The sequence below is a fragment of the Hamadaea sp. NPDC051192 genome, from assembly GCF_040682475.1.
Taxonomy (GTDB): Bacteria; Actinomycetota; Actinomycetes; order Mycobacteriales; family Micromonosporaceae; genus Hamadaea; species Hamadaea flava.
The window spans coordinates 1-115343 of sequence record NZ_JBFBAZ010000006.1 but is presented as its reverse complement, the minus strand read 5'-3'; the positions used below and the strand labels follow the sequence as shown (position 1 = coordinate 115343).

Genomic DNA, 115343 nt, shown 5'->3' with positions numbered 1-115343 from the left:
CCCCGCCGCGGCGGGATTCGCGTACGCCAGCAGCCCAGCGGCGGACAGGACGGCGGTCGCGGCGATGGCGGCGGTCCTCCGCAAGCGTCGCATGCGGTTTCCTCCTGATCGGTGGTCGATGAGTCGCCTCGATCTTTCCATCCGATTAGTCCGTAATGCGGCGTTTTGCGGGAATCCCCGGGAATCCCTGGGAAGACGCGGGTTCAGCATCTCCGGTGGAGGGTGTTCCGGACCGGTCTTCGAAGCGGGTCGACGAAGCCGGGTGGGAGGAACTCGGGAAAGCCGTCGGGTCTCATGCGGGCTTCCCAGTGCCCGTGGTGGATTTCGCGATGATGAAATCCGCAGAGTAGGACGCTGTTGGCGAGGCAGGTGTCGCCGCCGTCTGCCCATGATCGGATGTGGTGGCCGTGGCACCACTGGGGTGGCCGGTCGCAGCCGGGGAAGGCGCATCCCTTGTCCCGCAACACGAGTGCGCGGCGGAGTGGTCCGTCGATGAGGCGTCGGGCGCGGCCGACGTCGAGTACTTGCCCGTCACCGCCCAACACCGCGGGGATGATCTTCGCGTCGCAGGCCAGGCGTCGCACGGTTTCTGGGGTGAGCAGGTCGCCGGTGTCGAGCAGTCCGGCGCCGACCTTGGCTTGGAGGGCGGCCCAGGGCAGGGTGATCGTCAGGTGCGGCTTCTCGCCGCCGTTGTCGGGCAGCTCACCGGCGTTCATGATCCGCTGGCACACCTCGACCAGCGCATCGGCACGGCGGGCTCCGGCCGAACGCAGATCCGGCTCCCCCGGCAGCACCCGAGCCGTAACTCGACCGCGATCTGTCGCACCAGCCCTACATCCCGCGCCCGCGCAGCTCGCATCCACACATGCGCACGTGCCCGTGCCCGTGCCCGTGCCGTAAGCGTCGGCACAGCCTGCCATGGTGAAGCCGCCTGCTGCCTCCACGCCCGCACAGCCTGCCATGGTGAAGCCGCCTCTTACGTCCGTGCCTGCGCTGCCTACAGCCGCGGTCCCCGGCGCCTCGAAGCTGCCTGCTGCGTCCGCAGCACCAGCGAGCCCGGCCGCAGCGGCAGCGGTCGGTGCGGGCTTGCGTGGTCCGGACAACGGATCCAACGCGGCCCGCACGATCGCCGCCATCTCCGAATCCAGGATGCCGCGGATCCGGTATTCGCCCTCCCCATAGGGAATGAGGGTGAAGTCACGGCGGTCGTAGGCCGACCGTTCGGCGCGTTCCAGATCGCGGCGCAGACGCTCCTCGGCGATCTCCGGCGCGACCAGCTCCAGGATCTGCGACCGATGATTCTCCAGCGTCTCCGGCCGCAGCCGGTCGTCCGCAGCAAGCTTCGTCAACACGTCGGCGGCTTTCGCCTTACCGACCGCACCTACCGCCGACGGCAGATCGTGCACCGTCTTGGCGATCACCCGCGCCTGATCGACGGTCACCTGCCCGGCTGCCAATGCTTCCTCAACGACGGGCGTCTCAGGCAGCAGCTTGGCCAGCTTGGTCCACTCCACCGCTTCCCGGTGCCGCACGGCGAGGAGATAGGTCAGCCAGTTCGCCGTCCCGGTAGCACCCGCGTTGTACGGGATCTCACGACTGTCGGCCGCGCCGATCAACGTCAGCAGCCGACCGGACAACCGCTGGATCGCCGCATGAACACGGCGGACTTCGTCGGTGATCTCGGCGTCCGAAAGTGTCCACAGGGGACCGGCGATCAGCTCGGCGGCATTCGCCTCGACCTGTGCCAACACCCCATTCACGGGGTCAACGTTAGAACGAAGGTACGACACCTTCCAGGGGGTCAAGGTCACGAGAATGTGCCACGATCCACCGAGCACAACGTCCACAATAGACAGCCGAGGAGAGCCTATCCTCCTAGGAAGCCTTAGCGGTGGAGACCGCCCCGGCACCAGCCAAGCCGACGGCCCGAATGCGGCGGCGCCCGCGACCCGAAGGCCGCGGGCGCCGCACTTATTCAGTTGGGTAGAACTCGGACGGGATCAGACGCCGCTGGGGCACGGCGGGTCGGACTGCAGCAGGAAGTCCTGCGTACGCACGATGCCGGCCTCGACCTTCACCGTGATCGCCTGCGGGATCCAGCCGTCCTTGGCGACGATCACCTGGTAGGTGCCCTTCGGCAGCCACCAGGCGTACGCGCCCGAGGCGTCGGCGTGCAACGTGTAGCCGACGGTCGGGTCGCTATTGAGGTTGAGCCGGATGACCGCCTTCACGCCGACGTGCGCGCCGGAGCACGACAGGCCGGCGACGGTGCCCGTGACCTTGCCCCAGGACGCCAGCGGCGAGACGTTCATCTCGACGTCCACCGGCGAGATCGGGTAGGGCGTCTCCGCCCGCAGCCCGAACTGCGCGGTGTACTTGCCCGGCTGGTCCACGCCCGCCGCAGCGGTCGCCGTCAGGGTGACGGTGATGACGCGGGACTTGCCCGCGGCCAGCGTGAAGGTGCTCGGCGTCTCGCTCAGCCACGGAACGTCCGAGGCCTCGTCACAGTCGCCGAGACCCGGCAGGGTCTCCGAGGTCTTGGAGCCCACGAAGGACGACGGCGAGCCGCCGATCTTGTAGAAGCCGCAGGCTCCGGCGCCACGGTAGACGGTGAACTGGGTGTTCGGGCCGTCCGACCAGGTGTTGGTGGCCGGGTCGTAGGTGACCGTCCGGTTGGTGATGGCGGTCGAACCGGCCGTCACACCACCGGCGAGCACGAACAGGCCGCCGGCGGCGGACCCGGCCGAGCCCCACAGGTCCAGCGGAGCGTCCGCGATCGGCGACCATCCGGTAGCCGGGTCGAGGGCGAAGCCGTTGGACCAGTCCGAGTCACCGGAACCACCGGCGCAGTAGATCTTCCCGCTGATGCCGCCGCAGGAGAGCCACGACGCGTCCTGCGGGTACGCCGGACCGGCGCTGAAGGTGCCGGCCGCGGGGTCGAAGACCACCACGTCGTCGGTCGCGGCGCAGGAGCTGTCGCCACAGCCGCCGACGACGTAGATCTTGCCGTTGGCGACGCCGACGCCGGCCGTGGCCCGCGCCGCCGGGTTGACGGCGCCGGAGACGGTGGACCAGGTCCCCGTCGCCGGGTCGAAGACGTCCACGGTGCTCACCGGGTCGCCGTCAGCCGTCCAGCCGCCGAGGACGTAGATCTTTCCGCCGGTCGCGGCGACCTGCGGCTTGGTCCGGCCGGTCGGCATGTTCGGCAGGGCCGTCCACGCGTTGGCGTCCGGGTCGTAGACGAAGGCCTTGTCCTCCAGGCCCGAGTCGACGCCGCCGCCGATCGAGTAGACCTTGCCGTTCAGCGTGGCCGCCGAGTTGTCGAAGACCTCGTCCGGGTAGTCGGCGATGTTCGACCAGGCCGCGTTCGGCGCGCTCGCGCGGGCCGGCGTGGCGGTCGACTTGACGCCGCGGAGCGAGGTGCTCGCCTTCTCGGTCAGCTTGATCGTCTGCAAGGCAGCGCCCTGCTTGCTGAGGATCTGGAAGGTGCCCGACCGTTCGACGAGGTCGACCGTGGCCGTCGCCGATCCGGTGTTGGTCACCGTCACGCTGGTCTTGCGGACCGTGCCGTATGGCTGGAACGCCTGGACCGTGGTCGGCGTGACGGCCAGCCTCGGCGACTTCAGGGCGAAGTCGGCCTTCTTGTTGGCGTTGGCCACCACGGTCACCGACTTGTTGAGCGTGTTGTACGGGCTCTTCGAGGCGGTGAAGGTGTGCGCTCCGGTGACGCTGGAGAACAGCCAGTAGTAGCCGTCGCCGACGGCCGGGTCGTCCGCCGTGGCCACCGAGGTCGCGGTCTCACTGGGGACGTCGTTGGAGACGACCTTCGCCCCGGCCAGGCCGGCCGTGGTGTTGGCGTCGCTGACGAAGCCCGTGACCAGGCCACCATCGACCGCGGCGCAGCCCCGGTCGACCAGCTGCACGTTGTCGATCGCCCACCACCAGGCGAAGGTGCCGCTGTAGTGGAACCGGATCTGCGCGGTGGCCGATCCGGCCAGGCCGGCCAGGGCCAGCTGCTCCACGCGCGGTCCGCGGGCCGCGGTGGTGGACTGGTGCAGGACGGTGGTCCAGGTGGCCCCGCCGTCGGCGCTGATCTCGACGTCGCCGAACGAGTTGCTGAACGCCCGGTAGTCGTTGTTGAACCGCAGGTAGGGCAGGTTGGTGCCGGACAGGTCCAGCAGCGGGGTCACCAGCGAGGTGTCCTCGGTCTTGCCCGAGCCCGCCTTGTCGCTGTCCATGATCGCGAAACCGCCGGTGCCACCGGTCAGGTTGCCGCGCTTGCCCGGGTCGTCGAACGCCCAGACCGGGTTGGTGCCCTGGTGGTTCACCACGGTCCAGCCGTCCGGGGTGGTGAAGTTGTCGAAGGACTCGCCCAGGATCGGGTCGCTGAAGTTGACCTTGTATCCGGGTGCGGTGCAGTCACGGGCGACCGGCAGCGCGAGGTTGACGGTCTTCCCGGCGGCACCCAGCGTCACCGCGGTGGTGGTCGCCTGGTAGCCCGGGATCTTCGACGTGGTGGTCAGCGAGTGGGTGGTGTTGCCCGGCACGGTCACCGAGTACACGCCCGTCGCCGGGTTGGTGAAGACCGGGTCGCGGCCGGGGATGTCGATCCGGGCGTACAGCGGCCAGCCGTGGCCCGAACCGTCGGTCACCTTGCCGCTGACGGTCACCATCGGCGCGGAGACGAGGGCGAAGTCCTGCGTCGCCGTGCCGTTCTCGGGCACGGTCACGGTGACCGTGCTGTCGTGGTAGCCGTACTTGGCCGCCGTCACCGACTGGTCGCCGGCCGCCAGGGTCAGCGAGTAGGAGCCGTCGGCCACCGTGGTGGCGGACCGGCCGCCCGACGAGACCGTGGCCGCTGCGAGGGGCGTACCGGCATCGTCGCGGACGACGCCCTTCACGACGCCGGACGGTCCGCGCGGAGCGAGGGTGACCGCCTGGTACGCGTCGAGCCGGCCTTCGCCGTAGACGTTGTTGTCGGCGGTGGTGCCGCCGCAACTGGTGTCGTTGACGTCCCGGCCGGACTGGTCGAGCAGTGTCCGGGTGGCCGCGACGTCGCCGCGCAGGGCGGGGGAGGCGGACCACATGAGGGCCACCGTGCCCGAGACGTGCGGTGAGGCCATGGACGTGCCGCTGCCGGAGCCGTAGCCGCCGGGTACCGAGGAGCGGACGTTCACGCCGGGAGCGGCGATGTTGGGCTTGACCCCGCCGTCGACCGCGGACGCGCCGCGGCCGGAGAACGAGGCGATGGTGCCGCTGCTGTCGTACGCGCCGGCCGAGTAGACCTGCGGGTTGTCGCCGGGGGAGCCGGCGCTGCCGCAGGAGGGGCCGTCGTTGCCGTTGGAGAACGCCGGGAAGATGCCCGCCGCGATCCACGCGTCGACGGTCGGCCCGTACCAGGTGTCGCCCGGGTCGCCGCCCCACGAGTTGTTGACGACGTCCGGGTGGAGGTCGGGCCGGGGGTTGGCGCCGTTGAGGTCGGTCGGGGCGAGCACCCACTGACCGGCCGCCAGCAGCGACGAGTCGGAGCAGGTGTTGACCTCGCAGCCCTTGGCGGCGATCCACTTGGCGTCGGGGGCGACACCGATGATGTTGGCGCCCTCGCCGCCCACCATGGTGCCCATGGTGTGCGTGCCGTGGTCGTTGTTGTCGCACGGCGCGGGGTTGGAGCAGATGCCCGCCGGGTCGAACCAGTTGTAGTTGTGGTCGAACGTGCCGCCGCCGAGGTTGCCGCGGTACTTGTCGACCAGTGCCGGGTGGGTGTAGTCCACGCCGCTGTCGATGTTGGCCACGACGATGCCCGCGCCACGGTCGGCGTACGCGCTCCAGACCTCGTTGGCCCGGATGTTGGCGATGTTCCATTCGACGGCGTCCACGGTGGCTTCGACCTGTCCGGCGGTCGGCTTCTCCAGCGTGTGGGCGCGGTTGGGTTCGATCGACGCGACGCCGTCGACCTTCGCGAGTTCCTCGGCGAGCGCCTTGTCTCCGTGGACGTAGATCGCGTTGGCGATCCAGAACGCCTTGTAGGAGATCTTCCGCTCGTCGAGCAGTGCCCGGACGTCCTTCTGCGAGTCGTCGGCGGTCGCCTTCAACTCGGTGTAGACCTGCTCGGCCCGCTGGGTGCGGGGCAGCGACTTGGCCGGGCTCAGGTCGGCCTTGTCACGCAGGTAGACGAGGAAGTCGGTGGACTCCGAGGTGATCTCGCCGCTGATCGACGCACTGGGTGCGGCGGCCGCGGGAGTGGCCAGGACCGGTATCAGCCCGACCGTTAAAACGGTTCCAGCCAGCGCCGCGAGCAGCGCCTTAGGCCGGAACCTTCTGGGTGATGACATGAATCCTCCCCGATCAAGCGCAGGCCGGGTTCTCCGGCCGCCAGTCGGGCTCGAGCCCGGCGGGCGCGCGCATGGGTCCAATGATCTTTGTGGACGATGGCGGCCATCAATGCCTGCTGTCGGTCAACTCTCTGGCGGCTTTCCGGCGGATGGCGGACTTACCGTCGGGTTGGGGTTGACATCATCGCCACATTGGACTTGCCTGAAAGCTTCTCGACTGCCGCCTGGGGAGGAATCACATGGTCGTCGGGGATAGGGCATTGATCGTCTGCGTTTCCGCGGACGTCGCGGTCCGGGAGCGCCTGATGAGGCAGCTCGATCCGGGCGGCGTCGTGCTGCTGTGCGCGGACTTGGACGAGTTGCGGGAGATTCTGTTCCCGGTGAACGACGTGATGCTGTCCGGCGGGCCGCCGGACGGGCTCCTAGTCGACCAGGTCGGCTTCAAAGCGACATGGCGCGGCCGGACGCTGCCGCTGACGCGGCTCGAACTGCGGATGCTGGGCTGCCTCGCGGAGCGCTCGCAGGAGGTGTGGACCTATCAGGCGCTGTTCACCGCGGTGTGGGACAGCGTCTATTTAGGAGACAGCGCCATTCTGCACTCGGCGATGAAACGGCTGCGGGGCAAGCTTCGTGCGACGGCGGACGGCCTGGAGGTCGAGACGGTGCGCGGAATCGGCTACCGCCTCGCAGTGCGCGCGTGATCATCGCGCCGGCCATGCTGTTTCGGCGGACACTGCTGTTTCAGCGGGCACTGCTGTTTCGGCGGACACTTCGCCGTGGGAGGCGGCATGGCCGGCGCAGTGATCACGTCAGGGTCCAGAGCTGGATCTCGGTGCCGTCGGGGGTCGAGGTGAGCCATTGGCCCGCCCCCGCCGGGCGGGGTGGGCCGGCGATCGGGACGGGGTACGCGACCTGGTCGCGTACGGACATCGTGGCGGGGTCGATGAGCCAGTGCCGGGGCTCGGGCGATTCCGCCTCGGTGCCGACGATCGCGGTGTCGTCGAAGGGGAAGGCGCCGTCGTAGTCCCAGCGGACGCGGTCGCCGTCGACGCTGCGTACGGCGTCGTCGGCGGCCAGCCGGCCGAGTTCGGTCGCGTCCGCGGTGCGGCGCAGGTAGAGCGACCACTGCCCGGGATCGGTGGCGAGCAGCCGGTCGCCGTCCGGGCTGACCGCGAGCAGGACTTCCTCGTCGAGCCGGACGACGCTGAGGTGCCGGCCGTCCCAGTGGCCCCAGAACGCGGGCGATTCCTCGTCGCCCTCGCCGACGGTCAAGCCCATGTACGCCGGGTCCGGCGGAGGAGTGTGGAACGAGGAGCCGACGGTGTCGGTGGCGTACCGGGCGAGGACGGCGCCGTCGGCGGGGTCGAGGACGAGCCACTCCTCCTGCGCCTCGTCGTCGGGATGATTGCGGATGTGCGCCCACAGCGTCGACCCGTCGGCGGCGTACGCGGCCGAGCCTTTGTCGGCATGGCGGTGATCGTGGTCGTCGGCGTACTCGGAGTATGAGGTGTGGTTCTGCGCGCACTCGGCGGCCGACCAGCAGCCGTGCCGCAGTTCCCAGCGCACCGCGCCGGTCGCGTCCACCGCTCGCAGCGCGTGCACGCCCGAGAAGAGCACGACGTCGCCGTCGGGCGACAGGGTCAGGGTGCCGAAGTCCCGGGGCCACGGCGCGGGGAACCGGGTCTCCAAGCCGGACCGGAGATCGCGTACGCCGACCTCGGTGTCACCGCGCTCGACCAGCCACCGATCCCGCACGAAAGGCGCGTCGCCGAGCGGGGTCGGGACGGTCGCGACAGCCACTGCGTTGATCACCCGACCGACCTTACCCAGCGCAGACGGCGTCGATCCATCGAGGCGTGCCAGATTTGATTAACTCTATTTACCAATCTGTCAACATACTTTAAAGTGCCACGCAAGCGGAGGCCCGGCGGGCCTCCTGGACAGCGAGGAGAGCAACGTGCGAAGACTCATCGTCCTCCCGCTCCTGGCGGTGGGGGCTCTCATCGGCTCCCTGGTCGTGGCGGTGAGCCCGGCCAACGCCCACGGTTACGTCTCATCGCCGCTGAGCCGCCAGGCGATGTGCGCGCAGGGCCGGGTTTCGGCGTCCACCTGTGGCGACATCATCTACGAGCCGCAGAGCGTCGAGGCTCCCAAGGGCTCGCTCCAGTGCAACGGCGGCGGCACCCGGTTCGCCGTCCTGAACGACAACAGCGTCAACTGGCCCACCACGTCGGTCGGCGGCACGGTGACGTTCACCTGGACGTTCACCGCGTTCCACCGCACCACCGACTTCGAGTACTTCGTGGGCAACACCCGGATCGCGGTGTTCAGCGGCAACAACTCCGCGCCTCCGCAGGGGCTGACCCACTCGTTCAGCCTCGGCGGGCGTACCGGACGGGTCACCGTGCTCGCCCGGTGGAACATCGCCGACACGATCAACGCGTTCTACTCCTGTGTGGACCTTCAGGTCGGCGGTGGCGGCACGTCCAGCCCGTCCCCGTCGCCGAGCGTGACGCGTACGTCGTCGCCGTCGCCGTCGCCCACCACCGCCTCGCCGAGCCCGACCGCCACGTCGGGCAGCACCTCGTGGGCGGCCGGGACGGCGTACAAGATCGGTGACGTCGTGACCTACAACGGCGTCAGCTACCGCTGCATCCAGGCCCACACCGCCCTCGTCGGCTGGGAACCCCCGAGCACCCCCGCCCTCTGGAGCAAGGTGTAGTGAACGCACGCACCCTCGGTCGCAGTCTCGGCATGCTTGCCGGGGCTGCGACCGCCCTCGTCCTGGCGCTGTCCGGCTGTGGCAGCGCCCCGTCGGCCCCCGCCGCGAACACCTCGTTCAACGACGCCGACGTGATGTTCCTGCAGATGATGGTCGCCTACCACACGCCCGCCGAGAAGCTGACCGCGCTGGCCGCCCAGCGGGCGAGCCGGTCGGAGGTCAAGCAGCTCGCCGCGGCGATCTCGGTCACCGAGGCGGACGAGCAGAAGAAGGTCATGGCCTGGCTGCAGGCGTGGAACCAGCCCACCGAACCGGCCACCGACAAGGTCCTGCACGCCGACCACGGCGGGCTGCCCGGCGACGGCAAGACCGAGGTGGCGACGCTGACGAAGACCTCGGCGGACAAGTTCGACAAGGAGTTCCTCACGATGCTGATCGGCCAGCAGCACGGCGTCGTCGAAGCCGCGCGGGCGGAGACGGCCGGCGGGGTCAACACGGAGGTGAAAGCACTCGCCCAGCGGGTCACCGACTCCCGGCGCGCGCAGGTGGCGTACATGCTGACGCTGGCGCAATGACGTGACGCGAGCGACGCCCACCTGATGAGAACGCTACTGCCGATCTTCGGGACGACCTCGGTAGGCTGTCTGTCATGAAGATCGGCATCGTGGGCGCGACCGGCCAGGTGGGCGGCGTCATGCGCCGCATCCTCGCGGAGCGCAAGTTCCCCGTCGACCAGCTCCGGCTCTTCGCCTCCGCCCGGTCGGCCGGCAAGATGCTGCCCTGGGCCGACGGCGAGGTCGTCGTCGAGGACGCCGCGACCGCCGACTACACCGGTCTGGACATCGTCCTGTTCTCGGCCGGCAAGACCACCTCGCTCGCGCTGGCGCCCAAGGTCGCCGCGGCCGGCGCCGTGGTCATCGACAACTCGTCCGGCTGGCGCATGGACCCGCAGGTCCCGCTGGTGGTCTCCGAGGTCAACCCGCACGCGGCCCTCGACCGGCCCAAGGGCATCATCGCCAACCCCAACTGCACCACCATGGCAGCCATGCCCGTGCTCAAGCCGCTTCACGTCGAGGCCGGGCTGATCAGCCTGGTCACCGCGACCTACCAGGCCGTCTCCGGCTCCGGCTTGGAGGGGGTCGCCGAGCTCGACCAACAGGTACGCGCAGTGGCCGAACGCGCGGCGGAACTGGCCCACGACGGCGCGGCCGTGCAGTTCCCGGCGCCGCAGGAGTATGTGCGGCCGATCGCGTTCAACGTGCTGCCCTACGCCGGCGCGCTTGTCGACGACGGGCTGAACGAGACCGACGAGGAACAGAAGCTGCGCAACGAGAGCCGCAAGATCCTGGAGATCCCGGACCTGAAGGTCTCCGGCACCTGCGTACGCGTGCCGGTGTTCACCGGGCACTCCCTGCAGGTGCACGCCCGGTTCGCCCGGCCGCTGTCGCCCCAGCGGGCCCAGGAGCTGCTGGCCGACGCCCCCGGCGTGGTGCTCACCGACGTGCCGACCCCGTTGCAGGCGGCCGGTCAGGACCCGACCTTCGTCGGCCGGATCCGCGCCGACGAGACCGTCGAGCACGGGCTGGCCTTCTTCTGCTCCAGCGACAACCTGCGCAAGGGCGCGGCGCTCAACGCCGTGCAGATCGCCGAGCTGGTCGCGGCCGAGTCCCGCTGACGATGCGGGTCGTCATCGACCGCGGCGAGGTACGCGAACTGCTGACCCGGCATCCGGGCCGGCATCTGCTGGCGATCGGCGACCTCGACGACGCGTTCTGGCCGCACACGCGGTTCATCCACGGGTGGGGCCAGACGCTGCTGCTCTACACCGGATTGCAGACCCCGGTCGTGCTCGCTGTCGCCGATCCGCCGACAGAGTCGATGAGGTCGCTCGTCACGGCGTTCCTGGGGGAGCTGCCCGACCGGTTCTACGGCCATCTGTCCGAGGAGGCCGCCGAGGCGCTGCGCCCGCACTTCACGCTCGACGTGCACGGCGTCCTCGCGTACATGTCGGTGAAACCGGTGACGGTGCGCGAGACGCGCGAGCCCGTCGTGACGATCGGGACCGCGGACCTGGCGGAGATCCAGGCCTTGCAGCAGGCCGCGAACCCCGACGGCGGGTTCTTCGAGCCGCAGATGCTGCAGGCCGGACCCTACCTGGGGATCCGGCGTGACGGCGAGCTGGTCGCGATGGCCGGTACGCACACCTGGTCGGCCACGGAGAAGGTCGCCGTGCTGGGCAACATCGCCACGCACCCGGCGCACCGGCGGCAAGGCCTGGCCGCCGTCGTCACCGCAGCCCTGTGCGCGCGATTCAGTGGGGCGGTCGACGTCGTCGGGCTGACCGTGGACGTCGACAACACCCCGGCGATCCGTTGCTACACAAGGCTGGGCTTCACCGAGGACGTACGCGTCATCGGCGCCCGCTGCGCGCGGAACTAGCCGCAGCAGCCTCCGCCACAGCAACCCCCGCCTCCGCCGCCCTGCTGGGGCGAGCCGACCTTGACCACGTTGGCGGTGGTGAGCAGCTTGACCGTGTCCTCGTGCCCTTCCGGGCAGGCGGCGGGTTGCGACGCCTCGCTCATCGGGCGCTCGACCTCGAACGTGTCGCCGCAGGCGCGGCAGCGGAATTCATACCGGGGCATGTCAGCAGTCTACTGCCCTCGCGCCCGGTCCCCATGTGGTCAGGGGCGGCGGGCCAGGAGGCAGGAGCGGTGGCTCTGGTGCTCGGTGCCCGGGTGCGGGGCGCGGTCGAACCGGCCGACCAGCTCGAACCCGGCCTGCGTCAACGCGGCCGTCTCCGCGGCCGGGTCGAGGTAGTGGAAGGTCAGCTCGACCTCGTGGTCCCACCAGTCGGTGACGGTCTTGTGGCCGCCCATCCGGGTGCTCTCGTCCTCGACATGGAAGGCGACCATCGCCAGCCCACCGGGCTGCAACACCCGGGCGAACTCGGCGTACGCCGCGGCGCGGGCCGCCGGGTCGAGATGGATGACGGCGTAGAGGCAGACGACGCCGGCGACCGCGCCGGAGCGGATCGGCAGCGCCGTCATGTCGGCCGTCGCGAAGGGCAGCGACGTGGTCCGGCGGGCGACCGCGCCCATGCCGGTCGACAGGTCGAGCCCGAAGACGTCGAGCCCCCACCCGGCCAAGTACGCCGTGACGTGCCCCGGCCCGCAGCCCACGTCGAGCACCGGCCCGCCGGCGGCCTGCTCGGCGAACGCGCCCAGGAGCGCCCGATCCCACGGCTTGGCCAGCAACTCGTCGTCGATCTCGGCGGCGTACCGGTCCGCGACGATGTCGTAGCTGCGGCGGGTGTTCATCGGATCATGCTCCCAGACGCGTGTGCCGGGTCATGCGGCGCTGCCGAGGCGTGGGAACGGCTCCAGGGAGAACACGACCTCGACCGGCACCTCGAAGTACTGCGCGATCCGCAGTGCCAGGTGCAGGCTGGGCCGGAATTCGCCGCGTTCCAGGTAGCCGACCGTCTGATAGTGGATGCCGAGCGCGTCGGCCAGTTCCCGCCGCGTGATGCCCCGCTCGGCGCGCAGCATCGCGATGCGGTCGTAGACGACCTCGCTCGGCTTGTCTCCGTTGGTCATGAACTCACCGCGTACGCTGCATCGCCCGGGTCCGGCGTGCCTCGACGGCCGAGCCGGATTCGCGGCGGGCCATGCGGCGCAGCACGATCGGGGCCACGATCAGCCCGAACGCCGCCCAGGCGCCGAGTACGCCGACCGTCTCCAGATGCCGCCACGAACCGCCGAACTCCACCGCCGCCATGCTGTCGGGCAGCAGCGCCGAGCGCATGCCCAGGCCCAGCCAGTAGATCGGGAAGACCTGCGCGATCCACTGCATCCACGTCGGGAAGTTGGTGATCGGGTAGAAGATCCCGGAGGTCGCGATCAGCCCCATGATCGGCAGCATGATCAGGCCCATGTTCTGCGGGTTGGACAACATCGAGCCGAAGATCGCGCCGATGGGCATCGTCGCCACCAAGCCGAGGAGCACCACCCAGAGCAGGGTGAACCAGGTGTGCCAGCCCGACAGCGACAGCCCGTCGAGCAGGAAGGTCGCCGGGATCAGCTGGATCGCCAGGCTCAGCAGGGTGATGCCGGTGACCGTGACGATCTTGCCGACCAGGTAGCCGAACATGCCGTTCGGCACCGCCTTCGCCCGCAGCAGCGTGCCGTCCTCACGTTCGATCGTCAGCGCCGCGGCGATCGTCACCAGGCCGCCGAACGCGATGCCCATGCCGAGCGCGCTGGGCAGCGTACGCGAGCCGAGGGAGAAGCTCGTGCCGGGCACGGTCGCGTCACGCATGAAGAACATCGTGATGAGCAGCGCGAACGCCGGGAAGAAGTAGGTCCACAGATCCTGCGGATTCATGAAGGTGTGCTTCAGCTCGATCCGGCCGCGGTTCGCCCCGGCCTTCACAGCGCTCAACAACGTGGTGTTCATGCGGCGACCTTCTCGAAGGCGGAGGGGACGGTGACGGCCTGCCCCGACTCTTGCGCCAGGACCAGTGCCATGTAGGTGTCTTCCAGGCTGGCCCGGCGTACCTCGAGGTGGGTGACGGCCGCGCCGTGCTGGTCCAGCAGCTTGTGCACGAACGCGGTCGCGTCCTCGGCCGAGTGGACGAACCGCTCGCCGTCGATGCTCCAGCGGATCTCGGCGGCGCTGGGAATGCGGCGGGCCAGCTCGTCGGCCGACCCGTCGGCGATGATCGTGCCGCCCGCCAGGATGAGGATCCGGTCGGCGAGCTTCTCGGCCTCGTCCAGGTCGTGGGTGGTCAGCAGGATCGTGGTCTGATCGATGTCGGCCAGCCGGTGCACCAGCTCGTGGAACTCGCGGCGCGCCTGCGGGTCGAAACCGGCCGTCGGCTCGTCGAGGAACAGCAACTCGGGCCGGCCGACGATGCCGATCGCCACGTCGAGGCGGCGGCGCTGCCCGCCGGACAGCTGCGAGACCTTCTTGTGCGCGTGCTCGGTCAGGCCGACGGTCGCGATCAGCTCGTCGGTGTCCCAGGCCCGGCGATTCGCCGTCGCGTACGCGGTGTAGTACATCCCCAGGTGCGCAAGGAGTTCGCGCACCTTCCACTTGCCGTGATCGCGCCAGCTTTGCAGCACGATGCCGAGCCGGGCGCGCCAGTCCTCGTTGCCCCGGGCCGGGTCGACGCCGAGGACGCTGACGTCGCCGGCGGACCGCATCCGGAAGCCTTCGAGGATCTCGATCGTGGTGGTCTTGCCCGCGCCGTTCGGCCCGAGCAGGGCGACGACCTCGCCCGGCCGGGCGGTGAAGGTCACCCCCCGCAGGACGTCGGTCGTCCCGTAACGCATCCGGAGATCGGTGACCTCCAGGGCGTACTGCGAATCGGTCACAGTTCCGCCTCCCCATCTGATGTCTGCAACCGAAGATAGCACTTATGCTACATCCGGCGGCAAGACTGTTATGAGGCCGACAGTCACGGGTGCTCCGTGCTCAGCAGGGGTTGCTGACGGAGCCCGATTTGGTCAGCGTTCCGCCGCCGCTGAGGCGTACGGTCACCGACCAGGACACGACCGAATCGGTCAGCTCAGGATTGTCGCCGAGGTTGGGCGGTAGCTCGCCGGAGAAGGACGTGCCGCTGCCCGACAGCGAATAGGTGCCGCTGCCGCCGACATGGGAGTCGTAGCCGTGCGTACCGGTGGCGGAGGTGCCGCTGCCGTTGGTCACGGTCACGGAGACGGCGATCGTCCAGCCATGCCCCTCCTGCCAGACGCACTTGCCCCGGGCGTACACGCTGATGCTCGGCTTGGGCGTCGTGGTCGTGGGCTTCGTGCTGGCTTTCGTGGGCCGAGGGCTCGTCGGCGGTGTCGGCTTGCGGGTCGAGGAAGGCCGGGCCGTGGCCGACGGAATGGGGCTCGCGGACGTCGCCACGGCGCTCGGCGACGGCGACGCCTCGCTTGGCGTCGTCGACGGGCTCGCGACCGGCACCGGCTCGATCGGCGGCTCCGCGTTCCGCGTGGTCTTGTCCTGCGACACGGCCAGGACCCCGGCGGCGACCGCGGTCGCCAGGAGGGCGATCCCGACGGCCGGCATCCAGCGGCGGCGCTCCGGCGGGGACCACGAGCCGGCGATCCGCCGCGGGACGGCCCCGAACTTGCGCGGGACGCCACTGAGCTTTCGCGGGACGGCACTGAGCTTCTGCGGAACGGCGCTCAGGCGTTGGCCTGCGGCAGTGGCGAGGGCAGCGGTCGCTGCCACGGCCCGACGGGGTTTCCGATCGACTGTCGCATCCTCGGCGGCGACCGGCGTATCGGCGGCAGCCTCCGTCGGCTTGGCGCTGTGCTCCGATAGCGCGCTAGGCGGCGGCGCGGCGGACGGCGTCGCAACCCTGTCCGGCGCAGCGTTGTCTGATGCGGATTCGGCTGCGGCGGGTTCGGCTGCTGCCGGGCTGACTGCTGTTGCGTCGGCCGTGGCGCGGTTGCGGCGAGCGGCGATCTTGCGGCCTGCTCCCGTGAAGAGCCCGGCCATCCACCGGCCGAAGGTCTCCATCGGCGTGAGCCGGGGCGCGGCCGGTGCGGGCGGCGGCTCGGGGGCCACCGGCGGCGCGGGCCGGGCGGGTTGGGGGAGCAGGGCTCCACAGGACGGGTTGACGCAGTAGGAGCCGCCTGTCGGGTCCGGCATCCCGCAGGCTTCACAGACGATCATGTGCACCCTCTCAGTACGCGTGACTCCGCGACGTCAGGCGGTACGCCCGAGCGCCTGTCCCGACTCGGTCTCCGGCGCCTTGCGCGTACGCGCGACGGTCGCGGCCCGGTCGTCGGTGCTGCGGGAGTGGGCGCGCGCGCCGCCGGACGGGCGCACCTCGGTGGTGCCGTCGCCGTCGGGGTCGACGATGCGCGGCTTGGCTTGTGGCTTCTTCTTCTCCTCGGGCAGCACCGGGCGTCCCTTGCGGCCGGCGAGCGCTCCGCCACCGCCGCCGGTCGCCGGTGCTCCGCCGCCCATGGGCGGCATGATCGGCGTCCCGCCGGGGTTCGCGGCAGCCGCCGACCGGCCGGACAGTGCTGAGGCGCCGAGTCCTGTGGTGGCCGTCCCGCTCACGCCGCTGCGGCCGAGCATGTCGACGGCACCCCCGGTGGACAGTGCGGATCCTGTGCCGCTGCTGCCGAACGCGCCGGAGCCGCCGACGCTTCCGCCGCCGAGGTTGCCCAGCGAGCCGACGTTGCCCAGCGAGCCGATCACGGACGGAATGGACCCCAGCCCTGCGACTGCGGCCGACCCAGCGGCGGCCGCGTCCTGGAGCTGCTTCTGCATCGCCTCGATCTGCTGCTGGGCATCCTGTTGGCTCCGGCTGATCGACTCCTGAGCCTTGTCGAGCTGATCCTGAGCCTGCTGCTGGGTCTGCTGCAGGGCGTCCTGGGCCTGTTTCTGCTGGTCCTGCATCTGCTTCTGCAACGCGTCGATCTGTCGCTGCGCCTGCTCCTGCAGCTTCTTGATCTGCTTGTCGTACGCGTCCCGCAGATCCTGGTTCTGCTGCTGAAGCTGCTTGATGGCCGCCTCGTACTGCTTGCGCGGGTCCCCGCCGCCGGTCTTCACCCCGGTGCTGGTCGGTACGCCGCCGCCGGTGCGCCGTACGGGTATGTCGGTCTTGGTCTCGACGAACGGCGTCTCGACTTTCGCTCCGGTCGCGGGGATACCCGGGTACATCGTCGGGGCCTGCCAGTTGGCGGCCTGGACGAGGCTGACCGCCAGCGGGAGTACCACGTTGAGCGCGCGAGTGTCGAACTCCAGGAGGAGTGCTGCTCGCTGGAGATTGTCGACCTGGATCCAGGGGACCACCATGTGCCCGTTCTCGCTGTCGGCCTCGAGATCGACGGTCTCCGGCAGTGCCTTGGCCTTGAGGTAGTCCGGGTAGGACAGCCGGATTGCTCCTTGGGCTGTCTCCAGCTGGTCGGCCTTCTGCGCGATCTGCTCGGCCCGATGCAGCGCGGAGATGTGCCAGGTGTTGATCGATCGCATCGACTCCAGCACCCGGGTGTGGAAGCCCTTGCTGGCCGGTCCGGTCCAGCCGCCGAGGTTCTTCTCCGTGCCGTTGCGCAGATCGTGGCTGGCGGTGATGAGCAGGTCCCGGATGTGGTGCCAGAGCCGAGCGACCTGGTGGAGATAGTCCGGGCTCTCGGCGTTCAGGATGGTGTAGACGCGCTGGAATACATCGCCGGGCTTGTCGCCATCGTGGGTCCACTGTGTCGGAGTGACCCCGTCGGTCGGCGGGATGCTGTAGTAGTCGGTGTCGTCGGTGCTGCTGCGCTTCAGATCCCAGCCCCGGGTGTCGTACGGCAAGCCGGAGCTGGTGGTGGCCATGGCCTTGGCGGCGTCGTGGTCGGCCGCCCGGACGTCCTTGGGTGCTTGGAGGATCTTCGACGAGGTGGCGTCGGCCGTCCGGTACTCGGCGTACACCTTGATGGCGGTCTCGCCGAATCCGGTCAATCCGTTCGCGGCCTCACCAGCGAACTTTCCGAGATCGCCGCTTTGGACGCGGACGCGATTCCGGAAGAACTCCAGCTCGCTGAAGGCCACTCCGTCCTTGGCCGGGCCCGCCTTGGCGCTCGCGAACGCGGCGACGGCTTTGGCGAGTTCGTTGGCGCTGGCCGGCAGCATCGTCGTGGCCCGGCTCGACGTGAGCTTCTTCTGAAACTCGCCGAACCCGGCCATGTTCTCGACCCGGATGTCTCCGTGAGTAAGACCCCAATGATCGGTCATGACCGCTCCTCCCCGCTGCGGACGACACCCAGAGTAGCGAATGGACGGTCGAGCGTCACTCCACCTCCGACAGAGCACATTGGATCAATCGGGCGCCTTCGCGCCGCGTGACCAGCCAGCCTCGGCCGGGCGGCAGCGGGCCGAGTTTGACGTTGCCCAGCAGCGGGCCGTCGTCGCGGTTGCCCGACAGCACGACGCCGGGCGAGGCCAGGTCGCGTATCCGGCTGAGCACCGGGTCGTAGAACGCGCGCTGGGCGCCGCCGCTGCGCCGGGCGACGATGACGTGCAGGCCGACCTCGCGCGCCTGGCTGAGGTACTCGTGCAGGACATGGACCGGGTTGCGGTCGGTGGCGACCAGGTCGTAGTCGTCGATCAGCAGGTAGAGGTCGCTGCCGCGCCACCAGTCGCGGGCGCGTAGCTGCTCCGGGGTGACGTCGGGACCGGGCAGCCGCTCTTTCATGACTCCGGCGGCGTCGGTCAGGATGCCGCGGGTGAGGTCCGCCGAGGTCCCGTACGCCAGAAGGTGGCTCTCGGGCAGCCGGCCGAGCAGCGAACGCCGGTAGTCGACGGCGATGATCTTCGCCTCGTCGGGCCGGTGCCCTCGGGCGATGGCGTCGGCGATGGTCACCAGCAGGTTGGACTTGCCGGACTCGGTGTCGCCGAAGATCAGCATGTGCGAGTCGCCGCCGGACAGGTCCACGTACGCGGGGAGCAGGTCCCGTTCGGCCACGCCGAGCGCGATGCCCGGCAGGTCGGGGCCCTGGGCGAGGTCGGTCGCGGGGAACCGGTCGGGCAGCAGGCGTACCGGGGGCGCGGCCGGGCCGGTCCAGGCTCGGCGTACCGCGTCGACGAGGTTCTGGGTGCCGTCGGCGAGGTCGTCGGCGGTCGGCCGGCCGTCGATGCGGGGCAACGCCGTCAGGCACTGGTACGCGTCCGGCGTGATGCCCCGGCCCGGTGACCGTTCGGGGACGTTGGCCGCCGATCGCCGATTCACCCCGGAGTCGCCGGGATCGGCGAGCCGCAGTTCGAGCTTGGTCCCGAAGCTGTCGCGTACGCCGCCGCGCACGTCGAACCAGCGGGCGGCCGATGCGACGACGTGCACGCCGTATGACAGGCCCCGGTTGGCGATGTCGACGACCTGCTGCTCCACGTCCTCGAACTCGTTGCGCAGGGTCAGCCAGCCGTCGACGACGAGGAAGACATCGCCGTGCTCCTGGTCGGCGAAGTCCCCGGCGGCACGGCGGCGGCGGAAGGTCGCCATCGAGTCGATCTCGTGCTCCAGGAAGTACTTCTCCCGCTGGTTGAGCACGCCGAGCACCTCGGCGACCGTCCGGCGTACCTGGTTGACGTCCTGGCGCGGGGCTACCCCGCCCACGTGCGGCAGTCGCCGGATCGCCGAGAGCGTGCCGCCGCCGAAGTCGAGGCAGTAGAGCTGCGCCTCGCGGGGTGTGTGGGTGAGCGCGATCGCGGCGATCAGCGTACGCAGCAGGGTGCTCTTGCCCGACTGAGGACCGCCGATGACGATCACGTGGCCGTAGCCGCCGGACAGGTCCAGCCGCAGCAGATCCCGGCGCTGCTCGAACGGCTTGTCCACGAGCGACAGTGGAATCACGAGATTGCCGTGCAGCCCGGGATCGGCGACCGTGAGCCCCCGCTCGGGATCCGTACGCAGATCGCCGAGCAGCTGATCCAGCGACGGCGACTCGTCCAGCGGCGGCAGCCACACCTGATGGGCGGGCGAGCCCCGGCCGTGCAGGCGTTGGGTGAGCACGTCGAGCAGGGTCGGGCCGGTCGGCGCGACGTCGAACTCGTCGGCCGGTGAGGCTTCCGGCCGGGTCTCGGTGTCCTCGGCGGCGTCGGCCGGGGCGACGTACATCGAGCTGAACACGTGCACCCGGGCGTCGCCTTCGACCGCGGTGAGCTGGTCGGCCGAGCGATACTGCCCGGACACGTACGCCGCGCGGAAGCGGCTCAGCGGATCGGTGCCGTACTTGAGATAGCCGTGCCCAGGTGCCCGGGGCAGCTCGTACGCGTCGGTGACGCCGAGGACCGCGCGGCTTTCGGCCGGGGAGAACGTCCGCAGCCCGACCCGGTAGGACAGATGCGTGTCGAGGCCACGCAGCCGGCCTTCTTCGAGCCGTTGGCTGGCCAGCAGCAGGTGGATGCCGAGCGACCGGCCGACGCGTCCGATCTGGACGAACATGTCGATGAAGTCGGGCTTGGCCGACAGCAGCTCGGAGAACTCGTCGCAGACGACGAACAGGCTCGGCAGGGGATCGAGCGGTGCGCCCGCGAGCCGGGCGCGTTCGTAGTCGCGCTGGGAGACGTAGTTCCCGGCGGCCCGCAGCAGCTCCTGGCGGCGTACGAGTTCACCGTTGATCGCGTCGGTCATCCGGTCGACCAGCGGAAGCTCATCGGCCAGGTTCGTGATCACGGCGCTGGTGTGCGGCAGCAGATCGAGCTTGGTGAAGGTCGCGCCGCCCTTGTAGTCCACCAGGACGAAGTTCAGGATCTCCGGCGGGTGCATGACGGCGAGCGCGAGGACCAGCGTACGCAGCAGCTCGGACTTGCCGGAGCCGGTCGCGCCGATGAGCAGCCCGTGCGGTCCCATGCCGTCCTGCGCCGACTCCTTGAGGTCCAGCTCCAGCCGTTCGCCGTCCGGGCCGATGCCGATCGGCACCCGCAGCCGCTCCCGGGTGGGCCGGGGCGCCCAGGTGACCTGCGGATCGAACGCCGCCGGGTCGCCGATCCCGAGCAGGTCGGCCAGGCCGTGCTCGGCGTTCATGGCCCGATCCGACGCCGCCGAGGTCGCCGGGCGCATCGCCGACAGCTGCTGGGCCAACGCCTCAGCGGCCATCAGGCCCAGCTCGTCGACCTGGCCGAGCGGGCGCTCGCCGTCGAACGTGCGCGCGGACAGCGTGCCGTCCTCGTCGATCTGGACGACCAGCGTGGCCCGGTCGAGGTTGCGCGGCGGCTCGGTGGACAGGTCGAGCACAGTGACGCCCTCGACGCCGGCCTCGGCGGTCAGGTGGTCCGACCCGGCCGTGTCGCCGCCGTCCACCACGAACAGCAGATGCGGACCGTCGTGCTGCGAGTCGCCGGCGTTCGGGTCGAAGCGAGGGCGACCGGTCAGATGCTCCTCCAGCATCGCCTCCAGGGCGACGATGCTGGGCGCCATGAGGCGAAGCGAACCCAGCGCGTCCACAGAGGTCGGATGCTGGGCGTGCGGCAGCCACTTCGCCCACTCCCACTGCGGCCGCGCCGAGCCGCCGACGCACACGCTCACGAGCAGGTCGTCGGGGGAGTGGAAGGTGACCGCCTGGGCCAGCATCGCCCGGACCATCGCCCGGCCCCGGGCGGCGTCGCCGCGCACGTAGACCCGGCCGAACCCGTTCAGCGCCAGCACGACCGGCAGATCGGGCAGCTCGGTGTAGGTGCGCAGGAAGCGGCGCAGCGCCGCGGCGGCCACCGGCTCGGCCTTCTCCGGCGGCGTCTCCGGGCTGGGGATCAGCTTGGTCGCCAGCTCGCGCGGCCCGAGTCCGATGCGGACCAGGCAGTAGTCCAGGTCGACCCGGCGGCGTTCCCAGAGCCGGGCGGAGTCCGCGAGCGTCCACAGTCCACTCGGTGCCGGATGCCGGTAGTACTCGGCTGATCGCTGCCTGCGCGCGGTGACCCGAACCGAGCGGCGGCAGGCGTCCAGATTCCACAGATACTCGCGCCGGGCGGCGTGCATCTGCTGCTTGGTCTGCCCGCTGCCGTACAGCGACACCTGCATCAGCACCATGCCGAGCGCCGAGACGCCGAACAACCCGCCGGTCAGGTAGGCCAGCGGGCGGTTGCTCTGACCGGCGAAGATCAGCGCGACCGCCGCCGACCCGGCGAGCATCGGCAGCACCATCAGCGCGCGCGTCCAGCCGCCGCCGGTCGGCGCCGGAACCGCCGGCACCTCCTCCAGCACGATCTCCCCGCTCGGATACGCCGGCGCGGGCCGACGCGCCGGACGCCGGCGAATGACCGTCGTCATAGGACCTCCCCGTGGCGAAGCTTGCCCTACGATGATTCGCCATGGTGCAGTCGGCGAGTCTCGGGCTGACGCGGATCGTACTTCTGAGCCCGCAACGCCGGGTAGATCTCGCGATCCCGGATTACCTTCCCCTGGTCGGTTTGCAGGCCACGTTGCTGCGACATGGCGGCCTCGACCTGGCCGACGAGGGCATCGCGCATCACGGTTGGGTGCTGCGCAAAATGGACGGGACTTTGCTCGACCCGGCCAAGTCGCTGGCCGCGCAGAGCATTGTGGATGGTGACACGCTGCTGCTTTCACCGCAGGACCAGCAGTGGCCGGAGCCGGAGTTCGACGACCTCGCCGACGCCGCGGCGCACGAGGCGCGGTCGCTGGGCGCGAGCTGGTCGGCCCGGCACACGACGGCCACCGGCACGGCCACGATGGGCTTCCTGATCGGACTCGCGCTGATCGGGGTGCTGCGGTCCGGCCCGCCTTGGCCCACACCGGGCGCGTGCCTGCTCGGGTCCGCGGTCCTGCTGCTCGGCGGCGCGATCCTCGCGAACCGGATCTCCGCCGGCCGCTCACCGTCCATGGTGCTCGCGCTTTCCGCCTATGTGTACGCCGTGAGCGGCTCGACGGTGCTGGTGACCGACTCGACGATCCCCGGGCGAGCGCAGTTGCTCGTCGCGTCCTCGACGGTGGCGCTGACCGCCGTCCTGGGCCTGCTCCTGCTGCGGGACCTGCGGACGGTGCACGTGGCGCTGCTGACCGCCGGGATCGCGGGAGCGGCCGGAGCCCTGCTCGCGATGGCTAGCACTCCCGCGACGGGTGCGGCCGTCGTGACTGCGGTCGGGTTGCTCGTGTCGCCGTGGCTGCCCCGGCTCGCGGCCGGCCAGGCGGGTCTGCCTGGTCCGATGGTGCCCCGGCCGTCCACCGAGACGCCGGTCGACGAGCCGCTGCCGAACCCGGCCGAGATCGCCCGGCTGGTCCGGCGCAGCGACCGGCTGCTGACCGGGCTGCTGTGGGGGTTCGCGGCGGCGGTGATCGGCGGCGCGGCGATCCTGGCGACTCGGGACGACCTGTCGGCGCGGCTGCTCGCCGGGGCGGCCGTCGTGGTGATCGCGCTGCGGGCGCGGGCGTTCGCCGCCGTACGCCATCGGCTGCCCCTGCTGCTGGGCGCGGCCACGGGGACAGCTGTCCTGGCCTGGCTGCTGTGGCACGGCGTGCTCGCCGAGACGCGTACGCGCATCGTGGCGCCGGTGCTGATCGGGCTGCTGCTGGGGGCGGCCGGGGCGGTCGGGCTCGCCCGGACGGTCGCCCGGAAGCCCGCCCCGCCGGGGGTGAGCCGGCTGGGCGACATCGCCGAGACCGTGCTGATCATCGCCGGTGCGGTGCTCGCCGCCGCGGTGGCCGGAGTCTTCGGGTTCGCGCGAGGCATCGGTGGCTGACCGTACGCCGGACCGCCTGGTGAACGTCCAGGCTGAGCGGAGGCCGGCATGCTGACCCGCCGCGATCAGATCCACGCCCGGCAGTTCCTGCGCAAGCGCCTGCACACCGCGCTGACCGCGCAGAAGCCGGATCCGCTGGAGTGGTCGGGGACACGGCTGCCCGGGGTGACCTTGGCGGCGGTCATGATCCTGGTCATCTGCGTCGCGGCCGTCGGCGTCTACGGACTGCTCAACCCGCTCGGCGCGAAGAGCTGGACGAGCTGCGACCGGATCATCGTCGAGAAGGAGACCGGGGCGGCGTACGTGTGTGACGGGGTGAGGCTCTATCCCACGGCGAACTTCACCTCCGCGGCCCTGCTGCGAGGTGTGCAGGACCCAGTCCGGGTCGCCCGCGCCTCGCTGACCTGGCCACGTGGGGCAGCGGTCGGCATCATCGACGCCCCGCCGACCCTGCCCGCCGCGGCCGACCTGCTCGCCGGGGCCTGGTCGTTCTGCGCCGCCGCCGACGGTGCCGCGACGCGATCGGTCCTGCTGCCGGGGACGGTGGTCGCCGGGGACGATCTCGGCGACAGCGCGGTCGTGGTGACCGACGGCACGGCGTACCACTTGATCTTCGGCGGGCAGCGGCACGAGTTGCGTGACCCCGACGTGGTTCGGAGCGCGCTGGCGGTGGACGCCACGGATGTGGTGCGGGTCGGTGCGGCCTGGCTGGCGACGCTGCCGGCGGGGCCGGCGCTGACGAAGATCGTGATCGACGGGCGGGGCGGCGCGGTCGCGAGCCTGGCCGGTGTGAAGGTCGGGCAGCTGTTCGTCGCGACCGACGGCACGGCGGCGCAGCGCTTCGTGGCTCGGCGCGGCGGGCTGCAGCCGATCAGCGCGGTGCAGGAGACGCTGATCCGGGCCACTGCCGGGGACACCACGCCGTCGCGCCCGATCGATCAGGTGCAGCTGGCGGGCGTGCCCAAGGTGGCGGCGATGGACGTGCCGAATCTCGGGGACGGCTCGGTGCCGCCGATGATCCCGGCAGCCCGGTCTGGCGGGGTGGTCTGCCAGATCGTCGCCGACGCCACCGACGCGCGGGCGATCGTGGTGGGCGCGCAGGTGCCGGACTCGGGGGTGGCGACGGTGGGCGACGGCGTGGCCGCCTCGGGGACGTTGCTCGCGGACGAGGTCGCGATGGAACCGGGCCGAGGCGTGCTGGTGATGGCCTTGGCCAGCCCGCAGGCGACGGCCGGGCCGGTCTACCTGGTCACCGAGACGGGCCGCCGCTACGCGGTGGACTCGGCCGACGCGCTGACCCTGCTCGGGTACGCCGGCGCGGGAGTGGTGCGGCGGCCGAGCACGCTGGTCGACCGGCTGCCGCAGGGGCCGGTGTTGTCCAAGATGGAACTGGCGATCGCCGCTCCGTGACGGCTATGATCGGGCCCAACTGGTTCCCGGCGGAGCTGGCCACAATGGAGGATCGTCATGATCCCTCACGAGAACGCGTCTGCGGCACAGATCGCGGAGACGACCATCGCCACCTCGAAAGAGGTGATGACTGACGCTGCCCAGACCTTGGTCGGCGAGCCGGGAGCGTACGGCGGGATGGGCGGCGAGTTCGCCGTCTTCGAGTCCGCCGCCGTGAACGGCGCGGTGGCCGACGCCTCGGCGAACGTGCCCGCCGGGAATCCGAAGATCCTGGAGAGCCTGTTCTTCGGCCAGTCCGCCAAGACGCAGACCGCGGCGTTGTCCGCGCTGGCCGACGACGTCCTGCACGGCGTGTACGCACTCGGGAACTCGGTCGGCGTCTCGGCCGACACCTACGACGAGGCCGATCGGGGCGCCGACCACACCATGGACGGCGTCGAGACGTCCCTGACGACCACGGCCCGGGACGGGCTCTTTCCGTGAGTCCGCCCAACGGGGGGCGGGACTACTTCGGGTTCGACGAGACGACAGCTGCGCAGCAGCTCGAGGTGCCGGATCAGCAGACGACGGACTGGGACGGCATCGAAAGCTTCGAGGTCATGGTCGACATGATCCTCAGCGAGGACCCGAACGGTCCCCGGCGGCTGGCCGACGCGTACGGGCGGGTGCTGAGTCAGTTCTCGCGGCACGTGGAGATCGTCGACGGCCGGGCCCGATACGTCCGCGAGGCCTGGAACTCCGGCCTGGCCCAGGAGCGCTACTTCTGGTTCGCCGGGGCGCACTCGTTCGCCCTCGACACCTGGATCGACGGGCTCCAGACGCGGATCGAGGTCCTGGAGAAGCTGGCCGCCGACGTGCAGGAGGCACGCGACCGGGCGGAGGAACTGCTCGCCGCGTTCCGCAAGGAGCTGAAGGAAGCGCTGCAGAAGATCAAGGCCGACACCAAGGCCGAATACGAGCAGCAGGCCGCCGAGATCTACGCCCGGCTCAACAAGAAGTACGCCAAGAAGATCCGGCCGGTCGGCAAGAAACTGTCGGCCGATCTGATCACCGGATCCCGGTGGCTGGGCGATCCCGGCACGGTGCCGCCCCGCTATCGGGGCGCGGACGCGGCCAAGCCGTGGCGGGCGTACTCGCCGGAGCAGCTCGGCAGTCGATCGCCGACCGACTCGCAACCCCCAGGGCTGATCGAGCCGCTCGCCGAACTGCCGCAAGGCCCGGTCGTCGACCCGGCGCCCGACCTGTTGTCCGCGGCGGACTTCCGGGGGCTGAACGGGCTGCCGACGGGCTGGGCCCCGGCCGATCAGACCAGCCTGCTGCCGACCGCGTACCAGCCGACGCTGACGGGGCTGCCGTCCGCGTACGGTCCACAGCAGACGCTGCTCGGGCGGCTTCCGGCCGGGCCGATCCTGGCCGCTCCGCCGCAGGTGCCCGCGCTCAGCAGCCGGCGTACGCCGCCGCAGCTCGCCCGCCCGGTGATCGCGCGGCGGGCTGCGACGGAGGCGCTGGAACGCAAGCTGGCCGCGCTGGAGGGACGGTTCGCGCCGGCTCCGTTGACGCCACCGGCGACGGCGGACATCGCGGCACTGTCGGCCCGGGGCGGCCTGGAACAGGTGCTCACCGCCGGACCGGCGGCGGCGGTGTCCACCCCGGCCCCGGCGATGACCCCGCAGGCGGCAATGAGTGTCCAGCAGACGCTGACCGGCCGGGGCGTGCCGGTGTCGGCGTCCGTGGTCGCCGCCGCGGCCCGGGCCGGGCCGATCCCGCTCGGCGAGCGGCGACGGGTCGTCGGCGTACCACCACCCGAGCCCGCGTCGCCCCGATCGACGGCACTGGCCGCCACCCCGGAAACCGAACCGGAACGCGGCCGGACGCCGCCGACTCTGGCCCAACGACTCGCCGCCGGTTGAGGCGGCACCCGCAAGGTAAGCAAGCCACCCAAGAGAAAGGCAGCGGCAGATGTCTGGTGACATCGTCAAAGTTCATTTCAACGACATGCAGGACGCCGCCCAGTTCGCGGCCAAGACCAAGCAGGAACTCGACGACCTGGCCGCGCAGATCCTCAAGCGGCTGACCATCGACTGGCAGGGCCTGTCCGGCGACACCTTCGCCAACGAGCGCACCAAGTTCATCAATGCGATGCACCACATCGACGCCGCGCTCGGCGGCCTGGCCGATCTGATCAACAACCAGATCTCCAGCGACCTCAAGGGCACCGACGGCAGCACCGTCGGCGTCCTCGACGGCGTCGCCTCCGTGCCGTCGGGCATGGCCGGCTCGTCGTTCAGCTACGTCAGCGCCGGCCTCACCAACTCCTAAGGAGACGACCATGACGAACAACGTGCTCAACGTGCCCATCGCGGAGCTGATCGCGGCGTCGAACCAGTTCCAGGCGATGCTCGACGAGATGCGTGGCCGGCTGTCCGGGCTGGAGGACTTCATGGCCGACCGGATCAAGACCTGGGACGGCGCGTCCAAGACCGCGTACGCGCAGCTCCAGACCGAGTGGCAGGCCGGTGCGCAGCAGCTGCACGGGGTCGGTCAGGACTTCGCCGGGGCGATCCTGCACTCCGGGCAGAAGTTCACCCAAGCCGAGGAACGCAACCTGGAGGCCATCGCGCGTACGCGCAGCTCGTTCAGCTGAGCCGGTCGGGGCGGCGTCGGCGCATGACCGGCGCCGCCGCGCCGAGCACCGCGAACACGACGAGGAGGACGCCGACGCCACCGGCCCAGGCGAGCGCCCGGCGCCACCCGTCCGGCCACTGGGGCTGCGGCGGAGCGTGGCCGAGGGCCGCCGGGGCGGGGGTCCAGTACGGACTCGCCCCGGTGGTGGCGGCTTCCTCGGTCAACGCTCGATAGGGATTGACCGTGCCGAAGCCGTACGCGGCGCTGTGACCACCGCCGAAGCCGCCGTCGGCCGTCGCCGTCAACCGCTGCGCGACCTGCGCGGCTGTCCAGTTCGGACGGTACGCCCGCAGCAACGCGGCCGCGCCGCCCACGACGGCCGCGGCGACCGGCGTACCGGACAGGGTGAGGTGCCCGGACCGGCGTGCCGCCGCGACGACGTTCTCGGCCGGTGCCACGAGATCGACTTTGGAATTGACTGCCGAACCGGACAGGAGCAGCCCGCCCGTGCCGATCGCGCCAACGCCCATGACTCCGTCGTACGCCGCCGGGAACGTCAGCTTCGGCAGGTTGTCGCCGACCGCCGCCACGACCAGGACGTCCTTGCGGACGGCGTCGGCCACGGCGGCTCGTATGCCGGCGTCGTCGCTGCTCAAGGCGTACCCGATGATGATCACGCGGGCCTTGAGCGCCACCGCCTGGCGGACTCCGGCGGCGAGCCGGGCCGGGGTCACCGGGCGTTCGGCGCTGGGGGGCGCGTCGGTGACGCGGATCGGGACGAGGGTCGCGGCGGGAGCGACACCGACGAGACTGGAGCCGCTCTTGGCCCGCGCGGCCACGATGCTCGCGAGGGCGGTGCCGTGACCGTTGCAGTCGAAGCGCGCGCCGGGCTTGTTCGTGGTGACGTCCCAGCCGGTGGCGACCGCAGCGCCGAGTTGGGGATGGCTGGCGTCGATGCCGGTGCCGACGATCGCGACGCGTACGCCGCCGCCGGTGGAGAACGCGTGGGCGCGGCCGAGATCGAGCCAGCGCTGCTCCCAGGACGGGGCGCTGACGACGGGACCGGGGCTCGGCGGCGCCTGGTAGCCGCACGGCCCCGCAGCGGTCGCGGGATCGGCGGCGAAGACCGGAATCGCCAGCAGAACGGCCGGAACGAGCAGTCGCCGCAAGACCATCTATCTACAATAGACTTCTGGGACCGCCGGGGAGGGCCCCGCCGTGGCCGTTGAGCCGCCGTCAGACGGATTCCTGCGCTGGGTCTGGGACCTGGTCTGCCTGGTCGGCGGCGGGTCCACCTGGCCGCGGACCAATGAGGACGCGCTCCGCGCCTACGGGAAGGCTCGGCAAGACCTGGCCGACCTGCTGGAGCGCTCCGGACACCAGTTCTCGGGCTCGGTCAGCGACATCGAGGCGCTGTGGCGCGGCGCGTCCGGCGAGGAGTTCGTCCGGCGGTGGCGCTACAAGCTCGACGTCGTGGTACCCGACATCGTCCAGCGGCACCGGTCCGTCGCCGAGCAGATGGATAAGGCCGCGCTGGCGGTCGGCGCGGAGAAGCTGTCGCTGCTCCTCTGTGTCCTGTGGTGCGCGGTCGAACTGATGATCATCCTGATCTCGGCGATCTTCACCGGCGGCGTCAGCTCACTGGCCGGCGCCGGGCCGATCGCCGTGGCGCGAGCCATCGGGGCCCGCCTGTTCGAGACGCTCATGCGCGACCTGGCCGGCATCCGAGGCATCGTGAAGGAGATCCTGGAAGAGGCGGTCCAGGAGGTCATCCCCGACTTCCTCGCCCAGGGCATCCAGAACGTCAACGGCACCCGGCAAGGCTTCGACTGGCGCAGCCTCGGCCTCTCGGCCCTCGGCGGCGGCGTGGGCGGACTCGTCGGACGCGGCCTGAACCGGCCGTTCAGCCCGCTGTTCCACTGGGCGGCCACCCGAGGCCCGGTCGCCGACCGGATGCGCGACTGGAGCGTCTCCCGCTGGGTCGCCGAAAGCGGCGTACGCGGACTGCACTTCCAGACCGTCAACCAGGTCACGAACTACGCCGTCAACGGGGCGGTCAACGGCGACTGGTCGGTGGACCTCTCGCTGTCCGGGCTGACCCGGTTCGGCGTCGGGGCCCTGACCGGCGGGCCACGGATGCTCATCGGGAACGCCGCGCACGGGGTGTACGGGCGGATCGCGGAATCCGCTCCGCTGGCGTCCGCGCCTGTTGTGCCTGCGCCCTCCGCGCCTGTTGCGGCTGCGCCTGTTGTCGCTGCCCCGGCCGTGCCTGCGGCGTCGGCGCCGGTTGCGTCCGGGCCCGTCTCGGCCGGGTCGCCGTCGGCCGGGCCGACCACGGCGAGCACCGGTGTTCCGGCTCCCGGAGCCGTTCCGTCAGGGACGGTGGGTGCTGGGACGTCGGCCGGGCGGGGTGCGACGCCGCTGGGCACGACGACACCGGGGACGTCGGCGACGCTGGGTACCACCGGTTCGAGTACGACCGCCCCGGGTGCCGGTTCCTCGATCGGCGCTAGTGCGGCAGGACCCAGCTCGGCGGCTGGCCCGGGTTCGACAACCGGTGGTCCAGTGTCGACGGCGACTGGTCCGAGTCCCACAGCGGCTGGCCCGGCATCGGCGGCAGCGGGGGCAACGCAACCGACGGCTAGTCCATCGGCTGTGGCGAGCCCGGGCTCGACTGCGGCTGCACCCACGGGCGGAACAGGCGTTTCTTCGGGAGCCGGCTCAGCTGCGGGGTCGAGCGCGGCAGCCACTGGAACGGCCGGGCCGCGTGCGGCGGGGCCGGGCGTGGCGGAGCCGGGCGCGGTGACGCCGGGTTCGCCGGTTCCCGGGGCGGCATCGGGCCCGAGCGCGGTGGGCGCAAGCCCGGCTGGCACGGGCGCTGCGCCGAAGATGGGTGGGACGAGCGCGGGCCCGGCCACGGCGGCTCCGGGACCGGACGGGTCAGCGAGCGCGGTGGTACGGGGGCTGCGCGAGCAGGGGCCTAGTGCCGATCGTGTTACCCGGGAGAACGTCCCCTCGCAGGGGCAGGAACCCCGTGCCACCTCGGAAAACGCGGCGAGCCCGACTACGGCCACGAGCCCGAGCGCGAGCCCGACCGCGGATCCGACCGCGGATCCGAGCCCGATTCCGACCACGGCGCCGAGCGCAAACCCAAGTCCGACCCCGACCCCGACCCCGACGCCGGCTCCGAACCCGGCGACGAGTCCGAGCCAGGGGGCGACGCCGGTGGAGGCGGAGGTGCGTGCGGAGGCTGGCGCGCCGCACGAATCAGGTTCGGCGCTGCGGTTGGGGGACGGCGTACCGGTGCAGGATGTGCGGACGGCCGACGAAGCTCCGGCGAGTCCGGCCGACGAGCAGTATCTGCGGCAGGCGCTGCCTCGGGACGACGCCGGGCGGCCACAGCGGTATCCGGATCCGCTCGGGGTCTGGGTCGGATATGTCAACGACGGCGGCCCGACAGTCACCGGCCGGTCGCTGAACTGCGACGACGCGGGCAACTCCGGTCTGTCCACGTGGTACGGACGCCCGGTGGTCGCCGCGGTGAACTCCGGCCGTGCCGGTATCCCCGTCGGGCGGACCGAGGCCTGGGCGGGGTCGGCGTACGCGCCGATGACGGGGTTGGCCGAGGTCGAGGCCCGGTTGGCGGCGGTCGCCGACGAGCACGGGGTCGTCACCGGACCGGCCGCCGCCGTCCTGGTACGCCCGGCCGGCAGCGCGGTTGCTCACCGATACAACGTGTACCTGCACGAGGGCCGTCCCTACTACGCCGATCATCAGAACGCGGCGACCGGATCGGTGGAGCGCCCGGCGATTCCGCCCGGCGCGGAGATCCATGCGATCGTGCTCGACCACCAGGGGCGGGCCGCGGCCGCACCCGCACGCAGTGAGCTGACCTACGTGCTGGCGGCGGGCTGGAGTTCGGGTACCGATGACCTGCGTATCCGGGTCGATCAGCTGATCCGGGCGAGCGGGTCGCCGCCGGCGGATCTGCTCGACGACATCGAGTCCTCCTTGACCGAGCTGGGTCTTCGGCCGGGGGAGACCCCGGTCCGCTGGGCGCGGTTGCTCCGGTCGCCGACGGGGTCGGCCGAGGTCGACGCGTTCCTCCGGTTGCTGCAACGGTCGGGTTGGCGGTCGGCGTACGAGCGGGCGGTGGTCACTCCCGATCAGGTGGCGACCGATCTCACCGGCGATCCGGCGTCGGTCGCGCGGACGATCGCGCTCGCCTCGACGTTCGCCGACGATCCGGCGCCGGGCTATCCGCAGCGGACGGACGCCGAGGCGGTTCAGCTCGTCGAGGATCTCGTCACCACGGCGTTCGGTGCGACGACTCGGCTCACCGGAGCCGACCTGGTCGTCGAGTTCGACGCCGACACCACTCGGTCAGTCGTTGTCGAGTACGCCGTCCTCCCGAAGCAGAGCCTGGCGCGTCTGGAGGAGAACGCGGGCCGTTTCCGGATCGCGGTCGCGCACGACGCCGATCTTCGTGACCCGGTCACGAGTGCCGCCCTGGCCGGGGAGTTGGCCAAGGTGCGGCTCGGCAGTGAGCACTTCCACCCCGACAACCCCGGTACGCATGACAGCTACCTGGAAGTGCTTCAGGCGTACAGCTATGTCGGTGTCTCGGACGTGGCGCAGACCTTGCGCGCGAATCGCGAGCCTGGCGCGACCGGGTTCCGCAGTGTCCGGGACGCGGCGGCGCGGCTGGTGGAGCGGGATCGCGCGGAGGCCGTGCGGGTGCGGCGTCGGCTGGAGTCGGCGGTTTCCCGGCTGCCCGCCGCTGCGGCCGCACTGGCTCGCTTGTACGCGGCCGAGTCAGCATCCGGATATCAGCCGGGGGAGCGGCTTTCCGCGCTGCTGTCGAACGGTTCGGCATCGATTACGGTGGCGACGCTGCTGGCCGCGGACGAGGATCTGACCGCTCGGGGTCAGGATCCGGATGAGCTGCTCGACGTGGTGGACGCCGCTCGGGTGCTGCGCTCGGCGTCGGAACGGTCGCTTGCCGAAAGTGGACGGAGCGATGTCGACGGTGCGACGCACAGGTTCGAGTCCGCGTTCGTCACGGTGGCCGGTCAGGCGCGCACGGGCGTCGAAACGGTGGTCGCCGACGAGCCGAGGGACGTGACGCTGCCCCGGTTGAGCGGTTCGGCCGACCGGCTGGACGCGTCGCTGCGCGCCGCTCTTCAGGCAGCCGGCCCCCAGTTGCGGTTCGGCACCGCGACCCGGGAGGCGGCGATGCTGGCTCGCTGGGGTCCGGCGCTGCACGCACTCGGTGGCGGCGGCGCTCGGCCTGACCCAGCCGATCTCGTGGCGGCCGCCCGTGGCGTCGTCGGCCAGACGATCGGTCGCCCGGATCAGGTGTATCTGCGAGACAACAGCGGCGGCGACGCTCATGTGCTGTTCCAGCGCCGGTTCGTGGATGCCTCGGGCACCGATCAAGTGGTGGAGGTCGTGGTCCAGGTGGTTCGCGACCTGGACCAGCGGGCCGCGTATGTCGACGACGTCACGATCGCGCCCGTGCCGCGCCAAGACTTCGGCCGGCCGATGGCGGGACCGGTGCCGCGTCAGGTCTCCGTCGTCGGTCACCGCGTCGGCCGGAACGAGGCCCTGCCCGGCGGACGCCACGCGATTCCGGCGAAGCAGCGGTCGGCGGCGGCCACGGCTGGACTGCTGCAAGCGGTCGTCGATCTCGGCGGGACGGCGACCACGCGTCCAGACGGCACGGTCACGGTGAACCTGCCCGCGCGCACCGAGCCGCTCGACCTCCGCGTCCGGGTCGCCCGTACGCGCGGCGGGGCGGCAGCCGAAGTGCGCCCGCCCCGGCCCGGCGGAACGGCGTGGGAGATCCGGCTCGACCCTCGGCGGCTCGACCGGCAGAGTCTGCGGCTGGATCTGGCCGAAGCCGTCGGCGCGGTGCAGGCGACCTCGCTGGCCCACCGCGGTGAGCGGAATGTCAGCCTGCTCGCGCGGTCGGCTCGGCTGGCCGCGATCGGCGCCGCGCTCGCCACGCCCGCGGCTACTCCTGGCGTTCCGCAGCCGGTACGCGCACGGGTGACCGCCGAGTCGCACGCTCTGATCGAGGAACTGGGGCTGCGCGGCGACCAGCCGGCCTTCGAGCAGCGCTTGGCGGTTGTGCAGCGGTTGCTCACGGAGGCGCTCGGCCCGTCAGCCGCGGCTGCCGCACAGGCTGTGGTGGCCAGGTTCGGCTCGCCCGTCGCCGAGATCACCGACTACTTCCAGCGCCTGGCGGCCGACGGAGCTCGGGCGGCCGAGCAGCGCCGCGTCACCGCCGAAGCGGTCACCGACATCCTGCTCGACCGGCATTCGCCGGGCCTGGTGACGGACATGCCGTCGATTCCCGAGATCACCGCGACCGGACCGGAGCTGACCGGCCCAGCGCTGGTCCAGCACATCGCCAAGGCCCTGCCCGCGATGCTCACGGGACGGGGCGCGACCGTGGCCGCCGTACGCCAGGACGCGGGTGGAGTCACGGCAACCGTGAACCACGCCGGGCTGACCAGCCCGGTGACGATTCAGACGAGGACCGGGACGCTGCCGTCGGAGACGTCCGCGCATCTGCGGATCGACCAAGCAGAGCGGATCGTCACCGTCACGCTGCCCGCCTCGATCAAGCCGGAACCGGCGTCCTTGGCGCTGGCCGGGGCGGTGGCCCAAGGCCTGGAGACGGTCAGCCGGGTCGACCATGCGCGGCCGACCCGTCCGGCGGACCTGCTCGGTCAGCATCAGCTGACCCGGCGGCTCCGGTCCGAACTAGACGGAGTCAGCCCGGCCGACGTCGGGCTCGCCGCGCAGATCGAATGGCAGGCCGAACATCTGACGGATCCGCTCGCGCTACGCAACCTGCTGACCCTGCTGGACCGGGCGGGCGCTCAGGCCAACCGGCCGCAGGCCGGCCTGCGCCGCCAGATCCTGGCCAAGCTCGTCCGTCCGGCGGTGGCGCAACGGCTGGACGATCTGCTGCGGTTCTCGCCGGTCATCGAGTCTGCCGTGCAGTCCGTGACGGCCGGCGGCCCTCGGCATACGGCGGCTCGTGGCCGGCGGCGTTTCACCGTCCAGCTGCCGGTCGGCTTCGAGTCCGCGGGGTCGCTGACCGCGCCTCCGCATCAGCCGTTGCATCCAGGCGTACGCCGGTTGGCCGGTCGCCGGGCCGACTGGCTGGAACGCCGGATCGCCTCCGCCCGTTTCCGGATCGATCGCCTCGGGACCGACGTCGTCGCGCGTACGCCGAGCCGGGCGCTCGCCGTAGCACTGCGGACCCTGATGTGGGCGCCCAAGTTCGTCACGAAGCGGTCGCTCGCGTTGCTGACGGGCAAACTGCGGTACCAGCGGATGTGGCGGGTCAGCGCGTTGTCGACCAAGACCGGCGTCACCGTCGTACGCCTTCCGGACGGCAGTCATCGTGTCGTGCCCTACACGACGACGTCGACGAGCCGGGCCGTCAATCGTCTCGGCGGCGTCCGGTTCTCGACCTTCACCCCCTGGAAGGAGAACAACACCGGACCCTACGGGCCGGCCGGGCCGCCGCCGATGTGGCTGTTCCCGCTGTCCGGTCACCTCGGCCTGGACGCCCTGAACGCGATCGCGGGCTTCCTTACCAACACCTTGCCGCTGATGAGGTTCTCCGTGAAGGACAGCAGCGGCATCGGCACCCCGCTGCCGTTCGGCAACACCGATGCCGAGACCGGCCGCACCACCGTGCGGGCGGTCAGTCTTCGCGACGGCGTGCTGAGTGGTCAGACTGATCCGGCGTATGAGGCGGCCCGGCGGCACAGCTTCACGTTCTACACCTTCACCGGCACGTTCATCGACTTCCAGATCGGGCCGCCGGGACGGCCGATCACCTCGTTCTACCTGTGGATCGGCGGTCAGGGATCGCCGATCTCGACGAGCCAGGACCACGACGCGATGATGGCCCGGATCCAGGAGATCGGCGAGGACTACCGGCGTACGGTCGCCGACGGCCATCCGCTCCGGGCGATGTGGAACCTACGCCGGGCACTGTGGGGCTATATGAAGGGCTTCCAGAGCGCCGACTGGGCGGTCCAGCCACTCGTCTTCGAGGTGGGCTACTCCCACCGCTACACGCCCTGGCTGGACGGGCCGGACCGGCTCGGCTGGGACGTCTCGCGGACGCACGACGACCCGGCCACGCCGGCCCACGAGTACGCCGACAACTGGCACGATCCGTTCACCCAGGGCAACGACCGGGCCGGGCTGCAAACCAACCCCAACGCCTCGGTCGCGGTCGGCTCGTTCAGCCTCAAGCCGTTCCTGCGCTTGCTGACCGCCCCGTTCCGGCCACGCCGGACCTGGCGACAGCTGAGGTCCACCACGACGGTGAGCTGGCTGACCCGTGAGAGCGTCGCCGATCATCTCGACCTGCCCGCCGTCGCTCCGATGCTGCGGCCGGACGGCACCGCGCGGCCGGCTGATCTGACGCTGCCCGACCAGATCCGCCGGGACCTCGCCGACCGGCATCAGAAGCTTCGGGCCCAGACCCGGCGGACGGTGGCCGAGGCTGCCGAGCTGGACGCGCTGGAGCGGCTACGCCAGTCCGCTCCCGGCCTCTGGTCCCGCAGCGGCAAGCTGTCCAATCAGGAGGTCGTCGCGCTGGGGGTCGGGTTGCCCCGGACGGCGGAGACGATCGAGCACTATGCCTCGCTGGCCGGAGTGGACTTCGGCGGTGTGCCGGTGGAGGTGGCCGAGGCGCCGGACGACCTCGCGTACCTGGACTACATGGGCGCGGTCGCGCGGACCGACGTCTTCGGCGTCCAGCTCGGCCCGGCGGCGTTCCAGGACGAGGAGACCCTCGTGCGTACGCTGGGCCACGAGAGCGTCCATGTGCGGCAGTTCCGCGACGGTCGCGTCACCTCGCTGACCGGGCCGCTGGAGGACGAGGCATACGGGGCTGAGGACGGATTCCTGGAGACGTGGCGGCGAAGCACCGGTCAGGCGACGTCCAGATAGGCCGCGCCGGCTTGGAACAGTTCGCGTCCGTGCAGGAGAAAGTGGGCCAGGACGTGCTCCGGCGCGTCGGGGCGCAGCCGGCGGCACAACGTCCACAGTGTTCTCGTCGCGCCCGACCAGCGCCAGAGGTCGCGCAACAAGGGGTCCACCAGCGCTGTCGCGGTTCCGCCGAGGCCGATGGCGAAGCGGGGTTCGGCCTCGCCCAGCGGATGTCCGATGGCGCTCAACTGTGGCCGCAGCCGATGCCGGTCAGCGAAGGCCACACTGGACTCGATGCCGACGACGACGATCAGTCCCCGCGCTTTGAGCAACGGCTCGGCCGGGTCGTGCTCGGTGCCGCTCGTGGCGGCCCATGCGGCGATCTCGGTGGCGTTCAGCACTATCGTCTGCGATCCGACGCGTACGTGGTGACCGCCGTCCATCGTCTCGCCCGCCGGGTGTTCACCCAGGTAATGGCCGATCGGCCAGACCGTCGTCGTCATATCACCCGGTCCAGGTAGGCCGCTCCGGCGGCCATCAGCGGACGCAGCCCGTCGAGCAGGCCTGGTAGGAGAGTCGCGGGTTCGACCGACGTCTCGGCCGCCAGCCGCAGGCAGACCGACCAGAGGTCCGGCTCGGCGGGAGCCGCGGCCCACACCGCGAACATCGGCCCGGACACCGACACCATGGGCGTACCCGGCAGGCCCAGCACGAATCGGTCGCCGTCCGCGCCGAGGGCCATGACCAGCGGCTCCAGACGGTGCCGGTGCGCGAAGCCGATCTCGTCGTCCGGCTCGACTCTCGCCGCCAGACCCTCGCTCAGCAGCGCGTCCAGCTCCGCGCCGGTCCAGCCTTCTTCCCCTGGTACGCCGTGCGCCCGAGCCCACAATGTGAAGAGGCCGGCGTCCACTTCGATCATCCGATCGCCGACCCGGATCGGGTAGCGGGTGGCCGGGTCGTCCGGCGGGCCGGAGACGCCACAGAATTGCCCGATCGGCAGCAGCAGCAATGCCTGAGCCGTCGTCATCCACTGTAGAATACACAGCCATGAGCATCAGCGAGGAGATGCTGGAGTCGATGCGGGCTCAGGCCCGGCGGCTCGACGACCGGCTCTCGCAGATGTCGGGGGCGCTCGACGGGCTACAGGAGCGGATCCAGGCGGTCGAGGTGACCGCGGAGTCCCGCGACGGGCTGGTCCGAGCCACCGTCGGCAGCGACGGTCACCTGCGTGACCTGGTGCTGGACGCGCGGATCTATCACACCGCGGATTCGGCCAAGCTGGCCCGGACCATTGTCGAGACGACCGAGGTGGCGTCGCGGGAGGCGCGTGAGCGGGTCAAGGAGATCTGCGCGCCCTACGTGGATGGTGAGACGCTCGACGACTACGCGTCCGGCGACTTCGACGCCGCGATGCGGCGCTTCCGGCAGCGGATGCCGTTCCTCGCGGAGTGAATCTGGAGATGTGGGGGAGTGACCGATGACTGATCCGACCACCGTCAAGCTGCCCGGCGCGGACGCCGCAGTGGCGGCCTTCACCGCCCAGGTCGCCGGGGCAGGCGCCGAAGCTGCGGCGTACATCGCCCAGGCGGCCGCCGCGGCCGCGAACATCGGCGACGCCGACCCGCCGGTGCTCGAACTGGTGGAGACGGCCGCGGAAGCCGATAGCCGGATCATGGAGATGCTCGACGCCGACCGCGTACTCGCCGACACGGGTCCGGTGGCCACCGATGAACTCAACACGACCGACGCGCAGGTCAGCAGCCGGCTGACGATCCACTAGCCCCGGCCGGCTCAGCCGACGGCGGCCTCTTCGCGCTGATGCTGGACGTGTTCCTCGATGGTCGCCATGAGGCCGGCCAGGCTCAGCGGCCGCAGCATGGTGACCGCGCCGGACAGCTGCTCGGTGACGGCGTCGGCCGCGTCGGGCATCGGCGCGATGACGATCGTCATCGAGGACTTGGGCAGCAGCCGCCGGATCGCCGCCTCCTGGCCGGGGATCAGGTCGGCCTCGGCGACGAGCACGTCCGGCTGGGTGGACAGCATGCTGCGCAGCTTCGCGGGGTTGCTCGTGGAGATCGTCTCGTAGCCGGCGTTGCGCAGGATCCGGCGCAACGTGACCAGCAGCCGCCGATTGCGTTCGGCGATCAGGACGCGGGGCGCCTCAGTCGTGGGATGCATGGCCGATCAAGCCTCCGGTCGGGATGGACGGCAGTGGACTCATGCGGGAATACGTACCGACGGCTCCCTCGGATCACGGCAGGTTCATGCCAAGTCGCCGCCGGCTCACTCGGGAAGATCAATGCGGGCGACGGCGCCGCCCCCGGGATCGGTGGCCACGCTCAGCCGGCCGCGATGCAGGCGTACCGCCCAGTCGGCGATGCTCAGGCCCAGCCCGGAGCTGCCCGGGGCGGTGCTGGTGAACCGGTCGAACGCGGGCGCGCCGGAGGTCAGGCCCGGGCCGTGATCGCGGATGACGACCTCACCTTCGCGTACGCGGACCAGCACGTCCGCGCCGTGCCCGTCGACGGCACCGTGGCGTACCGCGTTCTCGACGAGATTGCGCACCGCCATGCGCAGGATGGCCGGGTCGCCGTGGCTGACGACGGCCTCCACGTCGAGATCGACGGACCGCGCGCCGGCTGCAGTGTCCTCGACGACCTCGGCGACGAGCTGGTCGAGCCGGAACTTCTCCAGGCGCAGCTCGCGCGTTCCGGCGATCATGCGCGCCCGGGTGAGCAGGGTCTCGACCGAGTTGGTCATGCGGTCGGCGGAGCGGATGACCTTGCGCAGCGCGCCGGATTGATGGTCGGCGTCGACGAGGGCGGCCTCGGCGGTGACCCGGATCGTCGTCAGCGGCGTACGCAGTTCGTGGGCGGCGTCGGCGAGGAAGCGTTCCTGCTGGTCGAGGGCGGCTCCGGCGATGCGGGTGCTGCGCCGCGCCAGCAGGTACGCCCCAGCGCTGGCGAGCAGCACGAAGCCGATGCCGCCGCCGATGAGGGTCAGCGCGAGCCGGGTGTGGGCGGCCTCGGAGTCCTGCGCGTCGATGGTGACGACGACCGATCCGGTCGGCCGGCCCGCGCTCTCGACGGCGAAGGCGACCGCGAGCAGCTGCTGGGTGGTGCCGTCGGTCGCGGTCGCCTTGGCGACCACGCTCTGGTTGCCGGAGATGCTCGACCACGCGGCCGGTTCGAGGCGGCGCAGCGGCACGAGCTGGGTGCGGCCGGGCCGGGCCAGCGCCGGGCCGAGCGCGTCGCCGCGGCGTTCGAAGACGTAGACGCCGGTGGCCCGGTCGCCGATCGCGTCGGCCACGCCGGTCAGCCGCAGTGTTCCGGCCTCGCGGTAGATCAGGGAGAGCACGGCGCTGCTCGTGATCCGCAGATCGGCCAGCAACGCCTGCTCACGCTGGTGGCCGTCGACCTGGATACCGGCGAACGCCATGCCGGTGACGCCGGTCAGCGTGATCGCGGTGAACACGGCGATCAGCCGGATACGCAGCGAGCGCAGCCGGTCGGCTGTGGTCAGCCGACGGCGGCCGCTATTCATCGCCGATCCGATATCCGGACCCGCGCACGGTGTGGATGAGGATGGGTGGGCCGAGCTTGCGCCGCAGCTGGGTGATCACTACATCCACCACATTGGACAGCGGATCGGCCAGCTCGTCCCAGCAGTGTTCGCGAAGGTCGGCTCGGGTGACGGTGGCGGGTGCGCGGCTCATCAGCTGCTCCAGGACCGCGAACTCCTTCGGCGTGAGTAGTTGCAGCACGCCGGCTCGGCGTACTTCATGACGGGCGCAGTCCAGCTCCAGATCGGACACGCGCAGTACGGGCGGCAGCATCGCGGTGCTGCGCCGGCACAGCGCCCGCACCCGCATCACGAGTTCGGCGGCGGCGAACGGCTTGGCCAGGTAGTCGTCGGCCCCGGCCTCGAAGCCGCGTACCCGTTCCTCGATCTCGCTCAGCGCGGTGAGCATCAGCGCCGGCACCCGGATGCCGCGCTCGCGCAGGCGGTGCAGGTGCCGGGCGGAGTCGCCGTCTGGCAACATTCTGTCCAGCACCACGCAGTCGTACGCGTTGACGCTGAGCGCCAGGTCCGCCTGTGGCCAGTCGCCGGCGTGGTCCACGGCGAGGCCACCGGCACGCAGGGCGGCCACGGCCGCCTCGCGAAGGTCGCGATCATCCTCGACGACGAGTACGCGCATGAGGCTGAAGTATTCCGATAGAACTGCGGGTGTGCCAGATCCGTATTCGTTGAGGCATTCGTAACCGGCCCGGGAGGATCGATGAGGGCAGCGCGGCGTACCGCCGTGGCGGCACTGCTGGCGATGGAGTTGCTGGGCTCCGGCGGGTGTACGCAGCCGCCGTCGCGCCTGGTCGAGGACGCCGGCGGCTGCGGTTACAAGATCGCCTTCTTCGGCGCGCTGTCGGGGGGCAACGCCAATCTCGGCCGCCACCCGTACGACGGTGTACGGATGGCGGTGGATCAGTACAACGCGGCCAACGCGGCGTGTCCCGTCGAACTGTCCGAATTCGACTCACAGGGTGATGAGAAGCTCGCGCCCGAGGTGGCGCAGCGGGTCGTCGACGATCCCCGGATCCTGGGCGTCGTCGGACCGCAGTTCTCCGGGGAGTCGGAGGCGGCGGTGCCGATCCTCGACCAGTACGGCGTCACCGCGATCACCGCCAGCGCCACCCGTCCGGCCCTGGCCGAGCAGGGCTGGAAGGTGTTCCACCGGGCGGTGGGCAGCGACGCCGAACAGGGCCCGGCCGCCGGGCGGTACATCAAACGGGTGCTCAACTCGCGGCGGGTGATCGTCATCGACGACTCGTCGGCGTACGGGAAGGGGCTGGCCGACGAGGTGCGCCGGGTGCTCGCCGGGGTGATCGTGAAGAGCCTGTCGGTACGCGTGAAGCAGACCGACTTCAGCCACGAGGTGGCCGACGTCGCCGCCAACCAGGCCGACGCGGTGTTCTACGGCGGCTACTACGCCGAGGCCGCGCCGTTGCTTCGGCAGCTGCGCCAGGGCGGCGTACGCGCGGCGTTCGTGGCCGCCGACGGGGTCAAGGATCCGGGGCTGGTCGAGGGGGCGGGCGTGGCCGCTGCCGAAGGGGCGATCCTCACCTGCCCCTGCGTGCCGCCCGACCGGATCAAGGGCAGCTTCCTGACCGACTTCCGGGCCAAGTTCCACCGGGAACCCGGCACGTACGCCGCCGAGGCGTACGACGCGGCAAACATCCTGCTGGCCGGCATCAACGCGGGCAACCACACCCGGCCCTCTCTGCTGGCCTATGTGGACTCCTACGTCGGCACCGGCATCACGAAGTCGTTCAAGTTCGACAACCGGGGCGAGATCTCCTCGGCGTCCGTCGCCATCTGGGCGTACCGGGTGGTCGACGGTCGCATCATCCCTGATCAGATGGTGCAGGAGGATCCGTAGACAGTGACACGTGTCGCTTCATGAAATCCTCATCCGGACTGTCGCAGGATTTCGGGCATGGAGGAGACACGGGCTGCCACGATCCTCGACCACCTGTATGACGCGCACGGCACCGTGCTGATCGGCTACCTCGTCGGCCAGCTCGGCGGCGACCGCGGCAAGGCCGAGGACATCGCACAGGAGACGCTGCTGCGGGCCTGGCGTCACGCCGGCCTGCTGGACCTGGAACGCGGACTCGCCCGGGGCTGGCTGTTCCGGGTGGCGCGCAATCTGGTCATCGACGCCCGGCGGGCGCAGTCGGCCCGGCCGACGGAGGTCGGGGCGACCGGGCTGGCGGCCGAAGGCGTCGACACCACCGAGCAGATGGTCACCGCGATGGCCGTCCGCGCCGCCGTCCGGGAACTGAGCCGCGATCAGCGGGCCGTGATCGTCCACCTCTACCTTCGCGGGTTCACCGCGGTGGAGACCGCCCGCGCGCTGGGCATCCCGCTCGGGACGGTGAAGTCGCGGGCGCACCACGCGCTGCGCAAGCTGCGCCAGGTGCTGGAGGATCGCGGCGCGGACACGGCTTCCCGGCTGGCGACGGCCGGGGTGTAGACGCGCGGGACCCGGCGTAATGCTTCCGCCGAGCAGCCGGGTCCCGCGCTCTTTCGCGTTCCGTCGCCCGCAGCGGCGTTCACGACGGGAAGCAGGCCGCGGTGGAGACCGTCGCGGTCACCTGGTAGGAGTCGTCGATCTTCACGAGGCTGTTGCCCGACCAGGCGCTGCCCGCGCAGAGCCCGGTCGCGTACACGGGGCCGTAGGTCCAGCTGCCGGAGACGATCTTGTTGCCGGTCACCTTCCAGGCCGGGCCGGCGGTGTAACCGAGGAACACGGTGTATCCGCCGCCGGCGAACAGGTTGTTCTGGATGGTCACCGATCGCAGGTTCGTGTTGTCGAGGAAGACCGCGCCGTTGGCCGCGGCGGCTCGGGTGTCGAACGTGTTGTGCGTGAGCACCACGTTGCCACAGGGTCCGTCGGGGCAATAGGAGTCGACGCCGTCGGCCGTGTCGTCGCCACAACTGGCCGCGTACGAGTCGCGGATGACGGTGTTGCCGCCATCCACCCGGAACGGCTGCGACGACCCCCGCACGCGTACGCGCACCGCGGTCACGTTGCCGCCGTGCAGCCCGGCGAAGCCACACCCCGACGACGGTCCGATAGTGGTGTCGGTGACGGAGACAGAGCCGCCGTCGGTGACGATGCCGCCGTCGGCTTCGCTGTCGCGGACGACGACGCCGCTGGCCTTCACGACGATCTGGCCGGTGACGTGCAGGCGATCGATCACCTGACCGGCGGTGGTCACGACGACGTCGCCGGAGCGGGTGGTCAGCTGGGCGCCGGCGGGCGCGCCCGTGCACGACGGCCGCGGGTACGCCGGTAGCGCGCACGCCCAGCCGCTGGCCTTGGCCGGGCTGGGGCTGACCGCCTTCGACGGCGACGCCGTGGTACTCGGCGTCGCCGAACCCGAAGCGCTCGGCGTGCCGGACGGGGTCGCGGTGAGGTCGTCGGCCAGCAGGTCCGCCTCGGCGCCCGCCGTCGTCGCGTACGCGGTGGGGGAGGCGGCCGGGTCGGCGGGGGACATCCGCTGCCAGACGATGGTGGCCACGACCGCGACGGCGATGACGCCCGCGATTGCGGCCAGCCGGTTCAACTGCCCGGGGGCGTCCCGGTGGGATCGGATGACCCGGGTCACCCCGCCGAAGATGCTCGACGGTCCCGATTCTGGTTGCTCGTCGGATTCCACGCGGGCTCCCCGGCCTCAGTCCACACTCGACGATCACAGCGTAGGCGTCCGGCGTACCGGGTCAATCATCCGCTTGGATCGAGCGCCGGCGCGCCGGAGGGGGGATTCCGCCGCGCCGGCGCCGCTGTCAGCAACCGCAGGTGTAGTAGAGGATGTCCCAGTGGTTGCCCTCGTCGGTGTAGAGGTTTCCGGACGGGGCGCGGTACTGGTAGCCCCAGCCGGAGATGTAGCCGACGTACGTGTAGGTCGACGTGATGTAGTTGTTGATGCAGCTGTACTTGCTGATGTCGACCTTGTAGCCGTTCCAGTGGCTGTACGTGCCGGACGAGTGGCCGGTCTCGGTGCCGGCCGTGACGTTGATGGCGCAGCCGGTGTAGTTGCGCAAGGTCACCACGCCGCTGATCGTCGACTGACGGATCTGGTCGAACGACGTGCACGTCGCGACGTTGCGGTTTGAGCAGTTGCCGCTGGAGGACCAGGTGATCCCGGCCGCGCTGAGCTGTGCGGTGGCCTGGGCGTGGGTGAGGAAGGTCGCGGCGTGCGCCGGTTGGGCGAGCGCGAGTGAGAGGACCGTGGCCGTGGCGAGGGCGCCGAGCAGGGTGACTGCCCGGCGGAGGACCCGGAGCATGGTGACTCCTTCACGATACGAGTCGATGTTGTGAAAATTTCACACGTGGCCACGTGGACGAATTCTTACCACGGCGTAGGTGGATCTAGGGCTGTCGTAACCAATGCGATATGGAAATTTGAGGATGTGCCTATGGAACCTCAAGACATCGATGGTTGGCTCTCCCTTTCGTGAGTTCCGGTCGCCCGGACCGGGGCCGCAGTGAAGGAGGAGCCCTCATGTACGAGGACAACGACGCGTACGTGCGCGCCGTGCACGACAAGGGTCTGCAGTTCGACCTGGCCACGATGTCCCGCCGCCGGATGCTCGCCACGATCGGCGGCGTCGGGCTGGCCGCGGCCGTCGGCGGCTCGCTCGTCGTGCCCGGCGACGAGGCCACCGCTGCCTGCGTAGCCGAGGTCGAGTCGGAGACCGCCGGACCCTACCCGGCCGACGGCAGCAACGGCCCGAACGTCCGGGTCCTGTCCGGCGTGGTCCGAAACGACATCCGCTCGTCCTTCGGCACCGCGTCCGGCACCGCCGCCGGCATCCCGCTGACGTTCTCGCTCACCGTGCAGAACCTCAGCTGCGCACCGCTGGTCGGCGCGGCCGTCTACGCCTGGCACTGCGACCGGGAAGGCCGCTACTCGCTCTACTCCAGCGGCGTCACCAACCAGAACTACCTGCGCGGCATCCAGGCCACCGACTCGTCCGGCACGGTGACCTTCACCAGCATCTACCCCGGCTGCTATTCGGGCCGCTGGCCGCACATCCACTTCGAGGTCTACCGGTCGCTCGCCGCCGCGACCACCGCCGCCGGGCAGATCGTCAAGACCTCGCAGATCGCCCTGCCGCAGAGCGTCTCGCAAGCCGTGTACGCCACCACCGGCTACAGCCAGAGCGTGACGAACCTGAGCCGGATCAGCCTCGCCACCGACATGGTCTTCCGCGACGACCTCGCCGCCCGGGAGATGGCCACCGTCACGGGCAGCGTCACCAGCGGATTCGTCGCCAACCTGACGATCACCGTCCCCGCGTGACGCGTGCGCCCCGGGTCGCGCACCCCGGGGCGTCGATAGAGTCGGCCGATGACCACACCGCCACCGCTCGACGCCTGGGCGCCCTGGCAGCCCGGCGAACTCGCCGAACGCCTGCGACCGTTCCGATCGCCGTGGTGGATCGCCGGAGGCTGGGCGATCGACCTGTTCCTCGGCGAACAGACCCGCGAACACGGCGACATCGAATTCGGCGTCGCCCGGCAGCATTTCCCGCAACTCTGGCCACTGCTCGACGGACTCACGTGCTGCGGCGCCGACGGCGCGGTCCACCCGCTGCCGCCCGGGTCGACGCCACCCGAGAAGTTCCGGCAGATCTGGGTCTACGAACCCGGGCACGGCTCTTGGCGTACCGACATCTTTCTAGAGATTGTGGACGGTCCGCTGTGGCGCAGCCATCGCGACCCGCGCGTGACCCTACCGATCGAGCACGTGTACGCGCGGACGCCGGACGGCATCCCGTTCCTGCGCCCGGAGCTGGCCTTGTTCTACAAGGCCAGGCGGCCACGGCCGAAGGATGAGGCGGACTTCACCGTCGCCGCGCCCAGATTGGACGACGCGGCCCGAGCCCAGCTGATCGGCTGGCTCCGCCTCGTCCACGCCGGCCACCCCTGGCTGGACCGCCTCGCCTAGTCGAGGTCGGTGCGGCGGTTTTGCTTGATGTTCGAGCGGCGTTTCTTGGCCGAGATGCGGCGTTCCACCGAGCCCTTGGTCGGCCGGGTCGCGCGCCGGGCCTTCGGCGGGGGAGCGATCGCCTCGCGGACGAGTGCGGCGAGGCGGGTCTGCGCGGCCATGCGATTGCGCAGTTGCGCGCGATGTTCTGAGGCCGCGACGGTCAGTACGCCGTCCACGAGGCGGCCGGCGAGGCGATGAAGCGCGCGTGCCTTGAGCGCGTCGGGCAGTGCCTCCGAGTTGGCGAGGTCCCACGACAGCTCGACCCGGGAGTCGGCGGTGTTCACACCCTGCCCACCCGGCCCGCTCGAACGGGAGAAGCGCCAGCTCAGCTCGGCCTCGGGAATCTCGACGCCGGGCTGGACGATCAGCGTACCGGCCATGGTGCCAGCATCTCATCCCGTGAGCCTGGCTAGGCTGGGGATCATGCCCATCGTCGACCGTCTCATTGACGTTCCCGGTAACTCGCCTGGCTTCGGGTTCGCCCACGCTGTCACGACCACCGGCCAGCTCGCCTTCGTCTCCGGCCAGATCGCCCTCGACGCAGCCGGTCAGCTCGTCGGACCTGGGGATCTCGCGGCCCAGACCGAGCAGTCGCTGGCCAACCTCGGCCGCGTACTGGCGTCGCTGGGCGCGGACTGGCCCGACGTCGTCAAGCTGACCTGGTTCCTCGTCGACGTGTCCGAAGTGCAGATCGTCCGTGACGTCCGGGACCGGATGATCCGGCCGTCGCTCGGCGACCGTCCCAATCCGGCCAGCTCGCTGGTGCAGGTCGCGGGGCTCTTTCGGTCCGAGTTCCTGGTCGAGGTCGAGGCGATCGTCGCCCTGCCCTGACGGCTTCGTCGGAGGCGATCATGAACCGAATTGATCTTGAATGGTAGGCGTTGCCAGGGCGACGTTTTCTATTCAAGATCAATACTGCATGCAGGGTGCTATCGGCGTTTCATCGCAAAAGAGCGTTCTGTCGGATTTAGGGTCCAGGAGTGCGCCGCTGTTGGCGGCCTTCGACTGTGCCCGGCGGGACGAATCTGACCAGCGCGTAGGGAACCGCAAGACGAGATGCACCACGCCAACCAGTTTTACGGCCATACGTATGTGCTGGCTCGGTACTGCGACATGCCGGACCCGGACCATCCACAGCGCGTCGACGGCTATCTCCAGCACGGCTGGAACATCGGCGACGGGCTGGCTCGCGGCGTACCGTTCGTGCACGGCAGCACGCTGTTCGTGTGGTCGGAGCGGACGCGCCGCCGAGCGTGGTCGCAGGGCCGCCGCGACGTCGTGGCGATCGGCGCGCCGTTCGCGTACCTCCTGCAGATGGACCCTCTTGAGCGAGAACTAGAGGAGCAGCGGGCCGGGACGATCTTCTACCCGTTCCACGGCTGGGAGGGTCAGCAGATCCTGGGCGATCATCAGCGCCTCGCCCGGGAGATCGCCGAGACGGAGTCCGGCCCGGTCACGGTCTGCCTGTATTGGAACGAGCACCAGCAGCCGGAGATCCGTGCGGTCTACGAGCAGGCCGGGTTCCGGGTCATCTGCCACGGCCGGCGGGGCTTCTGGTGGCGCGGTCAGGACCGTGAGTTCCTCGTACGCCAACTCGCCGAGCTTCGGCGGCATCGCCGGGTCGCGTCCAACCGGTTGACCAGCGCGATCTGGTACGGGCTGCTCGCCGGGTGCGAGGCGGCCGTCTACGGCGACCCCATGGTCCTCGAGAACGCCGACCCGACCTTCGGCGGCTATCCGCGTATCCGTGATCAATGGGCGGCGTTGCACGGCCGCGAGACCGATCTGGCCGAGTGCCGGTCGCTGGCCCAGGCGGAGCTGGGTGCGGACCTGCTGGTCGGTCCGGCCGAGCTGCGGGTGCTGTTCGGCTGGCAGGAGACCTGGAACGAAGCCCGCGCCGCCGTGGCCCGCGCCGCCGCCGGCGACACGAGCGCCCGGGCCGCCGCCACCGACGACACGAGCGCCCGGGCTGCCAGCGAAGACACGAGAGGAGCCGTTCATGTCTGAGGTGGCTGCCGCACCAGCTGAGCGGAACGCAGGCCAGCGCGCTGAGCGAAAGCCGGGGAAGGGAACCGGTAAGGGCACCGGCATGTGGTCGTGGACCGATTGGCGGGATCCGGCCACGATCGTCGCGAGCGGCTCGGTGTCGGCGATCGTGGCCGACCTGGTCGTCGCGGACAGCCGCGTGTTGTTCGCCGGACCGCACGACGCCGACCTGGTCAAGGCCACGCAGGAGGCCGGCGCGGCGGTCACCTGGCTGATCCGGTCGGTCGACGACGCCGGCCGGCTCACCCAAGAGCTGCCCGAGGTCGAGGTCGTGTGCGGATCGCTGGACGCCCCGGCTGATCGGTTCGACCTGGTGATCGCGCTGGACGGATTCGGGCGGCTGACCTCGGCCGAGGACGACGACGCCGGACGCCATGGCTCCGGATACGCCGGAAACCACCCCGCCGGAAACGTCGCAGGCCACGACGCTGGCACCGCCGGAAACCACCACGCCGGAACCGCCGCAGTCCACGACGCCGGCGCCGACGGAGGCCACAACTCTGGAGGGCACGACGCCGGAGGCGATCCCGTCGCGCTGCTCGCGGCGTTGGTCGCGGACGAGGGCGTACTGGTGGTGCTGCACGAGAACCCGCTCGGTTTGCATCGCACGGTGGAACTCGCGCCGGGGCGGGAGTACACGGCCGACGAAGCGTGGTACCTGGCGGAGGCGTACGAACCTCGGCTGCCCGCGTCGATGAGCGCGCTCACTGCCGCGTTCGAAGGGCACGGGCTGACCACCCACGCCGGGTACGCCGTCTTCCCGACCCCGAAACGGCCGCACGTGCTGGTCGGCAGTCCGGTCCTGGCCGACCCTTCGTCCGAAGTGCGCGCCGGGTTGCGTCCCCTGTTGACGCAGGCGTTCACCGAGGCGTACCGGGGGCGGGAGGTCCTCGACGATCCCCGGGATCTCGTCTTGCGGATGGCGTACGCCGCCGCCGAGGAGACTCTCGCGGCAGGCTGGCTGCTGATCACGAGCCGTGCCCACGCAGCGATCACGCAGGACGATCAGGCCGAGGTCCCGGCGACGCAGGACGATCAGGCCGAGGTCGCGGTGATGCAGCAGGAGCTGGTCGTCTCCAGCGACGGCGGCCGGCTGGTGTCCACCCTCGACGGCGTACGCGGAGAACCCCGAACGGTCGGCGGTCTCCGGGAGGTGACGCAGTGGCGGTTGCCATCCGGGCCGACGCTGGAGGAGCGCCTGCTGCGGCTGTGCGCCGCCGCCGACCTGCCCGGTCTGCGCGCGCAGCTGCGCCGGTACGCCGATTGGCTGAACGACACCGCCGCCAACGGCCTCCTGCCCGGCCCGATCGCGTTGGCAACGTTCGGCAGTGTCTGCGATGACGGCGAACAGTTGCGACCTGATCTGGTCCGCTGGGAGCCGATCGCACCGGTGCCGGTGAAGGTCGCGCTGCATCGGGCACTGTGGGACTTCGCGGCGACGCTGATCACCCGCAACCGGCCGCATCCGTACCCGGTCACCTTCGACGCCGCCGAGTTGACCGAGGTGCTCGTTGCGGCCGTCGACGCCGTTCCCGGTCCGGGCGACCTGGACGCGGCCGTCGAGTTGGAGGTCGCGATCCGCTCCGCGCACGGCGACCCCGACTCCGTACGCACCCGGCAGGAGCTGGGCGCGGACCTGCGGCCGATGCCTGACGTGGCCGGATATCGGGCGCTCGTCGATGTCCTGTGGCGGCAGAACTACCTGTTGCAGCACGCGCGCGAGAACGCGGCCTGGCTGGAGAAGATCCTGCTCTCCCGCGACACCACGCTGAGCAAGCTCGACCTGCAACTTCAGCGGCATCAGCTGACCGGGCCGGAGCACATGGTGGAGATCGCGCGCAAGGCGTACAAGAAGGTGCGTGGCAAGGTGGCGCAGCGGCGTCGGGTCGAGGAGAAGCCGCCCGCGCCGAAGCTGTGTTCGGCGTGCCGCATGGAGGAGTTGGGCGCGGCTACGCCGTACCGCCGGCTGCGGGTGCGGGTGGAGCACATCGACTTCGAGGCGACCCCGCCCAGGCCCCGCACCACGCACGCCGAAGAGACTGTGCGCGCCGAAGAGACTGCGCGGGCCGAAGAGACTGCGCGGGCCGACGAGAGCGAAGGTGCCATCGTCACGGAGGGGTGATTCGCGGTGGCCGTCTCGCGGGTAAGGGCCGGGGCGTGCTGGACGAGCCGTGGCAGAATCGACAGGTGCCGCCGGACGCGCCGCTTGATCCACTCGACCCGCTGACCTCGACAGATCAGCCGGGGGAGTCGCCTCGTGCCCGGCGGATCCGGTTGACCGCCCGCCGCTGGGCGGATTCGCTGATCGACATGTCCGGCGCGAACCGGCTGATCTATTACCGCGATCTCAAGTCCGGCACGCTCAATCTGGCGCAGGCCGACGCCGCGGCGGTGACCGCGCTGCTCAGCGGGCAGGCGCGGACGGTCGGGGACCTGTTCCGGGAACCGGATGCGCGGGCCGACGCGATGCGTCGCGTACGCACCATCCGCACGAAGATGCGTGAATTGTCGGAAGAGCGGGGTCTGGACGCCGGATACCTCGCCGTCGGGATGGCCACCTGGCGCGAGGCCGACCGCGCGCCGCGCTCGCCGGTGCTGCTGTACCCGCTACGCGTCACCGCGACCTCGGCGATCGAGGCCGACTTCACCCTCCGAGTGACCGGCGAGGCCGAGGTCAATCCGGTGTTGCTGCACCGGCTCGGGCACGACTTCGGCGTACAGGTTTCCGCGGACGAGGTGCTGATCGGCGCCGAAGGCGCGTCGGCGGAGGAGGAGGCCGAGCAGGCCCTCGAAACGCTGGCGAAGCTGGCTTCGCGCGTACCGGGGTTCGCGGTCTCGCCCGATCGCGTCGTCGGCACCTTCGTCTACGAGAAACTGCCGATGGTGCAGGACATCCAGCAGTCGGCCGGGCTGCTCGCCGTCAGTGACGTGGTCGCCGCGCTGGCCGGGGACACCTCGGCCGCGCGGGAACTGGCCGGCGGCGACCGTGTCGAGGTCACCGCGCCGGACACCATGCCGCTGCGCGACGAGTTCCTCGTGCTCGACGCCGACTCGTCGCAGAGCCGCGCGATCAACGCCGTCGTGGCCGGGCAGCATCTGGTGGTCAAAGGCCCGCCGGGCACCGGCAAGTCCCAGACCATCGCCAACCTCATCGCCACGCTCGCCGCGCGCGGCCAGACCGCGCTGTTCGTGGCCGAGAAACGGGCCGCGATCGACGCCGTGGTCGACCGTCTGCGGGCGGTCGGCCTCGACGATCTGGTGCAGAACCTGCACGGCGGCACGACCAGCCGCCGGGACCTGGCCGAGTCGCTGCACGCGCGGCTGCTGCGGCTCACCGAGGAGCACCAGCCCCAGCTCGCCGACCTCGGCGCCACGCTCGTCGCGCGGCGCGATCAGATGGTCGCGCACAACACCGCGATGCACCGCCGGCACGCTCCGTGGGACGTCTCGGTCTTCGAGGCCCAGGCTCGGCTGCTCGGGCTCGGTCCGGAGGCGGTCACTCCCACCAGGTGGTACGCAGAAGGGTTGCTGGCCTTGGACCGGCAACAAGCCGACCGGTTGCGCGACGGCGTCGCCGAGGCGGCCCGCTTGGGGTTGTTCGACCCGGCGCTGCGGACCGGAGCCTGGGACGCCGTCACGACGACGGATCCCACGCAGGCCCGGGCGGCGATGCACGCGGTGACCGAACTGGCCCAGCGGCGGCTGCCCGAACTGCGTCGCCTGGTCGCCCAGGCGGCCGCCGAATGCGGGCTGCGTCCACCGTCCACTCTCGACGAGTCGCGGACGATGCTGGTCACGATCGCCGACACCGAGTCGGTGCTCGCCCGGCTGCGTCCCGAGGTGTTCTCCGGGCCGGTCGACACCTGGTGGGCCGCCAGCGGCGACCGCGCCTTCCGGCGTACTCATAAGGTGAGCCTGAGCTGGTCGCAACGCCGCGCCGCCCGCAAGGACGCGAGTGCGCTGTGGCTGCGGGGCAAGCCTTCGAAGCGTGACCTGCACCAGGCGATGGCCGACGTGATCGAGGTGAGCCGGCGCTGGCGTGAGGCGAGTGTGGACGGACGCGCACCGCGCGGATCCACCGTGACTCAGGCCGCGCTGTCCACCTTGGAGGACACCGCGCGGGATGTGGCCGCGGTGCCGGTGATGCGCCCGGACACCCCGCTGGACCAGCTGCACTGGCAGGCCGACGCGCTCGCCGCCGACTCCCACGGCCTCGACCGGGCGGTACGCCGCAACGGCCTGGCCGCAGAGCTGCGGCAGTGGCGCGCCGATCGGCTGCTCGACGAGCTGACCGCCCGGCAGGCGGGGCCGGAGCTGGCCGTGCACGCCTTCGACCACGCCTGGCTGACCAGCGTCCTGGACCACATCCGGGCCGGTGATCCCCGGCTGCGCGGGTTCGACGGCGATCAGCTGCACGCCGCGGCCGAGCAGTTCCAGGCCGCCGACGCCGAGCACATCACCACCACCCCGGCCCGCGTACGCCGTGCCGCCGCCGCGCACCTGGTCGCCGTCCTGGACGGACACAAGGACGAGCAGGACCTGGTCCGTCGCGAAGCGGTGAAGAAGGCGCGGCACCTGCCGATCCGGCACCTGTTCGAGAAGGCGCCGCACGCGCTGCTGGCGATCAAACCGGTCTGGGCGATGAGCCCGCTGCTGGTCAGCCAGGTCCTGCCGGCTCAGCGGCTGTTCGACGTGGTGATCTTCGACGAGGCTAGCCAGGTCCTGCCGGTCGACGGGATCACCGCCGTCATGCGGGGACGCCAGCTCGTCGTCGCCGGCGACGAGCACCAGCTGCCGCCGACCGCCTTCTTCGACAAGGTGGACAGCGAGACCGAGCTGTCCGATCAGGACGAGGAGGCGTACACCGACGACGTGGAGTCGTTGCTGCAGGCGTTCTCCAGCGTGCTGCCGCTGCCGCAGGTGACCCACCTGGCGTGGCACTACCGCAGTCGCGACGAGCGCCTGATCGCCTTCTCCAACGCCCAGATCTACGCCCCGCACGGCAACGAGCTGGTGACCTTCCCCGGCGGGGTGGCGGGGCCGACGCTGCGCCACGTTCTCGTGCCGCCCGTGCACACCAGCCGGACCTCCGAGGTCGCGCTGGAGAGCGCGTCGGCCGAAGTGGACAGAGTCGTCGAGCTGATCCTCGAACACTTCGAGACCCGGCCCGAGGAGTCTCTCGGCGTCATCACGATGGGCATCAAGCACGCCGACCGCATCGACGCCGCGTTGCGGCGTGCCCTGGCCAGCCGCTCGTACCTGCACCGGTTCTTCACCGAGAAGGGCGCCGAGCCGTTCTTCATCAAGAACATCGAACGGGTGCAGGGCGATGAGCGTGACGCCGTCATCCTGTCCGTCGGCTACGGCCCCGGCCCCGACGGGCGCATGCTCTACCGGTTCGGCCCGCTGAACATGCAGGGCGGGCAGCGGCGGCTCAACGTGGCCATCACCCGGGCGAAGCGGCGCATGACGGTGGTCTCGTCGTTCTCGGCGCACGACCTGGATCCGCAGCGGCTGCGCGCTGACGGGGCCCGTCTCCTGCGCGCCTACCTCCAGTACGCCGAAGGCATCGGCGCGGCGCCGGGGGTGACCGGTGGCGTACCGGCGAATCCGTTCGAGGCCGACGTCCTGGCCCGGCTGACCGAGGCCGGCATCCCCCTCGTCCCCCAGTACGGCGTGGGCGGGCACCGGATCGACTTCGCCGCCACCCACCCCGACGACCCGAACCGCATGGTGCTGGCGATCGAGGCCGACGGCGCGACCTACCACTCGTCGCCGACCGCCCGCGACCGCGACCGGCTGCGGTCGGACCACCTGGAACGGCTCGGCTGGCGGTTCCACCGGATCTGGTCGACCGACTGGTTCCATCGGCGCGACGCCGAGATCGCCCGCGCGGTCGAGGCGTACCGGGACGCGCTGGCCGGCATCGAGGACCCGTCGCTCGCCCCGCTGGTGCAGCCGATCGCCGTCCCGACCCGGACGGGGGAGCCGCCGGAGGTCACCCCCGGTCTGCCCATCACCGAGTACACCCAGTCCACGCTGGTGGACCTCATGCGGTGGATCGAGAGCGACGGGCGGCTGCGTACCGAGGACGACGTGCTCAACGAGGCCATGGTGCGGCTGGGCTTCACCCGGCGCGGGCCACGCATCGTCGAGGCGCTCAGCCGGGCGATCGCCACCGCCCGCGCCTGACCCCAGTCAGTGGGGGTGGTCGGTGCGGGTGTGCGCCGGACCGTGCGCGTCCTCACCATGATCGGTACGCGGTTCGATCTGCAACAGCGCGTCCGTGACGTGGTCGACCTGCAAAGTCGTGTGCGTCAGGTCGTAGCGGTCACGCAGGAGCCCTTCGAGGTCCAGGCGTACCTGGTGGCAGTCGAGTTCGCGGTCGACGAGCACGTGCGCCGACATTGCCGGCTGGCCGGAGGTGATGGTCCACACGTGCAGGTCGTGGACCTCGGTGACGCCGTTCTGGTTCGCCAGCAGGTCGCCGATCTGATCGGGGTGCAGGCCGGCCGGTGCGGCTTCGAGCAGGATGCGGCCCGAGTCCCGCAGCAGGCCGACGCCGGCCTTGAGCATCAGGGCGACCACGATGAGGGAGGCGATGGCGTCGGCGCGGTCGAACCCGGTGAACACCATGATCAGGCCGGCGATGGCGGTCGCGATGAAGGCGTACAAGTCGTTGAGGATGTGCTGGAACGCGCCCTCGACGTTGAGGCTGGAGCGGTTGGCCTTGCTGATGGCCCACGAGGCCGCGATGTTGATCGCGACCCCGGCCAGCGCGGTGACCACGACGAGCCAGCCGTGGACCTCGGGCGGGTTGATCAGCCGCCGGATGGCCTCGTAGGCCAGCCACGCGGCCAGCAGTAGCAGGGTGAGCCCGTTGGCTTGTGCGGACAGGATCTCGGCGCGTTTGAGGCCGTAGGTGTAGTGGCCTTTGGCCGGGCGTGCGGCGAGGCGGATCGCGATCAGCGCGAGGACGATCGACACCGCGTCGGTGAGCATGTGCGCGGCGTCGGAGATCAACGCCAGGGACTGGGCGATGACGCCGATGACGACCTCGACGGCCATGAAGCCGCCGATGAGGGCGAGCGCGATCGTCAGCCAGCGCCGGTCGGCGTCGACGGAGACACCGTGGCTGTGGCCGTGGCCGTCCGTATCGTGGTCGTGCCGGTTCGTCACGAAACCAACGGTACATCAGAACGTGTACTGTTGCCGCGCAGGCCAGGGGTGTCGGCGGCCCCGATTTCGTCGGATCCTGGCATCGCGTGCCATCGCGTGCCATCTCGCGCCGGCCGCGGCGCGGCTGGCCGGAGCGGCCCGGCCGATCCTCGCGGTGCCGCTGGCGGTCGCGGTGCCCCGACGATCGCACTGTCGGGCGCCGTCACCTGTACGCCCCGGCCGCCCCCTGCCGTCGTATGGGACGACGACGGCGCAAGACCAAGCGCACGCCACCGCCGGTGTTCTGGGTGTCGGGCCGCGCGGCATCGGGGTGCGTCGCGCCGCCGGTCATCCACATCGGATTGTGCTGGGCAAACGCTTGCGCGCCTTGGTGTCCGCGATTATGGTCGATATTTATCGGCATTTCTGACGTCCTAATCTCCAGGAGGTCCACAGCGTGTTAAATCGCCGGCAACTCGGGAAAAGCGTGGCCGGGCTGGCGCTCGGCATCGGCGTCGGCGCCGCCGGCGTCGGCCGGGCCGCAGCCGACCCCGCGGGCTACGACTACACCGCCCGCGAGACGTTCGACCTGTTCGACACCGTCTTCCACAGCAGCGGGGCGGTCGGGCAGCCGACCGACACGAACGAGCATGGCGGCCTGGCCTGGGGACAGTCCTACGTGCTGGCAGGTTTCCTGCGGATGTACCAGACCTACCGCGATCCGTACTACTTGGACAGGTTCATCGCCAACGTCGATCTGGTGCTCGGCAATCGCGACTCGGAACGACGGGTGGCCGACTACCGGGGGTTGTCACTTCCGGCGTGGCGCGCGACGAACCCCTACACCGTCGGTGCGGTGACGTTGGCCGACGAGCTTGGCGTCCCGTTGCTCGAGATCCGCAGCGCCCTGTCCTACGCCGACGACGCGGTCGCGATCGTCCGGGCCGGAAGTCTGACCGGCCACTTCACGCTGGAGGTGCGCAACAACCGGACCGCCCGCACGGCGGTGTTCGCCGATCTGTCGACCGATCCGGCCTCGCCCAATTACGCGGTGGCTCGCATCGCCGCGGCCTATCCGACGCCGACGATGGTGACCGCGGCAGCGCTGAGCGGTGCACCGGGTGCGTTGCCGGCCTACGGAACCTTCCCCTTGGTTTCGCAGCCGGTCGTGTTCACCGTCCATACCGGAATGATCACGTATCCGATGGCCTCGTTCGCCCGCATCGTCGCACAGTCCCCAACGCTGCGGTCCGACCCTCGCTACCGAAGCAAGGCAGACGAGTATCTCCAAGCGGCGATCGCCGCCGCCCGCGTACACGACGACGAGTGGCGCCAGGACGAGACCGGGCGGGGATACTTCGTCTGGCCCAAGGGAATGCCCCTCGCCTTCGACGGCACCGAGCAGCCCACCAACCAGAGTCTCGCCCTCGGCCAGACCTATGTGGAACTGGCTGTGGTCACGGGAGACCCGTTCTGGGCCGGCCGTGCCCGCCGGCTCGCCGCGATGTTCTCCGCCGATCTGCGGCTACTGCCCAATGACAGCTATTCCTGGCCGTACTGGCCGACGTTCAGCAAGGTGTACAACGGCTTCACCAAAGCCGAGGGGTTGTCGGAGTACACCCCGTCGTATGGCACGCCGGGCAACGGAGCAACCCAGATCGAGGACCTGAGCCATGGGGCGATCGACGTGGAGTTCGCAGTGGCGGCCTTCCGCGCGCGGCTGGCCTTCAAGGGCGCCGACATGGCGCGCTTCGCTCATGCGTACAGCCGAAACATGGCGACGTACGCCGCTTCCGGCGGGGCGACCACCTTCCTGCGCGTCGACGGCACCGGCGGTCTGGCCACCTCCGGGCAATTCCTGCAAGCGCCTCGATGGATGCCGGCGGCTGCCTGGGACCGCGCCGTGTTCGACCACTCCCGCGCCGTCTACGACCTCAATGCGGTCCAGCCGCAGTCCGGGTCATTGCTGCTGTGCGTGGCGTATCTGAACTGGTTCGCCGGTCGCGCCGAGTAGATCGCGTACTGGCCGCCTGCCGGAAATCGCGGGCGGCCAGGCGCTACAGCTAGCCCTTAACGGCGCCCTTCATCCCGTCCAGGATGTGGCGCTGCATGAACATGAAGAACACGACGACGGGGATGACCGAGAGCAGCGTGCCGGCCGCCATGCTGCGGACGTCGGAGCCGGTGATGCCGGCGAGGTACGCGATGCCGAGCGAGATCGGATACTTCGACGAGTCCTTGAGCACCACCAGGGGCCAGATGAAGCTGTTCCAGGTCGAGATGAACCCGAAGATGGCCAGCACCGCCAGCGTCGGGCGTACCGATGGCAGCATGACGCGCCAGAAGATCCGAGCCTCGCCGCAGCCGTCGACTCGGGCGGCGTCGACGATCTCCCGGGGGACCCCGGCGAAGGCTTGGCGCAGGAGGAAGATCCCGAACGCGCTGAGGACGCCGGGAAGGATGACGCCCAGATAGCTGTCGGCCAGGCCGAGTTCGGAGACGACGAGGAAGCGCGGGATGAGCATCAGCTCGCCGGGCAGGAACATGGTCGAGAGGAGGAGGAAGAACACCACGGTCCGGCCGCGGAAGGTCATCACCCCGAGCGGGTACGCCGTGAGCGCGGAGATGATCAGGTAGATCGGAATGCCGACGCCGCAGTAGAGCAGCGAGTTGAGCATGAACCGCGGATAGGGTACGGCGGTCCAGGCCTCCTTGACCCAGGTGAGCACCGGCGGGCGCGGAATGAGGTCGGGCGGGAACGAGAAGACCGGCTGCGAGGCAGGTTTGAGGGCCATCGACGCCATGATGAGGAACGGCCCGATGAACACGAGCGAGATCAGGGTCAGCAGCGCGTACATCAACGCCTTGCGGGTCAGCTTCCTCACACGGTTCTCCCCTTGGTGAGCCGGTAGTTGAGCAGGGCGAAGAAGATCAGTAGCGCCCAGAGCACGAGTCCCATGGCGCTGGCGTATCCCATGTCGTACTGCTCGAACGCCGCCGACCAGATGTAGTAGCCGAGGGTCAGCGTGTGGTCCTGCGGGCCGCCCTTGGTCATGACGTAGACCGAGGTGAACACCTGCATCGCGTCCATCACCTCGATGGTCAGCGCCACCGCGAAGTAGGGGACGATCAACGGGATGGTCACCGAACGCAGGCGCTGCCAGGCGTTGGCGCCGTCCACCCGGGCCGCCTCGTAGAGGTCGCTCGGGATGGCCTGCAATCCGGCGAGATAGATCATCATGTAGGTGCCCATGCCTTTCCAGCCCTCCACGATGGTCAGCGCGAACAGCGCCCAGCCGGGGTCGAGGAGGTATTGGATCGGCTCATCGAGGACGCCGAAGCCGGTGAGCACCCAGTTGACCACGCCCTGCTGGTGAAAGACGTAGTTCCACGCGACGGCGACGGCGACCATCGAGGTCACCACCGGCAGGTAGTAGATCAGCCGGTAGGCCTGGATGAACCGCAGCTTCTGGTTGACCAGAATCGCGAGCAGCAACGGCATGACCAAGCTCATCGGCAACAGCCCGACGAGCAGGAAGAGCGAGTTCTTCAGCGACGTCCAGAATCGCGGGTCCGCCAGCAGATGGGCGAAGTTGCCACCGCCGACGAATCGCGGCGGCGAGACGATGTCGTAGCGGTAGAACGCCAGCTGGATCGCGGTGACCGCCGGCCACACGAAGAAGACCCCGAACATTCCCAGGCCCGGCACGAGGAACACCCACGGGGTGTACCAGCGTCCGCCGACCGCGCCGGTGCTGGAGCTTCTTCGTCTCATCGACTCTCCCCGCTCGTTCGCGATGGCCGTAAACGCATTCAGGACGACCGTAAAAAGCTGAGACGACGGTAGAGATCATCACGACGACCTGTCAATAGGCTTGAATGAGTCGCTGCCCGGTCTTGACAAAACCGATTCGGCGGTCCGTAATGATCTATCTGGTGCAACCAAAACCTCCCCTCGGGCACAGTCAGATGCAAGGAGGCATCGTGAGATCCCTGCTGCACAGGGCACGTCGCACCACCCGAGCCGTCGCCGCGGCGGCTGTCGGGCTCACCCTCGCACTGTCGGCCAGCGGCTGTCTGGGGTCGTCGTCGGACGACGCGGGCGCCACCGACGCGCAGTACGAGGGCACCGTCGAGTTCTGGACGATCAATCTCAAGAAGAACTACAACGACTACATCACCGGGCTGATCAACTCGTACCAGAAGCAGCACCCCAAAGTCACGATCAACTGGGTGGACGTGCCCGGCGCGGAGATCTCCACCAAGCTGCTGGCCGCCGTCGCGAGTGGCAGCGTCCCGGACGCGGTGAACCTCGACTCCGGCAACCTGGGCAAGTTCGTCCCGTCGTTGGCCCCCATGGACGATCTGCTTCCACCGGAGGCTCTCACCGACTACCAGCCCAACCTGCTGACCTCGCTGCGCCGTGACGGCAAGCTCTATGCACTGCCCTGGTACAACGGCGGCGCGCCGGTCGGCATCTACCGCAAGTCCGTTGTGGGCAAAGCGGGCTTCGACGCCGCCAATCCGCCGAAGACCTACGAGGAAGCGCTCACGCTCGCTCAGAAGGTCTATGACACCAGCAAGGTCTACGGCATGAACGAGCTGCCGGGCTACCAGCAGCTGGCGACCATGGGTGTGCAGATGATCTCGGCGGACAAGAAGAAGGCGGCCTTCAACACCCCGGCGGCCGCCACGATCCTCGAGGCGTTCAAGAAGGCGTACGACGGCAAGGGGATCGCGCCCGGTGCCGTCACCAAGGACACCCGCAACTACCCGCAGAACCTCGACAACTCGCAGCTGGCCTTCATGCCCAACGCGCTTCCCTTCGCCCTGCTCAACACGAAGAAGAACGCGCCGGACGTCTACAAGGATCTGGCCGTCACGACCGCGCTCAAGAACACCGACGGCAAGTACCTGCTGCTGGCCCAGCAGACCTTCGTCGTCCCCAAGGCCTCCCAGCACAAACGGGCGGCCGCCGAGTTCATCAAGTTCGTCACCAACAGCGAGAACCAGCTCGCCTTCTGCAAGCTCGTGACGATCTATCCGTCGACGATCGCCGCGGCGAACGACGCGTACTTCACCCAGGCCAAGGGTGACGAGCCGAGCGATGTCGCCCGGCAGGTGATCGTCTCGGAGATGCCCAACCTGATCGACGGGTCGCTCGGCACCGGCCGGGATGCCGAGCTGGTGGAAATGCTCGCCGAGCAGATCCGCGGCTTCATGCAGGGACAGCAGAGCGCCACCCAGGCGCTGGCCGCGGCCGAGAAGGCCTGGAACGCCAAGCTGGCCGAGAACTAGGGAGAACGACGTCATGCTCAGGGTCGGGATCATCGGCGCCGGCATCATGGCCGCCGGGCACGCCGAGGTGCTCGCCGCGCATCCGGAGGCTGTGGTCGCCGCGGTCGCCAGCCGCACGCGGAGATCCGCCGAACGGCTGGCCGCCTCGACGGCCGGAAACCCCGCCGTGTTCGACGATGCCGCCGCACTCATCGCCTCCGGCGAGGTGGACGCGGTGAGCATCACAACCCCGGACCCTTTGCACGCCGAGATGATGGTGGCGGCGGCGAAGGCGGGCCTGCACATCCTGGTGGAGAAGCCCTTCACCACGGATGTGTCGGGCGCCGACGCCGCCGCTGCCGCTATCAGGGACAACGACGTCCGCGCGATGTGCCTGTTCAACCATCGCTGGGTGCCGGCGTACGCACAGGCCAAGCAGCGCATGGCCGAGATCGGCGAGCCCGTCGTGGGCTACGCGCGCAAGGACGACACGATTCATGTCCCCACCGAGATGATCTCCTGGGCGGCGAGCACCACCTGCGCGTGGTTCCTGTCCAGCCATGACATCGATCTCATGACCTGGCTGATGGACGACCAGATCACCCGAGTCTTCGCGACCGCACGGTTTGGGCGGCTCCGGCGAAGCGGCATCGACACCCCGGACGCCGTCCAGATCCAGGCGCAGTTCTCGCGCGGCGCGGTCGCCACCTTCGAGTCCGCCTGGATCTACCCCAACACGTTCCCCACGGTCGTCGACAGCTACGTCACCGTCGCCGGCGAGGACGGGGTGATCCAGCTCGATCGGCAGAAGGAGGGCATCACCATCGCCACCGAGCAGGCGTACGCCTATCCACGCAACATGCTCCAGCGAGTGATGCACGGCCAGCCGGCAGGTGCGTACCGCGACGCGATCCACCACTTTGTGGAGTGCGCCCTTACCGGTGCCCAGCCGCTGGTGAGCGTGGCCAGCTCGCGGCATGTGACCGCTGTGCTCGCGGCCGCGCATGAGTCGATCGCGTGTGGTGAACCTGTCGACGTCGCACCGGACCCCCTGGAGGCAACGCGATGACCACCACGAGCGTGGAGAAGCCGCATCACGTCGACGAGACGCGCATGCGGCACATCAGCGACGCCGACCTGGCCGCGACGTTCGGCCTGGCGAGCCTGGCCGACGTGCGCGCCCTTCTGTCGAGCCCTGAACGGCCGCGTCCGGTATGGGATCCGGTCCGGTGGGCCGCGGCGAAGCCGGCGAGCGCGCCGACGGTGCTCGCCGAGGCCGACGCGTTGCTCGTCCGGGAGGTCGACTTCCTCGACCGTGGCCTGGGGCGCTCACGGCTCTACGGCTTCCACTACTTGGGCTGGCTCAACCCGCTGATCCAGGCAGGCGCCCTGACCGGCGATCCACAGTACGCAGCGTGCTTCGAGCGGTTCTTCGGCCAGTGGTACGACTGCCGCGACGACGTCGTCGGCGACTGGCCGGGGCTCGACGTCATCTGGTACTCGCTGGGGGTGGCCAGCCGCTCCGCGGTGTTCGTCAAGGCGCTGGCCGTGTTCGGGAGCCAGCTGAGCGAGCCGCGCTGGGCGCAGCTGGTCAAGTCGATCGTGGGCGGCGCACGCTGGGCATACGAGGAGCACGACGCCTTCCGGCATGGCAACTGGCAGCTCTTCAGCGTCGCCGAACTGCTGCATGTGGCGTCGGTATTCCCGCAGGCGCGAGAGGCCGCGGCCTGGGTGGGACGGGCTCAGGAGCGTCTGCTCGACCATCTGGAACACGACTTCTACGCCGATGGTGGCCACCACGAGCGCTCGCCCGGCTACCACACGATGTGCCTGGAGGCGCTGCATCGTGCCGCCGTCGTCGGAGAGCAGCAGCTGGGCTGGGACCTGGCTGCCGATGAGCGGTTCCGGGCCGCGCACGACTGGCTCGCGAAGCTTGCCGACGACGCCGGCTGGATCCCGCACCTGCAGGACAGCGGCGTGGTGTGGCCGGCGAAACTGTTGCTGCGCGGCGACTACTTCCATCCCGGGCATGGCTTCGGAGAGCTCGCCCGCCGCTGGCTGACCCCGGACGAGATCGCCGAGGAGCTGTCGTGGCTGCCACCGTCGCCGCCGCGTCTGTCGGCGGCGAACGCTGCGGAACGCGGCTCGGAGTTGCTGGCAACCAGCCGATACGCCGTATTCCGCGGAGCGAACACCCAGACGGTCGTGAACTACGGCCCCCACGTCGGGCATGAGCTGGAGTCGCACAGCCACCATGCCGCCCTCGACTTCGTCATCTCCGCCGACGGCGTCCCGGTGGCATGGGAGGCGGGCTGCCCACCGTCCTACGACGACCCCGGGTATTACGACTGGTATCAGGCCACCCGCGGGCACAACACCATCGAGCCGCCCGGCGTACAGCTGTCGACGGCGCGGACGGTGGTCCTCGACACCTTCCGGACCCTGCCACAGCTTGACGTGTTCGCCGGACACCACGACGGGTATCCGGTGCGCCACGACCGCCGCATCGTGTTCGTCCGGGCCGAGCCGCACTACTGGCTCATCAGCGACGTCCTCGGGCAGAGCGGGTTCGTCTGGCGGATGCACGGCCTGGCCCCGTGGTCCGAGCACGAGCAGGGTCATCGCACCGCCGGGATGCTGGCGATTCCGGCTGATCCGGCGGGCGTCGAGCACACCTCGGGCCCGGCGCGCATTCCGGACCCGGCGAACCGGCAGGCCGACTACGGCACCATCCACGGCCTGCACCTGACCTTCGCCGGTGACCGCAGCGACGTGCTGCTCGTACCCTCGTCCGCGGGCCCGCTCCCGGCGACGCTGAGCCGCCTCGGGCAGACGCTCGTCGTGCGGATCGGCCGCTTCGAGGACCACCTGACCGCGACGACGTGGGCACGATTCGACGCCGAGACCGGTTCGTTGATCGAGGACGCGCAGTGGAGCTGATCGACGCCGACGCGCTGCTGGGCCGCCATCCCCGGGCCGATGTCGGGCTGGGCACGGTGGCGCAATTGCTGTCCCGGATGGACGCCGTCGGCATCGGTGCGGCCGTCGTCGGGCACACCTTGTCGTGGCTTCACGATCCCGCGGTGGGCAACGAGCAGGTCGTCGAGCTCGTCGCGGAACAGCCGCGGCTCAGCCCGGCCTGGGTGATGCTGCCGTCGCACAGCGGCGAGACCGGGCCGGTGGATCGCTTCACGGCGGCCGCCCGCGACAACGGAGTGGTGGCGGTACGCCTCTACCCAGCCGATCACGGCTTCGACCTGACCGGCAGCGATTGCGCGCCGATGCTGGCGGCGTTGGCCGACGCCGGCCTGCCAGTGCTGCTCGACGCCGCACAGGCGAGCTGGGCGGCGATCGAGACCGCCGCGACCACACATCCGGATCTGTCGATCGTCGTCGGACAGGTCGGTTACCGTTCGCTGCGGGCGATGGCCGGCGTGCTGGACCGCACCTCCAATGTGCACATCGGCCTGGCGAACATGTCGTCACACTGCGGACTGGAGTGGCTGGTGGACCAGTTCGGTGAGCGGCGTCTCGTGTTCGGCACCGGCGCGTTGGAGCGGGACCCGGCCGAGGCCGTCACCCGGCTGTTGTGGTCCGAACTCACCGACGGGCAGGTGGCGGCCATCGGTGCCGCCAACCTGCGCGATCTCACGGCTGGAAGGTGTGTGCCCGCATGACCTCGCTGACCAGCGCGGTGTTCGCCCGCCGTGCCCAGCGGCAGTTCACCATCGTGGACGCGCACGCGCACGCCGGGCCGTACAGCCTGTTCTTCATCCCCGACAGCGGGCCGGACGCGATGGTGCGGGTGATGGACCGTTGCGGGGTCAGCCGAGCCCTGTTCTCCAGCCACCTGGCGATCCAACTCGACGCGTCGGCCGGCAACGATGTCACCGCAGCCGCCGTCAGCGCTCATCCCGGACGGCTGTCGGGGTATCTGGTGATCAATCCGTGGCAGGATCCGCGCGCCGAGGCCGAGCGCTACGCCGACGATCCGCGGTTCGCTGGGATCAAGCTGCACCCGAGCCTGCACCACTATGCGCTCACCGGACCGCGCTACGCGGCCGCCTTCGAGTACGCCGAACTGACCGGCTGCCCGGTGCTGACCCACACCTATGCCGGCTCCGAATGGGACGACCTGTCGGTGGTCGCGGCGGTGGCCGAGCGCTACCCGAGTGTGACGATCCTGGCCGGGCACAGCGGCATCACGCCGACCGGGTTCGACTCGGCGATCGCCGTGGCGCGGCGGATGCCGAACGTCGTGCTGGAGGTGTGCGGCTCCTTCATGCGCGGGGAGGACATCATCCGGATGGTCGGCGAGCTCGGCGCCGACCGGGTCGTGTTCGGCAGCGACTTCCCCTTCATCGACCTGCGTATGTCCCTCGGGCGGGTGATCTTCGCGCAGCTCAGCGACGAGGAACGGGCGGCTGTGCTGGGCGGGACCATGCTTTCCCTGCTGAGCCGACAGCGGTCCGCGCACGGTACGCTACGAGGGGTAGCGTGACATGCGGCGCAGCGCTCGGAGGTCGTCACAAGTGGCACGGCTAGGGTTGGGCACCAGATCCGAGATCGTCATCGGCGTCATCGGTCCGCTCGATCTCGTCGAGCGGATCATGTTTATGGGTCGCGAGCCAGGCATGCGGGATTGGCGGCTGGTCGGCTCGGCGCACAGCGCGGAGCAGGAGACCCGCGACCGGCTCATGAAGATCGTCGACGGCATCGATGTCGCGCTGTTCACCGGGCCGCTGCAATACGACTTGGCCAGGGCCGAGGGCGAACTGCCGGTCCCGAGCACTTATGTGCCGGTCTCCGGAGCGTCGATGTACTCGGCGCTGCTGAGCGGGACCGTCGCCGGCACGTGCGACCCCGCGCGGGTGAGCGTGGACTCCATCGCCGAGGCCGACGTCAGGGAGTCCTACGACGAGATGAACGTGAGCACCGCCGGTGTCCACGTGCTGGAGTACCAGGGGCCGACGTCGGTCAAGGAGTTCCTGGCGTTCCACGAGCGGCTCTATCGTTCCGGCCAGACCTCTGCCGCGCTGACCACCGTGCGGACCGTCGCGCAGAGCCTGCAGGCCAGCGGGGTGCCGGCCCTGCGGATGCTGCCGACTGCCCGGACATTGCGTACGGCGCTCAACACCGCTGCGCTGCTCGGCACGGGGAGCAAGCTCGAGGAGTCGCAGATCGCGATCGCGATCGTGCAGCTGCCGCAGGCGTACCGGCAGGGGCACGCCGGGCCGAGCAACTATTGGCAGCAGGAGCTGCGGCTGTCTCTGCACCGCACGCTGCTGATCGAGGCGCAGCGGATGGGTGCCACGGTCATGCCGTGGGCGGAGTACAGCTATCTCATCGTCGCGACCGTGGGCTCGCTGGCCCAGGCGACGGAGGGGCTGCGCGCGGCACCGTTCCTGGACAGCATCCGGGAGGAGCTCGGCGCGACTGTCGAGATCGGAATCGGTCTGGGTCGCAGTGCTCGAGATGCCGAGGTCAACGCCGCGACCGCGGTGGGGAGGGCGTCGGCGACCGAGGCGATCCTGATCGACGCGAACGGCGACGTGGTCTCGCTGCCGGCCCGCCCGCACCATCGTCAGGCCGACGCCGTCGCGGCGACCGTGACGGCGTCCTCGGCGCGGTCGAAGGGGGTGCAGGTGCTCGGCCGGCTCATCGACCAGCTGGGCGTGGACGGTGGCTCCGGCCCCGAGGTGGTCGACGCCGAGGCGGTCTCCGAGCTCTTGGGCATCAGTGCCCGCAGCGCTCGCCGGACGCTCAACGAACTGGTCGAGCAGGGACTGGCCTGGCCGGTGCCCGCCGCCCGGTCGGCCCAGGTCGGCCGGCCGCGCCAGCAGTACCGGCTGGTCGCCGAGAAGCTCGGACGCTAGCCGCCGACCGGCGCGTCCGAGCCCTCCTCAGTCCACTTCGATGTGGCCGTCTCGCACGTCCACCAGGGCAGGCTTGACGCGCCTCAGTTCGTCGTTGGCCGCCGGGCAATACTGGCGGCTGTTGTACTCGAACGCCGGTGACGACCACGGCAGCGCTGCGGCCAGGCGGGCCGAATGCTCGAGCGCCAGGTCGACGGCTGTCAGATCCTGGATCGTGACGAACAGCCGGCGCTGCCAGGCGAATTCGTGCGCGCGCAGCGCCAGGCTGCTGCCCTTGCTCGCCTTCACCACCAGACCGCTCCAGCCCTGGTCGGGTAGACCGGCGAGTTGATCGGCGCTGGCCAGGCCTTCGTCGATGAGCACCGGCTTGAGCCGCCCGACCGCCCGCAGGCCCCGAGGGTCGTCGGGGGCGTCGCGTGGCACCGGCTGCTCGACGTAGCCGATCGCGTCGAACGCCTCCCGATCGTTCAGCCGTACGCGTTCGAGCAGCTCGACGACGCCGGCGGTGTCGGCGTACCCCTCGTTGGGGTCCAGTGAGAGCCGGGGGCGGCCGGCTTTGGCGAAGACTTCGCAGACCCGGGCTGCGTCAGCGGCGGGGTCGCGCCCAGCCAACTTGATCTTGACGTGCCCGATGCCGTCGGGCGGTAGCGAAGCCACGTCGTCGACACCGACGACGTGCTGCACCGGCAGGCGATGCCGGATCGGGCGCAATGCCGCTGACAGGGCGGCATGCACCGCGTTGTCGACGGCCGCCAACGCCAGGGTGGCGGCCAGCGCCGGCATCGGGAGGCCGGCGGAGGTCTGCGCGACGGCGTCGTGCACCTCGAAGGGGTCGGCGGCGTCGACATCCTCGGCTGCCTTGGCCATCGCCAGGGTCGCGTCGCGCATCGCCTGGTCCTTGGCCGTCCACGAGAGCAGCGGTTCGCCGGGCCAGGCCCACGGCACCGAGAGCATGCTCGCTCCGGTGCCGTGGCGCTGACCCGAACGGACCCGTACGACGGCCATCGTGACCCGGTCGATGCTGGCCCCCGACAGGTGCAGCGGCCGAGCGAACAGCACGTCGCGGAACTCGACCCCGGTGAGGTTAAGCGGCGCCATAGATGCTCGCGACCACGTTGTAGGACGCCGCGTAGCTGGTCAAGACGTTGTTGGTGTCATATGTGTCGCTGCCGGACTTGTTCAGGCAGTAGATGAGCGAGCCATCGGTGATGCCGGCGGTGGCCAGGTCCAGCGCCGTGTCGACGACTGCGCCTACGTAGGTCGGCGAGGGCGCGATCGCCTCGCGGGCGAGCTTGGAGGCGTAGGTCATCAGGGTCGGCTTCATGTTCGGCACGAAGCCGTAGAGGTAGACGCTGGAGCTGCGGGCCGGTGTCCAGCCGGTGCCGGAGTCGAAGTCGCCGTTGGTCACGGTGAACCCGGTGCCGGTGATGCTGTCGAAGGTCACCGCGGTGTGGAAGTTCGTGACCGCCTTGGCGTCGTACATCTCGACCCGCAGGGTCGCCGAGGACTTGCCGGCCAGCAATGGCCGCAGGACCGCGTCGCTGACACTCACCGCGGTGCTCGCCGGAGTGCCGGCGACGTCGCGAGAGAAGACCACCGTGTTGTCGACGACGACCCGGGCGTACCGGTATCCGGCGGTGGCTCCGGTGAAATCGTCCCAGACGTCGAACGTCAGGCCGTAGGACGAGGCGGTCGGGTTCACGCTGACGGTCGTGGAGTAAGACGTCTTCCAGCCCGCGGCGGAGACGGTGTTGCCGGGGAAGTAGAAGTGCGCGCAGCGGGCGCTGCCGGCGCAGCTGATCGCGTCGTACACCGCCCGGGTCTCGGGGTCGGCGTTGGCGGAGTTCGTCATGTCGGTGCCGCTGGAATCGTTGCGGTACGGGAAGATGACGCCGTCGATGTAGTACCGGTACGCGCCCATCATGTTGCTGTACCCGACGAGCTGCGAGTAGTAGACCACCGGGCGGAACTTGATGGCCGGGTTGACCGCCCGCGCCGCGTTGACCATGCTCTCGGTGTAGGCCCGGGTGTACTTGGCGGCGTTGCCGAAGAAGTCGTCGATCGCCCAGCCGGTCAGGTTCGGGTAGGTCACCGACAGCTCCGCGATCTCGGTCGCCCACTGGACGTAGTCCAGGTAGTACGGCGGCATCTCGTTGCCGGCCGTGTCCTTGGACTCCGACGGTGGGCAGATGTACACCCAGACGTCGATGCCGGCGTCGGCCGCGGCGCTCAGGAACGCGGGCAGCGTGTTCCAGTCCCGACCGCCGCGCAAGCCATAGCAGATGAGGTACGCGTAGGTGTTGACATGGGCACCGGTCAGTTTGGCGATGGTGGCGTCGACGTCGATGTCCTTGTTGGTGTCGGCGTATCGGATCGGCGTGGCGTAGTCGCCCTTGATCGGCGGCGCGGCCGCCGCTGTGGCGGTCACGGATCCGGCCGCCGTGGCCTCGGTCGGTACGCCGAGGACCATGGCGCCGAACGCCACGGCCGCGGTGATTCCGGAGATGAACAGTCTGCGCACGTGGAACCCTCCCTAGCGGATGAGCAGCGGGTTAGTGCAGGCGTTGCCGCCGGTATTCGGCCGGCGCGCAGCCGAGGTGCCGTTTGAAGACGATGCGGAAGCGTTTGGCGCTGCTATAGCCACTGCGCGCGGCGATCTGCTCGATCGGCAGGCGAGTGGAGGCCAACAAGGCGCGGGCATGTGCGAGCCGGCACCCGGTGAGGTAGTGCCGGAAGGTCTCGCCCCGTCGGCGGCGGAACAGGTGCGAGATGTAGAACGGGCTCACGGCGACCGCTCCGCCCACCGAATCCAGGCTCAGCGTGGGGTCGCCGAAATGCCGGTTGATGTGCGCGAGCGCGAGTTCCAGCGGATCGCCGGGTGCGGCCGGGTCACCGATGAGGCGGGCGATGAGCGCTTCCAGCCAGAGACGCAGGTAAGAGCGTTCGTGGATCTCCGCCAGCTCGAACAGGTCGGTCAGGGGAACGGCCGACCAGTCCACCGACCCGTCGGCCAGGCGCTGGGCTCCGGTCGCCTCGGAGGCGCTGAGCAACGCGGCGATCAGTCCGTGGCGCAGCGACTGCGGGGTGGCTCCAGGTTGCGCGGCGGTGCGGCCGACCCAGCGGACGAGGACCTCGACCGCGGCGCGCCGGTCGCCCCGGCGCAGGCAGGCGGCCAGCGCCGTCTCCACCCGTGCCGAGGGCTGGGCGGATGGTTCGCCGCCGGGCGTGGCCTCGCGGGCCGGCGGGATGACCCGGTCGCCGGTGTCGGACAACAATTTGCGGGCGGCGGTACGCGCTGCCGCTTGCTGTGCCTGGTGGGCCAGGACGGGCTGACTGAGCGCCACCGTCGCCGTCAGCTCCGTTCCTCGCCGGATCCGATCGCGGATCTGGTGGGCGAGGTCGGCCGCCTGGCGAGCCAGCGCCACCCGGTCCTCGCCGGCGAGGGTGACGATCCAACTGTCCGGCGGTTCGTGCGTCACCTGGCCTCGGTCGAGTGCCTCGATCTCGGATCGGCACCGGGCGAGCTGGTCCGCCGCCCACCGTTCGCCACGGCTGCGCGACGCGAGGACGAAGTCGTCCGCGTCGACGACCATGGCAACGGCGTACCGCATGTGCAGACGGTACCGAGCAGAGGCCGACTTACGCTAGTCCCAAATTACGGTAACGGCCGACCGAATCATGATGCGGCGAAGCGAACCGGATTGATCAACGTGCCCAGGCCGGCGACCGAGGCGTGCATGACGTCGCCGTCGCTCAGTGGGGCCAGGCCGGCAACTGTGCCGGTCGCGATCACGTCGCCGGGCAGCAGTGTCATCCCGTTGGAGAGATCTTCGATCAGGCGCGGGATGCCGAAGACCATGTCCGAGGTGTTGGCCTGCTGGCGCAGGTGCCCGCCGACCTCCAACCGCAGCTCCAGCGCCTGCGGATCGGGCACCTCGTCGGCCGTCACGAGGTAGGGCCCGAGCGGGGCGAACGTGTCGAACCCCTTGGCCTGATCCCACGGCACGTTGCGCGCGATGTTCGTCAGCTGCAGGTCCCGCGCCGTCACGTCGTTGATCACCGTGTAGCCGGCGACCGCCTCGCGCCACCGGTCGGCGGGGAGGTCCCGCGTCTCGGCGCCGATGACGATCGCGAGTTCCACCTCGTGCTCGAGGTGCCGGGTCCGGGCGGGGGCGACCACCGTCTGCCGGTGACCGATCAATGCCGACGGCGGCTTGAAGAACAGCACCGGCTCCGGTGGCACCTCCAGCCGGCTCTCCGCCGCATGGGCCGCGTAGTTCAACGCCAGGCAGCAGATCTTCGTGCAGGTGGCCACCGGCGGCTCGAACAGGACCTCCTCCGCGTCGAGGGGGTCCGCGCCGGTGCGCCGCATGCGTTCGATCGCGTCGGTCAATCCGGCCACGCCGTACTCCCGCAGCAGGGCGACGGGATCGCCGGACATGTCCGACGGCAGGGGCAGCAGAGCCCCCGTTTCGCGGTCGAGGGCGGTCACCTCGACAGGTGCGCCGGCGGCGCGCCTGATCCGTGCAAGAAACATGCGGCCCAGCCTCGCTGGCCGCGCGCCGCCCGGGCAAGACCACCCGGTTGCGCTACCTACCCGATTCTTGTCCTGTTCCTTGACCAGGCCCATGGCTGGCTTCGTAGCGTCACATCGTGACCGCCGAGAAACGCCCTCAGAACGCCGCCGTCAAGCTGCACACCGCCGCCCGGGAGGTCCTTGCCGGTGGAGTGTCCAGTGACGCCCGCCGCTTGCCTGGTACGCCGCTCTACGTAGACCGGGCGGCCGGATCACGGTTGTGGGACGTCGACGGCAACTCCTACATCGACTACGTGCTCGGGCAGGGGCCGGCGATTCTCGGGCACTGCCCGCCGCCGGTCGTCGACGCGATCCGCGCGCAGGCCGGTCGCGGTATCGTCTACTCCGCCCAGCACGAGGCCGAGGTGACCGTGGCGCAACGATTGTGTGCGATGGTCCCGGTGGCCGAGCGCGTACGGTTCAACACCGTGGGCTCCGAAGCCGTCCACGCGGCTCTGCGGCTGGCCCGCGGCTACACCGGGCGCCCCAAGGTGCTCAAGTTCGAAGGCCACTACCACGGCTGGTTCGATCCGGTGCTCTACAGCGTGCATCCCGCCATGGACGCCGCCGGGCCGGCCGAGCGCCCGCAACCGGTGCCCGGCACCGGCGGGCAGCAATTGAGTTCCGCAGCCGATCTCGTCCTGGCGCCGTGGAACGACCTCGACGCCCTGCGCGGACTGCTCGAGCACCACGGCGAGCAGATCGCCGCCGTCGTCATGGAGCCGATCCTGTGCAACACCGGTGCCATCGTGCCGGACCCCGGCTATCTCCAGGGCGTACGCGAATTGTGCGACAGGCACGGTTGCCTGCTCATCTTCGACGAGGTGATCACCGGTTTCCGGGTCGCGCCCGGCGGCGCGCAGGAACTCCTCTCCGTCACACCCGACCTGGCCGTCTTCGGCAAGGCGATGGCCGGCGGCATGCCGGTCTCCGCACTCGCCGGGCGGGCCGAGGTCATGGACCTCATCACCGACGGCGCGGTCGCGCACGCCGGAACGTTCAACTCCCACCCGGTCGCGATCGCGGCCGCCGAGGCGACTCTGCGGATCCTCGACGAGCAACGCGATGAGATCTATCCCCGGCTGTTCCAGCTGGGCGCCGCCCTGATGGACGGAATCCGTGCCGCTGCCGCGAAGGCGGGTGTGCCGATGCTCGTCCACGGGCCGGGTCCGATGTTCCAGACCTACTTCACCACCCAGGACCGAGTACGCGACTACCGCGACTTCGCCGCCACCGACCGTGCTGGGATGGCTCGACTTCACGGTCTCCTGCTGGACCAGGGGGTGAACATGGTTCCCCGGGGGCTGTGGTTCCTGTCGGCCGCGCATACCGACGACGACATCGACCGCACGGTCGCGGCGGTCGCGCGGGCGTTGCAGCAATGGTGATCCGGGTCGGCATGGTGGGGGTCAACACCTCCCACGCGACCGCTTTCGCGACCGCGATCGGCGCGCTGCCGGATGCCACGCTGGCCTGGGTGTGGGGCGGCGAGGTGCGGCCGGATCAACCCGATGCCGCCACGCTCGCCCGCACCCACGGCATCCCCGCAGTCGTGCGTGCGTCGACCGACCTCCTCGGCGAGACCGATTTGGTCCTGGTCATCGACGACACCGGCGGTGGGCGTAGCCATGCCGGGCTGGCCCGTCCGTTCCTGCAGGCCGGCGTGGCGACCTTCGTCAACAAGCCGATGACGCTCGACCTCGCCGAGGCGGCGTCGCTGTTCGGGTACGGAACACCGGTCACCAGCTCGTCAGCGTTGCGGTTCAGCAGTGAGATCGTCGCTGCGCGCGATCGAGTCGCCGCGGTGGGCGCCCTGTCGAGCGTCATCAGCACGGGACCCGGCGAGTGGTTCTACTACGGCGTACACGCCGTCGAGCAACTGTTCGCGGCCACCGGCGGTGGTGTCGAGTGGGTACAGCGGCTGAGCTGGCCGCAGCGGGACGTGGCGATCCTGGGCTATCACGACGGGCACACGGCCGTCGTGCAGACCTTGCGCGACGCGAAGAACTCGTTCGTGCTGAGCCTGCATGGCGAGCACGGTTGGCTGACCGTCGAGACGGCCGACGCCACGGCGTTCTACCAGGGCCAGATGGCGGCCGCGGTGACGATGGCGCGTACTGGTGTGCCACCGGTCGCGGCGGCTGAGACGTTGGAGGTGCTCGCGGTGCTGCGCGCTGGGGAGGTCTCGGCGGAGCGGGCCGGTTCCCGTGTCGCGCTCGCCGAAGTTCAGCCGTAAGACCCGATCCACGGGAAATCCGGCGACGACGCGGGGTCGAGAGGCGGCGGGTGGTGTCGCGCGCCCCTCGACCCCGTCATTGCGCAGCCTGGCCGCACCGTCCGGTGGCACCATCTGTCGGTGCCGTCCGGCGGCTCCGTCAAGCGCCCAGGACCTTGCTGACGGCGGCGGCGATGTCCGCGGTGTCGTCGGCGGATCCGAGCAACGTCTGATGGGGGAGCCAGACGGTCTGGGCGGCCACGCGATCGGTCACCGGGCAGTCCCAGCTCGGCAGTGGCGCACCGGTGAGCGACGCGAGCGCCTCCGCCTTCTGGCGCAGCGCCTCGTTGCGGTGCAGACCCTGATAGCCGGCCATACACGGGATGCCCTCGGCCGCCAACGCTTGGACGAACCCGTCGCGGTCCCGGCCGGGCACCTGGAACAGGAAGAGATGCAGTCCGTGCTCGGTGACTCGCGGATCTTCGCTGGGCAACACCACCTCGGTGTCGCGCAACAACGAGGCGAGGAGAGCGGCGTTGGCGGAGCGGGTGGCCTGCTGCTGCGGGTGCCGGCGCAGTTGCGCGTCGAGGACCGCCGCCTGGAACTCGGTCAGCCGCAGGTTGTATCCGACCCGGTCGTGCTGGTACCAGCCGCCGCCGCGGACCCGGCCCAGGTTCACCATGGAGTACACCTCGTCGGCAAGCTTCTCGTCGTCGGTCACGACCGCGCCGCCTTCGCCGGCACTGATGTTCTTGCTGGTCTGGAAGCTGAAGGTGCCGCAGGATCCGATCGCTCCCACTCGCCGCCCGCGCCAGGACGCGCCGTGTGCCTGCGCGGCGTCCTCGATCACGGGAATCCCATGGCGGGCGCCGATGTCCAGGAGCGCGTCCATGTCGCACGGCCGGCCCGCGATGTGCACGGCCATGATCGCTCGCGTACGCGGTGTGATGAGCGCTTCGATCTGCTGAGGATCCAGCAGATGAGTGTCGGCGCGGATGTCGGCGAAGACCGGGACGGCGTTGGCGAACAGCACGGCGCTGGCGCTGGCGACGAAGGTGTACGCCGGCACGATCACCTCGTCGCCGTGGCCCACGCCCATGGCGTGCAGCGCCGCCACCAGCGCCAGCGTGCCGTTGGTGAGGCAGATCCCATGTGCGGCCTGCTGGTACTGCGCGAACGCAGTCTCGAATCCGCTGACTCGGTCGCCGTGTGTGCTTCCCCATCGGCCGGAGGCGAGCACCTCGGCGATCGCCGCGCCTTCCTCCTCTCCGGCGACCGGCCATCGCGGGAACGGGGCCTCGCGGACCGGCGTACCGCCGTCGATCGCGAGCGTCGATGACATGACCCACCTCATTTTCGGCTGGCAATTAGTGAGGTTAAGGCTAGCCATAAATGATCGCAGGGGAAAGGCTGCCTCTTCGGAGACGACGCGGCCTTTCAGAGGCGAGCCGGATCGCTCCGATATCTTCAGGCCATGGCATCGCGTGCCGTGGCCGCCACGGCCGCCGTGCTCGGGGCGATCAGCGGATTGCTGCTCGTCCGGGCGGTCGCACCCGGGGCCCTGGACGACTATGTGAGCGCTTCGGGCGTACCGGGGCAGCCGCACCCGGCGTCGTATCGGCTGGGCATCTACGGCCTGGCCCTGACCGCCGGACTGCTCGCCTGGGTGACCAGGTCGATCGTCGCGCTGCCGCTGGCCGTCGCGGTGCCGATGATCGCGCTGTCCGGATCGGTCGCCTGTACGCCCGGCTGCCCGCTGCCGCCCTACGAACAGAGCACGGCACAAGACCTCCTGCACGCCACGACCAGCATCCTCGGCGTCGGTCTGTGCGCGTTGGCCATGCTCGCGGCCGCATGGCGGGGGAGCACGTTCTCCAGGATCGCCGTCTTCGTGACCTGGCCGCTGCTTGCCGGGACCGCGATCGGGATCGTCGCGGTCGGGCGCGGCGCGGTGACCGGTGTGCTGGAGCGGCTGGGCCTGGTCGCCTGTGTGGTGTGGCTCGTCGGCTTCGCCGTCCAGCTGACGCGGCGCCCGCCCCCGCATGGATAGCGTCCGGCTCGGCCGCGGCCGAGCCGGACACCCCCCGATCAGTGGTTGTTGTTGAGCCAGATGCACGAGTTGTCGCTGCCGGTCCACCGCCAGCAGATGTGGTCGCGGCTCTGCGGCCCGTACTCGCCGTCGACCCCGATGCCGAGGGCGGACTGGACGTTGCGCAGCGCCGTCTGCGTGTAGCCGCCGAAGTCGTTGTCGACTCCGTTGGGCCCGAGGTTCTGCCCGTAGATGTAGGACAGCGTGCGCTGCAGCTCGCCGACTCCCGAGTTGTGGTCGCCCCGGATGAGCAGGCAGTTGAAGTTGAACGTGCTGGTGACGTACGCCGGAATCCAGGCCGTCGCGCCGGGAGCTCCGGACCAGGTCGAGGTGTAGACGCCCGCGCCGTTGCAGTGCGGCAGGGCGGCCTCGGCCGGCTGGGCGACCGCGACCGTGCCGGTGGCGGCGATCAGACCGGCGACGGTCAGGCGGAGGAGACGTTGCAGCAAGGAGAACCCCCTTGGGGTCGGTGCGGAGTGCGCGCGCGACGCTGCGGCGCGGGCTTGCCCCACCATCGTTTCGTCCATAGATCATCGTGGACAGGAGGTCGACCGGAGATTGACCGGCACTTTCCGGCCCGCCTGAGTTCAGGCGGCTCCGCCCGGCCGGTGGCGCGCCGGGTTCGACCGGCTCATTTCGCGGCGGCGAGCTTCGCCTGGATCTTGCTGGTGTCGGCACCGAGGGAGACCAGGATGTCCAGCGCCTGCCGCCAGGCGGCCTGAGCCGAGCCGGGGCCACCGGCGGCCAGGTGAGCGTCGCCGAGCAGCCCGAGGGCCTCCGCCTCCAGCTGCCGATCACCGATTTCCCGGCGGAGGCGTACGGCGTGTTCGTAGGAGCGGACGGCTTCTGTCGTAGCCCCGAGTTCGAGGTGGGCGTGACCGATGCTGCCCCAGGTGATCGCCTGCCCCAGCAGGTTGTCGGCGGAGGTGAACAGGGCCAGTGCTTCTTCGCAGCTGGCGAGCGCGGCTTGGTGATCGCCCAGTTGAGCGTGAGACCAGCCGATGGCGTTGAGCGCGAAGGCCTGGCCGGTCACGTGCCCGGCCGCCCGATGCAGTCGCAACGCCTCCTGGGCATGGCCTAGGGCGCCCTCGGGCTGGTTGTTCTGGTCGCAGATCCAGCCGAGGTTCAGTTCGACCCGGGCCTGCCCGGCCAGGTCGCCGAGCAGCCGATACCGATCGAACGCCTGCTCGAGGTGGCGCTGCGCGTCGGCGTAACGGCTGAGGGAGATGTCGGCGAAGGCGAGCACATTGTGGGCGTACGCCTCAGCGCGGTGATCGCCGAGCCGGACGGTCGCCGCCAGCGCCACCTGGAGGCTGCTGGTCCAGTCCTGCCAGTAGCCACGCCGAAGCAGGTACGTCGTGACGGCCCAGGCCAGATGACACGTGTGGTGGTCGAACCCGTGATCGGCCGTCGCTTGCAGCACTGACAGCAGCACCTGGTGCTCGTCGCCGAACCAGCCGATCGCGTGATCACGGTCGGCCAGGGTAACCGTGGCGACCCCGGGTCCAGGCGGATCGATCGGCAGCCGGTCGCGTTGCGGATACAGCAGCTTGTCGGCGGCGTACGCGGCGGCCAGGTAGTGATCGAACAACCGGGAACGGGCGGCGTGCTGATCGGCCGCGGTGTCCTGCTCCGACGCCAGCTCGGCGGCGTACGCCCGCAGCAGGTCGTGGCAGGTGTACCGGCCGGGCCGGTGCTCGGTCAGCAGATGCGCCCTGGTCAACTCGGCCAGCCGGCGGCGCGCCTGCGCAGGGGTGACGCCGGTGAGGCTGGCCGCCGCGGCGACCGAGAAGTCCGGTCCCGGATGTACGCTCAGCAGCCGGAACAGCCGGGCGGTCGGCTCGTCGAGGGTCCGATACGACCACGACATGACCAGCCGCAGGTCGGTGACCGGTTCGCCGCCGTCGAAAGCATCCAGCCGAGCCGCGCCCAGCTGAGCTGCGTCCGGGCGATCGGAGCCCGGGCCACCGGCACCTGGGCGAACTGCGCCCGCGCGATCGGCGTCCGGGCTGTCGGGGCGCGAGTGATCCGGCGTTGGGCGAAGATCGGCCGCGACGTCCGAGAGAGCGAATCCACTATGGATGGCCGCCCGCGCGGCGACCACGGACAGCGCCAGCGGCAACCCGGCCGAAGCGCCGACGATGGCGTCGACCGCGGCCGGCTCGGCCGTCACCCGATCCGCGCCCAGCCGCCGCGTCAGCAGTTCGCGGGACTCGTCCGGCGTCAGGAGATTCAGCGTGATCGGATGCGCGCCGTCCACGCTGACCAGTCCGGGGAGCTGATCCCGGCTGGTGACGACGACGAAGCACCCCGGCGCGCCCGGCAGCAGCGGGCGTACCTGGCCGGCGTCTCCGGCGTTGTCCAGCAGCACCAGCACCCGTCGCCCGTTCAGCAGGCTCCGGTAGCGGGCGATCTGTTCGTCCATGGTGGTCGGCATCCGGTCGCCCGGGCCGGTGAGCGCGTTGACGAACCCGGCCAGCGCCGTGCTCGGGCTCACCGGCGTACCGGTCGGGTCGAAGCCGCGCAGATTGACGTAGAGCTGACCGTCGGGGAAGTGCCGGGCGACCCGATGCGCCCAGTGCACCGCGAGCGTGGTCTTGCCCACGCCGGCGGTGCCGGACACGGTCGCGAGGACCATCGCGGTCGGCTGATCCGCCGACCGCGCCAGGATCTCGTCCAGCCGGGCCAGCGCGTCGGCGCGGCCGACGAAACCGTAGCCGTCTGCGGGCAGTTGCGCCGGTACGCCGGACGAGGGAGCGGAAGCCGGTGCCCCGGTGAGGAACCGGTCGCGCTCGGCGCCGTGCAGGTCGAAGGCGTCGGCCAGCAACAGCATGGTCGCCGGCCGGGGCCGGGCGATGCGGCCCGCCTCCAGATCCCGAATGTGCCGGACCGACAGCCCCGTCTTGGCGGCCAGATCCTCTTGGGTCAGCGCGCTACGCCGCCGATGTTCCCGTGCTGCCTCCCCGAACACCCGATCACGGTAACGACAGTGTCCGGCGTGGACAATCGGCGGATTCGACGGTGATCGCCGGTGGACCGGCCGTATCGATGATCTCGCCCCTGCGCCGAGGTGCCTCGTGCAGCGATACATGGCAGTATGTATGGCTGTCTGATCTAGCGACGGGCACGCGGGAGGGACGACGGGGTGGAAGACGAGGACGATCCGTTCGCTTCTCATCTGGCTCGAATGCGGAGGATCGGCGAAAGGGAAGAGCCCTATCGCGGCGGCAGTCCTTACGAACAGGCGACGAACTACTATCTGGACCATCTGGTCGATCGGTGTGCGGATGAGGCGCGGCGGCGGCTGCCGCCGGGCCACCCGACCTCCATCGACCTGCTGATCTGCATGACAGGCATGTCGCCGCGGCCGATTGTGCTCGCCTACAAGGTATTGCGTCCCAAGCGGCTCGTGTTGATCACTTCCGACGCGGCGCATGAGAGTGTGAACGTGGTCCATGATCATCTCGTCATGGGCGGCTCGTTGCGCGGCGCAGACTTCTCGGCTCGCCCGTGTGTGGCGACCGATCCGCTGGAGATCTACCGCATCGTTCGAGAAGAAGTCGACATCGTGACGCGGCGCAACTCCGGCTCGATCGCGGCGTACATCGACATCACCGGCGGCCGCAAGGTCATGGGCGCCAGCGCGGCGCTGGCGGCCTGGCAGCTCAATCTCGGCCTGTCGTATGTCGACGGCCTCTACGACGGCGACTTGAAACAGGCGGTGCCGGGATCGGACCGGATGCTGCTGCTGGACAACCCGACGTCGATCTTCGGCGACCAGGAGATGCAGGTCGCGCGTCAAGCGTTCGCCAGCGGCGACTTCGACGTGGCTCAAAACCGCTACGACGACCTGTCCGCCCGGCTCGTGCAACCCGCCCGGCCGCGCTTCATGGGCGCTCTGTCGGCGCTCTATCGTGCCTGGTCCAATCTCGACCGAGACGCTCTGCCCGGTGCGATCGAGCGGGTGGAGACCGAGCTTGCCCTGGTACGCCGGGAGCTGCCGCACGACGTCGAACACACGGTCTTCGACCAGCTGATGCACCTGAAGGACTTGGCTCGTGGGGATCCGCGAGCGTTGCTGCTCACCTTCAGCCTGCTGGACGATCACTACCGGCGCCTTGGACGGCATGACTTCGCGGCGCTGTTCTCCTACCGGACGATCGAACAGTGCCTTTCCGCGCATTTCAAGGCGAGCTATGGGGGCTTCGCACTGGACAACCCGGACTGGGACCTGCTCGGCTGGGACCGGCAGCTGCTGCGGGAGTCGTACGAGCGGATGGTGAACCTCGTCCGCGGGACGCAAGGTCGGAGGTCGCTGCCGTCGCAGTTCGGCCCGTTCGCGGCGGCGGTTCTCATCGCGGTCTTGGGCGATCCGCTGGCGGGGCCGGCGGAGTTGGACGCGGCTGACGCGTTGCGACGACTCGAGCAGTTGGCGAAAGCGCGGAACCGATCTGTGCTGGCGCATGGCGAGGAGTTCATAGACGTCGACCTGTCCAGTGAACTGAACCAGAAGGCCCATCGGGTGCTGAGCGCCTACTGGCAGGTGCATCACGCCGGCGAGGAGCTTGCCGATCGGCTGAGCCGCCTCGCCTTCCTGCGAGGCGACTGGTGACGGCGGCGCGATCAGGTCCTCGCGGATCGACGTTCGTCGGACCATGGCTGGAAGAGTTCAGGGACCAGCTTGCACAGGTCCGTCAGGTGTTCCACGAGCCGGCGCTCCATCTCGCGGCATTCGACGCATTGGATCAGCGGCTCGGCCGCAACGGGCTTACCCGAGACAGGGTCGAGCGCGAGCTGGCTGAGGGAGTCTTCGATGCCTGGGAGATCAACGACGGTTCCAGTGACCGGCGTCGGTTCAAGCTGCCGACTCGCCGGCTGGAGGTGGCGCTGCATAGCGAGCGCTCGTACAGCGGCCCATGGACACTCACGGTGCTGGACAACGCGACGCCGCGGCGCGACGCGCCTGCCCCCTCGGACCTGCCGGTCATCCCAGGCCGGGTGACCTTGTATTACCCGGCCGATGCTCCGTCCTGCGATCTGAAGCCGCTGATCGAGGAGGTTCGGTCGCGGAGGTGGGCAGCCGAGGCCGAACGCACGCTGACACGGGTCCGGTTGTCACCACGAATGCAGGCGCAGTTGCGAGACGACGTCCGCCGCCGGTTCGGCTCGCTCCGCGCGCTCATGGAGCTCGACAAGCAGCGTGCGGCCAAGGGCGACCGGGCGCTGACCGAGGGAAGCGTGGTGGACGGGGCGGAGGTGTACGGGCCGACCCACCCGTACGCCGGCGAGCTGGTCGTGCGGCTGGACACCTCGGCGCCGTTCCAGATTGGCGACGATCTCTGCCGGCTTGCGGTCTGGCCGGTCGGAGAGCCGAAGAGCAGCGCGATCCTCGACGCGATCGAGATCGTCGACGAGGTGGTGGTGCTCGGCCTTCCTCGGTCCGGTGAGAGCGAACGACTGACTCGCTGGGCCCGACCAGGGAAGCGAGTCACCGTCTCGGAGACGGGACAGTTCCGTTTCCGGCGACATCTGATCGCGCTGTACAACTTTCTCGACGAGAAGACCACCGGGAACTGGACTGCCTTGGCGACCCTGCTGTGCGATCCGGCGCAGCTTGCCCACACGCATCGGCCGGATGAGCGGTGGGACGCCCGCCGGGCGCTCAACGTGCGGCAACGTCGTGCCGTCGCCGGCGCGTTGGACGCTCGGCACGCGTATGTCGTCCAGGGTCCGCCGGGGACGGGAAAGACCCAGGTCATCGCAGAGATCGCCGGCCGGCTCGTGGAACGAGGCGAACGAGTGCTGCTGACCGCGCCGACCCATGTGGCGCTGGACGAGGTGCTCCAACGGGTCACGGATGACGACGGGGTCCTGCCGCTGCGTCTGTCTTGGAACGACAAGTTCGTCGCGGAGGAAGTGCGGCGTTTCACGCTGAGCGGATACGACGCCACGATCGCGGCGAACCTGCGCATCCCCTCGACGAGCAAGATGGAGCAGTGGAGGAGGCGTCTGGGCGAACTGGGAGCCCAGCGCGGTGCCGTCGACGAGTGGCAGATGAGCCTGATCGAGCTACGGCGTGCGGAGAACGAGTCACAGGCCAGATCGGAGTACGCGGTTCGGCGGGTCACCGAGTTTCACGCGACGATGGCGGCGATTCATGCCGACCTCGAGGGCCTGCGGCAGCGGATCGTTCATCTCGGCCATGACCTTCAGCGGCTGCGCGAGGACGAGAGTGCGATTTCAGTTCGTCTTACGGAGCTCCAGCCGACCCGGGGCTGGTTCGGCCGGCTCCTTGACTCGGCCGGCATCGGGGTCGTCGCGCGGCTTACCGCAAAAGCAGCGAGGACGCGGCAGCAGCAGCAGGTGACGATAGACCAAGATCGCCGGGCCCGTGGGCAATGGCACGAGCGGTTCACCGTTGGCGAGCAGATCACCTCAGCGCATCCCGGCAACGTCCAGGCCGATCAGGCCGCCATCAGTGTGGCGGCACAAGTTCGAAGTTCGGCGTCCGAGCGGCATGCGAAGGCGGCGTACGGCCTGACGGTCAACGGCATCGCTGAACTGGTGAGCGACGAGAAGAGTACGGAGGGCTTCCGCCGACATCTGGAGCACGAATACAGCAGCATTCAGACGTTGGCGGCCGTTCAACAAGAATGGTTCGACCTCGTCGGCCTGACCGGCGCCGACGCTGCGGCAGATCAGCGGCAGGCGGAGGCGGTAATCGGTCGCGCGTTGTCGAGCGCCGTCAACCTCGTGTGCTCCACCACCACCGGTTTCGGCGGCGCCAAAAACTATCGCGACCTGGACTATGACACGTTGATCGTGGACGAGGCCAGCAAGGTCACCGTCGGCGAGTTCCTGATTCCCGCTCTGCGAGCGCGCCGATGGATTCTCGTCGGTGACGAGAAGCAGCTCACGCCCTTCGTCGATCCGGTCGTCGAACATCACATCCACGCCATGGCGGCGATCCACCTGCACGAACGCGGTGACAGCCCAGACGTCGGGTCCGCAGTGGAACTGCTGGGCTCATTGTGGACGGACCTGGAAGACGTCGAGTCCCATCCCTTTCGCACGCGCAACGTCAAGGCGATCGCCCGGCGGCTGGTGGAGCACGACCTCTGGGACGTCGCGCACCGGCAGACCTATCGCGATCAGCTCCGGCACCTGCCCCGCGACGAACCCGAACGACGGTTGCTGGAGGCCATGCGCGATCATCTGGTGACCAGCCTCTTTCAGCGTTGCGCGGCTGACATCGACCCGCAGAACGGTCCGCGGACGAAGTTGGTCGAACAGCGGCGGATGCCTTCGGCCATAGCCGAACTCGTTCGCGTACCCGTCTACGGCGGAGACTACCTGTCGCCTCGGCCGAGGACGCGGCCCTGCCGCAGCCGTTGCTGACGCCGTCGTTCACCCGGCCCGTAGTCTTCCTCGACACCGCCAGCCAGGCGTGGCCGTGGGACGACCTCCCCGACGGCAGTACCAGCTTCGTCAATGAGCTTGAGGCCGAGTGGGTCGTCGAGACCTGCCGCCGCTTCAACGGTGAGCTGGCACAGCTTGGCGTACCAGGGACGACGAGCATCAGCGTCCTCGCCTTCTATGGCGCCCAGGCGAGACTGATCCGGCACAAGCTCGGCTATCCCCGGTATTCGCGGTTCCCCAAGCTGGACTTCAAGGTCGTCGACTCGATCGATCGGATCCAGGGCCAGCAGAGCGACATCGTCGTCATCTCCTTCTGCCGAACGTTCGGCCGTCCGGCCGAGCGCAACGGTCGGCCACGTCCGCCGGGAAGAGCACCGGCCGGCTGGGCCGCATGGCTGCAGAACCTCAACCGGCTCAACGTGGCCTGCACGCGGGCCCGCCGGTCGATCGTGCTGGTCGGGCACCGTCCCACGCTGAGCGCCCTGCGCGCCACGCCGGAGGTCCAGCGGTTCTACGCGAACATGTTCGACCTGCAGCAGCGAGGGATCATGGAGGTCAACGTGGACTGGACCAAGGCATCCCACCGGCAGCGTCGATGATGACCAGCTTCCGCCGGACCGACGACCTTCCGCCGACCGATCGGCCGACTCTTCACGTCACTTGGGCTCGCCTGGCCATGTTGTGGTGGCGCGACACGCAGGTCACGGTCCCCGAACAGGTTGAGCTGACCCCGTTGGACCACTTCGCGCTTGCCGCCGTAGCCCGGCTCGGGAGCCTCGACGCTCCGGCTTTCGAGGAGTTCACCGGCTTGCCGCGGCTCGTGTTCAACGGGCTGGCTCGCCGATTGCACAGCCTCCGCCTGCTCGAGTGGCGCGACGAAGTCATGCGCCCGTGGCAAGATCACGCGTCCGTGCAGAACGGGCAGAACGCCATCAGGTCGAGCACGATATCGGTGGATCTCCTATACCTGCCCGAGATCGATGATCTGCTGGTGATTCCAGAAGGGCTCGCCGACTGGGAGAGATCGGGAGTCGATCCGGCCGGTGCGGCGCCGTTGCCGCTCGGAATGCACAAGACCAGCTTTCGGGAGCTGGTCGGCGCCAAGTTGAGCGCCGGCCTCATCGCCGACCTGCCGGCTGGTGTGATCTCCTTGGCCGACGAGGCGGATGAGGAGCTGACCGCCATGGCGGGGGCCACACCGCGGCCGCCGGTGCCGGTCTGCCCAGTGTTCGAGTGTGCGGCGACCCTGGTCCTAGGCGAGCAGCATCGGCGGATACAGGTCGAATTCATCGGCAACTCCAAGCGGCGGGCCGGTCGCGAAAACCGGGTGGCGCTGGATCTGACTGGCGCGTCAGGACTTGCGGAGCGTTGGTCGGGCGAAGTGTCGGGACTTGCCGAGCGGCGTGACGAACTCGACAAAGCCATGCGCGCGCTTGGGCTCACCGAGCCGCCGCACCCGAAACTCACCGTGGACGACTCCGGATCGTGGTGGTTGTCCGTCAGCGGCAGGCATGCGCGCGTACTGGCAGAGACGGGGCTACTGACCTTGCCGATCGGGCTCGAAGTCCGGCGCCGTCACGTTCACGCGACTGTCGCCCTGCGGCTCCGGCCGGCCGATGATGAGGCGCGGCTACTGCTCCGCCGGGACGAAGCGCTGCAAGCCGTTCTGCAGGATCACGTCATGCAAGGCGAGCCGATAGATCACCATGATCCACGCGTACGCGAGGGCGGGGGCGTGACCGCCTTGATGGCGCGAGCATGGCACCTCAAATACTTCACCGTGGTTCACGCGATGCGGGAGAACGAGGACTTCGCCTATGTCTGAGCCGGCCGACGTGATCGACCTCGGCAGTATTCGGTCCAGTGAAGGATTCTTCCTTCTGCGCGACCATCCGGCCGCGCCGGCGCCCACTCCGGAAGGCGACGATCAGTGGGCCTTCTGCTCCACGTTTCGCGCGTCGCCGCCATCGTTGCGCGATGCGGTCTTCGATCTCATTCGCAACGCCACCCACAAGGTCTTCATCACCAGTTTCATCATCGGCGACGACGAGCTGATCGAGTTGCTGGCGCAGACGGCCCGCCGCTTGACGGGCGGGGTGTACGTCATCAGCGGACTGAACGAGGCAAGCCTGCGAAGAGGCCTGGCGCATCTCGCCGACCGAGCGGGAGGAGACGAGATCAGCGCGAAGGTCGAGGCCGAGAAGAAGCGGTTCGTCTCGTTGACGAACCAGGGTGTCGCAGTCCGGGGCCACGACAACTGCCATGCGAAGTTCGTCGTCGTGGACGACAGCGCGGCCTGGGTCGGCACGGCGAATCTCGAGACGCGCGCGTTCAACCACGTCGGCGAGGTGGGCGTCGTTCTGCGTGACAGGCGTTCGGTCGACCGCCTCGCCAAACTGTTCGCCCGTATGTGGTTGACGGACTGCGCCTACGAATTGCCCGCGTTCGTCGACGGGTACCGAGTCAAGGAGCGCCAGGACCGTCGCGCGGCCGGATTCGCCGTGCCCGAGCCGATCCTCGACGGGCAGGCGTCGGTCATCTGGACCGATGAGCTTGCGGCCACCGATCCCTCGCACGCGGTACGCCGTCGCCGGGCGAGTCTGCATCACAGTCTGCTCGATGTGATCGACAAGGCGCGCGAGAACCTGCTCCTGGCGAGCTACAGCTTGAATCTGATGGCCAAGCGACCGGATCTTCTCCTCGACCGTGTCGCTGCCGCTGTCGGCCGAGGCGTCCAGGTCGAGCTGCTGGTCAGGGCGCTCAACGACCGGAATCGACATCGCGAGGACGCTGGACGGTTCCACGACCTCGGCGTACGCGTCCTGGCCGACGACAGCAATCACGCCAAGGCGGCCGTAGCCGACGATCGGTACGGCGCGCTTTTCTCGGCGAACTTCGATGCCGAACACGGACTCGTCCCCGGATCCGGCATCGAGGTGGGAGCTCGGCTGGACGGTACCTCTGCCCTGGCGCACCTCCACCAGTACCTCCGACATGCGCTTCAGCACGCGACCCGTGCCTACCTGCCGAGGCCGACCGCTCGCGAGCTCAATGCCGGCCTTGGCGTCGCTGTGCCCCAATGGCCGCTGGAGGCTGTGATTCGCGTCGGCTGCGACGACGTGACATGGCATCTCTTCAGGACAGAGGCCGAGCGGGGACCGGTGACGTGGGACCAGCAGGATGCGAAGTCGGTCGCCCTCCGCGCCGGGGGCCGACGGTTTCGACTCAGCTCGCGGGGCGGGACCTATGCCATGACTCACGACACTGAGGCGAAGGGCGTGGACGCATTGGCGGAGGTGGTCCGTGATGCCCATCGGCGCCATCCGAAGGGCCGAAGTCGCGGCGTCTGCACCGCCGTCGTCCATCGGGCCGCAGACCCCGGTAGCGGTCCGGCCACATGACTCTCGGCGGCGATGAAGAGCTGTGATGTTGCGAGACCAAAGGGCGTCCGGCCCGGCGGCAGCCGAGCCGGACGCCCCTTGGTCAGATCCGGTCGGCGACGATCATCAGGTACTGGAACGAGCCGTCGCGGTAGGAGGACAGGAACGGCTGCTCGATGCCGCTGCGGACCGAGGACTGCATGCGCAGTTCCCAGTACGGGATGGTCAACGGGGTCAGGTCGACCACCTTGACCGGCACCAGGCCGTTGGCCGCGAGCGCCTTGAAGTAGGTGCTGCGGGCGTGCACGTTGCACAGATAGTGGCTGTCGATGGTGCGTACGGCGGCGGACTTGTCACCCAGCACGTCGTTGTAGCAGCCGGTGATGTTGACGTAGCGGCCGCCGGGGCGCAGGATCCGGGCGAATTCGCGGTACAGGTCGAACAGGTCGACGTACATGGTCGTCTCGTTCGTCCACACCGTACTGATCGAGCCGTCGTCGATTCCGGTGTGCAGCATGTCGTGCAGGTGGAACCGGACGTGACTGTCGATGCCGCGTTCGACCGCCTGTTGGTTGGCGAAGTCGGCCTGCACCTCGGAGATCGTCATGCCGTCCACGTGGCAGCCGAACCGGGCGTGCGCCATGATGCTCGTGCCGCCCCGGCCGCAGCCGCCGTCGAAGAGCCGGTCCTCGGGCTTGATCGGGCCGAACTGGTCCAGGAGCAGGTCGGCCTGGGCCGTCTCCAGCCGGTGCAGCTCCTTGATGATCTCCTGGTCCCGGATCGCCCAGGGCGCCCTGGACACCGCCGGATCGGGCGTGCCGATGCCGTAGTGGTGATGGTAGAGGCCGTCGACCTTGCCGAGTTCCTCGTTGACCGGGTCGGTGGTGTGCACCCGCCAGTACGCGGCCACGCCCTTCTGATAGTCGCTGAGCGCCAGTTCTTGAGTGATGGGGGCCATCGCGGTACTCCTTATTCGGTGCGGTGGTCGGCGTCGCGGAACCGGACGCTGCTGCGGTGCCATTCCCGGCTGCCGGCCGCCCAGTTGCGGATGCCAGCCAGGAAGAAGTGGAGTTCCACGGAGCCGATCTCGGTCAGCTCGCGGCACTCGTCGTCGAAGGCGGCCATCACCTCGTTGTGGATGTCGACGCTGATCGCGGCGGCCTCCGCCAGGCTGCAACCGCGTTCAGCGGACACCACGAGCGGCAGACCGCCGTCGGGGCTGTCCTGGGCGCTCTCCTTGGCCATCGAGTACAGGTCGTTGACGATCACCGTCGTCAGGCCGAGGAGTTTGGTGGCCCGCCGCAGCCGGGGTTCGAAGTACAGCTCGGCCGGCAGTTGGTACCCGGTGACCAGATCGGTGGTGGTGACGCAGGGCAGGAAGCTGTTGACCTGGCGGGCGGCCAGGTATCGCCACACCGGCGGCATCTCGCCGGTGACGCGCCAGCTCATCTCGCCGGTGGTGCCGATGAAGAAGTGGTCGTTCTCCAGGATCGCCCGGCCGAGCTGAGCCGGCGTGCCGAACCGGCTCAGCTCCTCCACACTGGACCGCAGTGCGGCCAGGATCGGGTCGGCCGCGATGGCGGCGTCGAGCTGGGCCTGATATCCGCCGACGAGCTGACCGCGGTCGATCGCGGCCAGGGCCAGGGTGAGCCGGGAACCCAGCAGTGCCGGTTCGGCGCCCAACGCCTCGTCGTCGCAGTAATAGTCGTCCATCACGGTCAGCGCCGCCGTCCACGACGCGGTGGCGAACAACCGGTCGACGTCGTCGCTGTCGGGGTGGGCGAGCATCGCGAACCGGCCGAAGTTGGCCACCCGCAGCATCGTCATCACCGACGGCGGGAACCCGAGTGCCTCGGCCCAGCTGAGGACCCGGTTGTTGACCTGCTCGCCGAGCGGTTCGTCGATGCGTACCGGCTCGGGGCAGTGCAGGCCCGGGAACGGGTCCGTCGCCCGGGACGGTGACTCTGCGGCGACCGGCGCCGTCGGGGGAGCGGCGATCGGCTCGGCGGCGGCGAGCAGCGCCCGGAACGCGGAGGTGCCCAGCCCGGTCGGATTCGGCGGTGACCAATACGTCATGACTCGCTCCGGGGAGGTCGGGGAGGTCGGGGTGGTGACGGATCCGGTCAACCGTCATCGCCGATTATGGGCAACCATGGACTGTTTGTCCAATATTGAGGTGTTACAGCCAGAGCTGGCTATACTTGCGCGCAATGCTGGGTTAGGGCACTGATAGGTGGAATGCGCAATGACGAGCACAGTGGAGCCTCAGACCGACAACTCCCCGCCGGCGCAGCTGAGTCTGAGCACCGCGGCGGCCCGCAACCTCGCGACGACGACGAAGTCCGTCCCGCAGATGCAGGAGATCTCCTCCCGCTGGCTGCAACGCAGACTCCCCTGGGTGTCCATCGACGGTGGCACCTATCGGGTGAACCGGCGGCTCAGCTACACCCTCGGCGACGGCCTGCTGACCTTCACCAACGTGGGTGCGGCGATGCGGGTCGTACCGGCCGAGCTGACCGAGCTGCCGGTCCTGCGCGGCTTCGGCGACGAGGACGTCCTCACCGCACTGGCCGACCGGTTCGTCCAGCGTGAGTACCGGGCGGGCGAGGTGATCGCCGAGTTCGGCTCCGTCGTCGACGAGGTGCTACTCGTCGCGCACGGCAAGATCGACAAGGTCGGCGTCGGGGCGTACGACGCCGCGGTGCGCCTCGGCGTACTCGCCGACGGCCAGTTCCTCGGCGAGCAGGCCCTCGCCGGACCGGACGGGATCTGGGACTACACCGCCCGCGCGATCACGCCCGTGACGGTGCTCGCGCTGTCCGCCGAGGAATTCGGTCGGTTCCTCGACCTGGCCGAACCGCTGCGGGCCCACCTCGAGCAGGCGCGTACCGCCGGACGGCGACCCCAGAACAAGTACGGCGAGGCCGAGATCGCGTTGGCCGCCGGGCACGTCGGCGAGCAGACCCTGCCCGGCACGTTCGTCGACTACGAGCTGAGCCCCCGCGAGTACCAGCTCAGCGTCGCCCAGACCGTGCTCCGGGTGCACACGCGGGTGGCCGACCTCTACAACGAGCCGATGAATCAGACCGAGCAGCAGCTCCGGCTCACCGTCGAGGCGCTGCGCGAGCGGCAGGAATTCGAACTCGTCAACAACCGGGACTTCGGCCTGCTGCACAACGCCGACCTCAAGCAGCGCATCCACACCCGCACCGGCCCGCCGACCCCGGACGACCTCGATGAACTGCTGTCGATGCGGCGCGGCACGAACCTGATCTTCGCCCACCCCAAGGCGATCTCCGCGTTCTTCCGCGAGTGCACCCACCGCGGCATCTACCCCGACACCCCGGTCGTTGACGGGCACAAGGTGCTCGCCTGGCGCGGCGTGCCGATCTACGCCTGCGGCAAGATCCCCGTCAGCGACAGCCACACCACCGCCATCATCGCCATGCGTACGGGGGAGGACGAGCAGGGGGTGATCGGCCTACGCCCCACGTCGCTTCCCGACCAGTATGCCGACGGGCTCAACGTGCGCTTCATGGGGATCAACGAGCAGGCCGTGATGTCCTACCTGGTGAGCGCGTACTATTCCGCCGCGGTCCTCACCCCTGACGCGCTCGGCGTACTGGAGCACGTCCAGGTCGCCCACTACCACGACTGATCACAATGGACGAGTGAACCGGCGTCCGGTCCGCGTCAGGCGGGCCGGACGTCGTCCATCGTGAACGCGGGGAAGTCGCTCGGATCGGGTTCGGCGTGCTCGCGGCCGCCGGCGCGGCACGATACGCGATCGAACCGTCCGGCGATGCCCCTCAGACTCGCTGGAACACCAGGTCCGCGATCGGTCGGCCGGCGTCGATTCCGCGCTGCTCGAACTTGGTCACCGGACGCCGGTCGGGGCGTTGTGCGTATCCCTGTGTTGTATTGACCAGGCCGGGGTCCGCGGTCAGGACTTCCAGCATGACCTCCGCGTATTCGGGCCAGTCGGTGGCACAGTGGAGCGTGCCGCCGACGCGCAGCGCGGCCCGCAGAACCGCGACGTTCTCCGGGCGGATGAGGCGGCGCTTGTGGTGCCGGGCCTTGGGCCACGGGTCCGGGAAGAAGATGTGGATCGCATCGACGCTGCCCGGTTCGAGCATGCGCGTGAGCAGGGTGATCGCGTCGCCGCGGGCGACGCGGACGTTGCCGAGCCCCGCGGAGCCGATCAGGCCGAGCAGGTGCGCGATGCCCGCGTAATGCACCTCGACCGCGAGATAGTCGCGCTCCGGGTCCGCGGCGGCCATGATCGCGGTCGCCTCACCCATCCCGGACCCGATCTCGACGACCAGGGGTGCGCGGCGCCCGAAGATCGCCGCCGGATCCGTGCTTCGCTCTTCGACTTGTACGCCGAAAGCCGGCCACAGGTCCTGGAAGTCGGCCTCGCGCTGCGGGCTGACCCGGCCACGGCGCGGGTGGAAGCTGCGGATGCGGTGGGGTGTGGAGATCGTTTCGCTCATGACGCCCACCAGGATACCGGCGACCGCCGACCAGAAAATTCTTAACGAGTACACGTTAAGTCTTGAAAAGATTTGCCAACCAGGGTTCTACTGCATGGCATGTTCCCCCCTCGACGTTTCCCCCCGAGACGGCTTCTCGCCCTTTCGCTCGCGGTGACGACCGCGTTCGCGTTCGGCGGCGTGGCGGTCGCCCAGGCAGCAGAGACGCAGGCCGCGCCCGCGATCGAGACCGCGCGGACGACCCGGCCGGTGGCGCCCGGTGTGACCCTGACCTCGTTCGACACCGTCGACGCCAGTGGCTGGCTGCGAGCCGACGCGCTGACCACCGACCTCGGCGGTGGCATCACCGTCGACTACCTGAGCCCTGGGACGGTCGCCGCTGACGAGACCGTACGCCAGATGACCACTCACGACGGCAAGGCGACCCGGCCGGTCGCGGCGGTCAACGGCGACTTCTTCGACATCAACAACTCCGGCGCGGCCCTCGGCATCGGCGTCCACAGCGGACAGCTCGTGCAGTCGCCGACCGCCGGCTGGTCGAACGCCGTCGGCTTCAGCGCCGAAGGCATCGGCCGCATCCTGCAGGTCGGCTTCGACGGCAGCGCCACCTGGGACGGCGGGGCGCCGGGGAGCCTCTCGGGCGAGCCGCCAGGAGTGCATTCAGTGGCGCTGACCCAGTTCAACAACCGCGTGCAGAACGGCGGCATCGGCCTGATCACGCCGCTGTGGGGCAGCTACACCCGCCAGCGCGCGGTCGACGGGGCGTCGGATGTCACCGAGGTCACCCTCGTCGACGGCGTCGTCACCGCGATCGGCTCGGCCGCCGGCACCGGGACCATCCCGGCTGGGACGACCATCCTGCTCGGTCGCGAAGCCGGCGCGGTCGCGCTGCGCAACCTGGCCGTCGGAACCCACGTGACCGTGGCGTACCAGCCCAAGACGTCCGACGGCAGCCCCCTGTACGCCGCGGTCGGCGGCAACTACCTGCTCGTCAAGGACGGCGTACCGCAGGACTTCGACGACGTCGCCCTGGCGGCCCGCAGCGCGGTCGGCTTCAACCGCGAGGGCACCAAGATGTACCTGCTCACCATCGACGGCAAGCAGGCCAACAGCGCCGGCGTCACGCTGGGCAAGTGGGCCCAGATCGTCGCCGACTTCGGGGCGTACAACGCGCTCAACATCGACGGCGGCGGCTCCTCGACGCTGCTCGCCCGCAAGCCCGGCGAGGCCGACCTCACCCTGGAGAACAGCCCGTCCGACGGCAGCGAGCGAGCGGTGGCCAACGGCCTCGGCCTGTACGCCCCGGTCGGCAGCGGCAAGCTCACCGGCTACTGGGTCGCGCCGACCGCCGACCCGGCCGCCGCGCCCGGCTCCGACCAGGTCACCCTGGCCCGGCCGGACCGCGTGTTCCCGGGCCTGACCCGCAAGCTGACCGCCAACGGCTACGACGAGACCTACGGCCCAGCCACAGGTACGCCACTGTGGCGGTCCAGCATGGTGCCGGTCGGCTGGGTGACCTCCGACAACGTCTTCCACGCCGGATTCCCCGGCCAGACGACGGTGACCGCGTTCCGCGGCAAGGCCACCGGCTCGGCCAAGCTGACCGTGCTCGGCGCGCTCGACCGCATCCGGCCCACCGTCGAACGGCTCGGCCTGTCGTCCGGCTCCACCGGAGCGTTCGGCCTCGTCGGCTACGACGACGCCGGAGCCACCGCGCCGATCGAGCCCGGCGACGCCAAGCTCGACTACGACCACGACCTGTTCGAGGTGACCGCCACCCCGAACGGCACCTTCACCGTCAAGCCGCTGGTGTCGACCGGCGCCGGCCTGATCACCGCGACGGTGCAGGGCCACACGGCCAGCGTCGCCATCACCGTCGGCCTCACCGACGTAACGGCCGCCACGTTCGACGACGCGGCTAAGTGGACGGTGTCCACGGCCCGGGCGACGGCCACCATCGCGCCGACCGCCGACGGCCACACCGGGCAGGGCATCAAGCTCAGCTACGACTTCACCCAGTCGACCGCCACCCGGGCGGCGTACGTGAACCCGCCGACCCAGTTCACGATCGACGGCCAGCCGCAGGGCTTCGGGCTGTGGATCTACGGCAACGGCAAGGGGGAGTGGCCCGCCCTCGAGTTCTACGACGGCCTCGGCCAGGCGCAGATCCTGCGTAGCGACTACATCACCTGGACCGGCTGGAAGTACGTCGAGTTCAAGGTCCCGGTCGGCGTCGCGTACCCGCTGAAGCTGCGGCGCTTCTACGTGGTGGAGACCAAGGCGGCCGCCCAGTACAAGGGCGAGGTGATCATCGACGACCTGGTGGCGAAGGTGCCCCCGACCGTCGTCTCCCCGGCCGTGCCGAAGGTCGTCGACCCGATCGTCGGCTCCTACGGCGCGGTGAACTCCAAGGACTGGCGCTTCGCCGTCATGTCCGACTCCCAGTTCGTCGCCCGGTCGCCCGACAGCGACATCGTGCGCAACGCTCGGCGTACGCTGCAGGAGATCAAGGCGGCCAAGCCGGACTTCCTGATCATCGACGGCGACTTCGTGGATGAGGCGTCCCCGGCCGACATCGCGTTCGCCAAGCAGGTCCTGGACGAAGAACTCGGCGGCGCACTGCCGTACTACTACGTCCCGGGCAACCACGAGGTCATGGGCGGCCCGATCGCCAACTTCCAGGCGGTGTTCGGCGACACCCACCGAGTGTTCGACCACAACGGCACCCGGTTCGTCACCCTCGACACCTCGGCGCTGTCCATCCGCGGCTCCGGCTACGACCAGTACGCCATGCTCCGGTCGGCATTGGACACCGCGGCGACCGACCCGGCCATCGGCTCGGTGGTCCTCGTCGAGCACGTCCCGCCGCAGGACCCGACCCCGGGCAAGGGCAGCCAGCTCAACGACCGCAAGGAAGCCGGCCTGATCGAGAAGTGGCTGGCCGACTTCCAGACCAAGACCGGCAAGGGCGCGGCCTTCCTCGGCGGCCACGTCGGCACCTTCCACGCGTCCCGAGTGGACGGAGTGCCGTACTTCATCAACGGCAACTCCGGCAAGAATCCGGCCACCCCCGCCGACGACGGCGGATTCACCGGCTGGACCATGTGGGGCGTCGACAAGGTCGCCCACCCGCGCCCCTACACCGGCCTGCCGCTGATCCCGTGCGGACCAGGCAACTGGCTCACCGCCCAGGTGAACCCGCACGTCGACGGCATCTCCGTCACCGTGCCGGCCGTCACCGTCGGCGCCTCCGTCGACGTGTCCGCCTCGCTCACCCAGCCCGGCGGGCGGATCGTGCCCGTCGCGTACCCGGTGAGCTTCGCCTGGAAGGGCGGCGACGGACTCCACATCGGACCGCGACGTACCGCGAACCGCGGCGACATCGCGGCCTTCGACCCCGCGACCGGGCAGCTGACCGGGCTGCGCGCGGGCACGGCGACCCTCGCGGTCACCGTCAACGGCATCACCCAGGAGGTCGTCGTCACGGTTTCGTGACAACGACACACGGGGGCCGGACCGCAGGTCAGGGCGGTCCGGCCCCCTTTTCTCCGTGCCTCCCCGCGCGCCGGGTCAGGCGGCCTTGGGCAGTGGGCCCCACATCGCGGTGAACCCGGCGGCCTCACCGGTCAGCCAGCTGTCGACGTCGTCGAACGCGCCCTGGAGCTCGTCGAGCCGATGCGGCACCCCACGCCGGACGTCGACGAGCACCGGTACGCCATTCGGCAGGATCTGATCCATATAGCGCCGCATGAGGTGCAGCGACGCCGTGACCGTCTCCGCCGTCGGCGGCTGCTCGTCGAAGTGCAGCCGGACAGCCTCCTTGCGACCGTCGTCGTACCGCAGGCCGAAGTGTGCGCTGACCTTCACCGGCAGATCGCCGAGCATGCCCAGGGCCTCCCGCGTCGGCGTCAGCCCGAACTCGCCGGGCTCGCCGAGCGTCTCCAGGTACTCCGCGGCACCAGTCGTCAGCGCCGCGTAGAGCCGACGCCACCGGGGCGCGACCGACTGCGCGATGTCGGCCAGGTGCAAACCGCCGGTCCGAAACTGGATGTCAGCCTTGAGCGCCTTCAGAAACTGGCCGTGCGGATTGAAGCCGCCACCCGTCTCACGGCGCCGGCGAAGTCCACCGACGTACGCCGCCTTCGTCGGGCCGGTCTGATCGACATAGCGGGTGAACGCGAGCAACGTGGCGTAGGGCAGCGAACGGGTAGCGGAAGGGGTGGACATGTCGGCTCCCTCGTGTCGGCGCAGCAGGTCAGCGACCCTGTTTCGTACACACATTCTAAACCGGACCACTGACATTCACCACTGTCCGCTACCTGGCCGTCACTCGCCGTCTGGGCTGTGACCTGCGCAGACTCTCGGCCTCCTATTTCTCCGCCAACCTGGCACATTTTCGGGGTGTGGCGTCGCTCACCCTCCTCGAACACCTGTCCCCACCCCGCCCCGTTGATCATGGAGTTAACCGTTGTCTCGACGGTGTGTCGCAGGCACGAAGACCATGATCAACAGCCCGGCCGACTGCTCGTTCCGTGAATGTCGGCGAATGTTGGTTGACCGCTACGCGGAGATATTGTTAAGTATCTCAATGAGTTTTCGTTTCACCCGCCGAGCGGCGCTCGTCTGCGTCGCCGTCGCGGCCATGACCGCCCTGCCGGCCATGCCGGCGCTGGCCGCTGCCGCCCCCGTCGTGGACGTCGACCTCGTCACCATCCACGAGGACGCCGACGACGTGCTGACCAGCGACCAGTTCTCCACCCAGTCGCCCAACGAGTTGCTCGTCGCGATGTTCTCCGCCGACGGCCCCAGCAGCGGCAACGGAACCCAGGTCGTCTCCGGTGTGACCGGCTGCGGCCTGACCTGGACCGAAGTGGGCACCGCCAACGACTATCCCGGCATCGCGGCCGTCTTCAGCGCGTACGCCACCTCGACGGTCACTGACTGCCAGGTCTCCGGAGACCTCGACTACGCCTTCGACGGCATGGTCCACATCCTGTCCTTCACCGGCGCGGCGTCGCAGATCACCGAGGTCCACGCGCTGTCGACCTACTACGGCGACGCCGGCTTCGCAGCCGTGGCCGTACCGGCCGACAACTCCAGGGTCTACCAGGTCGGACACAACTGGGGCGCGGCCGAGGTCCCGACGCCGGTCGGCGGCGACACGCAGCGGCCGCAGCAGGAGGTCCCCGCCTCCCTGCTCAGCGTCTACCTGAGCGACTACGGCGACACCAGCTATGTGGCCCAGATCGACGACCCGCTCGCGGCGACGCCGACCGGAACCGACCAGTACAGCGGCCTGGCCCTGTGGTTCCCGAGTGAGGCGGACGGCGGGATCAACTCGGTCGGCTTCGCGGTCGCACCCGCCTGACCGATTCAAGATCGGAACGGGTTCACGCGGGCGAGCGTTCGCCCGCGTGAGCCCTCCGTCTCCGGCTTCTCCGGTCGCGCACTTCCGACCGCAGGACGTGACGGCTTCGAAGGCCGTCTAGCAGCCTCGACGCGCGAAGGGATACCCCCTGTGCATGATCGTGGCAGGCCGTGTAAAGTTGTGGCTCGTGCGGCTAAGCCGGACACCAAGGGCCTGGTGCCTACGGTGCGGGCGAAGTCGGACCACCTGTCCGGGTGGCGGAATGGCAGACGCGCTAGCTTGAGGTGCTAGTGCCCGTATAGGGCGTGGGGGTTCAAGTCCCCCCTCGGACACCACGATCTTCACGGAACGGCCATCGGCTACAGCGAATCGTAGCTGGTTGCAGGCCACTGCCGTGGAGCGGACGGGATGCACGCCGGCATACTCCTATCGAGGGTCACCCCCTCGATAAACGCCTCGCTAGCCCCGAGAGCCGGTGGCGACCATGAGGCGCGTGCCACCACCTGACTGCCCGTCCGAACAGCCGATCGCCGCGCTGATCCCCGCGGCCCTTGCCCGCCCCCGGCCCGAACCCGCCCCGGTCGGCGATCTGCCGCCCGACCCGTCCGGCGGCGACGGTGATGCCACGGCGTACGCCTGCGCGCGCCTCAACCCGTCCGGCGTGATCCGGGCCGGCAAGGTCCTCACCGCGCTCGGCTGGACGCCGCACGATCGGGTCGCCTTCACCGTCGAGCACGGCTGCATCGTCGCGGCCCTGGCCGAGCACGGCGGCCGGCCGATCGGAGCGGGCGGATCCCTCGTGCTGCCGATCGCGGCCCGGCGGATGTGAGCCATTCTCACCGGCTCGCAGGTCCTTCTCGCCGCCCTTTCCGATCGGGGCCTGCTCGTCGTCCATCCGATCGCGAGGATCGACCGGCAACTGGCCCGCCGGCACTTCCAGATCATCAGGAGCCACGATGGCCGCCCCGGCTGACCGGATCGCGGCCGCCTGGCGGATGCTCGCCGACCTCGGCGTCACCATCACCGACCTACGCGACGATCTCCGTGCCCGGCACCCGATGCCAACCGTGGGGGAGTACCTGCCCGTAGTCGCGGCGGCCGCCGGGCCCGGAGCCCGGCGCACCTACGGCAACTACTGGACCCGGATGGGCGTCCTGTGGGGCGACCGGCGGCTGGACGAGGTCACCGCCACCGACATCGAAGCCCTGCGCCACCAGGCCGCCGAATCGGCGGTGTCGCGACGCAACAGCCGCCACGGCCGGCACGCCGGAGAACACGTCATCGCCGCCGCCCGCGCCTTCTACAACCGCGCGATCGCCGACGCACTGATCGACTCCGGTGCCAGCCCCGCCCACCAAGTGGCCAAACCTCGCCGGCTGCCCAACACCCGGCGGGCGCTGACTGCAGACGAACTCGCGCAGATCAACGAAGCCGCCCGCGCCGGCGGCAACGACGTCGTCCTCGATGCCCTGCTGCTACGCCTGCACACCGAAACCGCCTGCCGCCGCGGCGGCGCCCTCGGACTGCGCCTGGCCGATCTCGACGTGCGCAACGGGCAGGTGCATCTGACCGAGAAGGGCGGCACCCAACGCTGGCAGCCCATCACCGTCGACCTCGCCCGGCACCTTTCCGCCCTCGCCCGGGCCCGCGGCGCGGCGCTGCCGACCGACAAGCTGCTCCGCTATCGTGGCGGCCGTCCGCTGACCAGCCGCCGCTACGACCACCTCTGGAAACGCCTGGGCGAACAGTTGCCTTGGGTCGCGATGCTCGGCGTGTCCACCCACTGGCTGCGCCACACCACCCTGACCTGGGTCGAACGCCACTTCGGATACGGCATCGCCCGCGCCTACGCCGGACACACCGACTCCACCGGACCCGCCACCACCACCTACATCAAGGGCCAGACCCATGAAGTCGCCGCCGCCCTGTCCGCGATGACGGGCCAGCCACACCCCCTTGCTTGACCGCGAACGTCGGCGCGACGTTCCAGGCTGCCGGAAGCGCCATTCAACCCGGAAGGACTCGCCTGGCGAGCCGGGCGCCGGCGGTATCTCAGGGGATCGGTCGATGGCCCCACTGACAAGGCATGTCGCACGGGTCGATATGGTCCGGCGCATGTTTGAAGGGGTACGTCGTTGGTGCTGGCTGGCCGGCGTAGGCGCGGTCCTGGTCGTTGCCGGGTTCCTGCTGTGGCCACGAGCTGATACGGAGCCTCTGGCGAGGCAGTACCGTGACGTCAGTGCCTGTTTGCTGACCGATTCGGCCGGGATTGCTGCGGCGGATGTTCAGCCTGTCTGGGCCGGTATGCAGGACGCCTCGCTCCAGACGCTGGGTCAGGTTCGATATGCGGAGATCGCGGGAGAGCAGGATATTGCGAACGGGCGGACGTTCGTCAACACGCTGGTGCTTGGCAAGTGCTTGGTCATCGTCGGAGCGGGGAAACTGCCGGTCGAGACGATCGCTGCGGTGGCGAGAGAGAGCCCGCAGCAGAGGTTTGTCATCGTCAGCTCTGGCGGTCCGGCCCTTACGCCCGGTACAGGCAATCTGTCGCTGATTTCCGCTTCAGGTCCGGATGCTTCGCGGGCGGCCGTGAGCAGTGCCGTTGCGGGAGTACTGAGTGGATCGTGATCAAACCGTAGTGGAGACTGCCTGAATAGGTCTTGTACGGCGGCTGTGTGAGGCCGAAGAATTCCCTGCGTTCACGTTCGTTGATCATGGGGGAGTCGTGTCATGCGGACCTGGCGGCGTCGAGTCGTTCTCGTGGTGCTGGTGCTGTTCGGGCTGTCGATCGGTGTTCCTGCCGATAGCGTTCCGCCGAATGGCAGTTTCCCGCTGGGTTGGCTGACCTCCTGGCTTTCGCAGCGTCCGACGTGGGCGTCCGGGGCCGGATTGCCGAGCGCGCTTGTCGGGATGATGAGCGCGCGAGGTGGATACGGGACGGCGGAGCAGGCTGACGCACATAGGGGCAACGGTCGTCAACAGACGAAGGTCGCCAAGGGATTGGACGGCTATAAACCGAACGGGCCTGGCAACCCCAAGAAGCAGGCAGTGCCGTCGCCGCAGGGGTTCGATGAGAAATCGAAGGTGCGTGTCCCTGCGGCGTCGACGGCGACGTCGACCATGTGGCGTGACGGCAAGGGGATCTATGCCCGGCAAGTGTTCCAGGAGCCGGTGAACTTCAAAGCCGCGGAAGGCGCGTGGCAGCCGATCGACAGCACGCTGAAACGGGCCACGAGTGGCCGGTGGGAGACCGTCGCCAACAGCTGGAAGATGTCGATCGTCGGCGGCCCCGCAGCCGCGGCGAGCGCCGTCGAGGGCGATACCCAACCGCTCGCCCTGGCATCCGCGACGACCGAGGATCTGGTGTCTGTGACCACGCCGTCGGGTGAGGTCGTCGGCTATTCGCTGGAAGGCGCGACGATCGGGACACCCACGGTGACGGAAGGGTCGGCCCTCTACACCGATGTGCTGCCGTCGACGGATGTGCGTATCGAGGCGCAGGCGATGGCTGCCAAGGAGACGCTGATCTTGCATTCGGCTTCGGTCGCAACATCGTGGACGTACCGGCTGAACCTGTCTGGGGTCACCGCGTCGATCAACGCTGACGGGGAGGTGGTGTTCACCAACTCCGCAGGCGATGTTGCGGTGCGGATGCCGCGAGGGTATCTGAAGGACTCCTCGTTCAACCCGCAGTCCGGTGAGCCGGCCTATTCCCACGACTACACCTACGAGCTGATCAGCGTAGATGGGGAGCCTGCGGTGCGGGCGACGGCCAACGCCGCGTGGCTGGCCGACCCAGCCCGCGTGTTCCCGGTCTACGTGGATCCAGTGCTGCGACTGAACACCGACGGCGACACCTACGTGATGTACGGCGACGACGTGGACCACTCCAGCGAGGACACGCTCAAGATCGGCACCGCGAACAGCGGCACGACCCGTGGGAAGTCGCTGCTGCACTTCGGCGATTTTTCGGCCGCGTACGGCGGCAAGCACTTGAGTTATGTGACGTTGAACCTGTTCATGACGTGGCAGTACAACTGCACAGAGCAGCCGTTCTCAGTGTATGCGGTTGGCGCGTCGTGGTCGGCAACCTCCGTGCGCTGGGGCAGTAGCACCACCTACGGCGGGCCCGCCTTGCGGACCCCGGCCCTGGGCACCGCTTCGCTGAACTCGTCAGCCGCGTGCAACAACACTGGCAGTAGCGCGACAATTGGTGACTGGGTTCCAGTGATCTTGGACGTCGATGAGTTCAATGCCTGGACGACGGGCGGTTCGACGAACTACGGCCTGGCCGTGTCCGCGAACTCCGACACCACCAACGCCCAATGGAAGCGGTTCACCTCCAAGAACGGCCCGTCTGGCTCGACTGCATGCGGCTCGCGGACCTGCGCCCCCTACATCTACGCGATCTACACCGACAACGTGCTGCCGCAGGTCGACACCCGCTATCCGGCGAGCAACGCCACGGTGGACACGCTGACGCCGGAGCTGACCACGCGTGCGCACGACCCGGACAGCTGGCCGACCAAGGGCGTGAAGTACCAGTACAAGGTCTACACCGACGCCACGTTCACGACGACCGCTGCCGTGTCGGCCTGGCAGACCACGCCTGGCTTCAAGGTGCCCGCCGGTGCCTTGGCGTGGAACAAGACGTACTACTACACCGTCCAACTGGACGACTGGTCGAGTAAGACGTTGAACCTGCAGGCGTACGCGTTCAGCACGCCGGTTCCGCAGCCGGCGATCGCGTCGAAGTTCTCCCAGAATCCAGGCAAGGGCTTCGACCCGAGCACCGGCAACTACACGACCTCCGCGACGGACGCGTCGATCGCCGGCGTCGGCCCGAACTTGGAGATCGTCCGCTACTTCAACAGCACCAACCGCAACCGCGACACCGCAGCGTTCGGTGAGGGCTGGACGTCAGTGATCGACATGCGCGCCGCCGAGATCAAAGACGCGTCCGGAGCGGTGCAGACCGTGTCGGTGCGCTACCCGAACGGGCAAGAGGTCGCGTTCGGCCGCAACAACGACGGATCGTTCACCCCGCCGATGGGCCGCTATGCGGTCTTCAAGCCGATCCTCTCCGGCACGACAGTGGTCGGCTATTCACTGACCGACAAAGACGCCATGACCTACACCTTCAGGCAGGCCAGCAGTTCGACGGTGTGGAACATCAGCTCGATCACCGACGCCAACGCCCGCACCCTGACGTTCACCTACAACGCCACCACCGGCCGGCTGGACACGATGACATCGGAGTCAGGCCGGTCCCTGCACTTCGAATGGGCACTTTCAACCGCTGCGCTGTATTACATCGCCAAGATCTCTACCGATCCGGCGACCGTCGGAGATGCGGCCACGGTCAAGTCGTGGACTTATACCGTCGACTTCGTGCGTCTGATGTCGGTGTGCGGGCCGGTCGCGGTTGCTTGTACGACCTACAACTACGCCACCTTCTCGCAGGGTCCCAACACGGTGCTCAACACCGGTGCGTACTCCTACTGGCGGCTAGGTGATACGGCCGGGCAGATCGCCAAGAGCAGCGTGCTCGCTCGCGCCGGGGCCGACAACGGCCTTTACAACAACGTGACGTCGGGCTTGGGCACGATGTCTAGCGCTGCCTTGACCTCCGCGATGTTCAACGGCACCACATCCAACGTGCAACTGCCCGGCAAGCTGGTCACCGATGGTGCCTACCAGTCGATCAGCCTATGGTTCAAGACCACCACCGCTGGTGGGGTGTTGTTCTCGTACAGCGCGGGAGCGATCGGCGCCGGCACGATCGCGAGCAACTACACTCCCGCCCTGTATATCGACGCCAACGGCTACCTGCGGGGAGAGTTCTGGCAAGGCGCGACCACGCCGATCAAGTCACTGGCTCCGGTCACCAACGACACCTGGCACCACGTCGTGCTGGCTGGCGCGGGCAGCACCCAGACGATGTACCTCGACAACGTCGTCCAGGGCACCCTTGCCGGGACGATCAGCATGTACCAGACCGGCGGCGCATCATTTGAGTACCTCGGCGCCGGATTCATCGGCCACAGCTGGCCCGACCACGCCAACAGCGGCGCGTCCCCAGCGAAAGCCACCTACTTCACCGGCCAGATCTCCGACGCGGCCTTCTTCTCCAAGACCCTGAGCAAGCCTGAGATCACGGCGATGTACAACGCCGCAATGTACACAGGAACCGAACTCACCAAGATCACCCGTCCGACGGGGCGAGTGACCGCTGAGGTCACCTACGATGCCGCCACGGCGAAGGTGAAAACCGTCAAGGATGAGAACGGCAGCACCTGGACACTCAACGCGCCCACGATCGCCGGAGACAGCGACGTCTACGCCGCATCGGTACTGGGGGGTCGGCCCGTCAATTATTGGCGGCTCGACGATCCGGCCGACACTACCGACGCCGTCAACGAGGTCGCCGGCGGTACCGCGACCTACGCCGGCACTCTGACATTCGGCGCGGCGGGGCCTTTCGCCGATCGGACAGCGGTGAAGTTCGACGGGGCTAGCGGCAGTTTGCTTCTACCCTCCTCGAACATCAACTTCGCCGGGCCGGCCAGCGTCAGCATGTGGTTCCAGATGCCGGCTGGCAGCACCGTCGGCGGCGTCCTCTACGGATACCAGAACGGTCCGATCACCGACCCGGCCGCCACCACCAGCTTCGTCCCAGCGCTGTACGTGGGCGCCGACGGCAAACTGCGTGGCGGGTTCTGGACGACCTCCGGCGGCAGCCCCATCACCTCTGCTACGTCGGTGGCCGACGGTAAATGGCACCACGTCACTATCGCGGCGTCGACGGGCGCGCAAACCTTGTATCTCGACGGGGTTGCCGTAGGGACCAAGACGGCGACGTTGTCCGTGCCAGCCAACGGCTACTCCTACCTGGGAGCAGGCAAATGGACGAGTTGGGCAGGTAGTAGCGGAGCAGTCGGCTACTTCCCCGGCGCGATCGCAGAGGCGTCGTTCTTCGCCAGCGCTTTGTCGCTCAACGACGTCGCTGCTCACATCACGGCGAGTAAGCAGTCGCTGACCACATCCCTGACTACGGTCGGCACGACCGTAACGTCGATCACTATGCCTGTTCTCGACGTCAGCATCGTCGACCCGGCCGGACACACGATGACGTCCACCTATGACCTTGCCAACGGCAATCAGCTTGTCGCCATGACTGATGCGGAAGGCAACACCACACGGTATGGCTATGACAGCGGCGGTTACAGCAACCTAATCTACGATGCCGACAAGCATTGGGTTCAGACCGTTCAGGACAGCAATGGCAACACCATCCAACAGATCACCTGCCAAGAAGACACCACCAACTCCTGTTCGAGTACCTACTACGACTACTACGTCAACGCCGGCAATCTCGTCGACCCGCGAAACAATCAACTGACTGCGCAACGCGATGGCAGGTCAGCATCCGCGACGGACAACGCATACAAGACCAGCAAGACGTACGACGCGCAAGGCAATCTTGTCACGATCACTGACCCCGTCGGTGGCGTCACCACGACGACCTACACCGAGGCGCCGACACTGACCAGCAGCACAGCCTGCAGCAGCAGCGAAACGGCCGACAAGGTGTTCGACAAGGTGTGGAGCGGAACCTCCACGAGTTTCTGCTCGGCCGAGGCGTCCGCGTGGATCCAGGCCCAGTATTCGACGCTGCGCGACGTCGGCCGGATCACCATCCGGCACGCCGAGGCAGGCGGTCAAGCGGCCAGCCTCAACACGAAAGACTTCGACGTCCTGACCTCCGCGGATGGCGGCACCTGGACGACACGCAAGCAGGTGCGCGGTAACACCCAAGCGATCAGCACGGTCACGCTCGACCCGATTGTCCAGGCGAAATATCTCAAGATCGTCGTCGTTACGCCCACCCAGTCCGGAACTGGAGCGGCGCGCATCTACGAGATCGAAGGCGACGACCTGACGGTTCCGCTGGGCCTTGCCAACTCGACCGAGCAACCCTCCGGCGCGTTCCAGCGTATCTCGTACTACCCCAACGGTGACGTCGCACGGGTGCGAAGCGCTGCCGGGCGCATCGTCGAATACACCTACGACAACCTCGGTCGCAAGACGTCGGAGACGGTGCAGGAGCCGACGTCCCACTCGGCGCCGCTGACCACCAGCTTTGTCTACGACGCGGCGGACCGGCTCGTGACACAGACCGAGCCGCCGGTCCTGAACCGGGTCACTGGTGCTACCCACACCAAGGTCACCACCAACGAGTACGACGCTGACGGCAACGTGCTGTCCACCACGGTCACAGACACCACCGGTGGCGACGTGACCCGCAAGGAGAGCTACACCTACGACACCTATGGACGCAAAGCGACCTACACCGACGCCAAACAGGACAATGTCAGCGCCACCTACGGATATGATCTTTACGGCCACGTCGTGCTGGAAACCGACCAGGTCGGCGGCCAATATCGCTACCAGATCGACTCGCGCGGGAACGTCCTCGAGAAATGGCTCGTCAACTATGACGTTCCCGGAGACGGCATAGCTGCAGCCGACCAACGCCTCTTGCTCAAAATCTATTCACCTGGCGGTCGGCTCGCGACCGAAATCGACGCGCTGAACGGGCTAACCGAGTACGAGTACCTCGACAACGGCCTTCTGGCGAAAAAGACCCGAACCGACGGAGGTGCCAACTCTTTCGTCGTCGAGGAGAACAGCTATGACCCAGCCGGAAACCTGATCTCGCAGAAGACCAGCAACGGCACCACGACCACCACCTTCGAATATGACGCCGCAGGACGCAGGTTCCGCACGACCCTGGACCCGACCGGCCTCAACCGCGTTACCACCAATGCCCTCAATCCCGACGGCAAGGTCACAGCGTCCACCGCGGGCGTGGGCACCACCGACGTCCGCTCCGCAAGCCAGTCAATATTCGACCCCGAAGGCCATCTGCTGGTCAGCAACGCCTATGCGGGAAACCCCGCCACCACGCCGGTCGCCCGATGGAAACTCAACGACCCCTCCGGCAGCCAGGCAGCCGACACCGCTGGCAACAGCAACATCAACCGCACTGGGGGAGTCACCTTCACCGGTACCGCAGCGACGTTCGACGGCTCGACCGGTTATCTGAGCGTCGACGACCCGATCGTCGACACCTCCCAGTCGTTCACCATCGCCGCGTGGGTCACCCTCGCCGACAAGAACGCCAACCATCCCGTCGTGCTCAAGTCATCCCGAGGCTCCTCCTCGTTCTACCTCATGTACGAGCAGGCAACCGACAAGTGGCTCGCCACCGGGTCCATGACCACCTACAGCGGCAACTGGAAGCCCATCCGGTCGACTTCCAGCCCAGCCGCCGGCGCTGCTACCCACCTTGCCGTCACCTATGACGCCACAGCCAGGACTTACAGCATGTACGTCAACGGCACTCTCGAAAGCACAGTGACGGGGGTCAACAACCGCCAAGACCCGCGTGGCTCGTTCTACATCGGCAAGTACTCCTCGTACTACATGTCTGGCTCGATCCGCGACGTGCAGATCTATCAAGGCGCGATGACCGTCACCCAGATCGCCGCAGTGAAGTCGGGGCAGGCGACCGCCACAGTGGCACGCACCTACAACAACCTCGACGAGGCTGGCAACGTCGTCACCACCAAGGATCCGCTTGGCAACATCACGGCCGTCGCATACGACGAAGCCGACCAGCCGGCCGTCATCACTGGTGCCACAGTCAAGGCCGAGACCACCACGACGTCAACCGACACCCACCCGACAGTGAGCATCGGCTACAACACCTTCGGCGACCGCACCGACGTCCGAGACGCGAACGGCAACTGGACCCAGCACATCTTCGACCGCCTCGGACGCGAATACGAGACGCGCCAGCCTCAATACACCGCACCCGGTTCGAGTACACCGGTCACGCCGACCACCACACGCGAGTTCGACTCGCTCAACCAGCTCACAAGAGTCACCGACCCCGTCGGCAACGAAACCAGCTACGGTTACGACCAGCTCGGCCGCGCCGTGTCGACCACCGCACCCGATGACGGCACTACCACCGTCACCTACGACCTGCTCGGCCACAAAACCTCCAGCACAGACCCGATCGGTGGCTTCAGCGAGGCCGACTACGACTACATGGGCCGGCAAACGGCCATGCGGCAAACCGTCCGCCAACCGGCAGTGGCGATCTACACGACCACGTACGGGTACGGCACCGACGGCCGCCTCGCCACCGTCACCACACCCACCGGGGTCGTCAACAGCTATACCTACAACACCGCGGGTGAACCGGCCAACACCCAGGTCAACGGTGCCTACACCACGACCTTCACATCCGACTGGCTCAAGAGCCTGACCGAAACCAAGCCGAACAACACCCATACCACCAGCTACTTCGATCAACTGGGCCGCAACACGTCCATCACCGCTTATTCGACCGCCAACACCGCGCTGGCGACGACGTCGGCGTCCTACGACGCAGCCGGCCACCAGATCTCGTACACCGACGCAGAAGGCGCGATCACCACCTTCACCTACGATTCGAGCGGCCTGCTGCGGTCACAAACCGAACCGATCAGCGCTAGTGACTCGATCCTGACCACTTTCGGCTATGACGCGGTCGGCAACCCGACCCGCTACAGCGACGGTCGCGCCAACAACTTCTGGACCACTTACAACACACTGAACCTGGCCGAATCGCAGATCGAACCGGCGACCACCGAACATCCCGATGCGGCAAACCGCACCTTCACCACTGCCTACGACGCCGCCGGACGACCCGTAGCCCAAACACTGCCCGGCGGGGTCTCCCAAACCTATGGCTACGACGCCGCCGGCCGACTGACCAGCCAAACCGGAACCGGCGCCGAAGCGGCCACCAGCAGCCGTACTGCCACCTACGACCTGGCCGGCCGCATCACCTCCATCAGCGCGACCGGCAGCACCAACAACATCACCTACGACGACCGCGGCCTCCCGCTGTCAATCACCGGCCAATCCGGCAACTCAGCGTTCGCCTATAACGGCGACGGCCAAATGACCAGCCGCATCGACGCCGCAGGAACCACCATATATCGATACCGAACCACCGGCACGAGCAAAGGTCTCCTGGACAAGATCGCGAACACCAGCGCCGACCTCGACGTGCGATTCAGCTACAACGCGATGGGCGCCGTCAACCTGATCTCCTACTACAGCGCAGGCGTCGAAGCAGACAAGCGAACCCTCATTTACGACGACATGCAGCGGGTCACCACAGACGAACTCAGCGCATCCGGTGGAGCGTCGATCGCAAAGATCACCTACGGGTGGGACGACAACGGCAACGAGATCTCCAAAACCACCACCAACTTCGCCGGCACGACCACCGGCAACGCATATGAGTACGACCAAGCCGGTCGCCTCATCAAATGGCAAGTTGGCAGCAATGCCCCGACCACCTACAGCTACGACAAGTCAGGCAACCGAACCCAGGTCGGCAACCGCTGGTTCGTCTACGACCAGCGCAACCGCCTTACCGGCGATGGTGCCACGACCTACCACTACACAGCCCGGGGAACACTCTCGTCGACACAGACTGGGTCCACCACCGACGCCTCCCTGTCAGATGCCTTCGGACAAGTCCTATCCCAGCAAGGCAACGGCACCACCCAGACCTACACCTATGACGGCCTCGGCCGGGCGATCAAGACCGGGTTCGCATACACCGGACTCGGTAATGATCTCGCCTCCGACAACACCGCAACCTACGTCCGGGATCCCGGCAACGGAGTCGTTGGCGCCGTGAGCGCCGGGGGTGTCAAACGATTGACCTGGACCGACCTGCACGACGACATCGTGGCCCAGTTCACCGCCACCTCGACCACGCTCGACGCGTCCACCATCTACGACCCGCTCGGCCGGACCACCGCCGGCGGCACCAGCATGGTCGGCAGCCTCGGCTACCAATCAGAATGGACCGACACCCAGACCGGCCGTGTCAACATGGCCGCGCGCTGGTATAACACCGACACAGGTCAGTTCGACAGCCGTGACACCGCCACCAACAACCCGACGCCGACCTCCATCGCCGCCAACCGCTATCAATACGGCAACGCCCGGCCCTTGACAGCCACCGACCCATCCGGGCACAAAGCCATCCTCGACGACGGTCCCGTCGCTGTTAAGTCGACCAGTTCATCCACGGCTGGCAAGGAGAAGTGCGGCGGAAAGTGGCGCACCGAAGACGCGTGCGACAAGTACTATATTCTCGAAGCCAAGAAAGCTGGCCAACGAGCTCAAGCGAAATATCACAAAGAGAAGAAGGTCGAATACTACGAGACCTGCGCAGGCAAGAGGCATACCGTCGATTGGTGCGAACAGTACTGGGTCCGCGTCCAAAAAAATATCAACGCAAAAGCCCGCGCCAAGAATAGAATCGTCAAGATCTTTTCTGTGGAATCCAACCTAGACGCATTCATGGGCGGCCTATTCGAGTCCACCATCGGCATCGTCGGAGGTCTCAAAGACCTCGCCGACTCCCTCATCAGCCTCGTCAAACGCGACGCGACACAGCTTTCAGAAGGCAGCATCAGCATCTTCACGATGGCCAAGCACATGGTCGACTGGTGCCTCGACATGAAACTGTGCAGCGCCGCAGCCTTCCTCGCCATCGCAGACTCCATCGTCGACCTCGTCAAAGACCTGTGGACCGGCCTGACCGACGACGGACCCGCAGGCTGGCGCGCAGCCGGACGCATCGTCGGCATGCTCGTCATGGCCATCGTCACCGCCGGATCTGCCGCAGCCCTGAAGTCGGCAATCAAGACCGTCGCCCGGAATGCAGAAAACGTCATCAAGACCACACTGGCTGAAGATGCAGCCAAGGTTATAGACGACGTCTCAGGAACTTGTCGTGTTAACAGTTTCGACCCTGACACCAGAGTCTTGATGGCGGACGGATCAACCAGGCCCATCAAAGACGTCCGGCCCGGAGACGAGGTGCTGACGGGCGACACGGACACCGGCCGCACAGAAGCAAACGCTGTGACCCAGCTCCATCGCAACGAAGACACGACGCTCACCAACGTCACCGTCCGCGACATCACAACCGGAGCTTCCTACACGATTCGCACCACCGACGAGCACCCATTCTGGGACGCTACCAACAACCGTTGGGTCGACGCTGCGGACCTTCCGGTTGGCACAAGGCTCGCCACCGTCGGCGGCGCACACGGCGGCGTGGTCGAGCGCGTCACGTCCTGGGTCAGCCTCGCCACGATGTACAACCTGACGATCGACGACATTCACACTTACTATGTGCTGGCCGGTGACGCGCCCGTACTAGTTCATAATGATGATGACAATCCGGAACTTTTCCCCAATCTCATCCCGAAGGATAGCGGATACTCGCCAGGCTTGCCGATCAACCTGCTAAAGGGCCGATCCGGCAACTATCAGTATGTAGTTTTGAAAGACGGTACGTTGGTGATCGGGAAGGGCGATGGCCACACCATGTTGGCGCGCGGTCTACCGGTCCGGGCAGCGGGCGAAGTTAAGCTGAAGAGCGGTAGGATTCTGGAAATTAACAACTACTCTGGCCACTACCAGCCCTATGGATCCAATGCGGCGAAGGCCGCGGAGCAGGCATTCAATGATGCAGGATTCGACGCCACCGGGAAGTATGTTGAGCGATACACACGAGGAACACCTATCTGCTGACGATCAATGCCAACCCGTTCTGGACAAGATTGACTTCCTCGTCCAGGTAAGCCGGATTGCAATCGGTGTAGACCAAATAGAGCCGCTACTAAATGATCTGCTGGACCAAACATTGCGGAGGTCGGCATGCCGCCCGAAGATCTGCCAGCGACTATCTGAGTTGCTTCAGAAAATAGACGGCGACAATGTTGTGGTCGTGCAATTCTGTATGCACGCATTGCGATGGCCCGAAATTCACGATGAGGCAGCGAGATTGCTGTCGGAGGAGAGGAGCATTAACCGCCGAAGACTCTACGAGCGCGTACTTGAGTCGTTTCTCGATGATTGGCCCGAGCGCGATCTCTACGATCGATTCGGATAGCGTAGCTTCCGATGCGACTTAATGGCCGGATAAAGTAGCGCGGTTAATGGCAAGTCCCGACCGACATCGCGGCTGTCCTGTATGTGATGTGCGACCTTAACAGCGGCGACATAGCGGACTGATTCCGGCCAGGAGAAAGGTTGCTGAACAGGTTTCGCGATATTTGGGTCGAGTCAGTTCTCGAAAATCCGAGATGGGTAGCTCGATAATCGGCGGCACGTATCACTTTAGCGGCACCTGACGAAGCAGGAGCCCCTGTCGGAGCAGAGCGCTGATGAATTGAGGGCTAGGCGCCCGTCGGCGGCCTGCCCGTGCGCTTGCGCTCCCAGTGCTTGGCGAAGTGTTCAAACTGCCGCGCGGAGGTAGACCTTGCCGGCCGCCAACTCGTCGACCGGCTTGGGGAAGTCGGGCTTGCCGGTGACCTCGTGGGCGCGCTGCCGTGAGACGCCGAGGATCTTCGCGATCTCGGCGATGCCGACGAGGGGCGGAACCTGCGGCGCGGTCAGCGCGTGTTCCAGTGCCTCATAGCTGATGGCCTGCGCCTCTTCCATGGTGTGTTCGATGCCGAGTGCGTTGAGTGCCTGGGTGATCCGCTGGAGGCCGATGGTGACTGTGTCGATGGTGTCGGCCTCGACGTCGAAGCAGGCGTGGACTTCGGCCGGTTCGTAGGGCAGGGCGATGGCGGCTTCGGGTCCGAGTGCGGTGCCCGAGGGTACGGCGTGGTCCTCGGTGACCGGTGCCGGTGTGCGGGCGGTGATTGAGACGCTCCAGTGCTTCACTCGGCGTTTCCCCGGTGCCCTGACTGCAACGTGCCCGCCGGGGAGGAACACGCCGATCATTGCGGCGTCGCCAGGTGCTTGGGCTGCGGGGGACCGCGGCTTGTGTGCGTCCCCGCCGCCGACGGCGAGCCGGGCGAACCGGCGGAGGCGAAGCACGACTCCGGCCGGGACGTCTGGACCGGCATCTGGCCCAGGGCTGCCGAAGCGCACCAATACGGCGTTGACCTGAGCACGCTGACGAGCGTCGGTACGTGGGATGCCGTGTCGGCGCGCTGGTACCTCGAGGACGCTCCCAACGACCCAGGAGGTCGCGGATGATCAACGACGACGGGGGAGTGCCGCGTACGCCGGTGACTCCGCAAAGCGATGGGGTTCGGGTCCACATCTCGCCCGAGTTCCTGGTCGAGTGCCGACGGCTTAATGACCTGCTCGGTTAGGTGTACGTTGCCGCTCAGGTGATCGACCAGCTCGACCAGACGCTGGCGGAGTACGGCGAGGGCTGGGTGCTCCAGACGGAGGTGACGGTCGAGTCCGACGGCATGGACGCCATCACCACCGCGCAGGCAGCCGAACTCGTCCACGTCCCCGCCCACGAGATCCGCCGATGGGCAACAGTCGACGACCCGCGTACGCCGGGGACGCAAGCTGTTGCCACGCTTTCGCCGTGAGGGCCAGGCGATGACAGCGATGACCTACCTGGTGCGTGATGTACTGGCGGCCGCGGATTTCATGCGTGGCCTGGTAGGGCTTCCGTCCAACCGTTGCTTGCTACAGGGAGTTCGGCGAACCGTGTCCATTGCGGCACCGCCAGCGGCGTCCAGGCAGGTAGCGCTGCATGTCGTTCAGGTGTCCAGCGTTCATGACGTTGGGCGTGACCGCCACTCCGCAGTCGGGGCAGGGGAAGCTTAGGCGCAACACCTCCTCCTGGGTGGAGTAGGTGACCTCAGTGTCGACGTCGAGAAAGCGGCTGTCCGGGTTAACGCGGAGACTCATCGTCAGCTCTCGTTTTCGGGGTGGGGGGGGCATGCCGGAGCCCATTCTCGACTGAACCGATCGAAGCGTCGACACGGCGCGCCGAGCGGTACGCAGTCTGGGCGATCCGTGATCGCTGACACTAGGTTAACCCTCAATCGGGTGAGCCGTCTCGCTCGGGGGGTAAGTTGTCGGCGTGACGCCGGCACGATCGAGCCCCGCCCGGCGATCAGCTTGCCGGCGAAGTCCCGCTGCCACCGGCTCGACGACAGACGGTCCTGGAAGTCCTTGGTGGAATTGCGGCCGTAGAAGGCGAACCGGAGCAGCCCGCTCACAGCCGTTCGCTGGCTCGGGACACGCGTACGCCGACCCGGACCGTTCGCTCCGATCCACTAACCCGACAGATCAGGCCGCTCCACCACGGTGACTGCACCAGTCATCGCACACCTCCACTGATGGGCGAGTCGCTGTTACCGCCATCGTCGCCTGACTTCATGCCGACCGCGATCCCACGGATGGCGGTCCCTAGGTCAAACGACGTCCGCCCTCTGGGCACGGACAGTCGGCCGGGCCGCTGGGCGCAGCCGTCTCGTCGCGGGAGGTGGGTAGCGGCTCTATCCGTAACTGGCCAAGGCGGTCATGAGCTCCGGCTGCCTCTTCGTCCAGCCAGTGACCTCGTCAAAGATGTCCAACTTGGCCGGCCAGTCGGGGTCACAACGGATACACGACTGACGCAGTCTCTGCGACGCCTTCGTTGCTACGCACCCATGTGCGGTTAGCGTTGTCAGTGAATCGAATCCGATGATCGGTAAGAAACGCGAAGGTTTCGCCGGTCCGAGTCACGACCTCGCCGGGCATGCTGACAGGCCACTCACGCAACAGACCGGTTCGTACATGGGCCCCGATCTCGGAGTTCAGGCCGAAGTCGACCAGAGTGGGCAGCGCGACCTCGTGGCTGGTTGGCTGATGACCCGCCGGTAGCGTGCGGAGCTGATGGATCCGACGAACATCGATCGCGCTGTGAAGAGTCACGTCGTAGATGGGCAAGTTGGAATGGTTGGCAACAGTGACGCTCGCTAACCTGCGTTTGGCCGGATCCGTCCAGTCGGAGTCCCTGCTGTCGCTCCACAGACCGACGAGTGCGGCTTGGCTCATGCGGACTTCCATGTCGCGCTGCTGCTGAAGCTGAGCGGCGAAACGATCGCGTTCGGATTCGATCCGGTAGAGCCGGCGAGCCAAAAATCCGGCAATACAGGCGAGGACCTTGCTCCCGAAGGAGCCCACGGCATCAACGACCTCCCACACACCGAAAACGATAGCGGGCAGATCAAGCTAATGAACTTCAACCCGGCGTCTGCGCTGCCAGCGCGGAAGTACGGCGGGCGCCTGCCGGCAGAGCCGGACGAAGGTGGTCGCGCGGGCGGCGAGATCGGGCAGTGCACCCACCTGCGTGAGGCGGAACCGCGAACGGCGATCCTGCGGCTGCTCGCCACACAAGAAATCCCGCGGACCGACATCGCCACGTAGGCCGGCTCCGACCCCTAACTATTGACCTCCCGAAAATCAGGCCCAGCCGAAATTGCTACAGCAAGACGGGATTTCCGCGGATGTTGGTGTCTGCGCACGGCCCATGGCCGTGCGCGAGCAGCGCCAGTCCGGTGTTGTGGAAGATGAGCACGTCCTTGTCAAGCGCGAATGCAACGGTGCCGCGATCGAGGAGCAGGACCCTACTCATGACCGCTCGGTCGACATGGGTGGAGCTGATCATCGAACCCGAGAAGCTCGCCCTTTCCCCCATGATCTTTGATCTGTCGTGAGCTTCCGCGAGCCCGCAGAGTCTAATCATTGGATGCTGTCACGGCGAACAGAATGTGATCCAAACGCCCTCGTGAAGAGTACTGCCGTTGAAGAGCGCCGCGCGCACGACGGACACGGGAATGCCGTTGAGAAAAGCGCGCGGCGCGGCAGAACTCTAACCGTCGGATACGCGAGACGCGAAATGGCCTCATCAACTCCATCTCGCGGAGTCGGCGACTTCCGGCTGGGCGAGCCGTCCGCAACACAAACGCCGATCAGTCCCCTACAGCGACCGGCGGCGGACGGCTCAGGCCAGGCCCTGCGTCGTCTCGCCCGTTGCGGTGCTGTTGGCATCGGCGAAGAATCGGACGCGACCTCGCGGCGTAGATGCCTCGGAACTTATGCAAGTCAAGGAGGTCGCCCTTGGCAGCGGATTCGCGATTGCCGCGACCTGATGTACGACGGTGTTCAAGTAGGAGGCGAACCACCGCCAGCCGGACGCCGCGTGTCTGCTATGGACAGTGACTTGATTGCGTTGCAGGTCAGCCCATAGATTGCACCGCATGAACACGCCTACGGAGGCGTGTGTCACGATTTCAGGTGGCCGAATCCCCCCTCGGACACGTTAAACCCCCCACGGAAATGCATAGACGCTGTCCTATCGGGCAGCGTCTTGTGCTTCCCTGGGACGTCGCCGCCGGGCCGTTGTCGACCCGAGTAACGTGTGGTGGCCAGCCGTCGAAGACCAGTTCACCGTCGACCTCGAACTGCCAGGTGTAGAAGCCGCACCGCACGGCGACTTCATGATCGGCCAAGTATCCGGCTATCAACTCCCTCAGGCGGTCGCTCTGCCCGGCGAACGAGCCGAGCTCGGGCGCCTGCTCGGCGAACAACAGCAGCAGCTGCTCTTCCCGCGCGTCGACTGTGCGCAGTTCGCTGGTCGGGCGTCGGGTGGCGGTGTGGCCGTGGCGGCACCGGTAACCGGGGCGGCCGTGAGTCCAGTGCGCCTCGAGGCGCCGGCCGCAGTCCTGGCAGAAGATCAGCCCGGTCAGCAGATACACCCGCTCAAGATCGCACTTACTCCGAATGGCCTGCAATTGTTGCCGTCCAACAAACTTGCTGGCTACACCTGCTATGACGTGAGTGGTCGCAGCGGACCTGGTGGTTGCCCGGATCGCACTTCCATCATGGTTTACTGCCCGAATTCGCGTGACTGCCTACTCCCGGACGCTACGTGTGCGAACTCGTTTACCTGCATAGTCTCAAAATTCATCGACATCACGCTACTAGGTCTCCTGCTTTACGCCCCGGCGACTGTCTCCGCTGAACTCGCGGTAATTGCAGCCGAAGGTCGTGCGTACTCGGCTGCAGATGGAGCTCGGCTACTCGCTGATTTAAGTAGAGCTGCGGGCCGCCTCAATATCCGCTCCTTCGAAGATATTTACGCGACACCATCCGTGCTGACGGTCGATGTACTGCCTTCCGAGGTGGAGCTGTTCTTCCGGGGCATCCCAGGATGGAAGATTGAGACTCTCGGTCGAGGAGCCCGCGAAGGACAAGGGTGGATCGCGAGAGAGTATGGTCCGAATGGCCAGGGGACGAATCGGATGATTCGCTGGCATCCGGGCGGTGGTCACCACGGTCCAGATCCATACTGGAAGGTCTTTGGTTATGAGGGCAACATCGGAGGAATCCTTCGATGACAGATAGTTCGCCTACGCGATTCCAGACGTGGATTCTGGAGTGTTTGCAGCTCGCTGCTTATCCTGCCGAGCGACAACTAAGGGAAGTGCGGAACCTCGGCGTAGGCGTTGACGAGATCGCGCTTCAGCTCGACGATATGGTCAACATCGCCATGGCTCATGTGGCAAATGAAGACCTGCCGACAGCTGACCTGGAGCTGTTGCGGTCCGTATTAGCCAAGGTCGATGAATACGATCGTACGCGGCCTAATACTCCAGCCGCACTTGGCTGAGGTTGAGTCTTCGCTGGTAGTGGCTTGTTTTGGCTCGGTACTGGTGTCGGCGACGCCACCATGACCATCGATT

Annotated in this window: 87 protein-coding genes and 1 tRNA gene (1 of these 88 running past the window's edge); 48 read left to right on the top strand and 40 right to left on the bottom strand. The window is 68.8% G+C overall.

Translation table 11 applies throughout. The features are described from left to right. From AB0M47_RS04555 to AB0M47_RS04545, 3 genes are all read right to left on the bottom strand, one after another. Window positions 1-93 carry the start of a hypothetical protein gene (locus tag AB0M47_RS04555; protein WP_363408299.1) on the bottom strand. 345 nt of this gene lie to the left of the window's left edge, so 93 of the gene's 438 nt are visible here — the first part of the coding sequence; it begins with the start codon at window positions 91-93; its stop codon lies off the left edge, out of view. Between the two features lie 110 nt (window positions 94-203). Next, complete coding sequence (locus AB0M47_RS04550; protein ID WP_363408296.1) at window positions 204-1760, bottom strand: DUF222 domain-containing protein; 1557 nt, start codon at window positions 1758-1760, stop codon at window positions 204-206. A 240-nt stretch (window positions 1761-2000) separates the two neighbouring features. After that, window positions 2001-6332, bottom strand: coding sequence for a S8 family serine peptidase (locus tag AB0M47_RS04545; RefSeq protein ID WP_363408294.1), 4332 nt, complete (start codon window positions 6330-6332; stop codon window positions 2001-2003). Between the two features lie 305 nt (window positions 6333-6637). On the opposite strand from AB0M47_RS04545, the gene AB0M47_RS04540 reads away from it, so the two are divergent. Beyond that, window positions 6638-7033, top strand: a complete 396-nt coding sequence (locus AB0M47_RS04540; RefSeq protein ID WP_363408291.1) for a winged helix-turn-helix domain-containing protein — start codon at window positions 6638-6640, stop codon at window positions 7031-7033. Between the two features lie 103 nt (window positions 7034-7136). Here AB0M47_RS04540 and AB0M47_RS04535 read toward each other — a convergent pair whose 3' ends face one another. After that, window positions 7137-8144 carry a hypothetical protein gene (locus AB0M47_RS04535; protein ID WP_363408288.1) on the bottom strand — a complete coding sequence of 336 codons (1008 nt, stop codon included), beginning with the start codon at window positions 8142-8144 and terminating at the stop codon, window positions 7137-7139. Window positions 8145-8289: 145 nt separating this feature from the next. Between AB0M47_RS04535 and AB0M47_RS04530 the strand changes: the two genes are divergently transcribed. From AB0M47_RS04530 to AB0M47_RS04515, 4 genes are all read left to right on the top strand, one after another. Beyond that, window positions 8290-9054: a lytic polysaccharide monooxygenase gene (locus tag AB0M47_RS04530; RefSeq protein WP_363408285.1), complete on the top strand. Its 765-nt coding sequence runs from the start codon at window positions 8290-8292 to the stop codon at window positions 9052-9054. Next, window positions 9054-9629: a DUF305 domain-containing protein gene (locus AB0M47_RS04525; RefSeq protein WP_363408282.1), complete on the top strand. Its 576-nt coding sequence runs from the start codon at window positions 9054-9056 to the stop codon at window positions 9627-9629. The genes AB0M47_RS04530 and AB0M47_RS04525 overlap by 1 nt, the downstream gene beginning before the upstream one ends. A gap of 74 nt (window positions 9630-9703) precedes the next feature. Beyond that, on the top strand, window positions 9704-10729 hold the full coding sequence (locus tag AB0M47_RS04520; protein WP_363408279.1) for an aspartate-semialdehyde dehydrogenase: 1026 nt from the start codon (window positions 9704-9706) through the stop codon (window positions 10727-10729). Window positions 10730-10731: 2 nt separating this feature from the next. Beyond that, a complete protein-coding gene (locus tag AB0M47_RS04515; protein ID WP_363408276.1) occupies window positions 10732-11493 on the top strand; it encodes a GNAT family N-acetyltransferase in 762 nt (253 codons plus the stop codon). Here AB0M47_RS04515 and AB0M47_RS04510 read toward each other — a convergent pair. From AB0M47_RS04510 to eccCa, 8 genes are all read right to left on the bottom strand, one after another. Then, window positions 11490-11696, bottom strand: coding sequence for a zinc ribbon domain-containing protein (locus tag AB0M47_RS04510; protein WP_360001974.1), 207 nt, complete (start codon window positions 11694-11696; stop codon window positions 11490-11492). The two genes, AB0M47_RS04515 and AB0M47_RS04510, sit on opposite strands and share 4 nt — an antisense overlap. A gap of 39 nt (window positions 11697-11735) precedes the next feature. Then, a complete protein-coding gene (locus AB0M47_RS04505; RefSeq protein WP_363408273.1) occupies window positions 11736-12371 on the bottom strand; it encodes a class I SAM-dependent methyltransferase in 636 nt (211 codons plus the stop codon). 30 nt (window positions 12372-12401) lie between these two features. Continuing rightward, entirely contained in the window at window positions 12402-12650 is a 249-nt protein-coding gene (locus AB0M47_RS04500; RefSeq protein ID WP_363408270.1) for a helix-turn-helix transcriptional regulator, read from the bottom strand. 4 nt (window positions 12651-12654) lie between these two features. Continuing rightward, complete coding sequence (locus AB0M47_RS04495; protein WP_363408267.1) at window positions 12655-13509, bottom strand: ABC transporter permease; 855 nt, start codon at window positions 13507-13509, stop codon at window positions 12655-12657. Continuing rightward, window positions 13506-14387: an ABC transporter ATP-binding protein gene (locus tag AB0M47_RS04490; protein ID WP_363408344.1), complete on the bottom strand. Its 882-nt coding sequence runs from the start codon at window positions 14385-14387 to the stop codon at window positions 13506-13508. The genes AB0M47_RS04495 and AB0M47_RS04490 overlap by 4 nt, the downstream gene beginning before the upstream one ends. Window positions 14388-14529: 142 nt before the next feature. After that, entirely contained in the window at window positions 14530-15717 is a 1188-nt protein-coding gene (locus AB0M47_RS04485) for a hypothetical protein (RefSeq protein ID WP_363408264.1), read from the bottom strand. Window positions 15718-15774: 57 nt separating this feature from the next. Further along, on the bottom strand, window positions 15775-17793 hold the full coding sequence (locus AB0M47_RS04480) for an OmpH family outer membrane protein (protein WP_363408261.1): 2019 nt from the start codon (window positions 17791-17793) through the stop codon (window positions 15775-15777). Window positions 17794-17848: 55 nt separating this feature from the next. After that, window positions 17849-21817, bottom strand: coding sequence for a type VII secretion protein EccCa (gene eccCa / locus AB0M47_RS04475; protein WP_363408258.1), 3969 nt, complete (start codon window positions 21815-21817; stop codon window positions 17849-17851). Between the two features lie 41 nt (window positions 21818-21858). Here eccCa and eccD point away from each other — a divergent pair, with 41 nt between their 5' ends. From eccD to AB0M47_RS04445, 6 genes are read left to right on the top strand one after another with little or no spacing between them, the layout of a single operon-like run. Next, a complete protein-coding gene (gene eccD / locus AB0M47_RS04470) occupies window positions 21859-23247 on the top strand; it encodes a type VII secretion integral membrane protein EccD (protein ID WP_363408255.1) in 1389 nt (462 codons plus the stop codon). 48 nt (window positions 23248-23295) lie between these two features. After that, window positions 23296-24657, top strand: a complete 1362-nt coding sequence (gene eccB / locus AB0M47_RS04465; RefSeq protein ID WP_363408252.1) for a type VII secretion protein EccB — start codon at window positions 23296-23298, stop codon at window positions 24655-24657. A 57-nt stretch (window positions 24658-24714) separates the two neighbouring features. Then, window positions 24715-25140 (top strand): hypothetical protein, encoded by a 426-nt coding sequence (locus tag AB0M47_RS04460; RefSeq protein ID WP_363408249.1) that lies wholly within the window; start codon window positions 24715-24717, stop codon window positions 25138-25140. After that, window positions 25137-26567 (top strand): hypothetical protein, encoded by a 1431-nt coding sequence (locus AB0M47_RS04455; protein ID WP_363408246.1) that lies wholly within the window; start codon window positions 25137-25139, stop codon window positions 26565-26567. The genes AB0M47_RS04460 and AB0M47_RS04455 overlap by 4 nt, the downstream gene beginning before the upstream one ends. A 49-nt stretch (window positions 26568-26616) precedes the next feature. Continuing rightward, a complete protein-coding gene (locus AB0M47_RS04450; RefSeq protein ID WP_363408243.1) occupies window positions 26617-26976 on the top strand; it encodes a hypothetical protein in 360 nt (119 codons plus the stop codon). A 10-nt stretch (window positions 26977-26986) separates the two neighbouring features. Further along, complete coding sequence (locus AB0M47_RS04445) at window positions 26987-27301, top strand: WXG100 family type VII secretion target (protein WP_363408240.1); 315 nt, start codon at window positions 26987-26989, stop codon at window positions 27299-27301. On the opposite strand, the gene AB0M47_RS04440 is transcribed toward AB0M47_RS04445, so the two are convergent. Continuing rightward, window positions 27294-28457: a S8 family serine peptidase gene (locus AB0M47_RS04440; RefSeq protein WP_363408237.1), complete on the bottom strand. Its 1164-nt coding sequence runs from the start codon at window positions 28455-28457 to the stop codon at window positions 27294-27296. The genes AB0M47_RS04445 and AB0M47_RS04440 overlap by 8 nt on opposite strands. A 43-nt stretch (window positions 28458-28500) precedes the next feature. Between AB0M47_RS04440 and AB0M47_RS04435 the strand changes: the two genes are divergently transcribed. Beyond that, on the top strand, window positions 28501-36270 hold the full coding sequence (locus tag AB0M47_RS04435; protein ID WP_363408234.1) for a hypothetical protein: 7770 nt from the start codon (window positions 28501-28503) through the stop codon (window positions 36268-36270). Here the strand turns inward: AB0M47_RS04435 and AB0M47_RS04430 are convergent. Both AB0M47_RS04430 and AB0M47_RS04425 read right to left on the bottom strand, forming a co-directional pair. Then, window positions 36252-36752 (bottom strand): hypothetical protein, encoded by a 501-nt coding sequence (locus AB0M47_RS04430; protein WP_363408231.1) that lies wholly within the window; start codon window positions 36750-36752, stop codon window positions 36252-36254. The two genes, AB0M47_RS04435 and AB0M47_RS04430, sit on opposite strands and share 19 nt — an antisense overlap. Then, window positions 36749-37276 carry a hypothetical protein gene (locus tag AB0M47_RS04425; protein WP_363408228.1) on the bottom strand — a complete coding sequence of 176 codons (528 nt, stop codon included), beginning with the start codon at window positions 37274-37276 and terminating at the stop codon, window positions 36749-36751. The genes AB0M47_RS04430 and AB0M47_RS04425 overlap by 4 nt, the downstream gene beginning before the upstream one ends. Before the next feature lie 20 nt (window positions 37277-37296). On the opposite strand from AB0M47_RS04425, the gene AB0M47_RS04420 reads away from it, so the two are divergent. Both AB0M47_RS04420 and AB0M47_RS04415 read left to right on the top strand, forming a co-directional pair. Beyond that, window positions 37297-37701, top strand: coding sequence for a YbaB/EbfC family nucleoid-associated protein (locus AB0M47_RS04420; RefSeq protein WP_363408225.1), 405 nt, complete (start codon window positions 37297-37299; stop codon window positions 37699-37701). A gap of 25 nt (window positions 37702-37726) precedes the next feature. Beyond that, window positions 37727-38029 (top strand): hypothetical protein, encoded by a 303-nt coding sequence (locus tag AB0M47_RS04415; RefSeq protein WP_363408222.1) that lies wholly within the window; start codon window positions 37727-37729, stop codon window positions 38027-38029. Window positions 38030-38040: 11 nt separating this feature from the next. On the opposite strand, the gene AB0M47_RS04410 is transcribed toward AB0M47_RS04415, so the two are convergent. The 3 genes from AB0M47_RS04410 to AB0M47_RS04400 form a co-directional block, all read right to left on the bottom strand. Beyond that, window positions 38041-38427 (bottom strand): hypothetical protein, encoded by a 387-nt coding sequence (locus tag AB0M47_RS04410; protein WP_363408219.1) that lies wholly within the window; start codon window positions 38425-38427, stop codon window positions 38041-38043. A gap of 105 nt (window positions 38428-38532) precedes the next feature. Further along, window positions 38533-39792: a HAMP domain-containing sensor histidine kinase gene (locus AB0M47_RS04405; RefSeq protein WP_363408217.1), complete on the bottom strand. Its 1260-nt coding sequence runs from the start codon at window positions 39790-39792 to the stop codon at window positions 38533-38535. After that, entirely contained in the window at window positions 39785-40447 is a 663-nt protein-coding gene (locus tag AB0M47_RS04400; protein ID WP_253754600.1) for a response regulator transcription factor, read from the bottom strand. Before AB0M47_RS04400 ends, AB0M47_RS04405 begins: the two co-directional genes overlap by 8 nt. Window positions 40448-40528: 81 nt before the next feature. Between AB0M47_RS04400 and AB0M47_RS04395 the strand changes: the two genes are divergently transcribed. Together AB0M47_RS04395 and AB0M47_RS04390 are read left to right on the top strand one after the other, a co-directional pair. Further along, a complete protein-coding gene (locus tag AB0M47_RS04395) occupies window positions 40529-41683 on the top strand; it encodes a branched-chain amino acid ABC transporter substrate-binding protein (protein WP_363408213.1) in 1155 nt (384 codons plus the stop codon). Window positions 41684-41740: 57 nt separating this feature from the next. Beyond that, window positions 41741-42280, top strand: coding sequence for a sigma-70 family RNA polymerase sigma factor (locus AB0M47_RS04390; protein WP_363408211.1), 540 nt, complete (start codon window positions 41741-41743; stop codon window positions 42278-42280). Between the two features lie 79 nt (window positions 42281-42359). On the opposite strand, the gene AB0M47_RS04385 is transcribed toward AB0M47_RS04390, so the two are convergent. Beyond that, entirely contained in the window at window positions 42360-43469 is a 1110-nt protein-coding gene (locus AB0M47_RS04385; RefSeq protein WP_363408208.1) for a right-handed parallel beta-helix repeat-containing protein, read from the bottom strand. Between the two features lie 127 nt (window positions 43470-43596). Next, window positions 43597-44097, bottom strand: coding sequence for a hypothetical protein (locus AB0M47_RS04380; protein WP_363408205.1), 501 nt, complete (start codon window positions 44095-44097; stop codon window positions 43597-43599). 218 nt (window positions 44098-44315) lie between these two features. Here AB0M47_RS04380 and AB0M47_RS04375 point away from each other — a divergent pair, with 218 nt between their 5' ends. Together AB0M47_RS04375 and AB0M47_RS04370 are read left to right on the top strand one after the other, a co-directional pair. Further along, entirely contained in the window at window positions 44316-45116 is an 801-nt protein-coding gene (locus tag AB0M47_RS04375) for an intradiol ring-cleavage dioxygenase (protein ID WP_363408202.1), read from the top strand. A 48-nt stretch (window positions 45117-45164) separates the two neighbouring features. Then, the gene (locus AB0M47_RS04370) at window positions 45165-45764 is read left to right on the top strand and encodes a hypothetical protein (protein WP_363408199.1); all 600 of its coding nucleotides are present in this window, start codon (window positions 45165-45167) and stop codon (window positions 45762-45764) included. On the opposite strand, the gene arfB is transcribed toward AB0M47_RS04370, so the two are convergent. Beyond that, the gene (gene arfB, locus AB0M47_RS04365; RefSeq protein ID WP_363408196.1) at window positions 45761-46186 is read right to left on the bottom strand and encodes an alternative ribosome rescue aminoacyl-tRNA hydrolase ArfB; all 426 of its coding nucleotides are present in this window, start codon (window positions 46184-46186) and stop codon (window positions 45761-45763) included. The genes AB0M47_RS04370 and arfB overlap by 4 nt on opposite strands. 43 nt (window positions 46187-46229) lie before the next feature. Here arfB and AB0M47_RS04360 point away from each other — a divergent pair, with 43 nt between their 5' ends. From AB0M47_RS04360 to AB0M47_RS04345, 4 genes are all read left to right on the top strand, one after another. Further along, window positions 46230-46637 carry a RidA family protein gene (locus tag AB0M47_RS04360; RefSeq protein WP_363408193.1) on the top strand — a complete coding sequence of 136 codons (408 nt, stop codon included), beginning with the start codon at window positions 46230-46232 and terminating at the stop codon, window positions 46635-46637. A 225-nt stretch (window positions 46638-46862) separates the two neighbouring features. Beyond that, window positions 46863-47813, top strand: a complete 951-nt coding sequence (locus tag AB0M47_RS04355; RefSeq protein WP_363408190.1) for a hypothetical protein — start codon at window positions 46863-46865, stop codon at window positions 47811-47813. Then, a complete protein-coding gene (locus AB0M47_RS04350) occupies window positions 47806-49974 on the top strand; it encodes a hypothetical protein (protein ID WP_363408187.1) in 2169 nt (722 codons plus the stop codon). Before AB0M47_RS04355 ends, AB0M47_RS04350 begins: the two co-directional genes overlap by 8 nt. Before the next feature lie 35 nt (window positions 49975-50009). Beyond that, the gene (locus AB0M47_RS04345; protein WP_363408184.1) at window positions 50010-54044 is read left to right on the top strand and encodes an AAA domain-containing protein; all 4035 of its coding nucleotides are present in this window, start codon (window positions 50010-50012) and stop codon (window positions 54042-54044) included. Window positions 54045-54050: 6 nt separating this feature from the next. On the opposite strand, the gene AB0M47_RS04340 is transcribed toward AB0M47_RS04345, so the two are convergent. Beyond that, on the bottom strand, window positions 54051-55031 hold the full coding sequence (locus AB0M47_RS04340; RefSeq protein WP_363408181.1) for a cation diffusion facilitator family transporter: 981 nt from the start codon (window positions 55029-55031) through the stop codon (window positions 54051-54053). Between the two features lie 436 nt (window positions 55032-55467). On the opposite strand from AB0M47_RS04340, the gene AB0M47_RS04335 reads away from it, so the two are divergent. Continuing rightward, a complete protein-coding gene (locus tag AB0M47_RS04335; RefSeq protein ID WP_363408178.1) occupies window positions 55468-57024 on the top strand; it encodes a hypothetical protein in 1557 nt (518 codons plus the stop codon). A 49-nt stretch (window positions 57025-57073) separates the two neighbouring features. Here the strand turns inward: AB0M47_RS04335 and AB0M47_RS04330 are convergent, their stop codons facing one another. Further along, window positions 57074-57895, bottom strand: a complete 822-nt coding sequence (locus tag AB0M47_RS04330; RefSeq protein ID WP_363408175.1) for a carbohydrate ABC transporter permease — start codon at window positions 57893-57895, stop codon at window positions 57074-57076. Next, window positions 57892-58785: a sugar ABC transporter permease gene (locus tag AB0M47_RS04325; protein ID WP_363408172.1), complete on the bottom strand. Its 894-nt coding sequence runs from the start codon at window positions 58783-58785 to the stop codon at window positions 57892-57894. Before AB0M47_RS04325 ends, AB0M47_RS04330 begins: the two co-directional genes overlap by 4 nt. A gap of 209 nt (window positions 58786-58994) precedes the next feature. Between AB0M47_RS04325 and AB0M47_RS04320 the strand changes: the two genes are divergently transcribed. Genes AB0M47_RS04320 through AB0M47_RS04295 form a run of 6 tightly spaced genes read left to right on the top strand, consistent with a single transcriptional unit; the run spans window position 58995 to window position 66163 of the window. Continuing rightward, complete coding sequence (locus AB0M47_RS04320) at window positions 58995-60308, top strand: sugar ABC transporter substrate-binding protein (protein ID WP_363408169.1); 1314 nt, start codon at window positions 58995-58997, stop codon at window positions 60306-60308. A gap of 13 nt (window positions 60309-60321) precedes the next feature. Further along, window positions 60322-61356 carry a Gfo/Idh/MocA family oxidoreductase gene (locus AB0M47_RS04315; RefSeq protein WP_363408166.1) on the top strand — a complete coding sequence of 345 codons (1035 nt, stop codon included), beginning with the start codon at window positions 60322-60324 and terminating at the stop codon, window positions 61354-61356. Further along, window positions 61353-63227 carry a heparinase II/III family protein gene (locus AB0M47_RS04310; protein ID WP_363408163.1) on the top strand — a complete coding sequence of 625 codons (1875 nt, stop codon included), beginning with the start codon at window positions 61353-61355 and terminating at the stop codon, window positions 63225-63227. The genes AB0M47_RS04315 and AB0M47_RS04310 overlap by 4 nt, the downstream gene beginning before the upstream one ends. Beyond that, window positions 63218-63964 carry an amidohydrolase family protein gene (locus AB0M47_RS04305; protein ID WP_363408160.1) on the top strand — a complete coding sequence of 249 codons (747 nt, stop codon included), beginning with the start codon at window positions 63218-63220 and terminating at the stop codon, window positions 63962-63964. The genes AB0M47_RS04310 and AB0M47_RS04305 overlap by 10 nt, the downstream gene beginning before the upstream one ends. Continuing rightward, window positions 63961-64788, top strand: coding sequence for an amidohydrolase family protein (locus tag AB0M47_RS04300; protein WP_363408157.1), 828 nt, complete (start codon window positions 63961-63963; stop codon window positions 64786-64788). Before AB0M47_RS04305 ends, AB0M47_RS04300 begins: the two co-directional genes overlap by 4 nt. Before the next feature lie 31 nt (window positions 64789-64819). Next, entirely contained in the window at window positions 64820-66163 is a 1344-nt protein-coding gene (locus AB0M47_RS04295) for a hypothetical protein (protein WP_363408154.1), read from the top strand. Window positions 66164-66190: 27 nt separating this feature from the next. Here the strand turns inward: AB0M47_RS04295 and AB0M47_RS04290 are convergent, their stop codons facing one another. The 4 genes from AB0M47_RS04290 to AB0M47_RS04275 form a co-directional block, all read right to left on the bottom strand. Next, window positions 66191-67261 (bottom strand): enolase C-terminal domain-like protein, encoded by a 1071-nt coding sequence (locus tag AB0M47_RS04290; RefSeq protein ID WP_363408151.1) that lies wholly within the window; start codon window positions 67259-67261, stop codon window positions 66191-66193. Further along, window positions 67248-68684, bottom strand: a complete 1437-nt coding sequence (locus AB0M47_RS04285) for a hypothetical protein (RefSeq protein WP_363408148.1) — start codon at window positions 68682-68684, stop codon at window positions 67248-67250. The genes AB0M47_RS04290 and AB0M47_RS04285 overlap by 14 nt, the downstream gene beginning before the upstream one ends. A gap of 31 nt (window positions 68685-68715) precedes the next feature. After that, window positions 68716-69774, bottom strand: a complete 1059-nt coding sequence (locus AB0M47_RS04280; protein WP_363408145.1) for a helix-turn-helix transcriptional regulator — start codon at window positions 69772-69774, stop codon at window positions 68716-68718. Between the two features lie 65 nt (window positions 69775-69839). Then, window positions 69840-70700 carry a fumarylacetoacetate hydrolase family protein gene (locus tag AB0M47_RS04275; protein WP_363408142.1) on the bottom strand — a complete coding sequence of 287 codons (861 nt, stop codon included), beginning with the start codon at window positions 70698-70700 and terminating at the stop codon, window positions 69840-69842. A gap of 116 nt (window positions 70701-70816) precedes the next feature. Between AB0M47_RS04275 and AB0M47_RS04270 the strand changes: the two genes are divergently transcribed. Both AB0M47_RS04270 and AB0M47_RS04265 read left to right on the top strand, forming a co-directional pair. Further along, window positions 70817-72127 (top strand): glutamate-1-semialdehyde 2,1-aminomutase, encoded by a 1311-nt coding sequence (locus AB0M47_RS04270; protein WP_363408139.1) that lies wholly within the window; start codon window positions 70817-70819, stop codon window positions 72125-72127. Further along, a complete protein-coding gene (locus AB0M47_RS04265; protein WP_363408136.1) occupies window positions 72121-72975 on the top strand; it encodes a Gfo/Idh/MocA family oxidoreductase in 855 nt (284 codons plus the stop codon). Before AB0M47_RS04270 ends, AB0M47_RS04265 begins: the two co-directional genes overlap by 7 nt. A gap of 139 nt (window positions 72976-73114) precedes the next feature. Here AB0M47_RS04265 and AB0M47_RS04260 read toward each other — a convergent pair whose 3' ends face one another. Next, complete coding sequence (locus tag AB0M47_RS04260; RefSeq protein ID WP_363408133.1) at window positions 73115-74296, bottom strand: DegT/DnrJ/EryC1/StrS family aminotransferase; 1182 nt, start codon at window positions 74294-74296, stop codon at window positions 73115-73117. Window positions 74297-74428: 132 nt separating this feature from the next. Between AB0M47_RS04260 and AB0M47_RS04255 the strand changes: the two genes are divergently transcribed. Further along, entirely contained in the window at window positions 74429-75004 is a 576-nt protein-coding gene (locus AB0M47_RS04255; protein WP_363408130.1) for a DUF998 domain-containing protein, read from the top strand. A 38-nt stretch (window positions 75005-75042) separates the two neighbouring features. Here the strand turns inward: AB0M47_RS04255 and AB0M47_RS04250 are convergent, their stop codons facing one another. Together AB0M47_RS04250 and AB0M47_RS04245 are read right to left on the bottom strand one after the other, a co-directional pair. Continuing rightward, window positions 75043-75492, bottom strand: coding sequence for a peptidoglycan-binding protein (locus tag AB0M47_RS04250; RefSeq protein ID WP_363408127.1), 450 nt, complete (start codon window positions 75490-75492; stop codon window positions 75043-75045). 182 nt (window positions 75493-75674) lie between these two features. Further along, the gene (locus tag AB0M47_RS04245; RefSeq protein WP_363408124.1) at window positions 75675-78014 is read right to left on the bottom strand and encodes a tetratricopeptide repeat protein; all 2340 of its coding nucleotides are present in this window, start codon (window positions 78012-78014) and stop codon (window positions 75675-75677) included. A gap of 174 nt (window positions 78015-78188) precedes the next feature. On the opposite strand from AB0M47_RS04245, the gene AB0M47_RS04240 reads away from it, so the two are divergent. The 5 genes from AB0M47_RS04240 to AB0M47_RS04220 all read left to right on the top strand — a co-directional run bounded on the left by AB0M47_RS04240 (window position 78189) and on the right by AB0M47_RS04220 (window position 85863). Then, a complete protein-coding gene (locus tag AB0M47_RS04240; RefSeq protein ID WP_363408121.1) occupies window positions 78189-79655 on the top strand; it encodes a TIGR02710 family CRISPR-associated CARF protein in 1467 nt (488 codons plus the stop codon). Window positions 79656-79741: 86 nt separating this feature from the next. Beyond that, window positions 79742-82441, top strand: coding sequence for an AAA domain-containing protein (locus AB0M47_RS04235; protein ID WP_363408118.1), 2700 nt, complete (start codon window positions 79742-79744; stop codon window positions 82439-82441). Continuing rightward, window positions 82435-83061 (top strand): C-terminal helicase domain-containing protein, encoded by a 627-nt coding sequence (locus tag AB0M47_RS04230; RefSeq protein ID WP_363408115.1) that lies wholly within the window; start codon window positions 82435-82437, stop codon window positions 83059-83061. The genes AB0M47_RS04235 and AB0M47_RS04230 overlap by 7 nt, the downstream gene beginning before the upstream one ends. Beyond that, window positions 83058-84287, top strand: coding sequence for a hypothetical protein (locus tag AB0M47_RS04225; protein WP_363408113.1), 1230 nt, complete (start codon window positions 83058-83060; stop codon window positions 84285-84287). The genes AB0M47_RS04230 and AB0M47_RS04225 overlap by 4 nt, the downstream gene beginning before the upstream one ends. Then, window positions 84280-85863: a phosphatidylserine/phosphatidylglycerophosphate/cardiolipin synthase family protein gene (locus AB0M47_RS04220; protein WP_363408110.1), complete on the top strand. Its 1584-nt coding sequence runs from the start codon at window positions 84280-84282 to the stop codon at window positions 85861-85863. The genes AB0M47_RS04225 and AB0M47_RS04220 overlap by 8 nt, the downstream gene beginning before the upstream one ends. 82 nt (window positions 85864-85945) lie before the next feature. On the opposite strand, the gene AB0M47_RS04215 is transcribed toward AB0M47_RS04220, so the two are convergent. Together AB0M47_RS04215 and AB0M47_RS04210 are read right to left on the bottom strand one after the other, a co-directional pair. Continuing rightward, window positions 85946-86800: a geranyl diphosphate 2-C-methyltransferase gene (locus AB0M47_RS04215; protein WP_363408107.1), complete on the bottom strand. Its 855-nt coding sequence runs from the start codon at window positions 86798-86800 to the stop codon at window positions 85946-85948. An 11-nt stretch (window positions 86801-86811) separates the two neighbouring features. Further along, window positions 86812-87918 carry a hypothetical protein gene (locus AB0M47_RS04210; RefSeq protein ID WP_363408104.1) on the bottom strand — a complete coding sequence of 369 codons (1107 nt, stop codon included), beginning with the start codon at window positions 87916-87918 and terminating at the stop codon, window positions 86812-86814. 169 nt (window positions 87919-88087) lie between these two features. Here AB0M47_RS04210 and AB0M47_RS04205 point away from each other — a divergent pair, with 169 nt between their 5' ends. After that, the gene (locus AB0M47_RS04205) at window positions 88088-89500 is read left to right on the top strand and encodes a family 2B encapsulin nanocompartment shell protein (RefSeq protein ID WP_363408101.1); all 1413 of its coding nucleotides are present in this window, start codon (window positions 88088-88090) and stop codon (window positions 89498-89500) included. Between the two features lie 151 nt (window positions 89501-89651). On the opposite strand, the gene trmB is transcribed toward AB0M47_RS04205, so the two are convergent. Beyond that, window positions 89652-90335, bottom strand: a complete 684-nt coding sequence (gene trmB, locus AB0M47_RS04200; protein ID WP_363408098.1) for a tRNA (guanosine(46)-N7)-methyltransferase TrmB — start codon at window positions 90333-90335, stop codon at window positions 89652-89654. A 153-nt stretch (window positions 90336-90488) separates the two neighbouring features. On the opposite strand from trmB, the gene AB0M47_RS04195 reads away from it, so the two are divergent. Further along, window positions 90489-93830: a phosphodiester glycosidase family protein gene (locus AB0M47_RS04195; RefSeq protein ID WP_363408095.1), complete on the top strand. Its 3342-nt coding sequence runs from the start codon at window positions 90489-90491 to the stop codon at window positions 93828-93830. Between the two features lie 75 nt (window positions 93831-93905). On the opposite strand, the gene AB0M47_RS04190 is transcribed toward AB0M47_RS04195, so the two are convergent. After that, window positions 93906-94562 (bottom strand): hypothetical protein, encoded by a 657-nt coding sequence (locus AB0M47_RS04190; RefSeq protein WP_363408092.1) that lies wholly within the window; start codon window positions 94560-94562, stop codon window positions 93906-93908. A 361-nt stretch (window positions 94563-94923) separates the two neighbouring features. Here AB0M47_RS04190 and AB0M47_RS04185 point away from each other — a divergent pair, with 361 nt between their 5' ends. The 6 genes from AB0M47_RS04185 (at window position 94924) to AB0M47_RS04160 (ending at window position 109386) form a co-directional block, all read left to right on the top strand. Next, a complete protein-coding gene (locus tag AB0M47_RS04185) occupies window positions 94924-95703 on the top strand; it encodes a hypothetical protein (RefSeq protein WP_363408089.1) in 780 nt (259 codons plus the stop codon). 248 nt (window positions 95704-95951) lie between these two features. Further along, window positions 95952-96038: transfer RNA gene (locus tag AB0M47_RS04180), tRNA-Leu, on the top strand. Window positions 96039-96196: 158 nt separating this feature from the next. Then, window positions 96197-96532 (top strand): hypothetical protein, encoded by a 336-nt coding sequence (locus tag AB0M47_RS04175; RefSeq protein ID WP_363408086.1) that lies wholly within the window; start codon window positions 96197-96199, stop codon window positions 96530-96532. 127 nt (window positions 96533-96659) lie between these two features. Then, window positions 96660-97667 carry a site-specific integrase gene (locus tag AB0M47_RS04170; RefSeq protein WP_363408083.1) on the top strand — a complete coding sequence of 336 codons (1008 nt, stop codon included), beginning with the start codon at window positions 96660-96662 and terminating at the stop codon, window positions 97665-97667. A 151-nt stretch (window positions 97668-97818) separates the two neighbouring features. Beyond that, the gene (locus tag AB0M47_RS04165; protein WP_363408080.1) at window positions 97819-98331 is read left to right on the top strand and encodes a hypothetical protein; all 513 of its coding nucleotides are present in this window, start codon (window positions 97819-97821) and stop codon (window positions 98329-98331) included. Window positions 98332-98463: 132 nt separating this feature from the next. Then, window positions 98464-109386, top strand: a complete 10923-nt coding sequence (locus AB0M47_RS04160; protein ID WP_363408077.1) for a LamG-like jellyroll fold domain-containing protein — start codon at window positions 98464-98466, stop codon at window positions 109384-109386. 705 nt (window positions 109387-110091) lie between these two features. On the opposite strand, the gene AB0M47_RS04155 is transcribed toward AB0M47_RS04160, so the two are convergent. Beyond that, entirely contained in the window at window positions 110092-110526 is a 435-nt protein-coding gene (locus tag AB0M47_RS04155) for a hypothetical protein (protein ID WP_363408074.1), read from the bottom strand. 437 nt (window positions 110527-110963) lie between these two features. On the opposite strand from AB0M47_RS04155, the gene AB0M47_RS04150 reads away from it, so the two are divergent. Then, window positions 110964-111194, top strand: a complete 231-nt coding sequence (locus AB0M47_RS04150) for a hypothetical protein (protein ID WP_363408071.1) — start codon at window positions 110964-110966, stop codon at window positions 111192-111194. A gap of 100 nt (window positions 111195-111294) precedes the next feature. Here AB0M47_RS04150 and AB0M47_RS04145 read toward each other — a convergent pair whose 3' ends face one another. Further along, a complete protein-coding gene (locus tag AB0M47_RS04145; RefSeq protein ID WP_363408068.1) occupies window positions 111295-111519 on the bottom strand; it encodes a hypothetical protein in 225 nt (74 codons plus the stop codon). Between the two features lie 690 nt (window positions 111520-112209). Continuing rightward, complete coding sequence (locus tag AB0M47_RS04140; RefSeq protein ID WP_363408065.1) at window positions 112210-112653, bottom strand: hypothetical protein; 444 nt, start codon at window positions 112651-112653, stop codon at window positions 112210-112212. On the opposite strand from AB0M47_RS04140, the gene AB0M47_RS04135 reads away from it, so the two are divergent. Further along, window positions 112645-113025 carry a hypothetical protein gene (locus tag AB0M47_RS04135; protein WP_363408063.1) on the top strand — a complete coding sequence of 127 codons (381 nt, stop codon included), beginning with the start codon at window positions 112645-112647 and terminating at the stop codon, window positions 113023-113025. The genes AB0M47_RS04140 and AB0M47_RS04135 overlap by 9 nt on opposite strands. A gap of 55 nt (window positions 113026-113080) precedes the next feature. Here AB0M47_RS04135 and AB0M47_RS04130 read toward each other — a convergent pair whose 3' ends face one another. Next, the gene (locus AB0M47_RS04130) at window positions 113081-113233 is read right to left on the bottom strand and encodes a hypothetical protein (protein WP_363408060.1); all 153 of its coding nucleotides are present in this window, start codon (window positions 113231-113233) and stop codon (window positions 113081-113083) included. A gap of 658 nt (window positions 113234-113891) precedes the next feature. Continuing rightward, the gene (locus tag AB0M47_RS04125) at window positions 113892-114356 is read right to left on the bottom strand and encodes a zinc ribbon domain-containing protein (RefSeq protein WP_363408057.1); all 465 of its coding nucleotides are present in this window, start codon (window positions 114354-114356) and stop codon (window positions 113892-113894) included. Between the two features lie 686 nt (window positions 114357-115042). On the opposite strand from AB0M47_RS04125, the gene AB0M47_RS04120 reads away from it, so the two are divergent. Further along, a complete protein-coding gene (locus AB0M47_RS04120) occupies window positions 115043-115270 on the top strand; it encodes a hypothetical protein (protein WP_363408054.1) in 228 nt (75 codons plus the stop codon). Window positions 115271-115343: the final 73 nt, after the last annotated feature.

Coding starts and splice junctions, on each gene's coding strand:
- AB0M47_RS04310 (WP_363408163.1), top strand. CDS start 61,353: ATGACCACCACGAGCGTGGAGAAGCCGCATCACGTCGACGAGACGCGC.
- AB0M47_RS04220 (WP_363408110.1), top strand. CDS start 84,280: ATGTCTGAGCCGGCCGACGTGATCGACCTCGGCAGTATTCGGTCCAGT.
- AB0M47_RS04460 (WP_363408249.1), top strand. CDS start 24,715: ATGATCCCTCACGAGAACGCGTCTGCGGCACAGATCGCGGAGACGACC.
- AB0M47_RS04280 (WP_363408145.1), bottom strand. CDS start 69,774: ATGCGGTACGCCGTTGCCATGGTCGTCGACGCGGACGACTTCGTCCTC.
- AB0M47_RS04215 (WP_363408107.1), bottom strand. CDS start 86,800: ATGGCCCCCATCACTCAAGAACTGGCGCTCAGCGACTATCAGAAGGGC.
- AB0M47_RS04445 (WP_363408240.1), top strand. CDS start 26,987: ATGACGAACAACGTGCTCAACGTGCCCATCGCGGAGCTGATCGCGGCG.
- AB0M47_RS04140 (WP_363408065.1), bottom strand. CDS start 112,653: ATGAGCCAAGCCGCACTCGTCGGTCTGTGGAGCGACAGCAGGGACTCC.
- AB0M47_RS04325 (WP_363408172.1), bottom strand. CDS start 58,785: ATGAGACGAAGAAGCTCCAGCACCGGCGCGGTCGGCGGACGCTGGTAC.
- AB0M47_RS04405 (WP_363408217.1), bottom strand. CDS start 39,792: ATGAATAGCGGCCGCCGTCGGCTGACCACAGCCGACCGGCTGCGCTCG.
- AB0M47_RS04390 (WP_363408211.1), top strand. CDS start 41,741: ATGGAGGAGACACGGGCTGCCACGATCCTCGACCACCTGTATGACGCG.
- AB0M47_RS04255 (WP_363408130.1), top strand. CDS start 74,429: ATGGCATCGCGTGCCGTGGCCGCCACGGCCGCCGTGCTCGGGGCGATC.
- AB0M47_RS04355 (WP_363408190.1), top strand. CDS start 46,863: ATGCACCACGCCAACCAGTTTTACGGCCATACGTATGTGCTGGCTCGG.
- AB0M47_RS04300 (WP_363408157.1), top strand. CDS start 63,961: ATGACCTCGCTGACCAGCGCGGTGTTCGCCCGCCGTGCCCAGCGGCAG.
- AB0M47_RS04400 (WP_253754600.1), bottom strand. CDS start 40,447: ATGCGCGTACTCGTCGTCGAGGATGATCGCGACCTTCGCGAGGCGGCC.
- AB0M47_RS04360 (WP_363408193.1), top strand. CDS start 46,230: ATGCCCATCGTCGACCGTCTCATTGACGTTCCCGGTAACTCGCCTGGC.
- AB0M47_RS04275 (WP_363408142.1), bottom strand. CDS start 70,700: ATGTTTCTTGCACGGATCAGGCGCGCCGCCGGCGCACCTGTCGAGGTG.
- AB0M47_RS04490 (WP_363408344.1), bottom strand. CDS start 14,387: ATGCGTTACGGGACGACCGACGTCCTGCGGGGGGTGACCTTCACCGCC.
- AB0M47_RS04420 (WP_363408225.1), top strand. CDS start 37,297: ATGAGCATCAGCGAGGAGATGCTGGAGTCGATGCGGGCTCAGGCCCGG.
- AB0M47_RS04170 (WP_363408083.1), top strand. CDS start 96,660: ATGGCCGCCCCGGCTGACCGGATCGCGGCCGCCTGGCGGATGCTCGCC.
- AB0M47_RS04425 (WP_363408228.1), bottom strand. CDS start 37,276: ATGACGACGGCTCAGGCATTGCTGCTGCTGCCGATCGGGCAATTCTGT.
- AB0M47_RS04130 (WP_363408060.1), bottom strand. CDS start 113,233: ATGAGTAGGGTCCTGCTCCTCGATCGCGGCACCGTTGCATTCGCGCTT.
- arfB (WP_363408196.1), bottom strand. CDS start 46,186: ATGGCCGGTACGCTGATCGTCCAGCCCGGCGTCGAGATTCCCGAGGCC.
- AB0M47_RS04415 (WP_363408222.1), top strand. CDS start 37,727: ATGACTGATCCGACCACCGTCAAGCTGCCCGGCGCGGACGCCGCAGTG.
- AB0M47_RS04380 (WP_363408205.1), bottom strand. CDS start 44,097: ATGCTCCGGGTCCTCCGCCGGGCAGTCACCCTGCTCGGCGCCCTCGCC.
- eccD (WP_363408255.1), top strand. CDS start 21,859: ATGGTGCAGTCGGCGAGTCTCGGGCTGACGCGGATCGTACTTCTGAGC.
- AB0M47_RS04495 (WP_363408267.1), bottom strand. CDS start 13,509: ATGAACACCACGTTGTTGAGCGCTGTGAAGGCCGGGGCGAACCGCGGC.
- AB0M47_RS04205 (WP_363408101.1), top strand. CDS start 88,088: ATGACGAGCACAGTGGAGCCTCAGACCGACAACTCCCCGCCGGCGCAG.
- AB0M47_RS04145 (WP_363408068.1), bottom strand. CDS start 111,519: ATGAGTCTCCGCGTTAACCCGGACAGCCGCTTTCTCGACGTCGACACT.
- AB0M47_RS04260 (WP_363408133.1), bottom strand. CDS start 74,296: ATGTCATCGACGCTCGCGATCGACGGCGGTACGCCGGTCCGCGAGGCC.
- AB0M47_RS04375 (WP_363408202.1), top strand. CDS start 44,316: ATGTACGAGGACAACGACGCGTACGTGCGCGCCGTGCACGACAAGGGT.
- AB0M47_RS04185 (WP_363408089.1), top strand. CDS start 94,924: ATGAGTTTTCGTTTCACCCGCCGAGCGGCGCTCGTCTGCGTCGCCGTC.
- AB0M47_RS04485 (WP_363408264.1), bottom strand. CDS start 15,717: ATGCCGGACCCGACAGGCGGCTCCTACTGCGTCAACCCGTCCTGTGGA.
- trmB (WP_363408098.1), bottom strand. CDS start 90,335: ATGAGCGAAACGATCTCCACACCCCACCGCATCCGCAGCTTCCACCCG.
- eccB (WP_363408252.1), top strand. CDS start 23,296: ATGCTGACCCGCCGCGATCAGATCCACGCCCGGCAGTTCCTGCGCAAG.
- AB0M47_RS04515 (WP_363408276.1), top strand. CDS start 10,732: ATGCGGGTCGTCATCGACCGCGGCGAGGTACGCGAACTGCTGACCCGG.
- AB0M47_RS04370 (WP_363408199.1), top strand. CDS start 45,165: ATGACCACACCGCCACCGCTCGACGCCTGGGCGCCCTGGCAGCCCGGC.
- AB0M47_RS04520 (WP_363408279.1), top strand. CDS start 9,704: ATGAAGATCGGCATCGTGGGCGCGACCGGCCAGGTGGGCGGCGTCATG.
- AB0M47_RS04395 (WP_363408213.1), top strand. CDS start 40,529: ATGAGGGCAGCGCGGCGTACCGCCGTGGCGGCACTGCTGGCGATGGAG.
- eccCa (WP_363408258.1), bottom strand. CDS start 21,817: ATGACGACGGTCATTCGCCGGCGTCCGGCGCGTCGGCCCGCGCCGGCG.
- AB0M47_RS04225 (WP_363408113.1), top strand. CDS start 83,058: ATGATGACCAGCTTCCGCCGGACCGACGACCTTCCGCCGACCGATCGG.
- AB0M47_RS04480 (WP_363408261.1), bottom strand. CDS start 17,793: ATGACCGATCATTGGGGTCTTACTCACGGAGACATCCGGGTCGAGAAC.
- AB0M47_RS04350 (WP_363408187.1), top strand. CDS start 47,806: ATGTCTGAGGTGGCTGCCGCACCAGCTGAGCGGAACGCAGGCCAGCGC.
- AB0M47_RS04540 (WP_363408291.1), top strand. CDS start 6,638: ATGAGGCAGCTCGATCCGGGCGGCGTCGTGCTGCTGTGCGCGGACTTG.
- AB0M47_RS04190 (WP_363408092.1), bottom strand. CDS start 94,562: ATGTCCACCCCTTCCGCTACCCGTTCGCTGCCCTACGCCACGTTGCTC.
- AB0M47_RS04545 (WP_363408294.1), bottom strand. CDS start 6,332: ATGTCATCACCCAGAAGGTTCCGGCCTAAGGCGCTGCTCGCGGCGCTG.
- AB0M47_RS04290 (WP_363408151.1), bottom strand. CDS start 67,261: ATGGCGCCGCTTAACCTCACCGGGGTCGAGTTCCGCGACGTGCTGTTC.
- AB0M47_RS04430 (WP_363408231.1), bottom strand. CDS start 36,752: ATGACGACGACGGTCTGGCCGATCGGCCATTACCTGGGTGAACACCCG.
- AB0M47_RS04210 (WP_363408104.1), bottom strand. CDS start 87,918: ATGACGTATTGGTCACCGCCGAATCCGACCGGGCTGGGCACCTCCGCG.
- AB0M47_RS04505 (WP_363408273.1), bottom strand. CDS start 12,371: ATGAACACCCGCCGCAGCTACGACATCGTCGCGGACCGGTACGCCGCC.
- AB0M47_RS04265 (WP_363408136.1), top strand. CDS start 72,121: ATGGTGATCCGGGTCGGCATGGTGGGGGTCAACACCTCCCACGCGACC.
- AB0M47_RS04510 (WP_360001974.1), bottom strand. CDS start 11,696: ATGCCCCGGTATGAATTCCGCTGCCGCGCCTGCGGCGACACGTTCGAG.
- AB0M47_RS04450 (WP_363408243.1), top strand. CDS start 26,617: ATGTCTGGTGACATCGTCAAAGTTCATTTCAACGACATGCAGGACGCC.
- AB0M47_RS04165 (WP_363408080.1), top strand. CDS start 97,819: ATGTTTGAAGGGGTACGTCGTTGGTGCTGGCTGGCCGGCGTAGGCGCG.
- AB0M47_RS04410 (WP_363408219.1), bottom strand. CDS start 38,427: ATGCATCCCACGACTGAGGCGCCCCGCGTCCTGATCGCCGAACGCAAT.
- AB0M47_RS04315 (WP_363408166.1), top strand. CDS start 60,322: ATGCTCAGGGTCGGGATCATCGGCGCCGGCATCATGGCCGCCGGGCAC.
- AB0M47_RS04440 (WP_363408237.1), bottom strand. CDS start 28,457: ATGGTCTTGCGGCGACTGCTCGTTCCGGCCGTTCTGCTGGCGATTCCG.
- AB0M47_RS04500 (WP_363408270.1), bottom strand. CDS start 12,650: ATGACCAACGGAGACAAGCCGAGCGAGGTCGTCTACGACCGCATCGCG.